General features: G+C 73.2%; 96 protein-coding genes, 1 tRNA gene, 1 rRNA gene and 2 pseudogenes (1 of these 100 only partly in view). 41 read left to right on the plus strand and 59 right to left on the minus strand.

What is annotated here, in order from left to right; genetic code table 11:
• The first annotated feature begins 160 nt into the window (after positions 1-160).
• A 5S ribosomal RNA gene (gene rrf, locus ACIGXM_RS12710) occupies positions 161-277 on the plus strand.
• Positions 278-353: 76 nt separating this feature from the next.
• Here the strand turns inward: rrf and ACIGXM_RS12715 are convergent.
• Together ACIGXM_RS12715 and ACIGXM_RS12720 are read right to left on the minus strand one after the other, a co-directional pair.
• Positions 354-449 (minus strand): annotated as a pseudogene (locus tag ACIGXM_RS12715) (GNAT family N-acetyltransferase); the annotation flags it as partial.
• A 108-nt stretch (positions 450-557) separates the two neighbouring features.
• On the minus strand, positions 558-1,352 hold the full coding sequence (locus ACIGXM_RS12720) for a VOC family protein (protein ID WP_396559914.1): 795 nt from the start codon (positions 1,350-1,352) through the stop codon (positions 558-560).
• Between the two features lie 187 nt (positions 1,353-1,539).
• Here ACIGXM_RS12720 and ACIGXM_RS12725 point away from each other — a divergent pair, with 187 nt between their 5' ends.
• The 3 genes from ACIGXM_RS12725 to ACIGXM_RS12735 all read left to right on the plus strand — a co-directional run bounded on the left by ACIGXM_RS12725 (position 1,540) and on the right by ACIGXM_RS12735 (position 6,550).
• Positions 1,540-3,771 (plus strand): ATP-dependent RecD-like DNA helicase, encoded by a 2,232-nt coding sequence (locus tag ACIGXM_RS12725; RefSeq protein ID WP_396559918.1) that lies wholly within the window; start codon positions 1,540-1,542, stop codon positions 3,769-3,771.
• A gap of 178 nt (positions 3,772-3,949) precedes the next feature.
• Positions 3,950-5,305: a citrate synthase gene (locus ACIGXM_RS12730; protein ID WP_396559920.1), complete on the plus strand. Its 1,356-nt coding sequence runs from the start codon at positions 3,950-3,952 to the stop codon at positions 5,303-5,305.
• Between the two features lie 525 nt (positions 5,306-5,830).
• Positions 5,831-6,550 (plus strand): SDR family NAD(P)-dependent oxidoreductase, encoded by a 720-nt coding sequence (locus ACIGXM_RS12735; RefSeq protein WP_396559922.1) that lies wholly within the window; start codon positions 5,831-5,833, stop codon positions 6,548-6,550.
• A 34-nt stretch (positions 6,551-6,584) separates the two neighbouring features.
• On the opposite strand, the gene ACIGXM_RS12740 is transcribed toward ACIGXM_RS12735, so the two are convergent.
• Both ACIGXM_RS12740 and ACIGXM_RS12745 read right to left on the minus strand, forming a co-directional pair.
• The gene (locus ACIGXM_RS12740; protein ID WP_396559924.1) at positions 6,585-8,837 is read right to left on the minus strand and encodes a heavy metal translocating P-type ATPase; all 2,253 of its coding nucleotides are present in this window, start codon (positions 8,835-8,837) and stop codon (positions 6,585-6,587) included.
• A gap of 62 nt (positions 8,838-8,899) precedes the next feature.
• On the minus strand, positions 8,900-9,118 hold the full coding sequence (locus ACIGXM_RS12745; RefSeq protein WP_396559926.1) for a heavy-metal-associated domain-containing protein: 219 nt from the start codon (positions 9,116-9,118) through the stop codon (positions 8,900-8,902).
• Positions 9,119-9,388: 270 nt separating this feature from the next.
• Here ACIGXM_RS12745 and ACIGXM_RS12750 point away from each other — a divergent pair, with 270 nt between their 5' ends.
• Positions 9,389-10,558, plus strand: coding sequence for a PP2C family protein-serine/threonine phosphatase (locus ACIGXM_RS12750; protein ID WP_396559928.1), 1,170 nt, complete (start codon positions 9,389-9,391; stop codon positions 10,556-10,558).
• 12 nt (positions 10,559-10,570) lie between these two features.
• On the opposite strand, the gene dhaL is transcribed toward ACIGXM_RS12750, so the two are convergent.
• Entirely contained in the window at positions 10,571-11,194 is a 624-nt protein-coding gene (gene dhaL, locus ACIGXM_RS12755; RefSeq protein WP_396559930.1) for a dihydroxyacetone kinase subunit DhaL, read from the minus strand.
• 26 nt (positions 11,195-11,220) lie between these two features.
• Complete coding sequence (dhaK, locus tag ACIGXM_RS12760) at positions 11,221-12,216, minus strand: dihydroxyacetone kinase subunit DhaK (protein ID WP_396559932.1); 996 nt, start codon at positions 12,214-12,216, stop codon at positions 11,221-11,223.
• Between the two features lie 131 nt (positions 12,217-12,347).
• Here dhaK and dhaM point away from each other — a divergent pair, with 131 nt between their 5' ends.
• Entirely contained in the window at positions 12,348-12,740 is a 393-nt protein-coding gene (gene dhaM, locus ACIGXM_RS12765; RefSeq protein WP_396559934.1) for a dihydroxyacetone kinase phosphoryl donor subunit DhaM, read from the plus strand.
• Between the two features lie 31 nt (positions 12,741-12,771).
• Here dhaM and ACIGXM_RS12770 read toward each other — a convergent pair whose 3' ends face one another.
• Entirely contained in the window at positions 12,772-14,484 is a 1,713-nt protein-coding gene (locus tag ACIGXM_RS12770; RefSeq protein ID WP_396559936.1) for a bifunctional 3'-5' exonuclease/DNA polymerase, read from the minus strand.
• A gap of 137 nt (positions 14,485-14,621) precedes the next feature.
• On the opposite strand from ACIGXM_RS12770, the gene ACIGXM_RS12775 reads away from it, so the two are divergent.
• On the plus strand, positions 14,622-16,649 hold the full coding sequence (locus tag ACIGXM_RS12775) for a M3 family metallopeptidase (RefSeq protein WP_396559938.1): 2,028 nt from the start codon (positions 14,622-14,624) through the stop codon (positions 16,647-16,649).
• Positions 16,650-16,733: 84 nt separating this feature from the next.
• On the opposite strand, the gene ACIGXM_RS12780 is transcribed toward ACIGXM_RS12775, so the two are convergent.
• A complete protein-coding gene (locus tag ACIGXM_RS12780; RefSeq protein WP_396559940.1) occupies positions 16,734-17,468 on the minus strand; it encodes a G1 family glutamic endopeptidase in 735 nt (244 codons plus the stop codon).
• A 244-nt stretch (positions 17,469-17,712) separates the two neighbouring features.
• On the opposite strand from ACIGXM_RS12780, the gene ACIGXM_RS12785 reads away from it, so the two are divergent.
• Positions 17,713-18,681, plus strand: a complete 969-nt coding sequence (locus ACIGXM_RS12785; RefSeq protein WP_396559942.1) for a helix-turn-helix domain-containing protein — start codon at positions 17,713-17,715, stop codon at positions 18,679-18,681.
• Between the two features lie 14 nt (positions 18,682-18,695).
• Here the strand turns inward: ACIGXM_RS12785 and ACIGXM_RS12790 are convergent, their stop codons facing one another.
• Both ACIGXM_RS12790 and ACIGXM_RS12795 read right to left on the minus strand, forming a co-directional pair.
• Positions 18,696-20,141 (minus strand): glycoside hydrolase family 5 protein, encoded by a 1,446-nt coding sequence (locus ACIGXM_RS12790; protein WP_396559944.1) that lies wholly within the window; start codon positions 20,139-20,141, stop codon positions 18,696-18,698.
• A gap of 122 nt (positions 20,142-20,263) precedes the next feature.
• Positions 20,264-20,914, minus strand: a complete 651-nt coding sequence (locus tag ACIGXM_RS12795) for a TetR family transcriptional regulator (protein WP_396559946.1) — start codon at positions 20,912-20,914, stop codon at positions 20,264-20,266.
• A gap of 144 nt (positions 20,915-21,058) precedes the next feature.
• On the opposite strand from ACIGXM_RS12795, the gene ACIGXM_RS12800 reads away from it, so the two are divergent.
• Positions 21,059-22,309 (plus strand): acyl-CoA dehydrogenase family protein, encoded by a 1,251-nt coding sequence (locus tag ACIGXM_RS12800; protein ID WP_396559948.1) that lies wholly within the window; start codon positions 21,059-21,061, stop codon positions 22,307-22,309.
• Between the two features lie 18 nt (positions 22,310-22,327).
• Here the strand turns inward: ACIGXM_RS12800 and ACIGXM_RS12805 are convergent, their stop codons facing one another.
• On the minus strand, positions 22,328-23,143 hold the full coding sequence (locus tag ACIGXM_RS12805; protein ID WP_396559950.1) for an enoyl-CoA hydratase/isomerase family protein: 816 nt from the start codon (positions 23,141-23,143) through the stop codon (positions 22,328-22,330).
• A 106-nt stretch (positions 23,144-23,249) separates the two neighbouring features.
• Here ACIGXM_RS12805 and ACIGXM_RS12810 point away from each other — a divergent pair, with 106 nt between their 5' ends.
• Both ACIGXM_RS12810 and ACIGXM_RS12815 read left to right on the plus strand, forming a co-directional pair.
• Complete coding sequence (locus ACIGXM_RS12810) at positions 23,250-23,750, plus strand: NUDIX domain-containing protein (protein WP_396559952.1); 501 nt, start codon at positions 23,250-23,252, stop codon at positions 23,748-23,750.
• A gap of 291 nt (positions 23,751-24,041) precedes the next feature.
• Complete coding sequence (locus ACIGXM_RS12815; RefSeq protein WP_396559954.1) at positions 24,042-25,508, plus strand: DUF2079 domain-containing protein; 1,467 nt, start codon at positions 24,042-24,044, stop codon at positions 25,506-25,508.
• 141 nt (positions 25,509-25,649) lie between these two features.
• Here the strand turns inward: ACIGXM_RS12815 and ACIGXM_RS12820 are convergent, their stop codons facing one another.
• Positions 25,650-26,699: a glycosyltransferase gene (locus tag ACIGXM_RS12820; protein ID WP_396559956.1), complete on the minus strand. Its 1,050-nt coding sequence runs from the start codon at positions 26,697-26,699 to the stop codon at positions 25,650-25,652.
• A gap of 615 nt (positions 26,700-27,314) precedes the next feature.
• On the opposite strand from ACIGXM_RS12820, the gene ACIGXM_RS12825 reads away from it, so the two are divergent.
• Positions 27,315-27,470, plus strand: a complete 156-nt coding sequence (locus ACIGXM_RS12825; RefSeq protein ID WP_396559958.1) for a hypothetical protein — start codon at positions 27,315-27,317, stop codon at positions 27,468-27,470.
• Positions 27,471-28,343: 873 nt separating this feature from the next.
• On the opposite strand, the gene ACIGXM_RS12830 is transcribed toward ACIGXM_RS12825, so the two are convergent.
• Positions 28,344-29,039, minus strand: coding sequence for an alpha/beta hydrolase (locus ACIGXM_RS12830; RefSeq protein ID WP_396559960.1), 696 nt, complete (start codon positions 29,037-29,039; stop codon positions 28,344-28,346).
• A gap of 421 nt (positions 29,040-29,460) precedes the next feature.
• A tRNA-Arg gene (locus ACIGXM_RS12835) sits at positions 29,461-29,533 on the minus strand.
• Positions 29,534-30,165: 632 nt separating this feature from the next.
• Between ACIGXM_RS12835 and ACIGXM_RS12840 the strand changes: the two genes are divergently transcribed.
• From ACIGXM_RS12840 to ACIGXM_RS12860, 5 genes are all read left to right on the plus strand, one after another.
• Positions 30,166-30,972: a single-stranded DNA-binding protein gene (locus ACIGXM_RS12840; protein ID WP_396560683.1), complete on the plus strand. Its 807-nt coding sequence runs from the start codon at positions 30,166-30,168 to the stop codon at positions 30,970-30,972.
• A gap of 337 nt (positions 30,973-31,309) precedes the next feature.
• Positions 31,310-32,752: a Cys-Gln thioester bond-forming surface protein gene (locus ACIGXM_RS12845; protein WP_396559962.1), complete on the plus strand. Its 1,443-nt coding sequence runs from the start codon at positions 31,310-31,312 to the stop codon at positions 32,750-32,752.
• Between the two features lie 309 nt (positions 32,753-33,061).
• Positions 33,062-34,726: an energy-dependent translational throttle protein EttA gene (ettA, locus tag ACIGXM_RS12850; protein WP_396559964.1), complete on the plus strand. Its 1,665-nt coding sequence runs from the start codon at positions 33,062-33,064 to the stop codon at positions 34,724-34,726.
• A gap of 136 nt (positions 34,727-34,862) precedes the next feature.
• Positions 34,863-35,306 (plus strand): acyl-CoA thioesterase, encoded by a 444-nt coding sequence (locus ACIGXM_RS12855; protein WP_396559966.1) that lies wholly within the window; start codon positions 34,863-34,865, stop codon positions 35,304-35,306.
• Positions 35,307-35,351: 45 nt separating this feature from the next.
• On the plus strand, positions 35,352-36,113 hold the full coding sequence (locus ACIGXM_RS12860) for a hypothetical protein (RefSeq protein WP_396559968.1): 762 nt from the start codon (positions 35,352-35,354) through the stop codon (positions 36,111-36,113).
• Between the two features lie 20 nt (positions 36,114-36,133).
• Here the strand turns inward: ACIGXM_RS12860 and ACIGXM_RS12865 are convergent, their stop codons facing one another.
• The 9 genes from ACIGXM_RS12865 to ACIGXM_RS12905 form a co-directional block, all read right to left on the minus strand.
• Positions 36,134-36,535 carry a globin gene (locus tag ACIGXM_RS12865; protein WP_396559970.1) on the minus strand — a complete coding sequence of 134 codons (402 nt, stop codon included), beginning with the start codon at positions 36,533-36,535 and terminating at the stop codon, positions 36,134-36,136.
• 76 nt (positions 36,536-36,611) lie between these two features.
• Positions 36,612-37,703: an ABC transporter permease gene (locus tag ACIGXM_RS12870; protein ID WP_396559972.1), complete on the minus strand. Its 1,092-nt coding sequence runs from the start codon at positions 37,701-37,703 to the stop codon at positions 36,612-36,614.
• Positions 37,700-38,617 carry an ATP-binding cassette domain-containing protein gene (locus ACIGXM_RS12875; protein WP_396559974.1) on the minus strand — a complete coding sequence of 306 codons (918 nt, stop codon included), beginning with the start codon at positions 38,615-38,617 and terminating at the stop codon, positions 37,700-37,702. Before ACIGXM_RS12875 ends, ACIGXM_RS12870 begins: the two co-directional genes overlap by 4 nt.
• A 71-nt stretch (positions 38,618-38,688) precedes the next feature.
• Complete coding sequence (locus ACIGXM_RS12880) at positions 38,689-39,657, minus strand: FHA domain-containing protein (protein WP_396559976.1); 969 nt, start codon at positions 39,655-39,657, stop codon at positions 38,689-38,691.
• 51 nt (positions 39,658-39,708) lie between these two features.
• On the minus strand, positions 39,709-41,058 hold the full coding sequence (locus ACIGXM_RS12885) for a VWA domain-containing protein (RefSeq protein ID WP_396559978.1): 1,350 nt from the start codon (positions 41,056-41,058) through the stop codon (positions 39,709-39,711).
• 48 nt (positions 41,059-41,106) lie between these two features.
• Positions 41,107-42,267 carry a protein phosphatase 2C domain-containing protein gene (locus tag ACIGXM_RS12890; protein ID WP_396559980.1) on the minus strand — a complete coding sequence of 387 codons (1,161 nt, stop codon included), beginning with the start codon at positions 42,265-42,267 and terminating at the stop codon, positions 41,107-41,109.
• A 4-nt stretch (positions 42,268-42,271) separates the two neighbouring features.
• A complete protein-coding gene (locus tag ACIGXM_RS12895; RefSeq protein ID WP_396559982.1) occupies positions 42,272-44,797 on the minus strand; it encodes a tetratricopeptide repeat protein in 2,526 nt (841 codons plus the stop codon).
• Positions 44,797-46,143: a hypothetical protein gene (locus ACIGXM_RS12900; protein ID WP_396559984.1), complete on the minus strand. Its 1,347-nt coding sequence runs from the start codon at positions 46,141-46,143 to the stop codon at positions 44,797-44,799. Before ACIGXM_RS12900 ends, ACIGXM_RS12895 begins: the two co-directional genes overlap by 1 nt.
• 39 nt (positions 46,144-46,182) lie before the next feature.
• A complete protein-coding gene (locus tag ACIGXM_RS12905) occupies positions 46,183-46,317 on the minus strand; it encodes a hypothetical protein (RefSeq protein ID WP_396559986.1) in 135 nt (44 codons plus the stop codon).
• A 316-nt stretch (positions 46,318-46,633) separates the two neighbouring features.
• On the opposite strand from ACIGXM_RS12905, the gene ACIGXM_RS12910 reads away from it, so the two are divergent.
• Together ACIGXM_RS12910 and ACIGXM_RS12915 are read left to right on the plus strand one after the other, a co-directional pair.
• Positions 46,634-47,641: a cytochrome c oxidase assembly protein gene (locus ACIGXM_RS12910; protein WP_396559988.1), complete on the plus strand. Its 1,008-nt coding sequence runs from the start codon at positions 46,634-46,636 to the stop codon at positions 47,639-47,641.
• Between the two features lie 36 nt (positions 47,642-47,677).
• The gene (locus tag ACIGXM_RS12915; RefSeq protein ID WP_396559990.1) at positions 47,678-48,256 is read left to right on the plus strand and encodes a nucleosidase; all 579 of its coding nucleotides are present in this window, start codon (positions 47,678-47,680) and stop codon (positions 48,254-48,256) included.
• Positions 48,257-48,281: 25 nt separating this feature from the next.
• Here the strand turns inward: ACIGXM_RS12915 and ACIGXM_RS12920 are convergent, their stop codons facing one another.
• Complete coding sequence (locus ACIGXM_RS12920) at positions 48,282-49,463, minus strand: alpha-hydroxy-acid oxidizing protein (RefSeq protein WP_396559992.1); 1,182 nt, start codon at positions 49,461-49,463, stop codon at positions 48,282-48,284.
• A gap of 132 nt (positions 49,464-49,595) precedes the next feature.
• On the opposite strand from ACIGXM_RS12920, the gene ACIGXM_RS12925 reads away from it, so the two are divergent.
• Complete coding sequence (locus ACIGXM_RS12925; protein ID WP_396559994.1) at positions 49,596-50,195, plus strand: DUF4291 domain-containing protein; 600 nt, start codon at positions 49,596-49,598, stop codon at positions 50,193-50,195.
• A 273-nt stretch (positions 50,196-50,468) separates the two neighbouring features.
• Here ACIGXM_RS12925 and ACIGXM_RS12930 read toward each other — a convergent pair whose 3' ends face one another.
• From ACIGXM_RS12930 to ACIGXM_RS12965, 8 genes and pseudogenes are all read right to left on the minus strand, one after another.
• Entirely contained in the window at positions 50,469-50,681 is a 213-nt protein-coding gene (locus ACIGXM_RS12930) for a hypothetical protein (RefSeq protein ID WP_396559996.1), read from the minus strand.
• 664 nt (positions 50,682-51,345) lie between these two features.
• Positions 51,346-51,540, minus strand: a complete 195-nt coding sequence (locus ACIGXM_RS12935) for a hypothetical protein (RefSeq protein WP_396559997.1) — start codon at positions 51,538-51,540, stop codon at positions 51,346-51,348.
• A 43-nt stretch (positions 51,541-51,583) separates the two neighbouring features.
• Positions 51,584-52,048 carry a glycine-rich domain-containing protein gene (locus ACIGXM_RS12940; protein ID WP_396559999.1) on the minus strand — a complete coding sequence of 155 codons (465 nt, stop codon included), beginning with the start codon at positions 52,046-52,048 and terminating at the stop codon, positions 51,584-51,586.
• 15 nt (positions 52,049-52,063) lie between these two features.
• Positions 52,064-52,501 (minus strand): hypothetical protein, encoded by a 438-nt coding sequence (locus tag ACIGXM_RS12945; RefSeq protein WP_396560001.1) that lies wholly within the window; start codon positions 52,499-52,501, stop codon positions 52,064-52,066.
• 60 nt (positions 52,502-52,561) lie between these two features.
• Positions 52,562-53,206, minus strand: coding sequence for a DUF5753 domain-containing protein (locus ACIGXM_RS12950; RefSeq protein ID WP_396560685.1), 645 nt, complete (start codon positions 53,204-53,206; stop codon positions 52,562-52,564).
• Positions 53,207-53,491: pseudogene (locus tag ACIGXM_RS12955) on the minus strand (helix-turn-helix domain-containing protein); the annotation flags it as partial.
• Positions 53,433-53,945 carry a DUF6879 family protein gene (locus ACIGXM_RS12960; RefSeq protein ID WP_396560003.1) on the minus strand — a complete coding sequence of 171 codons (513 nt, stop codon included), beginning with the start codon at positions 53,943-53,945 and terminating at the stop codon, positions 53,433-53,435. The gene ACIGXM_RS12960 and the pseudogene ACIGXM_RS12955, both read right to left, overlap by 59 nt.
• Positions 53,923-54,150, minus strand: coding sequence for a hypothetical protein (locus ACIGXM_RS12965; protein ID WP_396560005.1), 228 nt, complete (start codon positions 54,148-54,150; stop codon positions 53,923-53,925). Before ACIGXM_RS12965 ends, ACIGXM_RS12960 begins: the two co-directional genes overlap by 23 nt.
• A gap of 217 nt (positions 54,151-54,367) precedes the next feature.
• Here ACIGXM_RS12965 and ACIGXM_RS12970 point away from each other — a divergent pair, with 217 nt between their 5' ends.
• Positions 54,368-55,558 carry a damage-control phosphatase ARMT1 family protein gene (locus ACIGXM_RS12970; RefSeq protein WP_396560007.1) on the plus strand — a complete coding sequence of 397 codons (1,191 nt, stop codon included), beginning with the start codon at positions 54,368-54,370 and terminating at the stop codon, positions 55,556-55,558.
• Between the two features lie 56 nt (positions 55,559-55,614).
• On the opposite strand, the gene ACIGXM_RS12975 is transcribed toward ACIGXM_RS12970, so the two are convergent.
• The 7 genes from ACIGXM_RS12975 to ACIGXM_RS13005 form a co-directional block, all read right to left on the minus strand.
• Complete coding sequence (locus ACIGXM_RS12975) at positions 55,615-56,634, minus strand: N-acetylglucosamine kinase (protein ID WP_396560008.1); 1,020 nt, start codon at positions 56,632-56,634, stop codon at positions 55,615-55,617.
• A gap of 11 nt (positions 56,635-56,645) precedes the next feature.
• Positions 56,646-57,929, minus strand: a complete 1,284-nt coding sequence (locus ACIGXM_RS12980) for a 6-phospho-beta-glucosidase (RefSeq protein WP_396560010.1) — start codon at positions 57,927-57,929, stop codon at positions 56,646-56,648.
• Positions 57,929-58,831, minus strand: a complete 903-nt coding sequence (locus ACIGXM_RS12985) for a carbohydrate ABC transporter permease (protein WP_396560012.1) — start codon at positions 58,829-58,831, stop codon at positions 57,929-57,931. Before ACIGXM_RS12985 ends, ACIGXM_RS12980 begins: the two co-directional genes overlap by 1 nt.
• Before the next feature lie 10 nt (positions 58,832-58,841).
• Positions 58,842-59,801: a carbohydrate ABC transporter permease gene (locus tag ACIGXM_RS12990; RefSeq protein ID WP_396560014.1), complete on the minus strand. Its 960-nt coding sequence runs from the start codon at positions 59,799-59,801 to the stop codon at positions 58,842-58,844.
• Positions 59,802-59,808: 7 nt separating this feature from the next.
• Positions 59,809-61,176, minus strand: coding sequence for an extracellular solute-binding protein (locus ACIGXM_RS12995; RefSeq protein WP_396560016.1), 1,368 nt, complete (start codon positions 61,174-61,176; stop codon positions 59,809-59,811).
• Positions 61,177-61,269: 93 nt separating this feature from the next.
• Positions 61,270-62,475 (minus strand): ROK family transcriptional regulator, encoded by a 1,206-nt coding sequence (locus tag ACIGXM_RS13000; RefSeq protein WP_396560018.1) that lies wholly within the window; start codon positions 62,473-62,475, stop codon positions 61,270-61,272.
• Positions 62,476-62,732: 257 nt separating this feature from the next.
• On the minus strand, positions 62,733-63,833 hold the full coding sequence (locus ACIGXM_RS13005) for a mechanosensitive ion channel family protein (protein ID WP_396560020.1): 1,101 nt from the start codon (positions 63,831-63,833) through the stop codon (positions 62,733-62,735).
• 369 nt (positions 63,834-64,202) lie between these two features.
• Between ACIGXM_RS13005 and ACIGXM_RS13010 the strand changes: the two genes are divergently transcribed.
• Positions 64,203-64,823, plus strand: a complete 621-nt coding sequence (locus ACIGXM_RS13010; RefSeq protein ID WP_396560022.1) for an HNH endonuclease — start codon at positions 64,203-64,205, stop codon at positions 64,821-64,823.
• 118 nt (positions 64,824-64,941) lie between these two features.
• Here the strand turns inward: ACIGXM_RS13010 and ACIGXM_RS13015 are convergent, their stop codons facing one another.
• The gene (locus tag ACIGXM_RS13015; RefSeq protein WP_396560024.1) at positions 64,942-69,102 is read right to left on the minus strand and encodes a beta-N-acetylglucosaminidase domain-containing protein; all 4,161 of its coding nucleotides are present in this window, start codon (positions 69,100-69,102) and stop codon (positions 64,942-64,944) included.
• 384 nt (positions 69,103-69,486) lie between these two features.
• Here ACIGXM_RS13015 and malQ point away from each other — a divergent pair, with 384 nt between their 5' ends.
• The 5 genes from malQ (at position 69,487) to ACIGXM_RS13040 (ending at position 74,335) form a co-directional block, all read left to right on the plus strand.
• Positions 69,487-71,733 (plus strand): 4-alpha-glucanotransferase, encoded by a 2,247-nt coding sequence (gene malQ, locus ACIGXM_RS13020; protein ID WP_396560026.1) that lies wholly within the window; start codon positions 69,487-69,489, stop codon positions 71,731-71,733.
• Positions 71,734-71,745: 12 nt separating this feature from the next.
• Entirely contained in the window at positions 71,746-71,979 is a 234-nt protein-coding gene (locus ACIGXM_RS13025; RefSeq protein ID WP_396560028.1) for a hypothetical protein, read from the plus strand.
• Between the two features lie 279 nt (positions 71,980-72,258).
• Positions 72,259-72,867 carry a cysteine hydrolase family protein gene (locus ACIGXM_RS13030; protein WP_396560030.1) on the plus strand — a complete coding sequence of 203 codons (609 nt, stop codon included), beginning with the start codon at positions 72,259-72,261 and terminating at the stop codon, positions 72,865-72,867.
• 7 nt (positions 72,868-72,874) lie between these two features.
• Complete coding sequence (locus tag ACIGXM_RS13035; RefSeq protein ID WP_396560032.1) at positions 72,875-73,789, plus strand: GlxA family transcriptional regulator; 915 nt, start codon at positions 72,875-72,877, stop codon at positions 73,787-73,789.
• Between the two features lie 90 nt (positions 73,790-73,879).
• Complete coding sequence (locus ACIGXM_RS13040; protein WP_396560034.1) at positions 73,880-74,335, plus strand: GNAT family N-acetyltransferase; 456 nt, start codon at positions 73,880-73,882, stop codon at positions 74,333-74,335.
• 12 nt (positions 74,336-74,347) lie between these two features.
• On the opposite strand, the gene ACIGXM_RS13045 is transcribed toward ACIGXM_RS13040, so the two are convergent.
• A complete protein-coding gene (locus ACIGXM_RS13045) occupies positions 74,348-75,088 on the minus strand; it encodes a VIT family protein (RefSeq protein ID WP_396560036.1) in 741 nt (246 codons plus the stop codon).
• An 83-nt stretch (positions 75,089-75,171) separates the two neighbouring features.
• A complete protein-coding gene (locus ACIGXM_RS13050) occupies positions 75,172-75,813 on the minus strand; it encodes a TetR/AcrR family transcriptional regulator (RefSeq protein ID WP_396560038.1) in 642 nt (213 codons plus the stop codon).
• Positions 75,814-75,929: 116 nt separating this feature from the next.
• Between ACIGXM_RS13050 and ACIGXM_RS13055 the strand changes: the two genes are divergently transcribed.
• Positions 75,930-77,495, plus strand: coding sequence for an FAD-dependent monooxygenase (locus ACIGXM_RS13055; protein WP_396560040.1), 1,566 nt, complete (start codon positions 75,930-75,932; stop codon positions 77,493-77,495).
• 102 nt (positions 77,496-77,597) lie between these two features.
• On the opposite strand, the gene ACIGXM_RS13060 is transcribed toward ACIGXM_RS13055, so the two are convergent.
• The 4 genes from ACIGXM_RS13060 to ACIGXM_RS13075 form a co-directional block, all read right to left on the minus strand.
• Complete coding sequence (locus ACIGXM_RS13060) at positions 77,598-78,155, minus strand: hypothetical protein (RefSeq protein ID WP_396560042.1); 558 nt, start codon at positions 78,153-78,155, stop codon at positions 77,598-77,600.
• Between the two features lie 239 nt (positions 78,156-78,394).
• Positions 78,395-79,171 (minus strand): FAD:protein FMN transferase, encoded by a 777-nt coding sequence (locus ACIGXM_RS13065; RefSeq protein ID WP_396560044.1) that lies wholly within the window; start codon positions 79,169-79,171, stop codon positions 78,395-78,397.
• Positions 79,171-79,647, minus strand: a complete 477-nt coding sequence (locus ACIGXM_RS13070; RefSeq protein WP_396560046.1) for an FMN-binding protein — start codon at positions 79,645-79,647, stop codon at positions 79,171-79,173. The genes ACIGXM_RS13065 and ACIGXM_RS13070 overlap by 1 nt, the downstream gene beginning before the upstream one ends.
• A gap of 84 nt (positions 79,648-79,731) precedes the next feature.
• Positions 79,732-81,075: a ferric reductase-like transmembrane domain-containing protein gene (locus tag ACIGXM_RS13075; RefSeq protein ID WP_396560686.1), complete on the minus strand. Its 1,344-nt coding sequence runs from the start codon at positions 81,073-81,075 to the stop codon at positions 79,732-79,734.
• A gap of 319 nt (positions 81,076-81,394) precedes the next feature.
• Here ACIGXM_RS13075 and ACIGXM_RS13080 point away from each other — a divergent pair, with 319 nt between their 5' ends.
• Both ACIGXM_RS13080 and ACIGXM_RS13085 read left to right on the plus strand, forming a co-directional pair.
• Complete coding sequence (locus ACIGXM_RS13080; protein WP_396560048.1) at positions 81,395-82,117, plus strand: response regulator transcription factor; 723 nt, start codon at positions 81,395-81,397, stop codon at positions 82,115-82,117.
• 35 nt (positions 82,118-82,152) lie between these two features.
• Positions 82,153-83,592 (plus strand): sensor histidine kinase, encoded by a 1,440-nt coding sequence (locus ACIGXM_RS13085; protein ID WP_396560050.1) that lies wholly within the window; start codon positions 82,153-82,155, stop codon positions 83,590-83,592.
• Between the two features lie 37 nt (positions 83,593-83,629).
• On the opposite strand, the gene pepN is transcribed toward ACIGXM_RS13085, so the two are convergent.
• Together pepN and ACIGXM_RS13095 are read right to left on the minus strand one after the other, a co-directional pair.
• Positions 83,630-86,209 carry an aminopeptidase N gene (gene pepN / locus ACIGXM_RS13090; protein WP_396560052.1) on the minus strand — a complete coding sequence of 860 codons (2,580 nt, stop codon included), beginning with the start codon at positions 86,207-86,209 and terminating at the stop codon, positions 83,630-83,632.
• A gap of 134 nt (positions 86,210-86,343) precedes the next feature.
• Positions 86,344-88,209 carry a PQQ-binding-like beta-propeller repeat protein gene (locus tag ACIGXM_RS13095; RefSeq protein ID WP_396560054.1) on the minus strand — a complete coding sequence of 622 codons (1,866 nt, stop codon included), beginning with the start codon at positions 88,207-88,209 and terminating at the stop codon, positions 86,344-86,346.
• Between the two features lie 349 nt (positions 88,210-88,558).
• On the opposite strand from ACIGXM_RS13095, the gene ACIGXM_RS13100 reads away from it, so the two are divergent.
• The 6 genes from ACIGXM_RS13100 (at position 88,559) to ACIGXM_RS13125 (ending at position 97,039) form a co-directional block, all read left to right on the plus strand.
• A complete protein-coding gene (locus ACIGXM_RS13100) occupies positions 88,559-89,755 on the plus strand; it encodes an ROK family protein (protein WP_396560688.1) in 1,197 nt (398 codons plus the stop codon).
• 199 nt (positions 89,756-89,954) lie between these two features.
• Positions 89,955-91,061 carry a sugar ABC transporter substrate-binding protein gene (locus tag ACIGXM_RS13105; protein WP_396560056.1) on the plus strand — a complete coding sequence of 369 codons (1,107 nt, stop codon included), beginning with the start codon at positions 89,955-89,957 and terminating at the stop codon, positions 91,059-91,061.
• A 184-nt stretch (positions 91,062-91,245) separates the two neighbouring features.
• Entirely contained in the window at positions 91,246-92,031 is a 786-nt protein-coding gene (locus tag ACIGXM_RS13110; RefSeq protein WP_396560057.1) for an ATP-binding cassette domain-containing protein, read from the plus strand.
• Positions 92,028-93,317, plus strand: a complete 1,290-nt coding sequence (locus ACIGXM_RS13115; RefSeq protein ID WP_396560059.1) for a sugar ABC transporter permease — start codon at positions 92,028-92,030, stop codon at positions 93,315-93,317. Before ACIGXM_RS13110 ends, ACIGXM_RS13115 begins: the two co-directional genes overlap by 4 nt.
• 188 nt (positions 93,318-93,505) lie before the next feature.
• Positions 93,506-95,440, plus strand: coding sequence for a 1-deoxy-D-xylulose-5-phosphate synthase (gene dxs, locus ACIGXM_RS13120; RefSeq protein WP_396560061.1), 1,935 nt, complete (start codon positions 93,506-93,508; stop codon positions 95,438-95,440).
• 84 nt (positions 95,441-95,524) lie between these two features.
• Entirely contained in the window at positions 95,525-97,039 is a 1,515-nt protein-coding gene (locus ACIGXM_RS13125) for a glycosyltransferase family 39 protein (RefSeq protein ID WP_396560063.1), read from the plus strand.
• Positions 97,040-97,106: 67 nt separating this feature from the next.
• Here the strand turns inward: ACIGXM_RS13125 and ACIGXM_RS13130 are convergent, their stop codons facing one another.
• From ACIGXM_RS13130 to ACIGXM_RS13155, 6 genes are all read right to left on the minus strand, one after another.
• On the minus strand, positions 97,107-97,583 hold the full coding sequence (locus tag ACIGXM_RS13130; protein ID WP_396560065.1) for an SPW repeat protein: 477 nt from the start codon (positions 97,581-97,583) through the stop codon (positions 97,107-97,109).
• A gap of 176 nt (positions 97,584-97,759) precedes the next feature.
• Positions 97,760-99,886 (minus strand): 3-hydroxyacyl-CoA dehydrogenase NAD-binding domain-containing protein, encoded by a 2,127-nt coding sequence (locus ACIGXM_RS13135; RefSeq protein WP_396560067.1) that lies wholly within the window; start codon positions 99,884-99,886, stop codon positions 97,760-97,762.
• A 2-nt stretch (positions 99,887-99,888) separates the two neighbouring features.
• On the minus strand, positions 99,889-101,106 hold the full coding sequence (locus ACIGXM_RS13140; RefSeq protein WP_396560069.1) for a thiolase family protein: 1,218 nt from the start codon (positions 101,104-101,106) through the stop codon (positions 99,889-99,891).
• A gap of 194 nt (positions 101,107-101,300) precedes the next feature.
• Positions 101,301-102,554, minus strand: a complete 1,254-nt coding sequence (locus ACIGXM_RS13145; RefSeq protein ID WP_396560071.1) for an HRDC domain-containing protein — start codon at positions 102,552-102,554, stop codon at positions 101,301-101,303.
• Between the two features lie 114 nt (positions 102,555-102,668).
• On the minus strand, positions 102,669-103,385 hold the full coding sequence (locus tag ACIGXM_RS13150; RefSeq protein WP_396560073.1) for a LuxR C-terminal-related transcriptional regulator: 717 nt from the start codon (positions 103,383-103,385) through the stop codon (positions 102,669-102,671).
• A gap of 323 nt (positions 103,386-103,708) precedes the next feature.
• The gene (locus ACIGXM_RS13155) at positions 103,709-104,359 is read right to left on the minus strand and encodes a DUF3000 domain-containing protein (RefSeq protein WP_396560075.1); all 651 of its coding nucleotides are present in this window, start codon (positions 104,357-104,359) and stop codon (positions 103,709-103,711) included.
• 205 nt (positions 104,360-104,564) lie between these two features.
• Between ACIGXM_RS13155 and hemE the strand changes: the two genes are divergently transcribed.
• From hemE to hemQ, 3 genes are read left to right on the plus strand one after another with little or no spacing between them, the layout of a single operon-like run.
• The gene (gene hemE, locus ACIGXM_RS13160; RefSeq protein WP_396560690.1) at positions 104,565-105,578 is read left to right on the plus strand and encodes a uroporphyrinogen decarboxylase; all 1,014 of its coding nucleotides are present in this window, start codon (positions 104,565-104,567) and stop codon (positions 105,576-105,578) included.
• 49 nt (positions 105,579-105,627) lie between these two features.
• Positions 105,628-107,052: a protoporphyrinogen oxidase gene (gene hemG / locus ACIGXM_RS13165; RefSeq protein ID WP_396560077.1), complete on the plus strand. Its 1,425-nt coding sequence runs from the start codon at positions 105,628-105,630 to the stop codon at positions 107,050-107,052.
• Positions 107,049-107,759: a hydrogen peroxide-dependent heme synthase gene (gene hemQ / locus ACIGXM_RS13170; RefSeq protein ID WP_396560078.1), complete on the plus strand. Its 711-nt coding sequence runs from the start codon at positions 107,049-107,051 to the stop codon at positions 107,757-107,759. The genes hemG and hemQ overlap by 4 nt, the downstream gene beginning before the upstream one ends.
• Before the next feature lie 28 nt (positions 107,760-107,787).
• On the opposite strand, the gene ACIGXM_RS13175 is transcribed toward hemQ, so the two are convergent.
• From ACIGXM_RS13175 to ACIGXM_RS13195, 5 genes are all read right to left on the minus strand, one after another.
• A complete protein-coding gene (locus ACIGXM_RS13175; RefSeq protein ID WP_396560080.1) occupies positions 107,788-108,594 on the minus strand; it encodes a TIGR04222 domain-containing membrane protein in 807 nt (268 codons plus the stop codon).
• Positions 108,595-108,708: 114 nt separating this feature from the next.
• On the minus strand, positions 108,709-109,113 hold the full coding sequence (gene msrB / locus ACIGXM_RS13180) for a peptide-methionine (R)-S-oxide reductase MsrB (RefSeq protein WP_396560082.1): 405 nt from the start codon (positions 109,111-109,113) through the stop codon (positions 108,709-108,711).
• Positions 109,114-109,141: 28 nt separating this feature from the next.
• The gene (gene murC / locus ACIGXM_RS13185) at positions 109,142-110,524 is read right to left on the minus strand and encodes a UDP-N-acetylmuramate--L-alanine ligase (RefSeq protein WP_396560692.1); all 1,383 of its coding nucleotides are present in this window, start codon (positions 110,522-110,524) and stop codon (positions 109,142-109,144) included.
• Between the two features lie 135 nt (positions 110,525-110,659).
• Complete coding sequence (locus ACIGXM_RS13190; protein WP_396560694.1) at positions 110,660-111,097, minus strand: indole-3-glycerol phosphate synthase; 438 nt, start codon at positions 111,095-111,097, stop codon at positions 110,660-110,662.
• Positions 111,098-111,256: 159 nt separating this feature from the next.
• The gene (locus tag ACIGXM_RS13195) at positions 111,257-112,021 is read right to left on the minus strand and encodes a pyrimidine reductase family protein (RefSeq protein ID WP_396560084.1); all 765 of its coding nucleotides are present in this window, start codon (positions 112,019-112,021) and stop codon (positions 111,257-111,259) included.
• A 136-nt stretch (positions 112,022-112,157) separates the two neighbouring features.
• Between ACIGXM_RS13195 and zapE the strand changes: the two genes are divergently transcribed.
• Together zapE and uvrB are read left to right on the plus strand one after the other, a co-directional pair.
• Complete coding sequence (zapE, locus tag ACIGXM_RS13200) at positions 112,158-113,114, plus strand: cell division protein ZapE (protein ID WP_396560695.1); 957 nt, start codon at positions 112,158-112,160, stop codon at positions 113,112-113,114.
• Between the two features lie 63 nt (positions 113,115-113,177).
• Positions 113,178-113,820, plus strand: the 5' end (the start) of a protein-coding gene (gene uvrB, locus ACIGXM_RS13205) for an excinuclease ABC subunit UvrB (RefSeq protein ID WP_396560086.1). The gene runs 1,454 nt beyond the window's last position; 643 of the gene's 2,097 nt are visible here — the first part of the coding sequence; its start codon is at positions 113,178-113,180; its stop codon lies off the right edge, out of view.

Consider the following 113,820-nt stretch of genomic DNA (forward strand, 5'->3'; position numbering starts at 1 on the left):
GGCTCCCAGTAGACGACTGGGTTGATAGGCCGGATGTGGAAGCCCTGTGAGGGGTGGAGCTGACCGGTACTAATAGGCCGAGGGCTTGTCCTCAGTTGCTCGCGTCCACTGTGTTGTTCTGAAACAACGACCCAACGGCGGGTCGACAGTTTCATAGTGTTTCGGTGGTCATAGCGTTAGGGAAACGCCCGGTTACATTCCGAACCCGGAAGCTAAGCCTTACAGCGCCGATGGTACTGCAGGGGGGACCCTGTGGGAGAGTAGGACGCCGCCGAACAATTTTTCTGAGAAGCCCCTTCCGGGAGACCGGGAGGGGCTTCTCGCATTTCCGGACCCGGACGGTCGAAGGCGGATCAGAGTGCCAGCTTGAATCCCACGTGGGAGGCCGTGAAACCGAGCCGTTCGTAGAAGCGGTGGGCGTCGGTGCGGCTCTGGTCCGAGGTGAGGCGCCCAGCGGGTCGGCGGCGAGCAGGGCCACGATGGCGGGAACGTCGGCCGGGGTCGCCGGACGGATCTCAAGGTCACTCATTCCGCCAGCCTAGGGACCGGCGCCGGGCTCAGGCGTCGGGGGCGGCGCTGGTGATGACCGAGAAGACCGCGCCGTGCGGGTCGGCCAGCTGGGCGAACCGGCCCACTCCGGGGGCGTCGACGGCCGGCGCCTGGAGGGTGCCGCCCAGCTCCTGGGCCCTGGCGACGGCCGCGTCGGCGTCCGCCACCTCGACGTACGGGAGCCAGTACGAGCCGCTGCCGGTGGCCGCTCGGTCCTCGGGCAGCAACTCGGCGATTCCGCCCTGGCTGGAGTTGGTCCCGCCGCCGGCCGGGGTGACCACGGTGTAGGTGAAGTCACCGAACGGGACGTCCTGCTCCAGCCAGCCGAAGACCGACCGGTAGAAGGTCTTGGCCGCGTCCGGGGCGCTGGTGTGCAGCTCGGTCCAGCAGAGCGTGCCGACCGAGGTGACCGCATCCAGGCCCGCTGTCCTGCCGGGCTGCCAGACCGCGAACCGCGCGCCGGTGGGATCGGTGTAGCCGGCCATCCGACCGTCGGTGAAGACGTCGAACGGGCCGAAGCGGACCGTCCCCCCGCTCTGTGTGACGACCTTGCTGGTCGCGTCGGCGTCCTCGGTGTGGAAGTAGAGCGTCCAGGCCGGCCTGGCGCCCTCTTCGGTGAGCGGGCCGATCGCGCCGACCGTCTGCTCGCCCAGCCGGAAGAAGCCGTAGCCGCCGGCGTTGGGCCCGGCGGAGGCGAAGGTCCAGCCGAACAGGCCGCCGTAGAAGTCCCGGGAGGCGCTGATGTCGGGGCTGCCGAGGTCGAGCCAGTTCGGCGCCCCGGGTACGAAGGTGGTGGTGAGCATGGTCGTCCGCTCCTTTGCGGGCCCCGCTCGCCGGTGGGCCGGGCAGGGCGTGGGAGTCTCCCTGCCATCGTGGGCCCTGCCGGAGTGGGTGACAATCGCGGCCCGCGCTGTCACCGGGGGACGGTACGGTGCGTAGCGGAAGCCCACGAGTGGGTGAGGGGCCCACGAGGGTACGAGGGAGGTCCGGATGGGCGGGCAGCAGCCGCAGGCACCGGTGCAGCGACAGCTCGCCCAGGTCGAGGGCGTGCTGGAGCGGATCACCTACGCCAACGAGGAGACCGGTTACACGGTCGCCCGGGTGGACACCGGCCGCGGCAGCAACGACCTGCTGACGGTGGTCGGCGCCCTGCTCGGCGCGCAGGTGGGCGAGTCGCTCCGGTTGCACGGGCGCTGGGGTTCGCACCCGCAGTACGGCAAGCAGTTCGTGGTGGAGAACTACACGACGGTGCTGCCGGCCACCATCCAGGGCATCCAGCGCTATCTCGGCTCGGGGCTGATCAAGGGCATCGGGCCGCGCTTCGCCGAGCGGATCGTCGGCCAGTTCGGGGCCGACACGCTGACCGTCATCGAGCAGGAGCCCAAACGGCTGATCGAGGTGCCCGGGCTGGGCCCCAAACGGACGAAGATGATCGCTGCCGCCTGGGAGGAGCAGAAGGCGATCAAGGAGGTGATGGTCTTCCTCCAAGGGGTCGGGGTCTCCACCTCGCTCGCGGTGCGGATCTACAAGAAGTACGGTGACAGCTCGATCGGGGTGGTGAAGAACGAGCCCTACCGGCTGGCGGCGGACGTCTGGGGCATCGGCTTCCTGACCGCCGACCGGATCGCCCAGGCGGTCGGGATCCCGCACGACAGCCCGGAGCGGGTCAAGGCCGGCCTGCAGTACGCCCTGTCGCAGAGCAGTGACCAGGGGCACTGCTACCTGCCCGAGGAGCGCCTGATCGCGGACGGGGTCAAGCTGCTCCAGGTCGACGTGGGCCTGGTGATCGACTGTCTGGCGGAGCTGGTGGCCGAGGAGGGGGTGGTCCGGGAGAGCCTGCCGGGGGAGGGCGGGGAGCCGATCACCGCGGTCTACCTGGTGCCGTTCCACCGGGCCGAGATCTCGCTGAGCAACCAGCTGCTGCGGCTGCTGCGGGCCGAGGACGACCGGCTGGCGGGCTTCACCGGAGTGGACTGGCCGAAGGCGCTCGGCTGGCTGGCCGAGCGGACCGGAGCGGAGCTGGCGCCCGAGCAGAAGCAGTCCGTCCAGCTGGCGTTGACGGAGAAGGTGGCGGTGCTGACGGGGGGTCCGGGCTGTGGCAAGTCCTTCACCGTCAAGTCGATCGTCACCCTGGCGCTGGCCAAGCGGGCCAAGGTGCTGCTGGCCGCGCCGACCGGCCGGGCGGCCAAGCGGCTGGCGGAGCTGACCGGCTGTGAGGCGTCGACCGTCCACCGCCTGCTGGAGCTGCGGCCGGGCGGTGAGGCGGCGTACGACCGGGACCGGCCGCTGGACGCCGACCTGGTGGTGGTCGACGAGGCGTCGATGCTGGATCTGATCCTGGCGAACAAGCTGGTCAAGGCGGTCGCGCCGGGCGCCCACCTGCTCTTCGTGGGGGACGTGGACCAGCTGCCGTCGGTGGGGGCCGGCGAGGTCCTGCGCGACCTGCTGGCGGACGGCGGGCCGATCCCCTCGGTCCGGCTCACCCGGATCTTCCGGCAGGCCCAGCAGTCCGGTGTGGTCACCAACGCCCACCGGATCAACGAGGGCCTGCCCCCGATCACCGACGGCCTGCCGGACTTCTTCCTCTTCGTCGAGGACGACACCGAGCGCGCGGCCGGGCTGGTGGTGGACGTGGTGGCGCGCCGGATCCCGCAGCGGTTCCGGCTCGACCCGCGCCGGGACGTCCAGGTGCTGGCGCCGATGCACCGTGGCCCGGCCGGCGCCGGCAACCTCAACACGCTGCTGCAGGCCGCCGTCACGCCGGGCCGGGAGGGGTTGGCGGAGCGCCGGTTCGGCGGCCGGACGTTCCGGGTCGGCGACAAGGTGACCCAGATCCGGAACAACTACGAGAAGGGGCGGAACGGCGTGTTCAACGGCACGGTCGGTGTGGTGACGGCACTGAGCGTGGACGACCAGCGACTCACCGTGCTCACCGACGAGGACGAGGAGGTGCCGTACGACTTCGACGAGCTGGACGAGCTGGCCCACGCGTACGCCGTCACCATCCATCGATCGCAGGGCAGCGAGTACCCGGCAGTAGTGATTCCCGTCACCACCTCGGCCTGGACCATGCTCCAGCGCAACCTGCTCTACACCGCGGTGACCCGGGCCAAGAAGCTGGTCGTACTGGTCGGATCCCGCAAGGCGATCGGCCAGGCGGTGCGTACCGTCAGCGCCGGCCGGCGGCACTCCGGACTGGACCACCGGCTGTCGAGGGGATGATCCGCCGAGGACCGAATCGGAGCCCGGGTCCGGACAGGGGTATCTTGACGTGAAGAAATTGATGGACCAGCCTAGTCTTGGCTGATCTTGTCCGGTTCTGATCGGTCGAGACGACGGCTTTTGTAGAACACGGCTCTTTCGGGCCACCCCGGGTGCGTGACGGTCCTCCGGATGGGGGATGGTGGGGAGCGTCAGGACACCTTGGAAGCGGAATCATTTCGTCGGTGAGGAACACGTGAGCGAGAACAGTCAGGACGCTGTAGTACTGCGGTACCAGGGCGGCGAGTACGAGTACCCCGTCGTCGCGAGCACTGCGGGCAACGCCGGCTTCGACATCTCGAAGCTGCTCCCGCAGACCGGCCTGGTCACGTTGGACAACGGCTTCGGCAACACCGCTGCCTACAAGTCCGCGATCACCTTCGTGGACGGCGACAACGGCATCCTGCGCTACCGCGGCTACCCGATCGAGCAGCTGGCGGAGCGGGGCAGCTTCATCGAGACCGCCTACCTCCTGATCAACGGCGAGCTGCCGACCCCCGACCAGCTGGCGGAGTTCAGCAACGAGATCACCCAGCACACCCTGCTGCACGAGGACGTCAAGCGGTTCTTCGGCGGTTTCCCGCGGGACGCCCACCCGATGGCGATGCTCTCCTCGGTGGTCGGCGCGCTGTCGACCTTCTACCAGGACAGCCACAACCCGTTCGACGCGGCCCAGCGCCACCTGTCGACCGTCCGGCTGCTGGCCAAGCTCCCGACCATCGCCGCGTACGCGTACAAGAAGTCGGTCGGCCAGCCGTTCGTCTACCCGCGCAACGACCTGAGCTACGTCGAGAACTTCCTGCGGATGACCTTCGCCGTCCCGGCGGCGGACTACGAGCTCAACCCGGTGATCGTCAACGCGCTGGACAAGCTGCTGATCCTGCACGCGGACCACGAGCAGAACTGCTCGACCTCCACCGTGCGCCTGGTCGGCTCCAGCCACGCCAACCAGTTCGCCTCGATCTCGGCCGGCATCTCGGCGCTCTGGGGCCCGCTGCACGGCGGCGCCAACCAGGCCGTGCTGGAGATGCTGGAGCAGATCCAGAAGGACGGCGGCGACGTCGACGCCTTCATCCGCAAGGTGAAGAACCGCGAGGACGGCGTCAAGCTGATGGGCTTCGGCCACCGTGTGTACAAGGCCTTCGACCCGCGCGCCGCGCTGGTCAAGGGCCTGGCGCACGACGTGCTGGCCCAGCTGGGCAAGTCGGACGAGCTGCTGGAGATCGCGCTCAAGCTCGAGGAGCACGCGCTCAACGACGACTTCTTCATCTCCCGCAAGCTGTACCCGAACGTCGACTTCTACACCGGCCTGATCTACCGCGCGATGGGCTTCCCGACCAGCATGTTCACCGTGCTGTTCGCACTCGGCCGGCTCCCCGGCTGGATCGCCCACTGGCACGAGATGATCAACGACCCGGGCAGCCGCATCGGCCGTCCGCGCCAGATCTACACCGGCACCGCGATCCGCGACTACGTCGCCCTCGACAAGCGCTGAGCCGGCTCGCCAGAGCCGACGGGCCCCGCTGCGTCACGCAGCGGGGCCCGTTCGCGTACGGGTGGCCGGGGCGCCGGAGAGGGGGGTCGGCCGGAAAACGGCCGGAAGAGGAGTGGCGCACGACGCCCAGGGAGTGGGGCGAGGCCGGGAACGGCCGCTCAAAGCGTCCCCGGTCAAGCCGCTCCCCGGCGCCGTGCGCGAGGCCGTCGCGGGCGACGGCCGTCCCGGGGCCCGCCGGAGCCCCATCGGTGGTGACGACCGCAGGTGTGCGGAGCCCCGCGAGGGGGTTCGCCGCACGATGCCGTTCCGCGGACACCGACCACACTTCACAAGGTAAGACGTATCAGCCCCGGCAAAGTTACGTTTCCACAGTGTGAGTTGGCTCTCGCTACGATCCGTGGACGAACGGTCATCCTGTCCATATCACACGCTCGCCCCAGCACAGCGTCACCCTCCCCGCAGCAGTGGCAACCCAGCGTGATAGGAATCGTGTCATTCCGGTACGGACAGGGCGGGAGTATGCAGATGGCCAGGAACGTTGTCGTCACCGGCGGGGGCACCGGCATCGGCTTCGAGATCGCCCGGCGCTTCGCCGAGGCGGGCGAGCGGGTGGTGATCGTCGGCCGGCGACGCGCCGTGCTGGACGAGGCCGCCGCGACCCTCGGCCCGACCGTCACCCCCCTGGTCTGCGACCTGGCCGATCCGGACGCGGTGGAGGCGGCCCTGAAGGTGCTGCCGGCCCGGATCGACGTCCTGGTCAACAACGCCGGCAGCCGGGAGACCGGCTTCGGGGCCGGCCCGCACGCCCTGCTGGCCCGCTGGCGCGGTGACTTCGAGCGGAACGTGCTGACCGCGGTGCTGCTCACCGAGTCGGTCCGGGACCGGCTCACCCCCGGTGAGGGAAGGGTGATCACCATCAGCTCGATCGCCGCGCTGCGCGGGGCGGGCTCCTTCGGTGCCTCCAAGGCCTCGCTGCACGCCTGGAACCACTTCCTGGCCGCCCAGCTCGGCCCGTCCGGGATCACCGCCAACATCGTCGCGCCCGGCACGGTCGCCGGGACGGAGTTCTTCGGCCCCCGGCTGGACCACGCGGAGGTCGCCCGGCGAGCGTCCCGCACCCTGCTGGGCCGGATCGGCGAGACCGGCGAGGTGGCGGCGGCGGTCTGCTTCCTGGCCTCCGCCGAGGCCGGCTTCATCACCGGCGAGATCCTGCACTGCAACGGCGGGGAGCTGCTCGGCCGGTAGGCCGATCGGACCTCCGGCCGGGCCCTCGGGCTCCTCAGGCGCCGAAGCGGCGCAGGCGCAGGCTGTTGGTGACCACGAAGACCGAGGAGAAGGCCATCGTGGCGCCCGCCACCATCGGGTTGAGCAGCCCGGAGGCGGCCAGCGGGATCGCCGCGACGTTGTACGCGAAGGCCCAGAACAGGTTGCCCCTGATGGTGGTCAGGGTCCGCCGGGAGAGCCGGATCGCCTCGGCCGCCGAGCGCAGGTCGCCGCGGACCAGGGTCAGGTCGCCGGCCTCGATCGCCGCGTCGGTGCCGGTGCCCATCGCGAGGCCCAGGTCGGCCTGGGCCAGCGCGGCCGCGTCGTTCACCCCGTCGCCGACCATCGCCACCGTGCGGCCCTCGGCCTGCAACCGCCGGACGGTGGCCACCTTCTGCTCGGGCAGCACCTCGGCGATCACGTCCGCCGGCGCGATGCCGACCTCGGCCGCCACGCTCTCGGCGGCCGCCCGGTTGTCGCCGGTCAGCAGCACCGGGTGCAGGCCGAGCGCGCGCAGCTCGTGGACCGCCTCGGCGCTGCCGGGCTTGACGGTGTCGGCGACCACCAGGATCGCCCGGGCCGTGCCGTCCCAGCCGACCGCGACGGCGGTCCGGCCGGCCGCCTCGGCCGCCGCCCTGGCCGCGGCCAGGCCGCCGGGCAGTGGCTGCGCCGAGTCCGCCAGCAGCTCGGCCCGGCCGACCAGCACCTGGTGGCCGTCCACCCGGCCGCGCACCCCGCGTCCGGGGAGGCTCTCGAAGCCCTCGACGCCGGGCAGGGCACCGACCAACTCGGCGGCGGCGGCGATGGCGGTGCCGATCGGGTGCTCGGAGGCGTGCTCCAGCGCGCCGGCCAGCCGCAGCGCCTGCTCCTCGGTGACGCCCTCGGCGGTGTGCACGGCGGTCAGCGCCATCCGGCCGGTGGTCACCGTGCCGGTCTTGTCCAGCACGACGGTGTCCACCCGCCGGGTGCTCTCCAGCACCGCGGGGCCCTTGATCAGGATGCCCAGCTGGGCGCCACGACCGGTGCCGACCATCAGCGCGGTCGGGGTGGCCAGGCCGAGCGCGCACGGGCAGGCGATGATCAGCACCGCGACGGCGGCGGTGAACGCCTCGGTCGCGCTGCCGGAGAAGCACAGCCAGCCGACCAGGGTGCCCAGCGCGATCAGGATCACCACCGGGACGAAGACCGCGGAGATCCGGTCGGCCAGCCGCTGCGCCGCCGCCTTGCCGTTCTGCGCCTCCTCGACCAGCCTGGCGATCCGGGCCAGCTGGGTGTCCGCGCCGACCCGGCTCGCCTCGACCACCAGCCGGCCGCCGGCGTTGACGGTGGCGCCGGTCACCTGGTCGCCGACCGTGACCTCCACCGGGACCGCCTCGCCGGTCAGCATGGAGGCGTCCACCGCCGAGGCGCCCTCGACCACCACGCCGTCGGTGGCGATCTTCTCGCCGGGACGGACCACGAAGCGGGCGCCGACGGTCAGTTCGGCGACCGGGAGCCGGACCTCGCGGCCGTCCCGCAGCACCGCGACCTCCTTGGCGCCCAGGTCGAGCAGGGCGCGCAGGGCGGCGCCGGCCCGCCGCTTGGAGCGGGCCTCCAGCCAGCGGCCGAGCAGGATCAGGGTGGTGACCCCGGCGGCGGTCTCCAGGTAGAGCGCGGAGGCGGCGTCGCCGCGGCCGACCGTGAGCGAGAACGCGTGCCGCATGCCCGGCCGGCCGGCGTCGCCGAGGAAGAGCGCCCAGAGTGACCAGCCGAAGGCGGCCAGCGTGCCGAGTGAGACCAGGGTGTCCATGGTGGCGGCGCGGTGGCGCAGGTTGGTCCAGGCGGCTCGGTGGAACGGCAGGCCGCCGTGCACCACGACCGGCCCGGTCAGTGCGAAGGCCAGCCACTGCCAGAAGGTGAACTGCAGCGCGGGCACCATCGAGAGGAGCACCACGGGCACCGTGAGCGCGGCACTGACCAGGAGTCGTGAGCGCAGCGCGGCGTCGGGTTCGGCGGCCGGCCCGGGCGCCGGCTCGGCGGGCGGCGGGGGCAGCTCGGCGGAGTAGCCGAGGCGTTCCACGGTGGCGATCAGGTCGGTGGCCGAGAGGTCCGGACCGTGGTCGATCCGGGCCTTGCCGGTGGCGAAGTTCACGCTGGCCGTGACGCCGTCCAGCCGGTTGAGCTTCTTCTCGATCCGGGCCGCGCAGGAGGCGCAGGTCATGCCGCCGATCGAGAGTTCCACCCGGTCCTGAAGAGTCGGGCCGGCTATGCCTGGGGGGACGGTGCTCATCAGTTGCGCTCCTTGGTCACAGGGGTCGGGGGCGGGTCGGGCGGCCCGCCCCCGCGCCGGGCTCAGGCCGCCCGGCCCACGAGCTCGTAGCCGGCCTCGTCGACGGCCGCGCGGACGGCGTCGTCGTCGAGCGGGCGCTCGGAGGAGACCGTGACCGTGCCGGCCTTGGCGTCCGCGGCGACCTGGAGGACCCCGCTGAGCTCGGAGATCTCGGCGCTCACCGACTTCTCGCAGTGGCCGCAGCTCATGCCGGTGACGGTGTAGACGGTGGTGCTGGACATCGGGCCTCCGAAGGTGAGCGGCGCCGAACGGCGGCGCCTGCGCGGTCGACAACACGATACCCCCTAGGGGTATTCCACAAGGGTGCTGATTTCCGGAATCGGGACGTGGCCCTGGTCACCAGCTGCTAGCAGACAGTAGTCTCATCTGTACCGTGCGTCGGACCTGGCGCTCCCGTGCTGCCCGGAACGGGTCAATGATCGCGGAGCGTGATCGGAAACCCCGGCTCCGGTGCACGGGCAACCGGGCGGCCTGTCCGTAGTGTTCGCCTCGTGTCCCGTCTGCACCGCATCGTCGACGCCCTCGCGCCCGCCCCGACCGGACTGCCCCGCGGACGCCGGCGCCGCGCGCTGCGCGTCGTCGACCTGCGGGACATCTCCTGGCGGCGGCGGGCGGCGCCGGCGCTGCTGGCGACCGTCGGGGTGGTGATCGCCGACCTGTCCACCGGCCACGACCGGTACCTGGCGCCGCTGATGATGGTGGTCCCGCCGGTCGCGGCGCTCACCCTGTCGGCGGCCGGGGTGCTGGCGGTCTGCGCGGTCGGCCTGGCGGCGCTGATCGGGCTCAACCACTACGACAACGTCACCGCCGTGCACGACGAGCGCTTCCTCTTCGGCTCGATGATCACCTACGCCGTGTTGACGCTGTTCAGCGCCGTCGTCGCGGAGATCCGGATGCGCCGGGCGGCGGCCTTCGCCGCGGTGAGCTCGGTGGCGGAGGCGGCCCAGCGGGCGCTGCTGCGCCAGCCGGGCCCGGAGGTCGGCCCGCTGCGGCTCGCGGTGCGCTACGCCTCCGCCGCGGACGAGGCGCGGATCGGCGGCGACCTGTACGCGGCGCTGGACACCCCGCACGGCACCCGGGTGCTGGTCGGCGACGTCCGCGGCAAGGGGCTGGAGGCGGTGCAGACGGCGGCCGTGGTGCTCGGGGCGTTCCGCGAGGCGGCGTACGACGAGGCCGGCCTGCACGGGGTCGCGGCGCGGATCGAGGCCAGCATCGAACGGCACGTGCCGGACGGGGAGTTCACCACCGCGCTGTTCGCCGAGTTCCGGGCGCCCGAGGTGGTGCGACTGCTGCACTACGGGCACGTGCCGCCGCTGCGGGTGGCGGCGGACGGTACGGTCACCGTGCTGGTCGCGCCCGACCCCTGGGTGCCGCTCGGGCTGGGCCGGCTGGCGGCGGGGGAGCCGCGGAGCTGGGACCTGCCGTTCGGCGCCAGCGACGTGATGGTGCTCTGCACCGACGGGGTGGTCGAGGCGCGGCACCGGTCGACCGGTCGCTTCTACCCGCTGGAGCGGCGGATCGGGCCGTTGGTGGCGGGGGCCGGCGGATCGGCCGCCGAGCTGGAGGCGGCGGTCGCCCGGGTCTACGCCGACCTGCTCGCGCACACCGGCGGGGAGCTGAAGGACGACGCGCTGCTGCTGCTGGTCAGCCGAGCGGACTGAGCGGACCGGGCCTCAGCGGGCCACCTCGGCCAGCGCGCGGAAGATCAGCGCCGTGGAGGTGGCGCCCGGGTCCTGGTGGCCGACGCTGCGCGGGCCGAGGTAGGAGGCGCGGCCCTTGCGGGCCTGCATCGGGATGGTGGCCCGGGCCCCCCGCTCGGCCGCCTCGGCGGCCAGCGCGGCGGCCTCGCGGAGCGTGAAGCCGTCCTCGGCGGCCCGTTCCAGGGCGGCCACCGCGGGTTCGAAGGCGTCCACCATGGTCTTGTCACCGGGGGCGGCACCGCCGAGCTGGCAGACCTTGGTCAGGCCGGCCCGCAGCGCGCCGGCCAGCCCGTCCAGGTCGGCCGAGGGCACCGGGAACGCGGCGCCGGCGGCACGCAGGGCGCCGCCGTAGAGCGGGCCGGAGGCGCCGCCGACCTTGGAGAGCAGGGTGGTCCCGGCGGCGCTGAGCACGGCGCCGGCGCTCTGACCTGCCGGCAGCTTGTCGAGCGCCTCGGTCACGGCGGCGAAGCCGCGGCGCAGGTTGGTGCCGTGGTCGCCGTCGCCGATCGCGGCGTCCAGCTCACTCAGCTGCTCGTGCTGCCGTTCGACCGCCGCGGCGGCGGCGCGCAGCCAGGCGAGTGCGGTGGCGGTGTCCATCGGGGACCTCCTCGGGGCCGGTGCGGTCAGGGCCGGTGCAGGGCCGGGGTGCTGACCGGCGCGTCCCACAGCTCCAGCAGCTCGGGATCGGCCTTGGTGACGGTGAGCGAGAAGCCGGCCATGTCCAGGCTGGTGACGAAGTTGCCGACCAGGTTGCGGACGATCCGGATGCCGCGTTCGGCGAGCCGGGCGGCCACCTCGCCGTAGACCACGTACAGCTCGATCAGCGGGGTCGCGCCCATGCCGTTGACCAGCACGATGGCCTGGTCGCCGGTGGTCAGGGGGTGGTCGGCGAGCACGGTGTCCACCACCTCGGCGACCAGCTCGTGGGCCGGGCGGATCGGCTCGCGGCGGCGGCCCGGCTCACCGTGGATGCCCACCCCGACCTCGATCATGTCCGCCGGCAGGTCGAAGCCGGGCTTGCCGGCCGCCGGGACGGTCGCCGCGCCGAGCGCGACGGCGAAGGAGCGCGAGGCGGCGTTGGCCCGCTCGCCGATCGAGGCCACCTCGGCGGCGCTCGCGCCGCGCTCGGCCAGCGCGCCGGTGACCTTCTCCACCACCACCGTCGCCCCGGTGCCACGGCGGCCCGCGGTGTAGGTGGAGTCCTCGACCGCGACGTCGTCGTTGACCAGCACGGTGCGGACCTCGATGCCCTGTTCGGCGGCCAGCTCGCCGGCGATCTCGAAGTTCAGCACGTCGCCGGTGTAGTTCTTCACCACGAAGACCACGCCGGCGCCGCCGTGGGCGGCCCGCGCGGCAGCCAGCAGCTGGTCCGGCACGGGGGAGGTGAAGACCTCGCCGGGGCAGGCCGCGGACAGCATCCCGGGGCCGACGAAGCCCACGTGCAGCGGCTCGTGCCCGGAACCGCCACCGGAGATCACCGCGACCTTGCCCGGCTGCGGCCCGCCGGCCCGCAGCACCACCCGGGCCTCCAGATCGACCGCCAACTCGGGGTGGGCGGCGGCGAGTCCGGTCAGGGCGTCGACGAGCACGGTGTCCGGGCTGTTGATGAGCTTCTTCACGCTGCGTCTCCGGTGGGGGCGGGCGGACGGGCCTGCCCAGACGCTAACCCACCGGGCGGGCTTTCCGGACGCGTTCACCGGGACGTGGCGTGGCGGGCGGCCCCGACGTGGGCGCCCTAGACTCACTGAACATGACAGCACCGGTGGGAATCGTCCTGGTCTCGCACAGCCCGTTGCTCGCTTCCGGACTGCGCGAGCTGACCGGCCAACTCAGCGGCGGTGGGGTGCCGGTGGCGGTCGCGGCAGGGGACGTCGGGGGTGGGATCGGGACCAGCGCCGAGCTGGTCGCGGCCGCGCTGGAGCAGGCGGACCGGGGGGCCGGGGTGCTGGTGCTCGCCGACCTGGGCAGCGCGGTGCTGACCGCCCGGGCCGTGCTGGCCGACCTCGACCGGCCCGAACTGCTGCTGGTGGACGCGCCGTTCGTGGAGGGCGCGGTGGCCGCGGTGGTCACCGCCTCGACCGGGGCCGAGCTGGCGGAGGTCGCCCGGCAGGCCGAGGAGGCCTGGCAAGCCCGGAAGTTGTGACGGGCAGCCGACAACCCCGCGGTGCGTCAGGTCACTTGGCGTCGGCGTAGCACTCCACCACGGCGGTGCTCAGTGGGAACCGCACCGGGGAGTCACCGAAGACCAGCCGGCCGGCCTCCACGGCGGACTCGGCGACCGCGCCCGCCACCTCCTCCGCCAGAGCGGCCGGGGTGTGCACCACGACCTCGTCGTGTTGGAAGAAGACCAGGTGTGGCCGGCCGGCGGGGGCGTCGTCCAGTGCGAGCAGCCGCCGGCGCAGCGCGGCGAGCAAGGCCAGCGCCCAGTCGGCCGCGCTGGCCTGGATCACGAAGTTGCGGGTGAAGCGGCCGCGGGCGCGGGCCGAGCGACCGGCCGGGTCGGCACCCTCGGCCCCCGGCCCGGCCGCCTCGGTCAGGTCCAGCCAGGCCGCGGACGGCGGTGGGCAGCTGCGGCCGAGCCGGGAGCGGACGATCCCGCCCTCCTCCCCGGTCCGGGCGGCCGCCTCGACGTACCCCATGGCCTGCGGATAGCGGCGGCGCAGGGTGGCCAGCAGGATGCCGATGTCGCCGCTGGTCTGCCCGTACATCGCGCCGAGCAGCCCGAGCTTGGCCTTCTCCCGGTCGCCCTGGAAGGCGGTGGCGGCCAGCGCCTGGTAGAGGTCGCCGCCGGCCGCCGTGCGGGCCAGCCCCACGTCGCCGGAGAGCGCGGCGAGCACCCGCGGCTCCAGCTGGGCCGCGTCGGCCACCACCAGCCGCCAGCCCGGATCGGCGACCACCGCGCCACGCAGGATCCGTGGGATCTGCAGCGCTCCGCCGCCCCGGCTGGCCCAGCGGCCGGAGACCACGCCGCCGACCACGTACTCCGGCCGGAACCGGCCGCCGCGGACCCAGGCCTCCTGCCAGGCCCAGCCGTGCGCGGTGTGGATCCGGGCCAGCTCCTTGTAGCGGATCACCAGCTCGGCGGCCGGATGGTCGACCTGGCGCAGCTCCCAGGAACGGGTGGAGGTCAGCGGGATGCCCCGCTCGGCGAAGGCGCGCAGCACCTGGGTGTGCGAGTCGGGGTTGAACGGCCGCCCGCCGAGCGCCTGTTGGAGCTGCTCGGCGAGCGCGGCGAGCCGGGTGGGCCGGGCGCCGGGGACGCTCGGCCGGGGGCCGAGCAACTCGGCGAGCAGCGCGTCGTGCACCTCGGTGCGCCAGGGCAGGCCGTCGTGCGCCATCTCGGCGGCGGCCAGCGCGCCGGCCGACTCGGCGGCGGCCAGCAGCCGGAAGCGGGACCGTTCGGCCTCGCCCTCGATCGCCCGCAGCCGGCGCTGCTGGTCGGCGTGGACGGCCAGCACGGCGGTCAGCGGGTCGGTGCCGGGCGGCAGTTGCAGCCGGTCGGGGGCGAACAGGGTGTCCTGGTCGTCGGTGGGGCCGGCCTCGGGCAGGTCGTCCGGCACCGGCAGGCCCCGCAGCCGGGCCCAGGCGGCCCCGAGCGAGCGGGGCTGCCCGAAGCGGTCCTCGTGGCCCAGCAGCAGGCCCTCGACCAGCCGCAGGTCATGGCAGCGGCCGAGCCGGTGCGGCAGCCGGGGCAGCAACGGGACGTACCCGGAGTCGGCGGTGGCCCAGACCCAGCGCGGGTGTTCGGCGGCCTCCAGCTCGGCGACCGCGGCGGCCAGGTCGGCGACGGTGCGCGGGCCGCCGAGCGGGGCGCCGTCCTCGGAGAGGCGGTGCAGTCGGCCGCCGGGGCCGTGCGGGTCCGCGACGAGGGCGATCCGGGGTGCCATGGCGGCCTCCTCTCGGGGCAGGTGAGCTCGGATGTCAGTGCGACCGTAGCGGGTCGGACCGACAGCGCGCGTCCGGCGCGTCGGGGCACGCTCCCCGCGCCCTTGCGGCCCGGCGGGCGGCGCGTAGGGTCAGCGGAATGACGCAGAACCCGTTTCTGACCCCCAGCCCGCTGCCCTACCAGCTGCCGCCCTTCGCGGAGATCCGCGAGGAGCACTACCGTCCGGCGCTGGAACAGGGCATGGCCGAGCAGCTGGCGGAGATCGCGGCGATCACCGGTGGCGGTGCCCCGCCGACGTTCGAGAACACCCTGGTCGCGTTGGAGCGCACCGGCAGCCTGCTGGAGCGGGTGCTGGTGGTGTTCGACAACCAGAGTTCGGCCCACACCAACCCGGTGGTGCAGGAGCTGGAGGCCGAGTTCCGGCCGCGGCTGGCCGCGCACAGCGACGCGATCCACCTGGACGCCGCGCTCTTCGCCCGGATCGAGGCGGTCCACGCCCGGCGCGACGAGCTGGACCTGGACCCGGAGTCGCGCCGCTTGCTGGAGCGCCGCCACGACCAGTTCGTCCGGGCCGGCGCCCGGCTGTCCGCCGCCGACCAGCAGCGGCTGCGCGAGCTGAACACCGAGACCGCCAAGGTCTCCAGCCTCTTCGAGCGGAACATCTTCGAGGCCAACCAGGCCGGCGCCGTGGTGCTCGAGCGGGCCGAGCAGCTGGCCGGGCTGTCGCCCGACGCGATCGCCGCCGCGGCCGAGAACGGTCGGGCGCTCGGCCGGGACGGCACGTACGTGCTGAGCCTGAAGAGCTTCTCCAACCAGAGCGAGCTGGCCTGGCTGACCGACCGCGAGGTGCGCCGCCGGCTGCTGACGGCCTCGCTGGACCGGGCCACCGGGAGCAACGGCCCGCTGGCCGCCCGGCTGGCCGAGCTGCGAGCCGAGCGGGCCGCGCTGTTCGGGTACCCGAGCCACGCCGCCTACGTGGTGGCCGACCAGACCGCCGGCAGCACCGACGCCGTCGAGCAGCTCTTCGCCCGGCTGATCCCGGCCGCGGTGGCCAACGCCGAGCGGGAGGCCGAGCAGTTGGTCCGGGCCGCCGCGGCGGACGGTGTCGAGGACTTCGCGGCACACGACTGGGCCTACTACGCGGAACAGGTCCGCAAGGCCGAGTACGACCTGGACACCACCGCGCTGCGGCCGTACCACGAGCTGGAACGGGTGCTGCACGACGGCGTGTTCCGCGCCGCCGGCCTGCTCTACGGGCTGACCTTCCGGGAGCGCGCGGACCTGGTCGGCTTCCACCCCGACACCCGGGTCTTCGAGGTCTTCGAGGCGGACGGCCGCCCGCTCGGCCTCTTCCTCGGCGACTTCCACGCCCGGTCGTCCAAGCGCGGCGGGGCCTGGATGGACGAACTGGTCGGCCAGGCCGGCCTGTTCGACCGGCGGCCGGTGGTCTTCAACGTCCTCAACATCGCCAAGCCGGCCCCCGGCGAGCCGGTGCTGCTCACCATGGACGAAGTCCGCACGCTCTTCCACGAGTTCGGGCACGCGCTGCACGGCCTCTGCTCGGACGTGCGCTATCCGATGCTGGCCGGCACCCGGGTGCCCCGCGACTTCGTGGAGTTCCCCTCGCAGGTCAACGAGGTGTGGGCGAGCTGGCCGCAGGTGCGGGCCGAGTACGCCAGGCACCACGTGACCGGGGAGCCGCTGCCGGCCGAGCTGGTCGAGCGACTGGAGGCGGCGGAGCACTTCGGCCAGGGCTTCCGGACCGTGGAGTACCTGGCGGCGGCCGTGCTGGACTGGGCCTGGCACAGCCTGCCGGCCGGCCAACGGGTCGACGACGCCGAGGAGTTCGAGGCCCAGGTGCTGAAGGAGGCCGGTCTCGCGGTGCCCGGTGTGCCGCCGCGCTACCGGACCGGCTACTTCAACCACGTCTTCGTCGGTGGCTACAGCGCGGGCTACTACGCCTACATCTGGTCGGAGGTGCTGGACGCCGACACGGTGGAGTGGTTCCGCGGCAACGGGCTCGAACTGCGCGAGAGCGGCGAGCTGTTCCGCCGCGAGCTGCTCTCCCGCGGTGACAGCGTGCCCGCGCTGGACGCGTTCCGCGCGGTGCTCGGCCGCGACCCCGACACCGCGCCACTGCTGGCGCGGCGCGGGCTGGCCGGCTGAGCGCCGGTGGTGGTGTGCCGGTGCGCCGCGGGAGTGGGTTCACCCGCGGGGCACCGGCCGATCGGGGGCGTCGCCGGGCAGGCCCTAGAAGCCGCCGTTGCCGGCGGGCACGATGGAGAACGCGCCGTTCTGCAGCGGGGTCTCGGTGTACTGGCCGCTGTCGATGGCCTGCGGGTTGGAGTTGTCGAAGACCTGGTCGTTCACGGTGAGGTTGGAGAAGTCCAGCTTGTTGAAGGACGGGTAGCTCTGGCTCGGCGACTCGATGACGGCCTCGGCGCTGACGTTCTGGGCGTCCAGGTACTGCTGGGTGTTCTGGGTCCAGCCCTGGGTGGTGTCGGTCAGGGTGAGGGTGTAGTTGCCGCTGCCGTCGGTGGTCACGCTGGCGTTGAAGACGTCACCTGCGTTCACCTGGCCGCCCCAGTACACCGGTGCCGCCGGGTACATCTCGTACCAGCCCGAGTAGACCGGGGAGCCACTCGAGCAGTCCACCTGGACGCCGGTCTGCTCGACGGTCTGCGAGCCGTAGCCGTCGATGCCGATCCACGGCGCGAACAGGTCGTTGCTGGTGTTGCACTGGACCTGCGGCATGGTCCAGGAGCCCGATATGGACTGGAAGTTGCTGCCCTGGGCGATGTAGCCGCCCCAGTTGCTGCCGCCGTCGAAACGGTGGTGCGACGGGTTGCCGTACCGGAAGTGGCCGGCCGCGGCGTGGGTGGCGGTGGGGGTGGCGGCGCTCGCGGGGGCGGCGAGGGCGAAGCCGGAGACGGTGAGCAGCGCGGCGAGTGCGGCCGGGACGGCCTTGGCGCGAAACGTGGACATGGGGGACTCCTTGGGGTGGGCGCGGCTTGGGGGCGCACCCGATGGGGGAGCGCGCCGCCGGGTGGGGCCGACGGCGCGCGGGAGTGATGCGGCTCAGCGTGCGGTCAGTGGCCGACCCGCAGGAAGGTGGGGGAACAGGCCGGAACGCGACATGGCGGAAACATGTCATTTCGCCAATCCCTTGATTTCCGTTCGACGGTGCACCACAGTCGGGCGGAACGACGCTGGACAGGGGAGGTGCGGCGTGCCCGAGCAGCGGACCGGGCGGTTCGGCGGACTGGGCCTGACCGCCGACCAGGAACTGCTCTACCTCCATCTGCTGAGCGCGCCGAGCGGTACCGCGCAGCAGCTGGGCGCGGCGCTCGGGGTCGGCACCGACCGCGCGGTCACCGCGCTGGAGGGGCTGGCCGACTGCGGGCTGCTCGAACGGCCGGGCACGGCCGGCCCGGTGTGGAGCGTCGCGGCCCCCGACGTCGCGCTGGAGGAGCTGCTGCTGCGGCGTGAGGTCGAACTGCGCCGCACCCGTGGCCGGATCAACGAGCTGATGCGCAACTACCGCAGCTCCCGGCCGGCCTCCTCGGCCGGCGAGCTGGTCGAGGTGATCACCGGCCGGGACTCCGTCGCCGAACTCTGGCGGACCCTCCAGCTCGGCGTCCGGACCCAGCTGCGGATACTCGACAAGCCGCCGTACATCCGGCGCTCGGACCCGGAGTTGGAGCTCGCCGCGCTGGCCCGCGGGGTGCAGATACGGGCGGTCTACGAGAGCCGGGTGTTGCGCGAAGCCGAGCGGATGGCCGAGATCCGGACCTTCGCCGAGGCCGGCGAGCAGGCCCGGGTGCTGCCCGAACTGCCGCTCAAGCTGGCGGTGGTGGACGACCGGTGGGCGCTGCTGCCGGTCAGCGCCGGCACCGAGCTGCAGAGCGTGCTGCTGGTCCGGCCGTCCTCGCTGCTGGCGGCGCTGACCGGGCTGTTCGAGCTGTACTGGTCACGGGCGATGAGGTTGCCCGCGCCCGACTCGGCGCAGCCCCCGCAGGACCGGCACGGCCAGCTGTTGGCACTGCTGGCCGCCGGGCTGACCGACGAGAGCATCGCCCGGCAGCTGGGAGTCTCCACCCGGACCGTGCAGCGCTGGGTACGGGAGCTGATGGACCGCTTCGGCGCGCGGACCCGGTTCCAGGCCGGCATCCAGGCGGCCCGGGCGGACCTGCTCTGACCGGCCGGTGACGGTCAGCCGGTGACGGTCAGGACGGCGGTGGTGCCCGGGCGGGCGAACGGCAGCAGCACCCGGGCCCGGCCCGGGCGGCCGGCGGTGACGACGGCCGGCCCCGCGCCGCGCACGGCGATCCGGGCACCGGGCGGGACGGCCAGCTCGGTCCAGCCGCCCGGTCCGGTGCTGAACTCCAGGGTGTAGCGGGCGCCGTCCCAGGACTCGCGGCGCGGCAGCCCGGCCACCACGGGGGCGTACGGCGCGAACACCGGGCCGTCCCCGGGCGCGGGCCGGCCGTCCGGGCCGAGCGCGCAGTAGCCGCCGGTGCCCCGGCACCAGTACCAGAGCGCCCAGCCGGTCGCGAAGCCCGCCAGCGCGGCGACCTGCCGGCGGACCAGCTCGGCGTTGCCCGGGGTCGCGGCCTGCGGCGGACCCCACTCGCCGACCAGCACCGGCAGCCGGTGGGCCCGCGGGTAGCCGGTGATGGCCGCGGTGTAGGCCTGGATGAAGCCGTCGGCGGGGTTCCAGTCGGCGCCGCCCTCGACCGCGGTGTCGTAGAAGTGCGGGGCGTAGCCGATCCGGGCCGCGCCGGGCCGCGGGTCGGTGAAGCCGGGCAGCTGGGTCGGCACCCCCTCGCCGACCAGCACGGTGGGCTCGACGAAGAGCCAGGCACGGTCGTCCACCGCGCGGACGGCGCCGATCAGCCGCCGGTACATGGCCGCCAGCCGGCCCTGCTCCAGCGCCGCCGCGGAGGCCACCTGGACCGCCGGGTCGGTCGGGTCGCCGTCGAACGGTCCGGACGGCTCGTTGAACAGGTCGTAGCCCAACAGCGATGCCTGACCACGTAGTTCACCGGCGACGTGGGCGTAGAAGTCCTGCTGCCAGCGGCGCAGGTCGGGGTCGTCGTACAGGTGCCGGAAGGCGGCCTGCACGGACGGCTCGAAGTAGCCGGCGAACCAGTCGCCGGGGACCGGGGTGAACGGCAGCCCGTCGTCCCGGGTCGCCCAGGGCGGGATGCCGTCCTGGCCGCCGCCGAACTCCGGTCCGTAGACGTCCTGGTGGAAGTCGACCAGGGCGAGCAGGCCGTCCTGGTCGGCCCAGTCGAGGAGTTGCCGCAGCTTGCCGAACTCGGCCTGGTCGTAGCGGCCTTGAGCCGGTTCGAGGCGGTCCCAGGAGATCGCCACCCGGATCAGGGTGAAGCCGTGGTCGGCGATCGCGCGCAGGTCGGCCCGGGTGGTCTCGTCGTACTTGTCCAGGTCGAAGCCGCGCAGCAGCTCGGTCCGGCCGGCGGAGTCGGTGAACAGCGTCCGGCCGTCCGGCGTGGTGGTGCTCCCGGTCGGGAAGTCGGGCTGCGCGAGGGCGCTTCGGGTGGCCGGGACGGCGGGTGCCGGCGTCGGCGCGGCGGAGACACAGAGCGCGGCGGCGAGCGCCAGCGACACGGCGGCAGCGGTACGGCGGACGCGCACGGACACCTCGCACGGGCACGGCGGAGCCGGGCCAGGCGCCCGGCGGTGGGTGGCGCGGGCCGATCCTGCCGGATGGCGCGAGGGCGCACAAGGGCGCGGGCGCGGGGGAGTTGGGGCCGGCTTCAGGCCCGGTCCGCCGAGGGCGGCGGTGCCGGGGCCGGTGGTGCGACGGCCAGCGCTGCCACGGGCAGCGGTGCGGCGGCCGCCAGCCGGCCCCAGAGCAGGTCGGCCAGTGCCTGCACCATCCGGGCCCGCGGGCAGGGCCGCTGCTCCAGCCACCAGTCCCCGGCCGCCAGCACCATGCCGGTGATCGCCCGCCCCCAGGCCTCGGCGAGCAGCGGTCCGTCCGGTCCGAGATCGACCTGGGCGGTCACCGCGCGGGTGATCTCCTCGGCGATCTGCCGCAGTGCGGGCGCCAGTGCGTTGCCCACCTCCTGGGGATCACCCGCCTCCGGGTGGGTGAGCAGCCGGTAGACCTGCGGGCGGGCCTCGATGCCGGCCAGGTAGGTGTCCAGCACGTGCTCCACCCGCTCGCGCCGCTCCAGCGGCTCGGCGAGCGCGGCCCGCACGGCGGCCAGCAGCCCGGCGGTGTGGCGCTCGGTCAGTGCCCGGAACAGGCCGCCGCGGTCACCGAAGTGCCGGTAGAGGATCGGCTTGGTGATACCGGCCTCGGCGGCGATCGCGTTCATGCTCGCGCCCGGCCCGTCCCGCCGGACCACCCGGTCGGCGGCGTTGAGCAACTGCTCCCTGCGCGGTTCCTCCAGGGCTGCCACCGGCCCCTCCGTCTCCTCCTGCGCCCTGCCGTGCGCTCGTTGACATCCGTTACCTATCAGTAGCAGACTCCCTCGATGTTACCCCCGGTAACACCCGGGCGGCGTGGCCTGGCCCCGCCCGGCCGTCACCCCTGGAGGAGAACCATGAGTCCCTTCTCGATGGAGCTCGGCGAGGACCAACTCGCCGTGCGGGACTGGCTGCACGGCTTCGCGGCCGACGTGATGCGCCCGGCCGCCGCGGAGTGGGACGAGCGCGAGGAGACCCCCTGGCCGATCATCCAGGAGGCCGCCAAGATCGGCATCTACTCGCTGGACTTCTACGCCCAGCAGTACTTCGACCCCTCCGGCGTCGGCATCCCGGTCGCCATGGAGGAGCTGTTCTGGGGCGACGCCGGCCTCGGCCTCTCCATCGTCGGCACCACGCTGGCCGCCGTCGCGGTGCTGGCCAACGGCACCGACGAGCAGATCGGCACCTGGGCACCGCAGATGTTCGGCACCCCGGACGACGTCAAGGTCGCCGCGTTCTGCTCCTCCGAGCCGGACGCCGGCTCGGACGTCTCGGCGCTGCGCACCCGCGCGGTGTACGACCAGGCGAAGGACGAGTGGGTGCTGAACGGCACCAAGACCTGGGCCACCAACGGCGGGATCGCCGCGGTGCACGTGGTGGTGGCCACCGTGGACCCGGCGCTCGGGGCCCGCGGCCAGGCCTCCTTCGTGGTCCCGCCGGGCACCGCCGGGCTCTCCCAGGGACAGAAGTTCAAGAAGCACGGGATCCGCGCCTCGCACACCGCCGAGGTGGTGCTGGACGACGTCCGGGTGCCCGGGCACTGCCTGCTCGGCGGCAAGGAGAAGCTCGACGAGCGGCTCGCCCGGGCCCGCGAGCGGGCGGCGGGGACGGCGGCCGGCCGTGGCTCGGGCGGGGGCGCTCCGGGTCGGAACGCGGCGATGGCCACCTTCGAGGCCTCCCGGCCGGCCGTCGGCGCGCAGGCGGTCGGGATCGCCCGGGCCGCCTACGAGGTCGCGCTCGACTACGCCCGCACCCGGGTGCAGTTCGGCCGGCCGATCATCGACAACCAGGGCGTCGCCTTCACCCTGGCCGACATGCGGACCCGGATCGACGCCGCCCGGTTGCTGGTCTGGCGGGCCTCCTGGATGGCCGCCAACCAGCAGCCGTTCACCGCGGCCGAGGGCTCGATGTCCAAGCTCTACGCGGGCGAGACCGCCAAGTGGGTCACCTCGCAGGCGATGCAGCTGCTCGGTGGCAACGGGTTCACCCGGGAGTACCCGGTGGAGCGGATGCACCGGGACAGCGCGATCTACACCATCTTCGAGGGGACCAGCGAGATCCAGCGGCTGGTCATCGCGCGGACCATCTCGGGGCTGCCGATCCGCTGAGGCGCCGTCGTCGGGGGCTCAGAACCGCGGCTCGCGGCGCTCCAGGAAGGCGGCCAGCCCCTCCCGGACGTCCGGCGCCTCGCGCGACCGGCGTTCCCAGGGCGCCAGCGCGGCGGCCGGGTCCTCGGCGGCCAGTGCCGCCTTGGCCGCACCGATGGTCTGCGGTGAGCGCCGGGCCAGCAGCCGGGCGAACTCCAGGGCCCGGGCGTCGAGTTCGTCGGCCGGGTGGACCTCGTCCAGCAGGCCGAACAGCTCGGCCCGTCGGGCCGGCACCAACTCGCCCGAGAACAGCAGGTACTTGGCCCGGGCCGGACCGACCAGCCGGGCCAACCGGGCGGTCGGCACGGCCGGGTAGACCACGCCGAGCTTGGCCGGCGTGATCCCCAGTCGGGCGTCCTCGGCGCCGAACCGCAGGTCGCAGGCGGCCGCCAACTGGCAGCCGCCGCCCACGCAGGAGCCGTGCAGCACCGCGAGGGTCGGGTGCGGGAAGCCGGCCAGCGCCTCCTCGGCGGCGACGTTCTGGGCGTGGTAGGCATCGGCGGCGGCCGGGTCGGCGTAGACCGTGGACAGCTCGGCGATGTCGGCGCCGGCGCTGAAGGTGCCCGCCGCGCCGGTGAGCAGCAGCGCGCGGACGCCGGGCCGGTCCGCCAACCGGGCCAGCACGGCGGGCAGCCGGCGCCACATCTCCAGCGTGACGGCGTTGCGCCGCTCCGGCCGGTCCAGCAGCAGGACGGCGACCCCGTCGGCGGGGTCCGGGTCGGGGGCGTACAGCCGCAGGCCGGTGGTGCCGGTGGGCAGTTCGGTGCGGTCGGCGAGCAGGATCTGGTCCGTCATGGGCCCACTCTCGCAGGCCGGCCCGGCGCGCTGGACGGCGGCGTCCCGCAGTGTCGGAGCACCGTGGTTGAATGCCCGGGACGCGACGATCCGGCCGAGGAGCGACATGGCTGACGACCGGCGGGAGCCGCTGCTCCCGCGCGAGCGGTGGCTGGCCTCGCTGCCGCGCTCCTACACCGCCGCCGCGGCACTGCTCACCGACGAGGCCGGCCGGGTGCTGGTGGTGAAGCCCACCTACCGTCCCGGCTGGCAGTTCGCCGGCGGCACGATCGACCCGGGTGAGGACGCCCGGCAGTGCGCCCGGCGCGAACTGCTGGAGGAGACCGGCCTGGACCGCGAGCCGGGCCGGCTGCTGGTGGTCTCCTGGACCCACCCGTCCGAGCGGCTCGACCATCCCGCGGTGCACTTCGTCTTCGACGCCGGCACGGTCCCGGTCGGTACCGGGATCACGCTGCAGGCGGCCGAGTTGGCGGAGTACCGCTGGGCCCCGGTCGACGAGGCGCTGGCCCTGCTCGGCGAGCCACGCGCCGAACGGCTGGCGGCGGCGCTGGCCGCGCGGGTGGACGGCGAGGTGCGGATCGTCGCGGGGACGGTCACCGGCATCTGACGGCCGCTCCGACGGCGGTGCGCCGTGTCGATCGCGCGGACGCCGGTGGCGAGGAGCACGGAGCCGGAGGAGCCGTGCGGCCCGGCCGGGTAGGAGTCACTGGTCCACCTGGCGCAGCCCGTACCCCGCCACTGGCGACGGACGCGAGCCGGCCGGCTCCCGCACGGCCATTCGGTTGATTCTGGGGCGCCCGGAAAGTCCCGCCGGCCACACCCCGGACCGGTGCTGCCATCTTGATGCCATCCGTCTTGATGCCACCGGCATCGGTACCGGCTTTCGGAAGGTGTGGTCATGCAGGCGCTCCCCACCGGCAGCAGCACCACACGTCCACCGCGGCAGTCCGGACCCGGCGGGCGACCGGAGCCGGCCCGGGAGGCTCCCGCCGAGCCCGGCGCCCGGTGGATCTGGGCGCTGACCGGAGCGCTCTTCCTCGTCTACACGACGCTGTCCGTGCGGATCCACGAGCGGATGCTGTCCAACAGCTACGACCTGGGAATCTTCGAGCAGGTGATCCGTTCCTACGCGGACGGACACCTGCCGGTCTCGGAGTTGAAGGCACCCGGCTTCCCCGTGCTGGGGGACCACTTCTCGCCGGTGTTGGCCCTGGTGGCCCCGTTCTACCTGCTCTGGCGCTCGCCGGTGACCCTGCTCGTGGTGCAGGCGGCGCTGGTCGCGGCGAGCACGCCCCCGCTGGCCCGCTGGGCCCGGCGCACGCTGGGCACGACCGCCGCGGTGCTGATCGGCCTCTGCTACGGCCTCTCCTGGGGCATCGCGAGCGCGATCGGCTTCGACTTCCACGAGGTGGCCTTCGCCGTCCCGCTGCTGGCCCTCTCCCTGACCGCACTGGGGCAGGACAGGCTGCGGGCGGCGGTGTGCTGGGCGCTGCCGCTGCTCCTGGTGAAGGAGGACCTGGGGCTCACCGTGGTGGCGATCGGGCTGGTCGTCGCCCGGCGCGGTGGCCGCGGGTTGGGGCTGGTCACGGCCGCGGCCGGCCTGGCCGGCTCGCTGTTGGCCATCCTGCTGGTGCTCCCGTCCGTCAACCCGAGCGGCGACTTCGCCTACTGGTCCTTCCTCGGCGGCCGGGGCGGAGGCGGCGGTGTGGGGAACCTGCTGTACAAGGGCACGGTCGGGCTGATCACCCCCGAGGCCAAGACCACGACGCTGGTGCTGGTGCTGGCCCCCACCCTGTTCCTCGCGCTGCGCTCGTCGCTGGTCTGGGTGGCGCTGCCGACGCTGGTGTGGCGCTTCGCCTCGAACGGCTACGTCCACTGGGGCACCGGCTACCACTACTCGCTGGTGCTGATGCCGATCGTCTTCGCCGCCTTCGTCGACGCCCTGGTCGCCCGGCGCGCGCGGCCGGACAGCGTGCGCCGCTACCTTGCGGGCGCGACCGCCGTCACCCTGCTGCTGCTGCCGCGGTTCCCCTTCTGGCAGCTGGTCCAGCCGGCCACCTGGCGGACCGACCCCCGGCTCGCCGTGGCCCAGCGGCTGATGGACCGCATCCCGGACGGTGCCACGGTCCAGGCCTCCAACGTGCTGGTCCCCCAGCTCACCAACCGCACCACCGTCGGCCTCTTCGGCTGGGAGCCCAGCCGCCCCGACCCGCAGTGGATCATCGTGGACACCTGGGCGCCGTGGAGCAAGCGCTGGCCGCTGACGGCCGAGATCGAGCGGAACAGGCTGAACTGGCACCGCGCGCACGGCTATCACGACGTCGCCGACGAGGACGGCTACGTGCTCCTCGGCCGGAGCCGCTGATGGGCGGGTGCGGGGCAGGCATCCGGCTTCCGCCGACGCTCCGCCACTCGACGGGCCGAGGTCCGGGAGACCGTCACACTCGCTGTCCGAGGGGGCCACGGGGCCCGGCAGGCCGGGCTCCCGCGGAGGTCGAGCACGAGCTCAGGTGGAGACCAGGGCGGCCCGCTCGGCGAACTTCAGGTTGGCCAGGGTCTGTTCCCGGTAGGGCTGGGGCAGGTCCGCGGTGTTCAGCAGGCGGCCGCAGGCCTCCAGCGAGCCACGCGGGTCACCCACCCAGTAGGCCGTGACGGAGTACTCGAACAGCAACCCCCAGCGGTACACCCAGGGCTGGGTGAACAGCCAGTCGTCGGGCACGTCGCGGTCCAGGCCGGCCCGGGCGAAGGCGTGCGCGGCCTGGTAGCGGCCCATCAGGCGCAGCCGGGAGGCGAGTTCGTAGCAGGCCTCGAGTCGCTGTGGCCGGCTCTCCCAGGCGTGCAGCAGCGCGTCCATGGCAGCCGGCCAGTCGCCGGCCTCGGCAGTCAGGACGCCGACCTGGAGCAGCGCGTAGTAGACCTCTTCCTCCCAGCCACCCATCCGCGCGCGCCGGCGGTAGAGCTCGATCGCCTCGGCGGTGTCGCCGAGGTCGCGCATGGTCTGGGCCAAGTAGAAGACCGTGCGCGCGTTGTCGGGATCGCGTTCGAGGTCCTCGCGCAGCAGACGGGCGTCGCGCTCGAACTTGTCGCCCCGGGAGCCGCCGTCGGCGAAGTCCTCGATGACCAGCGCGTCGAGGTTGGCGACCTCGTCCGGCTGGTCGGACGTCAGGTACTCGTGGGTGGCACCTTCGTAGCGCCAGTCGACGGCGCCGCTGACCAGGCGCTTGACCCGGTACTCCAGGTCGCCGGCGTGGCGCACCATGTACGAGTCGGCGGCCGGCGCGGGCAGCGGACCCTCCTGCCGCACGACCATGTCGGCGTCGATCAGCAGCAGGTAGTCGGCCTTGCCACGGGCGTGGCGGATGTTCAGCGTCCGGTTGTGGCCGAAGTTCACCCAGGGCTCATCGTGCAGCTCGCCCGGAACACCCGCCAGCGCACGCCGGACCAGCCCCTGGGTCCCGTCGCTCGAACCGGTGTCGGAGATCACCCAGGTGTCCACGAGACCGCGCACCGAGGCCAGGCAGCGCTCGATGACCTTCGCCTCGTCCTTGACGATCATGCACAGACAGACGGTGGGCTTCCGGGGGCCGGAACCGGAAGCACTGGCAGGGGAATTGTTGGATGATGCCACAACGACCTCTCGGGGTAAGGGCTGTGGGCCGCGGAGCCGAGCGCGGACGGGACGCCGATCGAACGGGCGTGCCCCGAAGGACGTGCCGCGGTGCCGATGGTATTTCGGGCACGCTCTGATTCCCCGCTCCCATGCGGTGCCGGGACAGCAGCACTGAATCCGTGTTCCATGGCTACCGAGGAGCGGTGTGGACCGGCGGGCCGGTGACGCCTCGATCCGTCGATCCTGTGTCGGCCTCCCGGCCCCGGCCGGGGAGGCCAACGCGTCCACGGCCCGGAGCCGCGAAGCGGTGGAGTTCGCTCCGCTGTCGAGGGATGCCTGCTGTCCGCCTCGCCGCCGCCGGCCACACGTCCTCGTCCGCGGGCCGGATCACGCAGATGAGACGGTGTCGAATCGCCATATTTCATGCTAAAGCGCCTATGCTGACGCGCGGGTTGTCTCAGCCCCTTGAGGTCCTGTCAGCACGGTGGCGCAGCCGCCCCGGCCGGTGACGTGGAGGCGCGTCGGTGATGAGGCGCGAAAGCACGCGACCGGTCGCGGCCCGTGGCCGCGGGCATGGGTCCGGGCGGTGGCTGCGGCGGAGCCGGCCCACCCGTCGAGGTCACCAACCGGGCCGCCGGCAACACCTGGCAAGTCCTCGCCGACAACCGGAGCACCAACTGCACCGACGTCACCCTCTACGCCGTCTGCGCGCCGTGAAGCGCGTACGGATCCCCCGGAAGCACCGTCGGCTACCGCGCCCGACCGCGCGCATGGCCGGACGGCCTTCGTTCACCTGTCCACAGCTTGGGAGACGAACACCATGAGACTTCACCCGCTAGGGCCTCTTCCCCGGCGCAGCGCGCACCGGGCGGTCGGTAGCGCGGCGGCACTGATCGCCGTGTTGTTCACCGGCGTCACCAGCCCGGAAGCCGGCGCCGTGCAACCTTCGGGCACGCCGTCGGGTCATGGCTGCCACGAGCCGTACTGTCCGCACATCGGCCCGACCGGGCCGACTGGTGCGGCCGGCAACGACGGTGCGACCGGTCCGACTGGGCCGACCGGTGCGACTGGCAACGACGGTCCGACCGGTCCGACCGGCCCGACCGGGGCCACCGGCTTGACTGGTCCGACCGGACCGACCGGACCGACCGGACCGACCGGTCCGACCGGTGCGACTGGCAACGACGGTGCGACCGGTCCGACCGGCCCGACTGGTGCGACTGGCAACGACGGTGCGACCGGTCCGACTGGGCCGACCGGTGCGACTGGCAACGACGGTCCGACCGGCCCGACCGGTCCGACTGGTGCGGCCGGCAACGACGGTGCGACTGGTCCGACCGGCCCGACCGGGGCCACCGGCTTGACTGGTCCGACCGGCCCGACCGGGGCCACCGGACCTGACAGCACCACCATCGTGACGGGAACCCCGGTGGTGGTCCCGCCGAACCCGTTCATCTAGGGCACTGGCCACCGGGGTTGGTGACAGGACTCACGCGGTGGCGATCCCGGGACGAGTGAGGGCCTTCTGGCCCGGTGTGGGTCAGGACATCCGCGCCGGCACCCAGCAAGGCCCTCGTGCCACATCTGCCGTCACAGGCTCAGCAGCAGGTCGCGGACCGCTGCGGGCCGGGACAGGAACGGGTGGTGGCCGGCGTCGAGCTCGACGACGCTGCCGGCCCGGCGGGCGAACTCGCGCTGCAACCGCGGCGGGGTGCCCCGGTCCTGAGCGCAGACGAGGTACGTCGAGGGCAACCGCTGCCATGCGGCCGCCCCGACCGGCTGCCCGGTCACCCGCACGCTCTGCCGGGCGAGGTGGTCCGCCGCCTGCGTCTGGAGCTCGGGGTCGCAGTCCTGCAGGAACGTGTCCACGAGCAGCTCGGGGCGGACCCCGAACGTGCCGGCGTCGGGGTCGACGTCGAGGAACGGGGCGGGGCTGCCGTCCCCGAACTCCGACAGGCTCTGGCCGACCTCGGGCAGGTAGCTGGAGACCAGCAGCAGGTGGCGCACCGACCCGACTCCCGCAGCGGCTTCCGCGGTGACGACACCGCCGTAGCTGTGGGCGACCACGACGGTCGGCTCGTCGCCGGCCAGCAGCACCTGCCGCACCGCGGCGACATCCTCGGGCAGCCCCGGACCGCCGACGCCGGCGGGTGGGCCCGCCTCGCCGCAGCTCGGTAGCGCCGGGGCCACGCTCGGCACCCCCCGCTCCTGCAGCAGCTCGGCGGTGCGGTGCCACCACCACGACCCGTCCCGCACGCACGCCCCGTGCACAAACACGACTCTCATCGCCACCTCCGACCGCACCGGCATCCCCTGGCACCACCTCCCACACGGCACCGAGTGTATGACCTCCGTCACACAAGGCCGGCGGAGTGGCTCAACTCCGGCGTTCCGCCCGCCCGGGCGGCCTCCTGGGCGGGCGGCGGCGGTCCTTCCGCGGGTCCACGCCGGCTGCGGCACGGGACAGGAAGAGGAGTACCGAAGCCGCGTTCGCCCGGGATGCGGGGGTTCCGAGGCCCTCGCAACCCGGGCGAACTTCGACGTGTATTCGACGCAGGTAGCCGAAAACCGCCGCCGTCGACCGGAGACGGCCGGCCGGAGAGGTCTGCCGGCGCTCCTGTCAAGTCGGCACTGCGGTACTGAGGTTACCTGCTCTGACCTGCGAAAACGGCCCGCCGATCCGGGGTGGATCGGCGGGCCGTGGCGGTGCCCCCGGCAGGACTCGAACCTGCGGCCAAGTGCTTAGAAGGCACCTGCTCTATCCGCTGAGCTACGGGGGCGGGGCGGGCGTGCGGCCCGGGTGGCGGGCGACGGCCCGAAGGCTTCCGGTGCCTATTCCCTTGGGTGGGGGTTGATGAAGCCCTCGCCCTGTCGGGGACAGGATAAGGGGGACGGCAGCTTCGGTTGGCTTTCTACTGGTCGGGCGGGTGTGTCGGCCTCGCGAGAGCGGTCTGATAATCGCAGGTAGAGGCTCCCGGTGCAGCGTTGCGGCCTCTCCTGGGGCCGGACGTTGTGCAGTCGTTACGACGCTGTCTCCTCACCCGTTATGGATGCGGTGTGATGGTTGCTGGGTGTGCAGGGAACGTAACGGTTGAGAAGCGGCGGCGGGGCGGGGATTTCGCCTCGTTGGGTTGGATGACGTGCACGGAACGTCCTTGTGGTGGCTCGCGTGGGGCATGGTGACTGGGCTGTGGACCTTGGCTTGTCATGGACGCAGAATGTCGACGTGAGTCGGATATGTGGATAGTACTTTCAGGAAAAGGCAAAGTTATCCACATGCGGGAGTTATCCACAGAAATTCAAAGGCGCTGGCACCGCTTCTCGTGATGGCGGATCCTCGATTCCGGGCCGGTCGAATCCGGTGATGTGCGAGGAATCGTGGGGTCATGTCATGAACGAGACGCTGGTGACGATGGTCGGAAATGTCGCTTCGACGGTCAGCTATGTGCAGACGGCCGGCGGGGTGCCGATGGCGAACTTCCGGTTGGCCTCCACCGAGCGGCGGTACGACCGGAGTCGTGGCGACTGGGTGGACGGGGAGACGACGTGGGTCTCGGTGGTCGCCTGGCGGTGGTTGGCCGCCAATGTGGTGAGTTCGCTGAACAAGGGTGACCCGGTGGTGGTGAGCGGCCGACTGAGAGTCAGGGAGTGGGAGGACGGCGGGAAGCGGAGGTCGGCCGTCGAGATCGACGCCCGGGTGGTGGGGCACGATCTGGGGCGGGGCACATCGGCGTTCCGCTGGGCGGTGCAGGGGCGGTCGGAGTTGGTGGCGGCGCGGATGGGCGGGCCGGGGGCGCCCTCGGCGGGTCCCGACGGCGAGGGGCTGCCGAGGGGTGGCCGGGGCGCCGGGGGCGAGGGGGAGTTGGTCCCGGGCGGGACCGGGCTGGTGGGGGAGGCGGTGCCGGAGTGGATCGTGGCGGCGGTGCGGGCGCGACGGGCTGCGGAGATGGTGCGGGTGGCGGGAGTTGCGGAGGGGGCCACGGAGGAGGTCGAGGTGGCGGGCGGGGCCGGCTCGGTGCCCTCGGGGGTTGGGGAGACGGGTGTGGTCGGCGGTGCTGGTGGAACTGGGCCGAGTGGGGTGGGTGAGGTGGCGGACGGTGCGTCGACCGAGCCGGCCGTGCCGGCGGGCGGTCGTGCGCGAGGGGCGCGGTCCGCGCGGCGGCGGGTTGACGGATCCTCGGGGGCCCGGGCGGGCGGCGGCGGAACGGTCTCTGGTTGAGCAAAATTTGAGCATTGAACGACTCTCAGAGTCACTTCTTGCCCGGGTGGGTGGCAATGCGCCTCAGAGAGTCGACAAAGTGATGAATGCCTGTTGGGAGGTCAGTCTGCGGCGTCCGCCGCGAGCTTGATAACAATTCCGATACGGAACCGCGTTCTGATGGTGTGGAGGTTTGCGGATCTTGCGCAATCAATAGGATGCGTCTGGTTCACACAAGTGCGGTCGCGCCACAGAGAGCGTGACATTGCACGGCGGGCCGTCATGGGCGCGGCCCTGCTCGGAGGGGTCATTCATGTACCACAAGAACGCGCGGGGTATCTCCCGCATAGCTACTGTCATGCTCGCGTCGAGCATGCTGGTCGGCGGCGGGTTCACGCTGGCGGGGGCGGCCTTCGCGGACGGCGGCAACGGCGGTGGCAGCGGTTCGGGTGCGACCGCAACGCTGATGCCGAACCTGCTGGTCGGCGGCCCGGTCACCATCAACGGGGACGACCGGCCCCTGGACGGTGGCCTGATCGGCCTCAAGATGGCCGACGGCACGGTCCTGAAGACCTACTGCATCGACCTCGGCACCGAGACCCAGGATGACGCCAAGTACCAGGAGAACCCCTGGTCGGCGACCTCTCTCGCGAACAACCCCGACAAGGGCAAGATCAACTGGATCCTGCAGAACTCGTTCCCGCAGGACGACAAGCTCAGCGACCTGGCGGCCAAGGCCGGCGTCAGCAACCTGAACGAGCGGCAGGCGGCGGAGGGCACCCAGGCGGCGATCTGGCACTTCTCCGACCACGTGGACGCCGTGCCGGTCGACGGTGCCGCGCAGAAGCTGACCACCTACCTCATCAACAACGCCGCCGACGTCCAGGAGCCGAGCCCCTCGCTCACCCTGACGCCGTCGTCGGTGTCTGGCAAGAGCGGTGCGCTGCTCGGCCCGATCACCGTCAGCACCACCGGTAGCTCGGTCAGCGCGTCGCTCGACGCCAAGTCCGCCGCGGCCGGCGTCGTCCTGACCGACAAGAGCGGCACCGTCCTCACGGACCAGAGCGGCAAGCTGCTCACCGGTGCCACCAACAACGAGCAGCTCTACGTGAAGGCCCCGGCCGGTGCGGACGCCGGCCAGGCCACCATCACGGCCAACGCCAGCGCCGCCGTCCAGGTCGGCCGGGCCTTCATGGGCTACAGCCCGAACGGGACCCGCAGCCAGACCCTGATCCTGGCCGGCACCACCACCGACACGGTCTCCGCCACCGCCGGTGCCAGCTGGGCGCCGTCCGGCCCGATCCCGGCGATCTCCGCCGCGGTGGTCTGCTCGCAGAACGCCGTCGTGGTCACGGCCACCAACAACGGTGACCAGAACTACACCTTCACCCTCTCCGGCACCGGTGGCGGCAAGAGCGTCACGGTGAAGCCCGGCCAGACCCAGAGCATCCCGGTCCCGGTCGCCCAGGGCCAGTCCTACGACATCAAGGTCGCCGGGGTGAACGGCCAGAACCAGGAGTTCAAGGGCATCCTCGACTGCCACGTCGCCGGCACCACCGGCGGTGGCACCGGTGCCTCGGCCAGCCCGAGCACCTCGGCGTCCGCGCCGGGCACCACCCCGAGCACCTCGGCCAGCCCGACCCCGGCCGGTGCTGGCGGCACCGGTGGCACCCTCGCCTTCACCGGTGGCGGCAGCTCGGCCCCGCTGCTCGCCGGTATCGCCGGTGTGCTGGTGGTCGCCGGTGGTGGCGCGGTGTTCGCGATGCGCCGTCGTGGTCGCCACAGCCGGACCGCGGCCTGAGTGCTGGGGCCCGTGTGCTGAGGCCTGAGCGCGGATAGCCAGCGAGCTCGGAGAAGCAGGCCGGTGGCCCGGTCCTTCCACCCGCAGGATGGGGTGGAAGGACCGGGCCACCGCCGTTCGCCGGGCAGGAGGACACGGGGGAGGCGAGGCGGAAGGGAGAAGGGGTCCCCGGTGCGGGGCCGTCGGGGCGGTGGAGCCCGGTCCGGGGCGGCCGTGGGGCAGGGCGGGGGTTCGGGATGGGGCCCCCTGTGCGGCACAATGGAACGCTGCAAGCCCGAATACTCTTCGACGACGCCGGAGCGATCTCACGTGGCGGAATTCATCTACACCATGCGCAAGGTGCGCAAGGCACACGGCGACAAGGTCATCCTTGACGACGTGACGCTCAGCTTCCTCCCTGGGGCGAAGATCGGCGTCGTCGGCCCCAACGGCGCCGGCAAGTCCACCGTACTGAAGATGATGGCCGGCCTGGAGCAGCCCTCCAACGGCGACGCCTTCCTCTCGCCCGGGTTCAGCGTCGGCATGCTCCTGCAGGAGCCGCCGCTGGACGAGTCCAAGACGGTCCTGGAGAACGTCCAGGACGGCGTCAAGGAGATCAAGGGCAAGCTCGACCGGTTCAACGAGATCGCCGAGCTGATGGCGACCGACTACTCGGACGCGCTGCTCGACGAGATGGGCAAGCTCCAGGAGGAGCTGGACCACGCCAACGCCTGGGACCTCGACGCCCAGCTCGAGCAGGCCATGGACGCCCTGGGCTGCCCGCCCGGCGACTGGCCGGTGACCAGCCTCTCCGGTGGTGAGCGCCGCCGCGTCGCGCTCTGCAAGCTGCTGCTGGAGGCGCCCGACCTGCTGCTGCTCGACGAGCCCACCAACCACCTCGACGCCGAGTCGGTGAACTGGCTGGAGCAGCACCTGGCCAAGTACGCGGGCACCGTGGTGGCCGTCACCCACGACCGGTACTTCCTGGACCACGTCGCCGAGTGGATCCTCGAGCTCGACCGTGGTCGCGCCTACCCCTACGAGGGCAACTACTCCACCTACCTGGAGACCAAGCAGTCCCGTCTCAAGGTCGAGGGCCAGAAGGACGCCAAGCGCGCCAAGCGGCTCAAGGAAGAGCTGGAGTGGGTCCGCTCCAACGCCAAGGGCCGGCAGGCCAAGTCCAAGGCCCGTCTCGCCCGGTACGAGGAGATGGCGGCCGAGGCGGACAAGATGCGGAAGCTGGACTTCGAGGAGATCCAGATCCCGCCGGGCCCGCGTCTGGGCAGCATCGTGGTCGAGGTGGCCAACCTCAACAAGGCCTTCGGCGAGAAGGTCCTGATCGACGACCTGAGCTTCACCCTGCCGCGCAACGGCATCGTCGGCGTGATCGGCCCGAACGGCGCCGGCAAGACCACCCTGTTCAAGATGCTGCAGGGCCTGGAGACTCCGGACGGCGGCAACGTCAAGGTCGGCGAGACCGTCAAGATCAGCTACGTCGACCAGGGCCGGGCCAACATCGACCCGAAGAAGACCCTGTGGGAGGTCGTCTCCGACGGCCTCGACTGGATCAACGTCGGCCAGGTCGAGATGCCGTCCCGCGCCTACGTCTCCGCGTTCGGCTTCAAGGGCCCGGACCAGCAGAAGCCGGCCGGCGTGCTCTCCGGTGGTGAGCGCAACCGCCTCAACCTGGCGCTCACCCTCAAGCAGGGCGGCAACCTGCTGCTCCTCGACGAGCCGACCAACGACCTCGACGTCGAGACGCTCTCCTCGCTGGAGAACGCGCTGCTGGAGTTCCCGGGCTGCGCCGTGGTCATCTCCCACGACCGCTGGTTCCTGGACCGGGTGGCCACCCACATCCTCGCCTACGAGGGTGACAGCAAGTGGTTCTGGTTCGAGGGCAACTTCGAGTCGTACGAGAAGAACAAGATCGACCGGCTGGGTGCCGACGCGGCTCGTCCGCACCGCGCCACCTACAAGAAGCTGACCCGCGGCTGACGGTCGCCGACCGGGTCGCGAAGGCTTGACGGCCCGGCAGGGCACCCACGTGGGTGCCCTGCCGGGCCGACGCCGGTAGTCCGCCGGGCACCCGCCCAGGTGCCGGCAACCGAGTGAACGAGAGGGAGAGACTGTCGTGGCGCGCCACATCTACGCCTGCCCGATGCGGTGGTCCGACATGGACGCCTTCGGCCACGTGAACAACGTGGTCTTCATGCGCTACCTGGAGGAGGCCCGGATCGACTTCATGTTCACCCGGGCCGCCGAGGCCGGTGCGGGAGAGTTCGCGGGCGGCTCGGTGGTGGCCCGGCACGAGATCGACTACAAGGCGCCGCTGGTCCACCGGCCCGCGCCGGTGACGGTCGAGACCTGGGTGACCCGGATCGGCGGTGCCTCGGTGACCGTGGGCTACGAGGTCAAGGACACCAACGAGGACGGCACCGAGCTGGTGTACGCACGGGCCTCCACCGTGATGGTGCCCTACGACCTCGCGGCGGGCCGGCCGCGCCGGATCAGCGCGGTGGAGCGGGAGTTCCTGAGTCACTTCCTGGAGAACGAGGACGTGCCGGCCGCCGCCTGACCGGCCCGTCCGACCGCCTCCGGCAACGAACGAAGTGAGCGCACCGTGATCAGCATCGCCCGGCTCGTCCTCGCCGACCCCAGCGAGGCGGCCGATCTCAGCGCCTTCCTGGGCCGGTTGCTGCGCTTCGACCGGGCGGCGGCAGTGCGGCTGCAGGCGGTCCCGCGGTCGGTGTTCCGTGAGGCGACGGCCCGGCGCGGACCGGCGGCCGCGGCCGAGTCGGAAGCGACCGTCGAGGAGTGGGCCGACGGCGTGCTCGCGGTCTTCGGCCGGCTGCCGCTCGGCAGCTCCGGCGTGATCGCGATCCGGACCGCCCGGCTGGCCGGGCTGGCCGAGGCCGCGGACGCGACCGTCTCCGCCGGACAGCTGCTGGAGGGGGTGGACGAGCGGAGCGGCGCCCTGGCACTGCCGGCCCCGGTCACCGGCCCGGCCTGGACCGGCCTGCTGCCCCCGCGCACCGGCTGGCAGCCGCTCGGGACCCCGGACGTCGGCCTGGTGATGCCCCAAGTCTTCGGCGCGGTGGAGGAGTTCAAGGAGCGCACGGCGGCGGTCCCGGAACACCACCGGACCAGGGTGGTGCTGGACGGGATCGCCGACGAGATCTGGTCGCGGTCGCTCACCGCCGCTCCGGAGCTGCCACTGCGCGCGGCCCACGCGGCCTACCGGATCGGCTTCCTGCACCCCGGCGCGCCGCTCTCGGCGCACCGCGCGGGCAGCTGGCTGCGGCTGACCGCGCCGCACGGGTCGGTCGCGGTGCGCAGTGCCGCCGCACCGGGCGCGGGCCTCGGACTGACCCCGCTGGCCTGACCGACTCCACGCGCCCGGCGCTACGCGGAGTTGACCATCGACGCGGCGGCGTAGCTGAGGTAGTCCCAGAGCTGCCGCTCGGCCTCCGGTGCGAGGCCCAGCTCGTCCACCGCCACCCGCATGTGCCGCAGCCAGGCATCGTGCGCGGCCCGGTCGACGGTGAAGGGCATGTGCCGCATCCGCAGCCGCGGGTGGCCGCGCCGCTCGCTGTAGGTCCGCGGGCCACCCCAGTACTGCATCAGGAAGAGCGCGAGCCGCTCCTCGGCCGGCCCGAGGTCCTCCTCCGGGTACATCGGCCGCAGCAGCTCGTCCTCGGCCACGCCCTGGTAGAAGCGGTGCACCAGGCGGCGGAAGGTGGGCTCGCCGCCGACCGCGTCGAAGAAGGTCTCCTCGGGAAGCTCGGTACGCCTGGTCTCAGTCACCCGACCATGGTCGCAGACCGCGGCCGGAGCCGGAACGGGGGCGGTCTCCTGACCGGACCGTCCCGGCTTCCGGACCTCAGACCTCGTCCCAGCGGAACAGCTTCCAGGCGATCGCGGTCAGCACGGCCGCGAAGGCCAGCAGCCCGCCCATCGCCGGCAGCGCGTCCATCACCCCGCCGCCCCTGGTCAGCACGGACTGCGCCGAGGTGACCAGGTAGCGCAGCGGGAAGACGTGCGAGACGGTCTGCAGCCAGTGCGGCGCGCTGTCCAGCGGGATGAACGACCCGGAGAGGAAGGACATCGGCAGCACGACCACCTGGTTGATCCCGTTCGCCGCCTCCTCGGTCTTCGCGATCGACCCGGTCACCAGGCCGATCGACATGAAGGCGATGGTGGCGCAGACCACCAGCGGGATCACCAGCCACCAGTTCCCGGTCAGCTTCAGCCCGAAGAACGGCGTGGTGGCGACCACCAGGAAGAGCCCGGTCTGGGCCAGCGCGACCAGCACGCTGACGGTGACCCGGGCGGCGACCACCGCCCCGATGCTCACCGGTGCCAGTCGCAGCCGCCGCAGCACCCGCTTCTTGCGCCAGTTCACCAGCGTGAACGAGGCGCCGAAGACCGCGCCGGTGGCGATCGCCCAGCCCAGCAGGCCGGGCGTGACGTACTGGATCGGCTTGAGTGACTTGTCCTCGACCTGGTCGCTGGTCAGCGTGTAGGCCGCCGGACGGCCGCTGGCCGCCTGGTTGGCGGTCTGCACCACGGAGTTCAGCACGCCCTGCACGCTGCCGGCCTTGACCTGGTCGGAGGCGCTGTAGTGGAGCACCGGCTGGCCGTCCGGGCCGTCCTCGATCAGCGCGTCGTAGGTGCCCTTGCGCACCTGCTCCAGGGCGGCGGCCTCGTCGGTGACCCGGGTGATGGTGACCACCTGGGTCACCGCGGCCCGCTCCCCGGCGGGCATCGAGTCCAGCACGGTCACCGGCCCGTACTGGGCGATCTTGACGTGCGGGCTGCTGCTGCCCTTGAACAGGGCGCCGAAGAGCACCAGGAAGAGCAGCGGCATCAGCAGCACGAAGAAGACCGTGGTGCGGTCGCGCAGGAAGGCCTTGCCCATCACCCGGGAGAGGCTGGCGTAGCTGCTGGCGCGGTCCTGCTCGGGAGCGCTCATGCCCGGTACTCCCGTCCGGTCAGGTGGAGGAAGACGTCCTCCAGGGTGGCGCCGCGCACCTCGAGCCCGCGCAGCGCGCCGCGCTCGGCCAGGGCGGACAGCACGGGCGCGGGGGCCCGGGTGGAGAGCGAGAGGGTGACGCCGTTGTCCTCCAGCGCGGTGATCTCGGCGCCCGCGGCGGTGAACAGCTCGCCGGCCTCCTCGGCGCCGAGCAGGCCGGACTCCACGCTGATCCGCACGGTGTCGTCCAGCTCGCGGACCAGCGCGGCCGGTGCGCCGGTGCGCAGCACCCGACCGTGGTCCATCACCGAGACCCGGTCGCAGAGGATCTCCGCCTCGTCCAGGTAGTGGGTGGTGAGGACGACCGTGCGGCCCTCGGCGTTGATGTCCCGCAGCAGGTCCCAGAGGTTGCGCCGGGCCTGCGGGTCGAGGCCGGTGGTCGGCTCGTCGAGGAAGACCAGCTCCGGGTCGTGCGCCAGCGCGCAGGCGATCGAGAGCCGCTGGGCCTGGCCGCCGGACATCCTGTCGGTGAGCACCGCGGCGGAGTCGGTCAGCCCGACCCGCTCCAGCATCGCGTCGGCCCGCCTGGCGCCCACGCCGTAGAAGGAGGCGAAGGTGCGGATGGTCTCCCGCGCGGTCAGCTTGTCGAAGAAGGCGGAGGCCTGGAACTGCACGCCGATCCGCGGCAGCAGCTTCGGGTTGCGGGGCCAGGGCGCCAGCCCCAGCAGCTCGACGCGGCCCTCGTCGGGCTCGCGGATCCCCTCCAGGATCTCCAAGGTGGTGGTCTTCCCGGCGCCGTTGGGCCCGAGCAGACCGTAGAACTCGCCAGACTCGACGGTGATCGACACCCCGTCGACGGCCTGGACATCCCCGTACCGCTTCCGGATCCCGTCCGCGGCTATTGCAGTTGTCATGGGTCCCGACCCTAGGGGCCGGGACCCATGACTGACGAGCCTCGCAGCGCGGGATCAGGGTCGGATCAGGGTCAGGCCCGGTGCAGGGTGATCGTGGTCCAGGCGCCGATGTGGATCCGGTCGCCGTCGTTCAGCGGGATCGCGGTGTGCGGGGTGACCGGGTCGGCGCCGCCGTTCATCGTGGTGCCGTTGGTCGAGTCCTGGTCCACCAGCACCCAGCTGCCGTCCGGCTGCTCGGCCAGCAGCGCGTGCTGGTGCGAGGCGCCCGGGTCCTCCGGCGGGACCGAGAGGTCGATCTCCGGCACGGTCCCGCGGTGCTGGCTGCGCCGGCCGATCCGCAGCTGGCCGCGGCCGGTCAGCGGGATCCGCCGCTCCGGGCAGTACGGCGGGAAGAAGAGACCCGAGGCCTCCGGGCCGCTGCGCGCCATCATGTCGGTGAAGTAGTCCCGGTCGGCGCTGACCACGGCCACCCAGCTGGTGCGGGCCGCCGGCGGCTCGGGCGGGGCCAGCCGGAAGGACGTGCCGAACGGGTCGGGCGCGCTGCCCTGCGGGGGCTGCGGCTGGCCGGGCGGCGGTCCGGGCACGGGAGGCGGCGGTGGGTAGCCACCGGGGGCCGGCGGCGCGGCCGGGTAGCCCGGGGCGGGCGGCTGCGGGTAGCCGTAACCCCCGCCCGGCTGCTGGGCCGGCGGCTGGGGCATCTGGGCCGGTGGCTGCGGGTAGCCGTAACCGCCGCCCGGCTGTCCGGCGCCGGTCAGCTCGTAGTCGTAGCCGCACTCCTCGCAGTACCGGCCGGTCTGCGGGGTCCGGCAGATCGGGCAGGTGACCAGCCCTTCGGTGGCGCCGGGCAGCGGGGACCCGGGCATCGGGTGGCCGGGCATCCCGTGCGGCGGCATCGGCGGGGGAGGGGGCGGCGGCGCGCCGTACGGGCCGCCGGCGGGCGCGCCGGCCGGGGCCTGGCCGCCCGCGGCGTTCATCGGGAAGCCGCAGAAGTCGCACCAGTCCTCGGACTGCGACTCGTGGCCCCTAGGGCAGAACGGCATCAAGTCCCCCACATCTCAGGTCCGGCCCAAGCAGAAACCAGGTCACGGCAGTCACTTCTTCACACGCACGGTCTTGGTCGAGCGGGTCTCCAGGGTCATGGAGTCGGCCTCGCTCACATCCTTACGGAACCGAACCGTACCCTCCTTCGGATCCACCACATCCACCACCTTCTGCAGAAGCCGGAAGGTGCCCTCGTTCCCGGTCTGGTGGGCCAGCCGGACGGCGGCACCCAACTTGGCGGTCGCCAGGTCGAGATCGCCGGCCCGGTGCGCCTCCAGCCCGACCTGGATCGACTCGGCCAGCTCGGCCTGGCCGGTGTAGTGGGCGACCTGCGGGCTGATCCGGGTGGAGGAGGCCAGGTCGTCGGTCCAGACCGCCTTGACCAGACCCTGGGCGAGCACCTCGGCGGTGCCGCCGGGCTGCGGCAGCACCAGGCTGATCCGGGCGGCCAGCATCTCGTTGCCCACCGCGGCGGAGGGGACCTCGACGCAGACGTGGTAGTCACGGCTCTCGTCACCCCAGGAGCCGGTCGGGTAGTCGCCGGCCCGTGGGCCGGCCTCGGAGCGGCGCCCGGTGAGGTCCTCCAGGTCGGGGGCGACCTGCTTGACGAACTTCACCACCGCGTTGGCCGGGGTCCAGACCCGCAGCGCCACGTCGGCGACCTGCTTGCCCATGGCGGCGGCCATCATGCCCCGGAAGTCGTCGGCCAGGCCGGACGGCTCGGCGACGATGTCCACCGTGCCGAGCAGCGCGGAGGAGATCCGGCGCAGCTCGGGCAGCTCCCAGTCGGTGCCGACGCCGCGGCAGTCGGTGGTGAAGTGGCCGGTGACCCGGTCCAGCACCCGCTGCAGGTCCTCCGGCTTCTCGTGCTCGTTGCGGCCGTCGGTGAGCAGGATGCCGTGCCGGATGGCGATCTCGCGCCGGGTCAGGAAGAGCTTGTCGGCGAGCGCGAGCCAGGTCCCGATGGCGGTGCCGCCGCCCGCCCTGAGCTTGCGCAGCGACTGCTTGGCGGCCTCCCGGGTGGTGGCGTCGGCCACCGCGAGGACGCCGCCGCCCGGGTAGACCTCGGTGGCCTCGTGGGTACCGGCCACCACGGCGAAGGCGACGCCGTCGCGGATGGTGTCGATGGCGACCGCGGTGGCGTCCCGGGCGTTGCGCATCTTGGTCGCCGGGTAGTCCATCGAGCCCGAGCAGTCGACCATCAGCACGACCGCCGAGTCGGGGCCCGGTCCGGCGGCCGCCGCGTCCACGGTGTCCAGCGGACGGCCGCCGGTGGTGCCGCCGCCGGTCGCGGTGACGGTGACGATCGCGTTGACCTCGCGAGCGCCTTCGGCGAGAAACTCGTTCTGGAAGATGTCCGCGGTGAACCTGGGCAGGTTCGACTTCGTCAGACTGGCCATGGCCCAAAACTCCTGATCGGTGAAGGTGGCTTGCGTTCCGACGAGACGTCAGTTCCGCGGCTCGGCGCGGACCGCGGCCGGCTGCGGCGGTGCGGGCGGTGCGGGCGGGAGCGGCGGTGCCGGCGGCACGGGCGGCACGGCCGCCCGGGGGCGCAGCACCGGCAGGTCCAGCACGGTGTCCGGGTGGTCCTCGGCGGTGGCCGGCCGCACCGGCAGCACGGTCACCGTGATGTTGTCGTGCCCGCCGGCCGCCACCGCGAAGTCGACCAGCGCCCGGGCCGCCCGCAGCGGGTCCGCCGCGGCGTCCCGGCGGACCAGGTCGGCCAGGTCGGTGGCGGCCTCGGCGTAGTTCCACAGGCCGTCGGTGCAGACCAGCAGCACGCCGGGGACGTGCGGGGTGAAGGCCAGCGTGTGCGGCTCGACCACCTCGGCGTCCGCGCCGAGCCAGCCGGTGATGGCGTGTGCCCGGGCGTCCGCGTAGGCCTCGGCCTCGGCCATCAGCCCGGCCGCGACCATCCCGGCGGCCCAGGAGTCGTCCTCGGTCAGCCGGTACGGCTCGGCGCCCTCGCGGTCGTCCGGGATCCAGTAGGCCCGGCTGTCGCCGACCCAGCCGACGGTCACCGCGCCGCGCGCCGCGACCGCGCTGACGCAGGTGCAGGCGGGTGAGTTCTGGCCGGGCCCGGGACCGCCGTCGTTCGCCAGCGCGGCCACCGCGTCGGCGGCGGCCAGGATCGCCCGGCGCATCGCCGGCTCGGCCGCGGCGCCGTGCTCCAGCGCGGTCAGCAGGTTCTCGCAGACGGTGTCGGCGGCGACCTGGGAGGCCTCGTCCGGTCGGGTCGCCGAGGAGACGCCGTCGCAGACCACCGTCACCACGGCGGGCGCGCCGCCGGGCAGCGCGGTGGCCGCGACGGTGAAGGCGTCCTCGTTGCGGTGGTGGCGCAGGCCGCGGTCGCTCACCCCGGCGACGCCGGTCAGCGAGCGCTCCTGGTGGTCGCGCGGGCGCGGCCGGGCGCCCCCGCACTGCTCGCAGTAGCCCTCGACGGAGAACTGGTGGGAGCCGCAGTGCAGGCAGGCACCGGGCGCCCGCGGCGCGCCGGCGGGTGCGGTGGCGGGCGGTCCGGCCGTCAGGTTCGCCCCACAGGCGCCGCAGAAGGCGTCCCCGGGGTCGAGCGGCTCCGCGCAGTTGGGGCACACGGTCTGTTGCGGCATCAGCTCACACCCACGTCCTGGGACGGGCCCGGTTCGCCCGTTCCACCATCTCGATCCGGTCCTCCGGCCGCTCGGCCAGCCGGGCCAGCACCCGGAACGAACGCTCCAGGGCGAACCGCAGCTCCCGCTCCCGCGCGGGGTGGCCGAGCACGCTCAGCCGGGTCGGCCCGGGGGCCTCGCCGGACCGGCCGGCCAGCACCCAGCCGAGCGCGGTGTCCAGCAGCTCCACCGACAGCTCCTCGCGCCGCCGGTCGTCCAGGGCGAGCGCGGTCAGCTGCGCGGAGCCGGTGGTGAGGTCCTCGGCCAGCGCCTCCCGCGGCAGTCGGGCCCGCAGCCGGGCGCGCAGCGCGGCGATCCGGGCGGCGGTGTGGTGGCTGGAGGTCTCCGGCACGGACTCCAGCGCGCGCAGCGCGCCCGGCCGGTCGTCCGCCGCCAGACGGACCCGGGCCAGCCCGAACGCGGCGCCGACGTAGGTGTGGTCGGTGCTCCAGACCAGCCGGTAGAACTCGCCGGCGTCCTCGCCGTGACCGAGCAGCTCGGCGCAGACGCCCAGCGCCAGCTTGGGCGCGGCCTCGCCGGGGAACGCGTCGTACACCGCGTCGAAGGCCTCGGCGGCGGCCCGCGTCCGGGCGGTGGCCTGGTCCGGGCCGGCGCCGCTCGCGCCGGCCAACTGGAGCAGCCCGCGGTACCAGACCACCCGCCAGTCGTCCGGGTGGTCGGCCTCCAGCGCGGTCAGCGTCCGCTCGGCCGCCTCCTGGTCGGCCAGCTCGATCCGGGCCCGCAGCTCGCGCAGCCGGCGCTCGACCGAGTCGGCCGGGGCGCCGCGCAGGGCGGCGATCACGTCCTCGGGCCGGACGGCCATCAGGGTGGCCAGGAAGCCCGCGTTGGGGTCGTTCGGGTCCACCCGGGGGACCGGCAGGGCGAGTGCGGCGGCGGCCGGGTCGATCCGGCGGACCTGCGGCAGGCCGGGCTCGGGGCCGGGGCCCTCGGTGACCAACTCGGTCTCCACCACCCGTAGTTCGGGTCCGAAGAGGGTGGAGAGCGCGGGCCGCGGCCGGTCGTCCTGGAGCGCCAGGATCTCCCGCAGCACGCCGGTCAGCTGGTCGGCCATCTCCTCGGCCGACCCGAACCGGCGGCTCGGGTCGGGGTCGGTGGCGCGCACCAGCAGCCGGTAGAAGGACTCGTACCGCGCGAAGACCGGGATCTGCTCGGGGCCGGGCAGCTCGTCCACCCACTGGGTGCTGTAGCCCTGGAAGTCGAAGGTGAGCACCGCGAGGGTGCGGGCCACCGTGTAGAGGTCGGAGGCGGGGGAGGGGCCGTCGGTCGCGATCTCCGGGGCCTGGTAGCCGACCGTGCCGTAGATCGGGCCGTCGTCGTCGAAGCGGCGGACCGCGCCCATGTCGATGATCTTGAGCGAGTCCTCGCTCTGGATCACGTTGTCGATCTTGAAGTCGCAGTAGACCAGGCCCCGGCTGTGCAGGTAGCCCAGGGCCGGCAGGGCCTCGAGCGCGTACGCGATGGCCTGCTCGACCGGCAGCGGCTCGCGCCGGCCCTCCGGGGTGCGGCGCTCGTTGGCGATGTCCTTGAGCGACTTGCCGCCGACGTACTCCATCACGATGTAGCCGTCGGTCGAGCCGGACGCCAGGTCCGGGTGTTCGACGAAGTTGATGATGCGGACGATGTTCGGGTGGTCCACCTCGGCCAGGAACCGGCGCTCGGCGATGGCCACCGCCAGGGCGTCCTCGTCGCCGGTGTCCAGCAGGCCCTTGAGCACCACCCAGCGGTCCGAGACCCGGCGGTCCAGGGCCAGGTAGATCCAGCCCAGCCCGCCGTGTGCCAGACAGCCGAGCACCTCGTACTGGCCGCCGACCAGGTCGCCCCGGCGCAGCTTCGGGGTGAACGAGTAGGCGCTCCCGCACTGGGTGCAGAAGCCGTCCGGACGGCCCGGACGGCCGTTCTTCTCCCGGCCGACCGGCGTGTCGCACTTGCTGCAGAACCGCTTGCGCTCGGGGACCTCGGGGTTCTCCAGCACCGCGCCGGCCGGGTCCGCCGTCGGCACCGGCGGGACGGTCACCAGGCCCGCGCCGAGCCGGCCGCGCGAGGTGCTGCCGATCGTGCCCTTGCTGCTGCGCACCGAGACCGAGCCGCGGGTGCCGGTCCGGGTCGAGCGGTGCGAGCGGGAGCGGCCGGACATCGAACGGGCCGAGCCGGTGCGCGTGGAACGGGCCGAGTCGGAGTCGCTCCGGGGCGCGGGCACGGCCGTACCCGTCGTCGCGCCGGCGGCAGCGGCCAGCCCGCACTCGTCGCAGTAGCCGTCCGCGTCGATCCGCCCGGAGCAGCCGGCCCGGGTGCACGGCCCGCCCGCCGCGGGCGGCGCGGCCACGGCGACCGGGCCGGTCCCGCCGGTCACCGGGCCGGTCCCGCCGCCGGCCGACCGGCCCGCCGCGGCCAGTCCGCACTCGTCGCAGTAGCCGTCCGCGTCGATCACGCCGCTGCCGGAGCACTCCGGCCGCACGCACGCCTCGCCCATCACACCGTCTCCCCCTGGCCGTTCGGCCGGCCGTCGTTCGGTTGCCCGCCGCGCGGCCCGCCGGCCGGGCGCAGCGCCTGCTGGAATCGGGTCACCGCGGCGGCGGCCGCGCGCAGGTCGCACGGCGCGCTCCAGAGCAGCCAGCGGGCCTTCTCGTAACGCTCGATCACTTCCAGGTCCTCGGCCAGCCCGTAGCGCGCCGCCATCGCCTTGTAGGCGTCCAGCCGGCCGCGCAGCTCGGCGCGGACGGCCAGCGGTTGGGTCACCTCGCCGAGCGACTGCCGGGCCCGGGCCAGCTCGCCGGCGGCCTCCTCCTCCAGCGCGTCCAGCAGCGGCGCCAGCTGGAGCCAGTGCCCGCCCTGGCGCAACTCGGCCGCCAGTCGGACGTGTTCGCGCAGCGAGGAGAGCGGACCCGGCACCGCCGGGACCTCGGTCGCGGCGATCTTGGCCAGTACCTCCCCGCGAGCCCGGCGGGCCTCGGCCAACGTGGCGTCCGCGCGCTGCAGCAGGTCGGCGACCTGGTGCAGCCGCTCGTCCGCCTCGTCGCGCAGCCGCAGCAGTTGCTCCAGCTCCACCCGGATGCCGTCCAACGCCCGCCCGGCGTGGTCGAATCGCGTGGTGTCCACCGTGCCGGTGGCCACCGGGGAGAGCAACTCCCCTTCGTCCCCTGCCCGTTGGGTGGGCTGCCAGAGCGCCAGCGGGTCGCTCAGCACCTCGGCCCGCAGTGCCGTCAACTCGCCCTCCAGGCCGGCCAGATCATCGGCCAGCGGGTGGGCGCCGGGTTGCACCCCGACCGAGCCGGCCAGCGTCCGGACCCGGCGCAACTCCGCCAGCAGCAGGTCGATCCGGGCCGGCAGGGCCGACCAGACCGCGTCCGCCGCGCTCACCACGTCGAGCACGGTGGCGTACCAGGCGTTCATCCGCTCCATCAGCTGGGCCAGGCTGACCTGTTCCACCAGCCGGGCCGGACCGCCGGGCCGGCCCACCGCGTCGGGCAGCTGGCCACCCGAAACGGTGACCGCCGGACCGCGCAGCAGCTCGCTCAGCTCGGCCAGTTCGGGCGAGCTGGGCCGGCCCCGGCGCGAGCGCACCGCGCGGGCCGAGGCGAGCGCCTCGGAGTAGCGGTCGAAGAGCGTCCAGAGCGCGGTCAGTCCCTGGGCGGCGAGCGACCAGCGCTCCGCGGTGCCGCCGGCGAGCGTCGCGCCCTCCAGCAACCGTCGCCCGGGGTGGTCCTGCAGGGCGAGCAGGGCCGCCTCGACGGCCTCCCGCTCGGCGCCCAGCCGGGCCAGCTCGCGGTCCACCTCCTCCCGGCTCAGCACCGGGCCGGCGGATCCGGTCAACGCCACGCTCTTCCCCCTCCTTCTGCTGCTGTTCGGTTCCTCGGTCTACGGCAGGTGGTTGGCGGCGCCGTACGGTTCGGGGTGCAGCGGGGGGCCGATCACCTGGATCGCCGGGGCCTGGGCGCAGTCGCCGCCCGGGAGCCGGTCGCAGGTGATCGTCATCGTACGCGGGATCGGCACGACCCCACCGTCCTTAATGCGTTCCATACGTACCCCCGCCGCTCCCCCAGGGGCCGCCCGACGATCGGGTGGCGGCCCGTTGCCAGCAGTATGGCCACTCGGTCGGACGGCCACACGCGATCCGTGTCGGACCCGGGCCGGCCGCTCGCACCGGTCCGCCGGCCCGTACCAACCCGGGGCCCAAGACGCGAGGGGCACCCTATGCGGTTCTCCCGCGCGCCGCGCCGCCCGGGTGCCCCGCCGCCGGTGATCGTCCCACGGTCGGCCATGATGGCTGAGGACCCGCCGCACCCGGGTGGAGCATGGAGCGCGAAGAATGCAGATGTCAGACCTGGCCGCCACCGGCTACCACGGACCGCCGCCCTGGCAGTGGTCCGACCTGGCCACCTCCTGGACGGCCGAGCCGGTCGTCCTGACCCTCTCGGCGCTGCTCGCCGTCGGCTACCTGCTCGGCGTGCGCCGGCTGGCCCGGTCCGGGACGCGCTGGCAGCCGACCCGGACCGTCTCCTTCCTCGGCGGGCTGCTGCTCTGGGTCTGGCTCACCTGCTCCGGGGTCGGGGTCTACGAGCGGATCCTCTTCACCGACCGGGCGATCCAGGTCATCCTGCTGCTCATGCTGGTGCCGCTGCTGCTCGCGCTCGGCGCACCGGTCTCGCTGCTGGTGGAGGCCTCGCCGCCGGCCCGCCGGGAGCGGATCCTGCGGGCGCTGCGCAGCCGCCCGTCCAAGCTGCTGATGTTCCCCGCGGTCTCCACCGCGCTGCTGATGGCGCCGCCCTGGCTGCTCTTCTTCACCCCCTGGTACGAGAAGTCGCTGAGCAGCGGGGCCTGGAACATCGGGCTGCACGTGTCCCTGGTGCTGCTGGGCCTGGCCTACTTCTGGCCGCGGCTGCAGATCGACCCGGTCGGCCACGAGTACCCGCACCTGGTCGGGCTCTTCATCGTCTTCGCCGAGGTGATCTTCGACGCGGGCCTGGGCCTCGTGCTGATCTACGGCGGGAACATCGTCGCGGACCACTACTACACGGTCCTCGCCCGCCCGTGGGGTCCGAGCCTGGCACAGGACCAGGTCTGGGGCGGTACCTGCCTGTGGGTGCTCGGCGACCTGGTCGGGCTGCCCTTCCTGGTGGCGCTGGTCCGCCGCATGATCGTGGAGGGCCGGGAGGAGAACGCCGCGGTGGACGCCGCGCTGGACGCCCAGTACGAGGCGGCGGTCGCGGCTTCGGCCGCCTCCTCGGTTCCGGCCGCCGTCCCGGACGAGCAGAGCATGCGCCCGTGGTGGCTCGACGACCCCAACCTGCGCCATCGCTACGGTGCCGGGGACTGACGGAACGTCCGGCCGGGCCCTGACTACCATGGCGGCATGCAGCTGATAGGTACCATCGCGCCCGACCGTCCGCTTCTCGTGCTGGCCGTCGCCGAGGAGGCCGCCCACCTCGGCGACCGGCTCCCGGTACTGCTCACCGGCATGGGCAAGGTCAACGCCGCCGCCTCGCTGGCCGCCGTGCTGGCCCAGGGACCGCGGCCGTCCGAGGTGGTCAACCTGGGCACCGCCGGTGCGCTGCGCCCCGGCCTCGAGGGTCGCACCCACCAGGTCGCCCGGGTGTTCCAGCACGACCTGGACAGCGCCGTGCTGCACCTGCTGACCGGCCGGGACACCGGCCTCCCGCTCGACCTGGCCGCCGACGGCCCGACCCTGGCCACCGGCGACCTCTTCGTCTCCGACCCGGCCGCGCGCGAGCGGCTCGCCCAGAGCGCCGACCTGGTGGACATGGAGGGCTACGCGCTGGCCGCGGTCGCCCGGCGGGCCGGGGTGCCGGTCCGGCTGGTCAAGCACGTCAGCGACGAGGCGGGCGAGGGCGCGGCGCGGGCCTGGCGCGACTCGGTGGACGACTGCGGCAAGCTGCTCGCGGCCTGGGTCGCCGAGGAGCTCCTCGGTTAGACCGCCCGCCGTCCGCCGCCCGGGTTCAGTCCGCCACCACCCGGCGCAGGGCGGCCGGGGTGAGGTCGGCCCGGTTCGGGTAGCCGTCCACCGCCATCAGCAGGTCGGCCTCGGCGAGCAGGCCGCGCAGCACGTGCACCACGCCGTCGGTCCCGCCGAGCGCCAGCCCGTACACGTACGGGCGACCCACGGCGACGGCGGTGGCGCCGAGGGCGAGCGCGGTGACCACGTCCGAGCCGGAGCGGACGCCGGAGTCGAAGAACACCGGCAGCCCGCCGGCCGCCCCGACCACCCCGGGCAGCGTGTCCAGCGCCGGCAGGCCGCCGTTGGCCTGCCGGCCGCCGTGGTTGGAGCAGTAGAAGCCGTCGACCCCGCCGTCCCTGGCCCGGCGGACGTCCTCCGGGTGGCAGACCCCCTTGAGGATCAGCGGCAGGTCGGTGAGCGAGCGCAGCCAGGCCAGGTCGGCCCAGCCCAGCGGGTTGCCGAAGAGCCCGGCCCAGAGCGCGGCGGCGGCCTGCGGGTCCTCCTCCGGCGGCTTCGGCAGGCGAGCCCGGAAGACCGGGTCGGAGGTGTAGTTCGCCAGGCAGTTCCCGCGCAGCTGGGGAAAGTTGGCGGTGCTCAGGTCGCGCGGTCGCCACCCGATGGTCCAGGCGTCCAGGGTGACCACGATGGCCCGGAACCCGGCGGCCTCGGCCCGCCGCACCAGACTGGCGGCCAGCTCGCGGTCGTTCGGGGCGTAGAGCTGGAAGAAGCCGGGGGTGTCGCCGAACTCCTCGGCCACCCGCTCCAGCGGGTCCGTGGAGAGGGTGGAGGCCACCATCGGCACCCCGGTCCGGGCGGCGGCGCGGGCGGTGGCCAGGTCGCCGTGCCCGTCCTCGGTACAGATCCCGAGCACCCCGACCGGCGCCATCAGCAGGGGAGAGGGCAGCCGCAGTCCGAACAGTTCGACCGACAGATCGCGGTGGGCCGCCCCCGCCAGTATGCGCGGCACCAGCCCCCACCGCTCGAACGCCCGCACGTTGGCCCGCTGGGTCCGCTCGTCCCCGGCTCCACCGGCCACGTACGACCACACGCCCGGTGGCAGCACCGCCTCGGCCGCGCTCGCCAGCCCGGCGAAGGTCATCGGGTAGGGCGGGGTGACGTCGTCGAGGCCGTTGAGGTAGATCTCGTACTGGTAGTCACCGAAGTTCGGCTGCGGCTGTGTCATGTCCGGCAGCGTCCCGCTCGGGTCCGGCCGGCACAAGAGCGCGTGCCGCTGCCGGATCAGTGGCCCCTCATGAACCACCGGTCGCCGGTAAATCACTGGCTGTCCACGTCCACGCGGGCCAGACTCACCCGGGTGGCGATCTACCGACAAGTCCGCGCGCTCCACACCGAGCACACCGTCACCGTCTACCAGGCCTACAACCCGGAGATCGGCGACCACGCGGCGGCGCACGGACGGTTCCCGGACAGCTGGAACCGCTCCCGGATGACCTGGATCAAGCCCAGCTTCCTCTGGATGACGTACCGGAGCGGCTGGGGCACCAAGCCGGGCCAGGAGCGGGTGCTCGCCCTGGAGATCAGCCGGGAGGGCTTCGACCGTGCGCTGACCGAGGCCTGCCTCAGCCACTACGACCGCGACGTCCACCCGGACCGTGCGGCCTGGGCGGCCCGCTTGCGCGCCGCTGAGGTCCGCGTCCAGTGGGATCCGGAACGTGATCTCGGAATGAATCAACTCCCTTATCGTTCACTCCAGTTGGGCCTGGTGGGCCACGCCGCCCGCGAATACGCCGACCAGTGGTTGCGGTCCGTCCGCGACGTCACCCCGCAGGCCCGCGCGATCCGTGCGCTGGTCCGCGCCGGCGATCGCGACGCCGCGACCGCGCTGTTGCCCCCGGCCACCCCGTACCCGATCCCGGCGGCGGCGCTGGCCACCCTGGGCGCGACGGCGCGGTAGCGTCCCCGGGCGCCTTCACGCTGCCGAGATCGTCAGTTCACAGTCGGGCCGTCGTCTTGCCCCGGTAACAGAAGGTGCGGCCCACGGCCGCGCAGACCTTGGCAGCTCGCTGTGCTCGCGCGCGACGGCGTTCGGGAACTCCCGCCCGCCGCGTGCTTCCGGGCCGGCTCGGACCTGGCGTGCCCGACGGGTCGGCACAGCCCCTGCGACTCTCCCGGCTACGCTCGCGCGGGAGCGCCCCACGGCGCGTGGCTGCGGGGCGCCTCGTGGGGTTTAGTCGACCGTCTGCCCGTCGTACGTACCGCCCTTGCAGGGGTTGCCCGGCAAGTCGATCCGGGGCGTTCCGCCGCCCTTCTCGCACTGAGAAGGGGTGACGTAGGTTGGGCCACCGTGTGTGGCAGCGGTGGCGGTGGCGGCGCCGGTGAGGCCGAGTCCGGCCAGGGCTGCCGTGGCGGTGACGGCGGCGAGTGTTCGTCGAATGCGCATTTGGTTCCCCTTTCACGGATTGCCTCGATTGGGGCACTAATCAGCTTGATCTTCATCCATATGGGCGGCAAGCCGTACTGCGCCATTCGGGTGACGGCGCTGTCGGGTGCGGGGCGGTGACGCGACCCGCCGGACAGACGATATGTGGGGCGATTTGTCAAGCGGTGCAGGGGTGACCGGCCCCGGCGTGGTGGGCCGGGGGCAGGCAGGGGGCCGGGCGGGTGCGTGCCCTGGCGACGACGCGCGGTCAGCCTGATCTGCGCGGGTCGGTTACCGCATGACCGGTTGTGCGTCGGGAGCGGGCCGCTCGTCCAGCTGTCGGGCGTGGTCCGGTGGCGGGCCGGGCTGCCCGTAGGGCCGAGGAAGCAGCCCGGGACCTGACGCGCGCCCGCGACGACGTCCGGGCCGACCTCATGCGCGCCCGCCACCGCCCAACGGTCTACCACGCACACGGTCAGCCCGTGCCACGAGCGGTAGGGGCTGACGGTGACGGCAGACGGTCAGCGGGCGTGGCTCGACAGCCCAGCCGGGCCGACCTGGACGTCGTGAACCCCGGTGGACCGCGCCCGGCGCAGGCGGTGCGGGTGACGACGCGTGAGAGGAGCTCGGGGGTGCTGGGCACGAGTTGGTCGCACGCATCGGTCTCGGCACCTTCGGCGACGCGTCACCGCGGCGACGTCCAGCCGTCCGGGAGCCGGTAGAACGTGGTCATCAGGACGCCCTCGCTGCGGACCCAGATCGGCATCCGGACCGGCACCAGCTCCGCCTGCCCGATCTGCCCGACCTCCACGGCCCGCATCGCGAGCGCGTGGTCCTCCAACCACCGGTGCGCCTCGAAGGGCGCGCTGTTCTCGGTCATGGCGGGATCCTCCCAGGGACTGGCCGGCCGCATCGCTTGTTCGTCAACCGGGCTTGTTCATGCACGTCACCTGGCAATCCGGCGGTGAGTGCTGACAGTTGGCGGCAACGACGATCTCCCCCGTCAGCGGGTCGCCCCATCGTGTGTCGGCCGGATAGCCGGCCTGCCGCATCATGCTGGTCGTGAAGGCGAGCACCGCGCCGTCGAAGCGGCTCGGGTCGGGCCGCTCCGGAAAGTGATGCACCGGGCCGCCCACCCGCGCGCACAGCTCCTCGTACGCCCGGGTGTGCAGGACGAGCGCGTGCCAGCCCTCGTCGACGATGCGCGAGGGCGCCATGCCGTGGTCGCGGAACCGGCCGCAGGTGGCCACGAACTTCAGGGCCTCGCGGACGATCCGCTCGGCCAGGTGTTGATCCACGCCAGGGTTGTTGTCGCGCACGGTCGCGGCGACCGCCGCGAACGTGTCGGGCGGGATCAGGTTCCGCGCTTCCTGAAGGGCTGTCGTCAACGTGTCCTCCTTGGTTCAGCCGTTGGTACTTCCTTGCGGCAGAGGTGACGGAACGGCTCCGGTCGATGTTCGGAGCGTGGCCTGATCGAGATAGCGCTGCCGCTGGATCCACGCGTCGGCCCCATCAAGCAGGGTGTGCTGCTCCAACTCGCCATCTGTCTCGATCCAGCCGCCGGTGGCGACCTCCCGGACTCCCCGCAGCGCCCAGCCCCGATCATCGGGTGGCAGTTGCTCGGGCCGGTAGCGGCGGCCAGTCGTCGGGCATGGCGGGCGCCGACGGACTGTGGTGTCCCGGACGACGTCGTCCGCTACACAGGTGGTGACGGTCTCGCCGTGGTGCGAGGCATCTGGGCTGGCGCAGCAGAGGCAGGCCAGCCCGGTCAGCTGGGCATCAGTGAAGCCGGGCGCCGACAGCCCATCAGGCCTCGGCTGTGGGAACGCCATCTCTGACATGGCCAGCACGTTAGGGGGGCCAAGGACGTCATCCACAAGTGTGCGCCAACTTGCGGGCGGTCACCCGAGAGCGTCAATCGCGGCGGTGATCAGTTCTCGCGCGGACTTTCCGTGCACGGCGGACTTGGTCAAGGCTGTGAATGTTCGACTGTAGAGCTCCACCTCGCTCGGCTGGGTGACGGTCACCTCAGCGGTCACCAATTCGACGAGGACCCTGTCCGCGTCGAAGATCCAGAAGCCTTCGACCGGCCACATGAGACGGCGTGCGACGGACGGGACGACTCCCAGGCTGACGCTCGGCAGAGCTGCTACCCGTAGCAGGTGGCCGAGCTGGGCTGCCATCACCTCGTCATCCGCCACACGGGCCAGCAACGCCGATTCCTCCAGCACCACGGCAAAGGTGTGGTCGCCACGGTGGAGTACTCGTTGACGAGCGATACGGGCATTGACAGCCGCTGCCGTGTCGTCGGGGATGTGCTGGAACGAGATGATCGCCCCCATCAACGCCTCTGCGTATGCCCGAGTCTGGAGCAAGCCGGGGATGACACCGGGTTCATAGATTCGGAAGTGCCGAGTGCGCTCGTACAGTGGCACGGCCGCCTCTTGAACCTGACGGAGGCCGGCCCGGGTCTGACGGCGCCACTCCACGTACATGCCCTCGATACCACGGGCGGATGCGATCAGGTCGTCAGCCTGGTCGGGCACCCCGCAGTGTAGTGTCCACGTCCGGATGTCCGCCGGGGAGGGCGAAGTCCGGCCGTGGACGAGGCGAGAGCACTTCGACTCGTGCCAGCCTGCCAACCTTGCCAGTGCTCGGGCGCTGAGTCCTGCGTCCTTGCGCAGCTCGTCAAGGCGCTGCCCAAGAGCCTGACGGGCCTGTTGCACGTTCGAGGGGATGGTTGGCATTGATTGGTGTCCCGTGATCCAGCTATTACGCGGGGCGGTAGTCCGAATGGGGAACCGCGCACTCCCACACGGCGGCGAAGGCATCCTGGCACAGCTTGATCACCACGGGGTCGGTGACGGTCTCCGAGTCCGTCCACTCTCCGTCGCCGTCGAAGTGATTGATCAGCACAGTGGCTTCGTCGAACAGCCAGAAGTCATTGCCCGGTAGCGCCAGGGCAGTTGCGTTGCGGCGACGCAACCAGCGCACCTGCTCACCGGCTGCGATGTTGTGCTCCTCAGTGATCTCGTACTCGAATCGGACGTAGTCGCTGATCGGCTCCGAGACGATCCGGGCCCGCTTGACCTCGACGCCACGGTGGACTGCCTCCTGTACCAGGTTGGCCCACCAACAGCTTTCGGGGTCGTCCGGGAGGATGCTGCCGGCCTGCCACGCGATGAACGACGGGTCGCTGCGCATGTAGCCGTCGCGCATCTCCAGGTGCAGTGCGTGGTACTCGGCCGCGCGAAACAGCTCCTCAAACGTCTTCTCCGATGCCACCGTTCACCTCCGGGAAGAACTGGATCATCCGCTTGGGGTACTCGATCACGGTCTCGTGCTCCGGCAGGTCCAGCTGAGCGAGCCGTTCGGCGTCCGTGACCCTCCAGCCCTGGATGAGGTAGTTGCCCGTGACATCGTCGTAGTACAGCGTCGGTGATCCACCGTTCTTGCTTTCCGGATCCTTGCCCAGCCTGTGCAGTGCCATGGTGCCCTCCGGTGTCGGCGGACGATCGCCGTGTTCAGGCTTGCACGTCGGGCTGGCGGCCAGCCAGCAGTGTGCGAGAACTTGCACAGTGCCGGGGACTCCGGGTTCGGTCGGTTGACGAAACGGTCAAGGTGTCGCGGGCACGCGATCTGCGCGCTGGTCCGGCGGTTCGGCGAGACTGGCTTCGTCAGCCCCGAGATCGGCGGCCACGCTGCCGATGACGAGAGAGACGAGTCCGTACGTGTCGACCGCGCCCGTGATCCGCAGCGATGTCCCCGGTTCCTTCGCGTGGGGGGTCTTCCACGAGCGGCATCCGAAGCTCGTTCAGCAGGTGATCGACGCGCTGCCGTACGGGCCGGGCGAGCGGGTTGCGGTCAGGCGGCTGCTGGTCGAGAGCACCACGGGGGTGTTGGAGCCGTTGCGGGAGGACGCCCACGACCACGCCCGGTGGCTGGAGTGGGGGCACGGGCTCTGGGGGTTGCCGTGGGGCGAGGCGCCGTTCCTGTGGGCCGAGAGCTACTTCTACCGGCGGCTGCTCGACGCGACGGGGTACTTCCGGCCGGGGGCCTGGCAGGGGGTCGACCCGTTCGGGCCGTTCAAGAGCGCGGAGCTGGCCGGTGCGGCCGTGGACGACGAGCTCGCCGCGCTCGGCGGGCTCCGGGCTCTTCCGGAGGCGGGCCGGCGGGAGGCGTTGCTGTCGTCGGCGCTGTGGGGGAACCGCGCCGACCTCGGTTTCCAGATCACCGCGGGGGCGGAAACGGGGGCGCCTTCGAGGGTGATCGTCGATGACGGTCCGGTGCTGTGGGCCGAGCTGGAGGGGGCGAGGGGCGGGCGGGTCTGCCTGGTCGCGGACAACGCCGGCCGGGAGCTGCTGCCGGACCTGGTGCTGATCGACCACCTCCTGGCGAGCGGGCTGGCGGCCGAGGTCACGCTCCACGTGAAGCCGCAGCCGTACTACGTCTCCGACGCCACGATGGCGGACGTCCTCGCGGCGGTGGAGCGCCTTCGCCGCGCACCCGGGCCGGAGGCCGCGGCGGTCGGCCACCGGTTGTGGCGGGCGATGAACGACGCCGTGCTCGTGGTCCGCGCGCACCCGTTCTTCTGCGCGCCACTGCCGTTCCACGACCTGCCCGCCGACCTCCGGGCGGAGTTCGCCGGCGCGGCGCTGACGATCCTCAAGGGTGACCTCAACTACCGCCGTCTGGTGGGCGATCGGCTGTGGCCGCCGACCACGCCGTTCGCCGGCGCGGCGGGCCACTTCCCGTCACCCGTGGCCGCCCTGCGGACGCTCAAGTCGGACGTGGTCGTCGGCGTCGGCGCGGCCGCGGTCGCCGAGCTCGACGGCACGGGGGAGCCCTGGCGAACCACCGGCCGGTACGCCGTCGTCCAGGTCCACCCCGGACGCTAGGCGGGCCCGCAACCCCAGCGGCAGGGCCTGCCCACGTCGCACTGCTTCGGGTCCGGTCAGCTCTGGACGACCGGCTCGGCGGTGCTCGCCGGGTAGGCCGCGCGGAGCCGGTGTTGGGCTTCGGGGCCACCGCCCAGGGCCGCCTGTGCCAGGTGGTCGAGGCCCAGGAGGGCGGCGCCCAGTACCGGGGGAGCGGTGATGACGCGGGGCTGGGCGAGCGGGGCGAGGGCGGTCAGGCGGGTGGTGAGGTTGCCCAGCAGGAGGGGGTGGCGGGCGGCCAGGATGCCGCCGCCCAGAACCAGGGGGATGGGGGTGGAGAGGGCGTCCAGGCGGGTGAGGGCGACCCGGACCAGGCGGGTGATCTCGTCGGCCTGGCGGTCGACGAGGTGAAGGGCGGTCGGGTCGCCGGCCTCCGCGCACGTGAAGAGGAGCGGGACGATCTCGTGCAGGCGGGCGGCGGGGAGCCGGGAGAGGTGGACGGCCTCCGCGACGGCGCCCGCGGTGGGGAGCCCGAAGTGACGGGCGATCGCCGGAGCGAGCGCGGTCGGCTCGCCCCGGCCGTCCTCGGCGCGGGTGGCGTGCCACATGGCCTCGGTCGCCAGGCTGCCGCCGCCGCCCCAGTCGCCGGTCAGCGGGCCGAGGGCGGGGAACCGGGCGGTGCGGCCGTCCAGGAGCAGGCCGGCGCAGTTGATGCCGGCGCCGCAGACCACGGCCACCCCGTGCGGGGCGTCGGTGCCGGCCCGGAGCAGCCCGAAGGTGTCGTTGACGACGGTGACGGTGCGCGCCCAGCCCTGGTCCGCGAGGGCCCGCTCCAACCGCCGCTCCTCCACCGGGAGGTCGGCGTTGGCCAGGCAGGCGCTGAGGTGCTCGGCGACCGGGCCGCCGGGGGTGCCACGTCCGGAGACCGCCGCGACCAGCGGGGCGAGGGCGGCCACGGCGGCCTCCGGTCCGTCCAGGTGCGGGGTGAAGCCGCCGCCCCGGGCGGTGCCGAGCAGCGTGCCGTCGGCGCCGACCAGTGCGACGTCGGTCTTGCTGTTGCCGGCGTCGATGGCCAGTACTCCGGGCAGTTGTGGCATCGAAGGTCCCCCTAGGCCCACGGCAGGTGTGCGCGGTTGTGGGCGAGCAGCCGGTCGGTCAGTCGGTCGGCGAGGTCGAGCTGGCCGATCAGCGGGTGGGCCAGCAGGGCGTCGAAGACCCGGTCCCGGCCGCCCTCGAGCGCGGCCTCCAGGGCGAGTTGCTCGTACGCGGTGACGGCGGCGATCAGCCCGGCGAAGAGCGGTTCGACCGGGCGCTGCGGCAGCGGCCGCACGCCGTCGGCGTCCACCTCCGCGGGCACCTCGATCACCGCGTCGTCGGGCAGGAAGGGCAGCGTGCCGTCGTTGCGGGTGTTGACCACCTGGGAGCCGGAGAGGCCGGTGCCGAGCAGGGCGGCGATCAGCTGTACGGCCGCCTCCGAGTAGAAGGCGCCACCGCGCCGGGCGAGCAGCCCGGGCTTGGTGTCCAGCGTCGGATCCGCGTACAGCGAAAGCAACTCCCGTTCGATGGAGGCGACTTCGGACGCCCGTGAGCCGGTGGCGCGCAACTCCTCGACCACCACGTCGTGTTGGTAGAAGTATCGCAGGTAGTAGGAGGGCACCACGCCGAGCCGCTGGATCACCGGCAGCGGCAGGTGCAGGTCCTCGGCGATCCGCGGTCCGAAGCGGGACAGCAACTCCGGTAGGACCTCACGGCCCGAGCCGCTGGACGGGGAGTCCAGCAGTGTCACCCCGCGCTCCCAGGTCAGGTGGTTGAGCCCGACGTGGTCCAGCCGCACCCGTTCCGGCGCGACCCCCAGGTGCGCGGCGAACTTGCGCTGGAACCCGATCGCGACATTGCACAGCCCGACCGCCTGGTGCCCGGCGGTCTGCAGCGCCCGGGTGACGATCCCCACCGGGTTGGTGAAGTCGACGATCCAGGCCGCGGGGTTCGCCCGGCGCACCCGTTCGGCGATGTCGAGCACCACCGGTACGGTTCGCAGCGCCTTCGCCAACCCGCCCGCCCCGGTGGTCTCCTGGCCCACGCAGCCGCACTCCAGCGGCCACGTCTCGTCCTCGGCCCGGGCGGCCTGCCCGCCGACTCGCAGTTGCAGCAGCACCGCGTCGGCGCCGGCCACTCCGGCGTCCAGGTCGCCGGTCGTGCTGACGGTGCCCGGGTGGCCCTGCCGGGCGAAGATCCGCCGGGCCAACCCCCCGACCAGGTCCAGCCGTTCGGCCACCGGGTCGATCAGCACCAGCTCGGCGACCGGCAGGCTGTCCCGCAACCGGGCGAAGCCGTCCACGAGTTCGGGAGTGTAGGTGGAACCGCCGCCCACGACGGCGAGTTTGAGGGACATCAGCCCTTGACCCCTGTCAGTGTCACGCCTTCGATGAAGGCCCTCTGCGCGAAGAAGAACAGCACGATGACCGGTGCCATGACGAGCAGGGTGGCCGCCATGGTGAGGTTCCAGTTGGTGTGGTGGGCGCTCTTGAACGACTCCAGCCCGTACGAGAGGGTCCAGGCGCCCGGGTTCTCGCTGGCGTAGATCTGCGGCCCGAAGTAGTCGTTCCAGCAGTAGAAGAACTGGAACAGCGCCACCGCCGCGACGGCCGGGCGGGCCATCGGCAGGATCACCCGCAGCAGGGTCCGCAACTCCCCGCAGCCGTCGATCCGGGCCGCCTCCACGTACTCGCGGGGGATGGTGAGCAGGAACTGCCGCAGCAGGAAGATCGAGAAGGCGTCCCCGAAGGCCATCGGGATGATCAGCGGCCAGAGCGTGCCGGTGAGGTGCAGCTGCTTGGCCCAGAACAGGTACATCGGGACGACGGTCACCTGCGGTGGCAGCATCATCATCGAGACCACCGCCATCAGGGCCAGGTTGCGGCCGCGGAACCGGAACCGGGCCAGCGCGTAGGCCACCGGCACGCTCGAGACGACGGTCAGCAGCGTGCCGGCGCCCGCGTAGACCAGGGTGTTGCGCCACCAGGTGAGGAACCCGGGGGTCTGCCACACCCTGACGTAGTTGTCCCAACTCCAGTGCTGCGGCCAGTAGTCGGTGGTGAGTGCCTGGCGGTCCGTCATCACCGAGGTGAGGAAGACGAAGACGAAGGGGAGCAGGAAGAGCAGCGCGGCCGCCACGGCGGTCGCGTGCACCGCCGTCCAGTGCAGGACGGCCCGGCGGCGGGCGGCCCGGGCCGCCGTCGTGCGGGGCGGGTGCGGAACGGCCGGACGCAGCGGCGTGGTGAGGGCGTTGGTCATGGTGGTGGTCCTAGTCCTCGGCCGGGATGAAGCCGGACCTGCGGCGCAGCAGCAGGCAGGTGAAGGCCATCGAGATGGCGAACAGGATCAGCGCGACCACGCAGGCCGAGCCGGTGTCGAAGCGCTGGAAGCCGAGGTTGTAGACCATCTGCGGCAGGGTCCAGGTGGAGCCCTGCGGATAGCCGGGTTCGAACTGCTCCCCGGAGCCGCCGATCACGCCGCTGGCGACCTGCCCGGCCACGATCGCCTGGGTGTAGTACTGCATGGTCTGGATCACCCCGGTGACCACCGCGAACATCACGATCGGCGAGATGTTCGGACAGGTGACGTAGCGGAACCGCTGCCAGGGCCCGGCGCCGTCCAGCTCCGCCGCCTCGTACTGCTCCCGGGGCACGTCGAGCAGCGCGGCCAGGAAGATCACCATCAGGTCGCCGATGCCCCACAGCGCGAGCAGGCTGAGCGCGGGCTTCGACCAGTTCGGGTCGTTGAACCAGCCGGGCTGCGGCAGGCCGAGTGAGCCGAGCAGGTGGTCGACCGGCCCGGTGCCGGGGTTGAGCAGGAACGCGAAGGCGATCGTGGCGGCCACCGGCGGGGCCAGGTAGGGCAGGTAGAAGGCGGTCCGGAAGAAGCCCGCGCCGGTCCTGATCCTGGTGACCAGCATGCCGACGCCGAGTCCGAAGACCACCCGCAGCGAGACCATCACCACGACCAGCCAGAGCGTGTTGCGCAGGCCCTGCCAGAAGAACGGGTAGTCGCTGAGGACGTAGTGCCAGTTCCTCAGCCCGGTGAAGACCGGTGCGGTGAACCCGTCGTACTTCATGAAGCTGAAGTAGACCGTGGAGACCAGCGGGTAGGCGAAGAAGACGCCGAAGCCGATCAGCCAGGGGGAGAGGAAGGCCAGCGTACGGGCCGCCTCCCGGCGGCGCCGGCGGCGCAGCGCCGCGGGCAGGGGGGAGTTCAGCGGGGCCATCGGTGGCTCACTTCGCCTGGGCCACGGCGGTGTCGATCTCCTTGGCGGTGGCCGCGAGGCCGGCCGCCAGGTCGCTCTGCCTGCCGCTCTCGAAGTCGTAGCCGAGGTTCTGCAGGCTCACCTGGTACGCACCGCCGTTGATGCTGGCCGGGGTGGTGCTGGAGTACGGGTTCCTGGCGATGTCCAGGAAGGTCCTGAAGTTGGGATCGGCGTCCAGCTGCGGCGAGTTGAGCGCCGCTATGGTGCTCGGCACGTTGTGGATGGCGTTGGCGAAGCTGACCACCGCGTTGGTGTCGGTGGTCAGGTACTTGACCAACTCCCAGGCGGCGGCCTGCTGCTGGCTGCTGCGGGCGATCCCGATGATGGTGCCGGTCTGGTAGCCGCGACCGTAGGTGCCGGCGAGTGCGTCCGGCACCGGGAACGGCGCGGTGGCCCAGTCGATCGAGGCCTTGTCCTCGGCGATCGACTCGGTCCGCCACTCGCCGTCCAGGGCCATCGCCACCTGCCCGGTCTCGAACGGGTTCTTGGCGCTGAACTCGTCGCCGAAGGTGGTCCGGAACCTCTCCAGCTTGTCGTAGCCGCCGAGTTGGCCGATCAGGTTCTTCTGCCAGGTCATCATGGCGGCGACCGACGGGTCGGTGGCGATGTCGGACCTGCCGTCCGGGCCGAAGTACGTGGCGCCCCACTGGGCCAGGTAGTGCGCGGGGGCGGTCTCGTAACCGTGGTAGTCGGGCATGAAGCCGAGCTGCTGGTAGCCGTCGCCCTTGGCGATGGTCAGCTTGACCGCGTCGGCGTCGAACTCGTTGAGCGTCCTCGGCGGTCGGGTGATGCCGGCGGCGGCGAACTCGGTCTTGTTGTAGTAGAGCCCGTAGGCGTCGCCGAGCAGCGGCAGCGAGCACTGGTCGCCCTGGAACTGGCTGTACTTGAGCATCGGCGCGGGGAAGGTGGTGGCCGGGTCGATGCCGTCCTTCCGGAGGAACGGGGTGAGGTCGGTCCAGACCCCGGAGGCGCAGAACTTGCCCACGTTGTCGGTGGTGAAGGAGGAGACCACGTCCGGGGCATCCGGCCCGCCGGCCCGCAGCGCCTGCTCGCTCTTGTCGTCGGAGACGTTGGCGACCACCTTGACGTGGATGTTCGGGTGCAGCTTCTCGAAGTTCGCGATGTTGGCGTTGATCGCGCCGGTCTCGTCGGGCTGGCTCCAGCCGTGCCAGAACGTGATGGTGACGTCCTTGCCGTCGGCCGAGCCGGCGCTGCCGGTGGAGTCGGTGCCGGTGCAGCCGGCGGCCAGCAGGACGACGGCGGTGCTCAGGCCGAGCGCGGCGGCCAGCCGGCGCGGGCGGGTGGGGGTGGGGGCGGGGATGCGGTTGCTGGGCACGGATGTCCTCCTGGGGGTGCCGGGGCAGGCGTCATCGCCCGTCGGCCCCGGGCGGGGGAAGGGGGGAGCTGTGCGGGAAACCGAAGAGCGGGGCTAGGCGGTGGTGAAGGCCGTCTCCCGGGCGGCGGTCAGGGCGCGCTGCAGGGCGCCGTGCAGGACGGGGGAGCCCGGCACGGTGCTGCTGCGCAGTGCCGGACGGGGCACGGCCAGGCCGGTCAGCTCCTCCTGGACGAGCTCGCGCAGCCGTTCGCCGCCGGCGGTGGGGATGCCGCCGCAGAGCACCACCAGCTCGGGGTCGATCACCGCGACGATCGCCGCCAGGCCGGTGGCCAGCCGGTTGGCCAGCACGGCCAGGAACTCGTCCCCGGCGCCGGGGGTGGCCAGCGCCCTGGTGATCGCGGCCTCGGCCGTCGGGCCGGCGATCCGGTGCGTCCGGGCCAGCGCGAGCACCGCGGCGGCGCCGGCCAGCTGCTGGAACCCGCCGGAGTTCTCCCGGCGGACGTTGCGGACCACCGGAGCGCCCGGCACCGGCATGTAGCCGACCTCGCCGGCACCGCCGGTGAAGCCCCGGTGCAGCCGGCCGGCGATCACGATCGCGGCGCCGATCCCCTCCTCGGCCCAGAGCAGCACGAAGTCCCGGCAGCCGCGCGCCGAGCCGAGCACCTGCTCGGCGACGGCGGCCAGGTTGACGTCGTTCTCCAGCGAGACCGGTGCGTCGAGTGCCTCGCGCAGCTCGTCGAGCAGGTGCGGGGAGTGCCAGCCGGGCAGGTGGGCGGCGTAGCGCAGCTTGCCGGTGGCCGGGTCGAGCGCCCCCGGCGTGCCGATCGCGATCTCGCGCAGGCTGCCCGGGGCGAGCCCGGCCAGCCGGACCGTCTCGGCGAGCCCGTCCGCGACCCGGGCCACCGCGCCGGCGGCCTGCCGGCCCGGGGTGGGGAGGGTGTGCTCGGCCAGCGTGCGCCCGGTGATGTCGGCCACCGCGAACCGGATCCGGTCCCGGGTGACGTCCAGTCCCGCCACGTACCCGGCGGCCGGATTCACCTGGTACAGCTGCGCGTTGGGGCCCGGCCCGCCCGCCGTGGTGCCGACCGGGACGACCAGCCCGGCGGCCTCCAGCCGGGCCAGCAGCTGTGAGGCGGTCGGCTTGGAGAGCCCGGTCAGCGTGCCGATCCGGGTCCGGGAGAGCGGGCCGTGCGCCAGCAGCAGGTCGAGCGCGGCCCGGTCGTTGATGGCGCGCAGCCGGCTCGGCGTCCCGGGACGCGGCGCGGCGGAGGGAGCGGTGGGGCGGGTGGTGTCGGTCACGAGCTGATCCTCCTCCGTCCGCGGTGGGGATCGTGCGGCAGGTCACGGCCCCGCTGGGCGGCCCGGCACGACGTGGATTGTTAGTAAAGTTTCCAATCGCTGAAGAGGACCGTAGGCCCGGCCCGGCGGAGTGTCAATGACCGGACGGTCGCCGATTCACCGGCCCCGGACACGCGGAGAGCCCCGCGGCCCCCGGGAAGGGGGTGCGGGGCTCTCGGCGCGCGGGGTCGCTCCGCGCGGGGCCGCTCGGAGCGGGGTCAGAGCAGCTTCAGGTGCTCCTGCTCCTCGGGCGTGGGCAGCGGGATCGGCTTGGTGGCCAGCGAGCGGGCCGACGCGGGGTCGGAGAGCGCCGAGGGCGGCAGCGCGTCCGTCGGCGGCGCGGCCGGCGTGCCCGCCGTGGCCTCCTCCTTGAGCTTGATCCCGGCCTCGTCGAAGACGTACTTCAACCGCTGCCGCAGCCCGCGGGAGACCAGCGTGGCCTTCCCCGGCATGGTCTTGGCCTCGACCCGCAGCACCACGTTGTCCGCCGCCACCGACTCCACGCCCAGCACCCGCACCGGCTCCCAGAGCAGCTCGTCCCAGGGCTGCTCCTTGGCCAGTTCCTCGGCGGCCTGCATGATCAGCGACTCCACCCGGCCCAGGTTCTCCCGGTAGCCGACCTGGACGTCCACGATGGCGGTGGACCAGCCCTGGCTCATGTTGGCGATCCGCTTCACCTCGCCGTTGCGGATGTACCAGATCTCCCCGCCGGCCCCGCGCAGCTTGGTCACCCGCAGGCCGACCTCCAGCACGGTCCCGGTGGCCACCCCGGTGTCGATCTCGTCCCCGACGCCGTACTGGTCCTCCATGATCATGAAGACCCCGGAGAGGAAGTCGGTGACCAGGTTGCGGGCGCCGAAACCGATCGCCACGCCGGCCACCCCGGCGCTGGCCAGCAGCGGCGCCAGGTTGACCCCCAGCGCCGAGAGCACCATCAGCGCGGCGGTGCCCAGGATGGTGAAGGACGCCACGCTGCGCAGCACCGAGCCGATCGCCGCCGACCGCTGCTGGCGCCGCTCGGTGTTGACGAGCAGTCCACCCAGCCGGCTGCTCTCCGCGTCGGCCGGCGGCTCCTTGGTCATCCGGTGTATCAACTGGCTGATCAGCTTGCGCACCACCGCCCGCAGCACCAGGGCGAGCAGCACGATCAGCACGATCCGCAGACCGCCCTCGACCCAGCTCTGCCAGTTGGCGTCCAGCCAGCCGGTGGCCTCCCGGGCGCTGGTGGTGACCTGACCCGGGCTGGTCGGCAGCTGCGGCAGTGGCGCCGGGGTGGCGCCGGCGGCGAGGAGGAGGGCCGGGGAACCGGGCCAGCTCACGGTGAAACCTTCCTGCAGAGGGCACGCGATGACGGTCCACCCGTGGACACGCCGCGCGCGTGGACCGTCGGCTCAGCCTAGCGCCCGGCAGCGGGCGAGCCCGCCGGCCGTCGCCCGCCCGGCGGCCCGCCGGGCGGGCGACGAGGGACCGCCACGGGCCGCCCGCGGGCCGTTCGAGTGCAGCACGCCGCAGGTCTGGGCATAGAGCAAGAACACCGGGTTATGACCGAAGCCACCCCGGCCTGTTACCCGGTAATGGTGGCGCCGTACAAAGTCGTAAGGCGACACTGGGGGTGATCGCGCCACAAAGCGTGATCATCCGCTCGTCCCGGCGCGAGCCACGCGCCGCAGGCGTCCAAGGAGGCATCCGTGCCGCATGTCCTGGTCCTCAACGCGTCCTACGAGCCACTCGGCGTCGTATCGATGCGCCGCGCACTCATCCTGGTCCTCAACCACAAGGCGGTCAGCCTGGAGGAATCGGGAGTCACCATGCACAGCGCCACCAGCGCCGTTTCGGCGCCCTCCGTGGTTCGGCTCACCCGGTTCGTCCGGGTGCCGTTCTGCGGGCCCGTCCCGCTCACCCGCCGCGCGCTCTTCGCCCGCGACCACGGGCGCTGCGTCTACTGCGGGGCCGCCGCTACCAGCGTCGACCACGTCATCCCGCGCAGCCGCGGTGGGCAGCACCGCTGGGACAACGTCGTGGCGGCCTGCCGCCGCTGCAACCACGTCAAGGCCGACCGCCACCTGACCGAACTCGGGTGGCGGATGAAGCGACCTCCGGCCCCGCCCAGCGGGCTGGCCTGGCGCATCATCGGAACCGGGATCAAGGACCCGCGCTGGCGGCCCTACCTGGAGCCGTACGGTGGCACGGACCAGTTCCGTGACTTCGAACACCACGACCATACCGACCACGCGGGGCCCGCCAAGCTCCCGATCGGCCGGTCCCGCCCTGTCCACCGCGGTGAGCAGCCGGAGGCCCTCACCGCCTGACCACCAAGGCCGCACCCTTCGGTACGCCTCATGGGCCGGCGCCGCGCTCCCGGTGAGCGCGCCGCCGGCCCGCCGTATGCCCGCACTCACCCGTTCGGCGGTGCGCGCCGGACCGGCCCTAGTGCGTCGGCCAGGTCGCGCCCGGGCTCGGCGAGGCCGGGGGTGCCGGCGGGGCGCCCGGGGTGGGTGGGGCCGAGGGGGCCGGCGGGGCGCCCGGGCTGGGCTGGGCCGAGGGCGAGGCGGTCGGGGTCGGGACGGCGCCCGGCGAGGTGGTCGGCGTCGGGGTCGGGACCGTGCTCGGCCCGCCGCTCGGCTGCCCGGACGGCGTGGGCGTGGGCGTCGGCGTCGGCTGTCCCGGCTGGACGGGCGGCGAGGCCGCGCCGCCGGTGCCGGCCACCGCGTAGAGCTCGATCCCGGTGAGCGAGTAGCCGAACTGGGTGGCCTGCCGGACCCCCTGCATCCGGAAGTACACCGCGCCCGGCGCGTCGAAGCGCACCGTCTCGGTCCCGCCGTGGCCGCTGCCCACGGTCGCCACGGTGGTCCAGTTCACCCCGTCCGCCGAGGTCTGCAGCTGGTACGCGGCGGCGTAGGCGTCCGACCAGTGCAGCACGGCCTCGCCCAGCTCGGCGGCCTGCGGCAGCTGGAGCTGCACCCAGGCGTTGTCGGCCGGCTTCGAGGCCCACCGGGTGGCCGGGTTGCCGTCGGTGACCGCCGAGGCCGGGTACTTCGCCGAGGCGTCGCCCGAGGAGCTGGCGGTCGCGGTGAGCGCCAGGTCCGGACCGCTGGTCGGCGGCACCACGTGCACCTGGAGGGTCTGCTGGACGGTCGTCCCGTTGCTGGTGAAGTCCACCGGCACCGGGTACGTCCCGGACGGCGTCCCCGCCGCCGCGCTGACCTGCACCGTCGCGCTGGCCTGGGCGCCGCGCGGCACGCTCACCGGCGAGCCCGGCTGGCCGGGCGCCGCGACCGGGGTGACGGTCAGGCCGGCCGGCGTGCTCGGCTGCTCGACGTGCACGTCGCCGCTCGCGCCCTCCGGCCGGACCGCCTGCACCACGGCCCGGGTGCTCGCGGGAGTGGTCGCGCCGGCCACCACGTCCAGCACCGGGTCGGCCAGCGTCAGCTGGGCGACCGGGTCGTCCGCGTACCAGGGCACGATCTGGTTGACCACCGGCGCGTCGCCGCCCGCTTGGAAGACCAGCCGGACCGCGTCGGTCCGCTGCCCGTTCGCGGGCAGCTCGTTGTAGCCGGGCTGCACGGTGCCGATCTGGGTCCAGCTGCCGTCCGGCTGGTGGATCTGCACCGCCGCGGTGGAGTGCACCGTCGGGTCGGTCAGCACGGTCAGCCGGTCCAGCGGCCGGGTGCTGCCCAGCTGCACGGTGAGCGGGGGGTCGCTCGGGGCCGCCGGGGCGGCCGCCCGGTAGGCGGTGTCCGGGTCGCCGTCCAGCACGGCGGCCGGGGAGGAGCCGGGGGCCGGGGCCGGACCACCGCTGACGCTGGTCCTGCCGGCGTCCGGCGCGGTGACGCTGAAGTCGCGCACCGCGATGGCGGACTGCTGGGTCGCGGTGGCGCGCAACCGGATCGCCCGGACCACCACACCGGCCGGCAGGCCGGCGGTGACCGTCTTCTGGTCGTGCACGGTGGCCAGCTGCCGCCAGCCGCCGTCGCCGGTGGTGTACTCCAGGACGCCGTCGTGCAGGTAGTCGTCGGCCGCGGCGATGGCGTCGTCGCTGCCCGGGTCGGCGTCGGGCTGCGCGCCCATGGCGACGGTGACCGTGCCGACCGGGAGGCCGTCGCCGAGGCTGATCCCGAAGGAGTCGCCGACCTGCGGCGGCGCGGAGGTCCAGTAGAAGGTGCCGGGCGAGGAGTCGGTCATCTGGTGGGGGCCGTGCCCGGTCGCGCTGCCCATCGTGGTGGTCGGCGAGATCGAACCGGCGGTCACCCCGGACCAGTTGTCGGCGGCTCTCAGTGCCCGGTCCAGGAACGGGTCGAGCACCCCGGCGCCGACCGTGGTGCCGCCCTGGGCGAGCTGGTCGCGCAGCGAGCGCAGGGTGACCCGGGCCTGCCAGGCGGTGGCGCCGTCGCCGGTGTGCTGGGCCAGCAGCATGTCCAGCGCGGCCTGCCCGGCCTGCCCGTAGATGCTCAGCCGGTCCAACCACGGCCCGGCCTCGGCGGCCAGGTCGTCGCCGGCCGGGGCGGCCTGCGAGTCGTTGCCGCCCAGCGCGTCGGCCGCGCCGGCCATCGTGCCGAAGGCGGCCCGCAGCGGGGCGGCGGCCTGCTGGAGCTTGCCGAGGTCGATCGTGCCGCCGGTGGGCGGCTGCAACGCCGCCCAGAAGGCGTTGATCAGCGGGGTCAGATAGGCCGACTCCTGCGGTGCGAGCGGTGAGGAGGAGCTGTTGGCGGCCAGCGCGGTGAGCGCGGCCAGGGCCGGCCCGCCGCTCGGGTCGGCGGCGCTGCCGGGCACGGTACTGGCGGCCAGCGAGCGCAGCGCGTACTGCCAGGACTGGTCGGGCTGGTAGCCGGTCGGGTTCCAGCCGAAGTCGGCGGCGGTGGAGAGCGCGATCCGGGAGGCGGTGGGCTGCTGCATGCCGGAGGTCAGCAGCACCGCCGAGCCGCTCGCCAGCTGCGGGTCACGGCCGGTGTACGGGCCGAGGTAGAGCCGGTCCGGGGTGGAGTCGTTGACCGGGTAGTTGTCGGTGGTCATCAGCGGGTGGCCGAAGAGCGCGGCGGTGGCCGAGGTCTGCGCGGCGGTGATCGTCGCCGGGATCACCCCGACGCCGGTCCAGGCGACCTGCACGCCCTTGGGCAGCGCGCCGGCCAGTGCGGTGCGGTACGGGCTGGCGCCCTGCTGGTGGTCCTCGGTGGGGACGATCGAGAGCGGCGCCAGGCCGGGGTTGCGGTCGATCAGCCGCTGCTGCACGGCGGCGGCCACCCTGGCCTGGGCCCGGGCGGCGGCGGCCGGGCCGGTGCCGAAGGCCAGCCGGTCGCCCGCGCAGTGCCACTGGCTGGAGTCGTAGGTGGCGTCCTGGAACTGCAACTGGAAGGCGGTGAAGCCGATCTGACGCATCGCGTCCAGCTTGCCGAGCAGCGTGTCGAGGTCCTTGCTGCTGCTGTAGCAGAAGCTCTGGCCCGGCTCGATGGCGTAGCCGAGGGTGACGTGGTTCTGCTGCGCCCGGTCGGCCAGCACCCGCAGGTCGGTGTTCTGGCCGGCCGGGTACGGGTCGCGCCACTGGGCCTGCCGGTACGGGTCGTCGCCGGGGGAGTAGAGGTAGAAGTTCTGCTTGGTGGCGCCCAGGAAGTCCATCAGGGCGAGCCGCTGGTCGTTGGTCCACGGCGTGCCGTAGAAGTCCTCCGCGGTGCCGCGCACCGGCGCGCCGGACGGCCAGTCGCGCAGGATCACGCCGGGGAAGCCGAAGCTTCCCGAGCCGCCCTGGCCCTGCCCGGCCGGGACCGCGGTGAGCAACTGGCGCAGGCTCTGTGCCGCGTAGAAGGTGCCCGCGGGGTCCACACCGGCCAGCACCACCGCGCCGAACGAGCCGCCCGTGGTGGGCAGTTGACCGGCGGCCAGGACGTAGCCGCCGGACGGCAGGCCGGTCGGGTCGGGGGCGCCGAGCTGGTGCAGCACCCCCTCGGTGCCGCCGGTCGACCCCTCGGCGGCCCCTCCGACGTACACCACCAGAGAGCCGGCCGGGGCGTCCGTCGCCGACGGCGGGGTGAGCACGGTCTGCGCGCCCGCGTCGCCGAGCACCTCGCGGACGGCGGCCAGCGCGCCCGGGTCGGCCTGTGGCGCGGCCACCAGGAACACCTCGGAGGAGACCGTCACCGGCTTGCCGGTCAGCGTCTGCTGCTGCGGGCGGGGGAAGACCTGCGGGTCGGCCAGGTTGCCCAGCGGGGTGCCGTTGGGGGTGGCGAACGGGGTGCTGACCGCGGCCGAGGTGGCCGACTGGCCGAGCGCGGTGGCCGGGGCGACCGCGAGCAGGCCGCCGATCACGGCCGCCGCGGAGAAGGTGGCGGCGATCCGCAGCGCGGCCCGACGGTGCGTCACGGTGCCCGTCCGCTCGGCCGTGCGGGCCGCGCGGACCTCGGCGAGCAGCGGCTCGGTGCCCTTGAGGTCGGCGATCAGCCGGTCCGCGGTGCGCGGCGCGACCCGGCGCGCGGTGCGCGCGGTGGCCTGCCGAGTGACCCGGACCGCCGGGTGCCGCAGAACCTCGCGCAGGGCCGGGCTGTCTTCGAGCTGCTGCCGTAGCCGCCTCCCCGCGGCGGCGGACACACGGGTCTGCAAGGAGGCCTCCTGGACGGCCGGGGGCAGTCGGCCGGAAGGGGGTGGTCGGCGGGTTCGCGACCGTCCGGCCGCGATCTGCGCCCGACCGCGCCCGACGTCGCCGTGACAGCCCACCAGTTGACAGGGCAACTGTCAACGCGATGAGGGCTTATGACCCTTTTGTTGTTGATCATCCGATTCTCCGCCTGCCGGCCGAGTCGCCGGCCGAGTCACCGGCCGAGTCGCCGCCCGCGCCGCCGCACCACGGCCCCGCGCCCCCGCCCCGGCGTGCCGCTGAGGGTCGCCGCGAGGGCGCCCGGGTAGGAGTGGAGCTGCCGTGTCCGCCCTCCGTCCGCCGTGCCCTTCCTCCCCGTCCTGTGTCATCGAGCCCCGCAGGAGACCGTGTTGGCCGCTTACCTCAACCGCCCTGACGACGCCTCCGGAGCCGACGCGCCCGAGCCGGCCCGGGCCGCCGGTGCGCCGCCCGCCTACGACGCCCCGGCCCCGCCCGCCGCGCTGCTCGCGCTGGCCCACGCGCACGGTGTGGAGAGCAGCTACGACTCCGGCGCCGAGGTGGTCCAGGTCGGCGCCCCCACCCTGGTCGCGGTGCTCGCCGCGCTCGGCGTCGACGCCGCCACCCCCGAGGCCGTCGACCGGGCGCTGGCCGAACACCGCGAGCGGACCGCCGCCCGGCTGCTGCCGCCCACCCTGGTCACCAGGGCCGGCCGGCGCACCGCGCTGGACCTGCCCGCCGGGACCCGGCTGGTGATCGCGCTCGAGGACGGCACCGACTGGCGGCTGCCGGCCGGCCGGGCGCACTGGCTGCCCGCCGACCTCCCGCTCGGCCGGCACACGCTGCGGCTGTGGCTCGGCGAGCGGGCCGAGAGCGCGCACCTGATCGTCGCCCCCGAGCGGTCACCCACCCCGCACGGCCGGGGCTGGGGGTTCCTCGCCCAGCTTTACTCGGTGCTCTCCGAACGCTCGTGGGGCATGGGCGACCTGGCCGACCTGGCCGAGCTGGCGCAGTGGTCGGCGGGCGCGCTGGGTGCGGACTTCCTGCAGACCAACCCGTTGCACGCGGGGGTGCCCGGCAGCCCGTCCGACCCGTCCCCGTACCGCCCGTCCTCCCGGCGCTTCGCCGACCCGGTGCACCTGCGGGTGGAGGAGGTGCCGGAGTACGCCTACGTCGGCCCGGCCGACCGTGAGCGGCTGGCGGAGCTGGCCCGGCAGGCCGGCCGGCTGCGCGCGGAGGTGCTGGAGCACGACGGCCTGATCGACCGGGACGCCGTCTGGACCCTCAAGCGGGCCGCCCTGGAGCTGCTGCACGCGGTGCCGCGCGGGCCCGGGCGGGAGGCCGCGTACCGGGCGTACGTCCGGCGCGAGGGCGACTGGCTGGAGCGGTACGCGCTCTGGAACGCGCTGGCCGAGGTGCACGGCAGCGACTGGCAGCACTGGCCGAAGGCGCTGCGCCGGCCGGACACCCCGCAGGTCGCCGCCGCCCGCGCCGAGCTGGCCGGGGCCGTCGAGTTCCACCGCTGGCTGGCCTGGCAGCTGGACCAGCAGCTCGGCGCCGCCCAGCGGGCCGCGGAACGGGCCGGCATGGCGGTCGGCCTGGTCCACGACCTGGCCATCGGCGCGCACCCGGGCGGCGCCGACGCCTGGGTGCTGCAGGACGTGCTGGCCACCGGCATCTCGGTCGGCGCGCCACCGGACGCCTTCAACGCGCACGGCCAGGACTGGGGCCTGCCGCCCTGGCGCCCGGACGCGCTCGCCCGGGCCGGCTACGCGCCGTACGCGGAGCTGCTGCGGGCCGCCACCCGGCACTGCGGGGCGTTGCGGATCGACCACGTGATGGGCCTGTTCCGGCTCTGGTGGGTGCCGGCCGGCCGCCCGCCCACCGAGGGCGCCTACGTCCGCTACGACGCCGAGGCGATGCTCGGCGTGCTCGCCCTGGAGGCGCACCGGGCCGGCACCAGCGTGATCGGCGAGGACCTGGGCACCGTCGAAGCCGGCGTGCGGGAGCAGTTGGCGGCGCGCGGCGTGCTCGGCACCTCGGTGCTCTGGTTCGAGCGCGACTGGGCGGCCGGGGGCGCCCCGCTGCCGCCCGAGCGCTGGCGGACCGGCTGCCTGGCCACCCTCACCACGCACGACCTGCCGAGCACCGCGGCCCGGCTCTCCGGCGAGCACGTGGACCTGCGCCACCAGCTCGGCCTGCTCGGCCGCCCGCTGGCCGTGGAACGGGCCGCGGCCGCCGCCGAACTGGCCGACTGGCAAGCCGAGTTGGTCCGGCTCGGGCTGCTCGCCAGCGGCGACCCACTGGACCGGACCGCGCTCCACCGCTTCCTGCTGGCCACCCCGGCCCAGCTGGTCGGCGTCTGGCTGCCGGACACCGTCGGCGACCCCCGGCCGCAGAACCTGCCCGGCACCTGGGACCAGTACCCCAACTGGCGCCTGCCGGTCGCCGACGCCACCGGTCGCCCGGTCACCCTGGAGCGACTGGCCGCCGCCCCCGGAGCGCTGGCCCTCGGCGGCCTGCTGACCGGTGGACTGCGGGCCGGCGGGCTGCGGTCCGGTGGGAGCGTGGCCGGCGGGATCCGGGCCGGCCGGGGCGCCGAACCCGGAAGGTCGACCCCGCCGAGCGGCCCCCGATAAAGGGCCGGTACCTTGGAAAACGTGGACAAGAGGAACGCTGTGCGCGCCGGTGCGGTCTCCGCGGTGGCTGCGCTGATGATGCTGATGTCGTCGCCCGCCTTCGCCGACGGCGGTGACGGCTCGTACAAGGGGCTGACCGTCGCGCAGAGCCTCGGCCTGTACGTGGGGATCCCGATCGCGCTCTTCGTGATCATTGCGGGTCTGGTCATGCTGCCCTCGGTGATCAACAAGGACAAGAAGAAGTAGACCACTCGGCTTGGAACCCCGCTGCCGCACCACCGGGCAGCGGGGTTTTCGCGCGTTCCCCCGCTGGAGCCGTGCCGGGTCCGGCCGCCCGGGCCGGGCCGCCGGCCGCCGGGCCTGCGCGGAGGAGCCGTTCGTGGTCGGGCCGGACCCGGCGGGGGACCTCTGGTTTCACGGTCGTCGCGGGACCGTCCCGCGCCGGTCGACGGCTGACCGGATCGGTCCGGTTCGCGGCATGATGGTGCCTACCGGGCGGCGCGCCGGAACCACCAGGATCGAGCCATGACCAACGCACTCATCGTGATCGACGTCCAGGAGTCCTTCCGCCAGCGGCCGAACTGGGCGGCCGTGTCCAACCCCGAGATCGTCGAGGTGACCAACGAACTGGTGGCCGCCGCCCGGGAGCAGGGCGACCTGGTGGTCTGGATCCTGCACACCGAGCCCGGCAGCGGCGGGCCGTTCGACCCCAGCTCGCCGCACGTCCGACTGATCGACGGGCTGACGCCGCGGGACGGCGAGCCGGTGCTCACCAAGACCTCGCGCAACGCCTTCACCACCACCAACCTGCAGCAGCTGCTCACCCAGCGCGGCATCCGCCGCCTGCTGATCAGCGGCATCCAGACCGAGCAGTGCTGCGAGACCACCACCCGGCTCGCCGCCGACCTGGGCTTCGAGGTCACCTTCGTCACCGACGCGACCGCGACCTTCCCGATCCCGCACCGGGACGCCCCCGCCGACCGGAGCCTGGCCGAGCTGCTGGCCGACCCGACCACGCTGACCACCGACCAGATCGTCGCCCGCACCGAGTACGCGCTGGCCGGCCGGTTCGCCACCATCGCCACGGTGGCCGAACTGACCCGGCCGGCCGCCGCCACTTCGATCGGAGGCTGACCGGATCGTGCCGCGCGTCGTCTTCCTGCTGGTCCCGCAGCTGCACCTGCTGGACCTCGCCGGGCCCGCCCAGGTGTTCTCCACCGCGGCCGGGCTCGGCCACGACTACCAGCTCTGCTACGTGGCCGAGCAGGAGGAGGTCCCCAGCGCGCAGGGCCTGCCGCTGCGCGCCTCGACCCGGTGGCCGGAGCTCTCGGTCGAGGACCTGCTGATGGTCCCCGGCTGGCGGGCGCCGGTGCTGAGCGCCGGTGGCCCGATCGGCGCCGCCGCGCTGGCACGGCTGGCCGCCCACCACCGCGCCGGAGGGACGGTCGCCAGCATCTGCGCGGGGGCCGACGCGCTGGGCCGGGCCGGCCTGCTGGACGGCCGGCGCTGCACCACCCACCACGACCTGCAGGAGGAGCTGGCCGGTCGCTACCCCCGGGCGCACGTGGCGCGCGACGTGCTCTACGTGGCGGACGACCGGGTGGTCACCTCGGCCGGGATCGCCAGCGGCATCGACCTCGCGCTGCACCTGGTCGCGGTCCGGCACGGGCCGGCCGCCGCCGCCCGGGTGGCCCGCCAGATGGTCGTCTACGCCCGCCGCAACGGCGAGGAGCGGCAGGCCAGCGCGATGCTGCGGCACCGCGCGCACCTGAGCGACGCCGTGCACCGGGTGCAGGACCTGATCGACGCGCGGTTCGCCGAGCGGCTCCAGCTGGCCGACCTGGCGGCGGCCGGCGGCGTCAGCGAACGGACCCTGACCCGGCGGTTCACCGAGGTCACCGGGCTGACCCCGCTGCGCTACCAGCAGCTGCTCCGGGTGGAGCGGGCCGAGCACCTGATCGGGCAGGGCAGCACGGTGGAGGCCGCCGCCCGGGCCACCGGGTTCCAGGACGCCCGGATGCTGCGCCGGCTGCGGGCCCGGACCGGTGCCCCGTGACCGGCTGCCGGTTGCCGACGTCCTGCGGCCGGCCGGTACGGTGGAGCGTCCCCGGGCCGTCGAGGCCCTGACGCTCCCGCGGAGGCTCTGATGCTGGTCCGTTCCGCCCGGCCCGAGGAGGCCGGTCCGCTCACCGAGCTGGTCCTGCGCTCCAAGGCGCACTGGGGATATGACGAGGCGTTCATGGCCGCCTGCCGGCTGGAGCTGACGCTCGGCCCGGAGGACCTGGTGATCGGCCGCGCGGTGGTCGCGGAGCGGGACGGCGAGCTGCTCGGCATGGCCACCCTGGAGGGCGACGCCCCGCACGGCTCGCTGGGGATGCTCTTCGTCGACCCGGCCGCGATGGGCCAGGGCGTCGGCAGCCTGCTCTACCGGCACGTGGTGAGCGCCGCCCGGGAGCTCGGCTTCCGCAGCCTGAGCATCGACTCCGACCCCAACGCCGCGCCCTTCTACGCCCGGCTGGGCGCGGTGCGGATCGGGGAGACGCCGTCCGGGTCGGTCCCCGGGCGGGTGCTGCCGCTCTTCCGGATCACGGTGGACGGGTGAGCCAGGACCGACTCAGCGGGTGGCGGTGCCCACCAGGGTGCCCGCCGCGTAGGTGACGCCCATCGCCAGCCCGCCGCCCAGCAGGTTGCGCAGCACCGCGGGACCGGCCGGTGAGGCACTCAACCGGGCACTGATCCAGCCGGTGAGGGCCAGCGCGCAGAGCACGGCGACCACGGTGACCGGCACCCGCAGCGAGGTCGGCGGCAGCACGATGGCGAGCAGGGGCAGCAGCGCGCCGACGGTGAAGGCCGCGCAGCTGGCCGCGGCGGCGTGCCACGGGTTGACGATCTGTTCCGGGTCGATGCCGAGCTCGACCCGGGCGTGCGCGGAGAGCGCGTCGCGCGCGGTGAGCTGCTCGGCCACCTCGCGGGCCAGCTCCCCGGTCAGCCCCCGGTCGGTCAACAGCTCGGTCAGTTCGGCGAGTTCGGCGACCGGCTGCTCGGTGAGCTCGCGCTGCTCGAGGGCCAGCGCGGCCCGTTCGCTGTCGCGCTGGGTGCTCACCGAGACGTACTCGCCGGAGGCCATCGAGAGTGCCCCGGCGAGCAGGCCGGCCAGGCCGGCGGCGAGCAGCGCAGTGGCCGAGGAGGTGGCGCCCGCCACGCCGACCACCAGACCGGCGGTGGAGACCACGCCGTCGTTGGCGCCGAGCACGCCGGCCCGCAGCCAGTTCAGCCGGCTCCCCAGCGCGGTGCCGTGCTGCTCGCCGGCGTGCGCGGAGCCGGCGTCGTGGGGTGATTGACCGTTCTCTGCCACGTCCGAGAGTCTCCCCGCCCGGGCACCGGCTCACCCCCACCCCCGCGCCCGGCGTGTCGTGGGCGGCGGGTGGGAGCGCGGGCTCAGGCCCAGCGTCCTGCCAGGCCCGTCGCGAGCAGCTCGAAGGCACGGTCGGCCGCCGCCTCGGCCTGCGGGAGGAGCTGGTCGGCGGTGTGACCGGCGGTCAGCCGGCGCCAGTTCTCCCGGGCCAGGACCTCCCGCACGGCGGTCAGCTGGGCGGCGGCCAGCCGCGGGCCCAGCTCGTCCGGCCCCGCGCCGGCCGCCGCGCGCAGCGCCTCGGCCAGCGCCGCCTCGTCCGCGGCGCGGTAGTGGACCAGGTGGGCGCAGAGGGACGGAGTGCCGAACACCAGGCCGTGGAAGGCGAGCACCTCCCGGACGTCGTTCAGCCCGGTGACCGGGTCGCGCTCGTGCAGCCCGCGCACGAGGTGGCGGTGGAGCGCGGCCAGCGGCGGCTCGTCGGGTGCGCGCTCGGCGACCACCCGTGCCCACTCGCCCTGGTGGTCGGCGAACCGGTGCAGGACCAGGTCCTCCTTGGTCGGGAAGTACCGGAACAGCGTCGGCTTGGACACCTCGGCGGCGGCCGCGACCTCGGCCACCACCACCTGGTCGTAGCCGCGGGCCAGGAAGAGCGCGATCGCGGCGTCCGAGATGGCCTGGCGGGTCCGCTCCTTCTTCCGGGCCCGCAGCCCAATCGCTTCGTTCACGGCGTTCACGGTAGCACTCGGGAGGCAACTGGGTATGAAGTCTTCCCTGGTTGCTTTTTTAACTCAGTTGCGTTTTGGTGGGAGGGTCGAGCACCGGACATCGAGGAGGAACCCGGATGACCGCCGTACTGATCGTGGGAGCCGGCCCGACCGGCCTGACCCTGGCCTGCGACCTCGCCCGCCGGGGCGTCGCCGTCCGGGTGCTCGAGCGGGCGGCGCGGTATCCGCGCGGCTCGCGCGCCAAGGGGCCGAACCAGCGGAGCCTGGAGGTGCTCGCCGACCTCGGGGTGATCGAGGAGGTGCTGGCGTCCGGCGCGCCGCCGGTGCCGATGCGGAAGTACCGGGACGGCGTGAGGATCGCGGACGCCGACCCGCTCGCGGCGGCCGGCCCGACCCCGGACGTTCCGTACGCCCGGCCCTGGACGCTGCCGCAGTGGCGGCTGGAGGAGATCCTCCGGGACCGCCTGGCCGGGCTCGGTGTACGGGTCGAACTCGACTCCGAGCTGGTGGAGTTGAGCCAGGACGAGACCGGTGTGCGGGCCGGGCTCGCGGACGGGCGGCAGATCGCGGCCGGCTACCTGGTGGGCTGCGACGGCGGGCACAGCACGGTCCGCACGTTGTTGGGCCTGCGGTTCGCCGGCCGGACCTCCGAGGACCGGGTGATGGTCTGCGGAGACGTCGAACTGACCGGGCTGGACCGTGGCTACTGGCACCAGTGGATCGACCTGGACGGCGGGGTGATGCTCTGTCCGATCCCGGGCACCCGCGCCGGGTGGTGGTTCCAGGCCGGTCCCGAGCGGGACGCCGCGGGCGGCCCGGTCCCGCCGTCCCTGGACAGCTTCCAGCGGCTGCTCGACCGGCACGCCCGGCGGCCGGGCCTGCGGCTGACCGGGGCCGCCCTGCTCTCCACCTACCGGGTCAACGTCCGGATGGTCGACCGCTACCGGGTCGGCCGGGTGCTGCTGGCCGGCGACGCGGCGCACGTCCAGCCCGTCGCGGGCGGCCTGGGCATGAACACCGGCATCCAGGACGCCGCCAACCTGGGTTGGAAGCTCGCCCGGGTGGCGGGTGGCCCGGCCGGGTCCGTGCTGCTGGACAGCTACCAGGAGGAGCGGCTGCCGGTGGCCGCCTGGACGCTCGACCTCAGCTCGGCGCGGCTGGACGCGGTGCTGGCGGCGATGCGGCGGCCTGGCGGTGGCCTGGACACGGTGTCGACGCCGGAGACCAGCACCCTCGGGGTCGGCTACCGCTGGAGCCGGCTCGCCCGGGAGCTGGACGACCGGGGCGGTGACCGGGACGGCGGGCTGTTGCGGGCCGGTGACCGGGCCCCGGACGCGCCCTGCCGGGACGCCGCCACCGGCGCACCGGTCCGGCTGTTCGAGTTCTTCGCCGGGCCGCACTTCACCCTGCTGGGCTTCGGCGACACCACGGCCGGCGTGCTGCGGGAGGCCGTCGCCGCGCACGGTGCGAGCGTCCGGGCCTGCCTGCTGGACGGCTCGCCGCACGGCCTGCCCGACGGCGTGGCGCGGTGGCGCGACGAGCGGGGGCTGGCCCGGTCGGCCTACGCGGCGCGGGAGGGCACCCTGGTGCTGGTGCGCCCGGACGGCCACCTCGGGCTCACCGCCTCGGCACCGCACCACCCCGGCGCGGTGACCGACTACCTGGACCGGCTCGACGGCTGACCGCTGCCGTCGCCGGTCAACCGCGGTCGGTGACGGGCGGTCAACCGTGCGCCGACGGGCGCCGAACCCGTCAGCCCGCCGAACCCGTCAGTGCCCGGTTCGTCAGTGCTCGGCCTCCGTCGGCCGCCGCACCGGGGGCGGGACCAGCGTCACCGCCGGTGGTACGCCCAGGTCGTGCTCCGCGCAGAGCACGACCGTCAGGGTGGCGAGCCGGGCGCGGATCGCGTAACTGTCCGACGCCTCGATCATCCGGGCCCGGACCTCGATGCCGTCCACCGTCAGCGCGGCCTCCCGCTCGGGCAGTTGGGCGATCCCGCGGCCGGCCCGGGTGAGCAGCTCGCGGACGCCGGTGGCCGCCCGATCCGCCGCGGCCCGGTGCAGCCGGAAGCTCAGCAGCGGAGAGGCGAGGTCGTCCAACGGCCGGCGCCGGACCGAGGCCGGCAGCTCGCGGATCGTCCGCACGCTCAGCACCCGCCGCCGCTCGGCGTGGTAGTGGACCTCCAGCGACCACGGGTGCCCGTCCGTGCTGCCGGACTCCACGGAGCGCCGCCACCGCGCCGGCGGGCCGACCAGGAAGGCGGCCGGTTCGCCGAAGGTCCAGCGGGACAGCTCCTCGTTCTCCTCGGGCAGCGGATCGGGGCGGCCGGGACTGCGGTGCATCGGGCTCCTTCTGCCGGTACTGCTGGCTGGCGGCGGCAGACCGACGCTAACCGCGCGCGCCGCGGGGCCGGCGACGTTCGCCGGAGGCGTCCGGATCTCGCTGCCAGGAGGCTGGTTCCGCGCTGCTCCCGAGCCGTCCGACCCCGCCGGGAGTCGGCCACCGCGCCGGAGGCGGGCGTCCACCACCCGGCGTCCACTGCCGGGCGTCCTCGACGCCCCCGGGAACCTCCGGCCGTGCGTCAGGCGGCCCCGGTCGGGAGCAGGTGGCGGCCGAAGCCCGCCGTCCCCAGCCGGCGGCCGTCCGGGAGGATCGCCAGGGCCTCCAGGTCCGGCTGCGACTGCGTCCAGCGCATGGCGCGCAGCGGACCCATGGCGAAGGCGGCGGTGGCACAGGCGTCGGTCCGGGCCAGGCCCCGGCCGACCAGGGTGAGCGAGAGCAACTCCAGCGCCGGCCGGCCGGTGTGCGGGTCGAGGATGTGCGCCCCGCGCTCCGCGGTGCCCGAGGTGGCGACGGCGAGGTCGCGGCCGGCCAGCACGCCGACCAGGTGCCCCGGCCGGGCCGGGTCGGCGATGCCGATCCGCCACGGCCGGCCGGGGGCCGCCTCGCCGGAGGTCTGCACGTCGCCCCCGCCGGTGATGCTGTGGTGCGGGTAGCCGGCCGCGGTCAGCAGCCGGGAGGCCCGTTCCACCGCCCAGCCCTTGACCCACCCGGTCGGGTCGAGCCCTGTGTCGCCCGCCCGGGCCGCGTACTCGGCGGAGAACCATCCCCCCGTCTGCGCGCCGATCGTCGCGCACTGCGCCAGCGCCTCGGTGACCAGCGGGTCGCAGGCGGCCGGGGTGAGTTCGCCGCGACGCAGCCGGCTGATCTCGCTCTCCGGCCGGTAGGTGGAGAACAGCGCGTCCAGCCGGTGCAGTTCGGCCAGTGCGGGGGAGAGCGCCGGCCGGTCGTCGGCGGTCGCGCCGCGCACCGCGAACGAGAAGACCGTCCCCATGGCGTGCTCGACGTGCCGGAGCATCAGTGCCCCGCCTGGTCCAGCGCGCTCTGCAACGAGCGCTGGTAGCCCTCGCTGGTGTAGGTGGCGCCGGAGACGCTGTCCACCTGCGCGCTCTGGGCGGCGATCGCCTCCTGGTTGAGCTGCGGCAGCGCGTAGCTGTTGATCTCCGAGTCGCGGTTGCTCTCCGAGGGGTACTGGACCACGTCCACCTGGCTCAGCCGGTCGCCGGTGAGGGTGACCCGGACCTGCACCGGCCCGTACCGGGTGTCGACCGCGCTCCCGGTCACCACCCGCGACCCGGCCGCCGCCTGGCCGGAGGCCGTGCTCGACGGTGTCCCGGACGGCGTGCCCGAAGCCCCCGACCCACCCGGCCCGGCCGTGTTCGAGGAGATCACCGGCAGGCTGTTGGCCGCCGTCCCCGAGCCGTGCGGCTTGAGCGAGAGCAGCAGGATGACGCCCGCCGCGGTGGCGGTGCAGGTGACAACGGTTCGACGCATCGGGTGGGCACTCCCTCGGATTCGGCGGACGGACGGTTCGGGTGGACGGACGGGACGGACGGGCGGGCAGCTGGGCGGGCGGGCTCAGAACGCGAACGACTCATGATGGATCCGTTGCGCCGGCACCCCCGCCGCCCGCAGCTCGGCGACGGTGGCCGCCGCCAGCCCCTCCGGGCCGCACAGGAACACCTCGTGCGAGGCCAGCCCGGGCACCAGCCGGCCCAGCGCCTCCGCGGTGAGCGGATCACCGATCTCGGCGCGCGGCCCGACCAGGTAGCGCAGGTGGGCCCGGCGCCTGACCGCCACCTCCTCCAGCTCGGCCCGGAAGAGCAGGTCCCGCTCGTCGCGCGCCCGGTAGAGCAGGGTGAGTTCGCCCGGTCCGGCCGGCAGCGTCTCGAAGAGCGTCCGGATCGGGGTGATCCCGACCCCCGCCGCGATCAGCAGTACCCGCCGCGCCTTGCGCCGCCGCGCCGTGAACGCGCCGTACGGGCCCTCCGCGCACACCCGCACGCCCGGCCGCAGCCCGGCGATCGCCGCGCTGTGCCCGCCGAGGTCCTTGACGGTGAACCGCAGGAAGCGCGGGTGCGGTGGTGCGGAGAGCGAGTAGGGGTTCTCCGCCCAGCGCAGCTCCCGGGTCAGGAACCGCAGCCGGAAGAACTGGCCGGGCTCGCAGCGCAGTTCGTCCAGCCGGTCACCGGTCAGGAAGACCGACACCACCCCGGGCCCCTCCGGACGCACCTCGGCGACCCGCAGCCGGTGCCGCCGGTCGCGCAGGAACGGCACGGCCAGCCGGTACCACCCGAGCAGCCCGAACGAGCCGGCGTAGAGCGCGTACCAGCCGAGCTTCCCGGGCCCCTCACCGAGGTCGGCGCCGTTGCTGAGCTGGTGCCCGAACCCGAGCGCGATCGCCAGGTAGGTGCCCAGGTGCAGGTAGTACCAGGTCTCGTAGCTCAGCCTGCGGCGGGCCGCCCGGGCCGAGAAGGCCCCGGTGGCGAACATCAGCAGGGTGGCCAGCGAGGCCTTGATCATGTCGGGGAAGTGGAAGACCATCTGGACGCCCTCGCCGACCACGTTCTCGTGCGCGGTCAGCGCGTAGCCCCAGATGATCGTCAGCACGTGCGCGCTGACCAGGCCGACCAGGTAGCGCCCGCCGATCGCGTGCCAGCGGGCCAGCCGGTCCGCGCCGACCTCGTGCTCCAGCAGCGGGATCCGGGCCATCAGCAGGAGCAGCACGGGCGCCGCGTACCCGGCCAGCAGGCCGGTGATCCGGCCGGCGTTGGTCAGCCACTCGTCGGCGCCGGTGACCGCGAAGGTGTCCCGCCACCAGAGGGCGAGCACGCCGAGGGCACCGGCGCCGATCGCGAGCAGGACCAGCAGCGACACCGGGTCGGGCAGCAGCTCGGTGGGGCTCACGCCGCGGGCGCGCATCACGGTCGGCTGCCCCTGCCTGCGGCGGCCGCCGGGGGACCGGTGTGGGTGCTGGGTGGCGGTGCTCAGGGTGACCTCCTCGTGACGGTGACGGAGCTGCCGGGTGACGCGCGGACTGCGGCTGCGCTGCCACCCTGACACCGCAAGCTCTCAGTTCGCTCTGAACAGTGGGTCCGTGACCGGCCCGGAAGCCCGGATTTCCGGGCTTTTCCGCCGGCGGAGGTCCCCACCGGCGCTCGCGGATCTCACCGCTTTCTCATCGCCACCGGCAGAATGGACGGACGCCGCACCCGCTCGCCCACCCCCCCGAAGGGACCTCATGACCGGGGACCTCCTGACCGCCCGCCGCATCCTGGTCGTCGACGACGAGCCCGACCTGGTCGAGGTGCTCTGCGGCGCGCTGCGCTACGAGGGCTGGGAGGCCCGCGGCGCCGCGACCGGCGGCGAGGCGGTCCGCGCCGCCTCGACCTGGGCGCCGGACGCGGTGATCCTCGACATGATGCTCCCCGACCTGGACGGCATGGCGGTGCTGGCCCGGATCCACGCCGAGCGCCCCGAGGTCCGGGTGCTCTTCCTGACCGCCAAGGACGCGGTGGAGGACCGGATCGCCGGGATCGCCGCCGGCGGCGACGACTACGTGACCAAGCCGTTCAGCCTGGCGGAGGTGGTGGTCCGGCTGCGCGGCCTGCTGCGCCGGGCGGACGCGGCCACCGGGCGGCGGATCCTGCCGCCGCCGGAGGGCGCGCTGGTGCTGGGCGACCTGGTGCTGGTCGAGCAGACCCGGGAGGTCACCCGGGGCGGTGACGTGATCGAGCTGAGCCCGACCGAGTTCGCCCTGCTGCGCCACCTGCTGAGCCATCCGCGCCAGGTGCTCAGCAAGGCGCAGATCCTGGACGCGGTCTGGTCGTACGACTTCGGCGGCCAGGCGCACGTGGTGGAGCTCTACATCAGCTACCTGCGCAAGAAGATCGACGCCGGCCGCACTCCGATGATCCACACCGTCCGCGGCGCGGGCTACCTGATCAAGGCGCCCACCACGTGACGTCCCGCTCCCCGAGGTTCCCGAGGCCGCGTCCGGTGCCCCGGACACTGCGCGGCCGGCTGATCGCGGGCCTGCTCGTCCTGCTGCTGCTGACCTTCGCCGCGGTCGGCGTGGCGGTCGCGGTCTCGCTGCAGACCTTCCTGGTGGCCCGGCTCGACCAGCAGCTCACCGACACCGGCGGCCGGTACGCGGCCAGCCTGGAGCACAGCGGCCGGACGGGCCGGCCGCGCAGCGACACCCGGGCGCAGGCCCCGGGCACCTTCGGCGCCCGGCTGCTGCACGGCACGGTGACCCAGGCCGGCGTGGTGGACGGGGACGCGGACGACGACGCGGTGGCGGCCGGGAGCGCCTCGCCCGACACCGACGACCTGGTCCGGCTCACCCCGGCCGACCAGCAGCGGCTGGCCGCGCTCCCGGTCGGCGGCCCGGCCGGCACCGTCCACCTGGCGGGGCTCGGCGACTACCGGGTCCGCGCGGTGGCCGGCGAGGACGGTGACGTGCTGGTCACCGGCCTGCCGATGAGCCAGGTCAGCGGTACCGAACACCAGGTGCTGGTGCTCGAACTGACCGTCTTCGCGGTGGCCGGCGCCGCCGCCGGGCTGGCCGCCGCGTTCTGGGTGCGGGTCTCGCTGCGCCCGCTGGACCGGATCGCCGACACCGCCGAGCGGGTCGGCGCGCTGCCGCTGGCGCGGGGTGAGGTGGAGCTCTCCGAACGGGTGCCGGACGCCGACCCGACCACCGAGACCGGCCGGGTCGGGCTGGCGCTCAACCGGATGCTCGGCCACGTGGCCGACGCGCTCGCCCAGCGGCACGCGGTGGAGGACCGGCTGCGCTCGTTCGCCGCCGACGCCGGCCACGAGCTGCGCACCCCGCTGGCGGCCGTGCGCGGCCACGCCGAGCTGGCGCTGCGCCACCCGGGGCCGGTGCAGGAGCCGGTCCGGCACTCGCTGGAGCGGATCGAGGCGGAGTCCCGCCGGATGGGCACCATCGTCGAGGACCTGCTGCTGCTCGCCCGACTGGACGCCGGCCGGCCGCTCGCCCGCGGCGAGGTGGACCTCACCCGGCTGGCCCTGGACGGCACCGCGGACGCCCGCGCCGCCGCGCCCGGCCACCACTGGCGGCTCGACCTGCCGACGGAGCCGGTGCTGGTCAGCGGCGACGAGGACCGGCTGCGCCAGGTGGTCTCCAACCTGCTCGGCAACGCCCACCGGCACACCCCGGCGGGCAGCACGGTCACCCTGCGGCTGGCCGAGGGCACCCTGACCGTCAGCGACGACGGCCCCGGGGTCCCGCCCGAGCTGGTCCCGCTGGTCTTCGAACGCTTCGTCCGCGCCGACCAGTCACGCACCCGCAGCACCGGCGGCACCGGCCTCGGGCTGGCCATCGTGCACGCCGTGGTGACCGCGCACGGCGGCACGGTCACCCTCACCAGCCCGCAGGCCGGCGGCACCACGGTCACCGTCACCCTGCCCTGAGCCACCCCCCTCGGAGGGGGGTGGCCCAGGGCAGGGCTCAGCGCTCGCCCGCGGCGCGGTCGACGGCCCGGGCGTTCAGCGCCCGCTCGACGCCGGCCCGGGACTCGACGACCAGCCGGCGCAGCGCGGGCACCGGCTCGGCCGAGGCCAGCCAGGCGTCGGTGGCGTCCAGGGTGGCCTGCTCGACCTGGGTGGCCGGGTACAGCCCGGTGATGATCTGCGAGGCGATCTCGTGGCTGCGCGACTCCCAGACGCCCTTGATCGCGGCGAAGTACTTCGCCACGTACGGCGCGAGCAGCTCGCGCTGGTCGGACCGGTTGAACCCGCCGATCACCGCGTCCTGGAGGTAGTTGGTCAGCTCCTCCGACTCCACCACCGAGGCCCAGGCGTCGGCCTTGGCGGCCACGGTCGGCCGGGCGGCCCGGCAGCTGGCGGCGTGCTCCTGGCCGGCCGCGGTGTTGTCACGGGCCAACTCGGCGTCGATCGCGGCCTCGTCCGCCCGGCCGGCGGCGACCAGGCTGACCAGCAGGGTCCAGCGCAGCTCGGTGTCCACGGCCAGACCGGGAACCTCGACCGAGCCGTCCAGCAGGCCGGCGATCAGGTCCAGCTGCGGTGCCTGGTGCGCGACCGCGGCCAACGCCCGGGCCCAGGCCAGCTGGTGGTCGCTGCCCGGGGTGGCGGCGCGCAGCTGCTCCTCGCAGGCGGCGGCCCAGCGGGCCAGCCCCTGCGGGCGCCAGGCCGGGTCGGCGTACGAGTCCAGCGCGCTCTGCACCTGGCGCTGCACCGACTGGACCACGCCGATGTCGCTCTCCTCGGGCAGCCCGGCGACGGCCAGCGCGAGGTAGTCGCGGGCGGCCAGCTCGCCGTCCCGGGTCATGTCCCAGGCGGCGGCCCAGACCAGCGCGCGCGGCAGCGGCTCGGCGAAGTCGCCCAGGTGCGCGGTGACGGTGGCCAGCGAGGCGTCGTCCAGCCGCAGCTTGGCGTACGACAGGTCGTCGTCGTTGAGCAGCACCACGGCGGGCAGCCGACGGCCGGTCAGCTGCGGCACGGCGGTGCGCTCGCCGTCCACGTCCAGCTCGATCCGCTCGGTGCGGACCAGCTTGCCGTCCGTCAACTCGTAGCAGCCGATGGCGATCCGGTGCGGACGCAGGGCGGCCTCGCCCTTCGCGCCGGCGGGCAGCGCGGGGGCCTCCTGGCGGACCGCGAAGGAGGCGATCGCGCCGGCGGCGTCCAGCTCGATCTCCGGGCGCAGCACGTTGATGCCGGCCGTCTCCAGCCACTTGCGGGACCAGGTCTTCAGGTCGCGCCCGCTGGTCTCCTCCAGCGCGCCGAGCAGGTCGGGCAGCGTGGTGTTGCCCCAGGCGTGCCGCTTGAAGTACGCGCGCAGGCCGGCGAAGAAGGCGTCCTGACCGACGTACGCCACCAGCTGCTTGAGCACCGAGGCGCCCTTGGCGTAGGTGATGCCGTCGAAGTTGACCATGACGTCCTCGAGATCGTTGATCTCGGCCATGATCGGGTGGGTGGAGGGCAGTTGGTCCTGCCGGTAGGCCCAGGTCTTCATCTGGTTGGCGAAAGTCGTCCAGCCGTTGGGCCACTTGGTGCCGGCCGGCTCGACCAGGGCGACCATCTCGGCGTAGGTGGCGAACGACTCGTTGAGCCAGAGGTCGTTCCACCACTCCATGGTGACCAGGTCGCCGAACCACATGTGGGCCAGCTCGTGCAGGATCGTGGTGGCGCGCATCTCGTAGGAGGCGTCGGTCACCTTCGAGCGGAAGATGTACTGGTCGCGCAGGGTCACCGCGCCCGCGTTCTCCATCGCGCCGGCGTTGAACTCCGGGACGAAGAGCTGGTCGTACTTCTCGAACGGGTACGCGTAGTCGAACTTCTCCTGGAAGTACGCGAATCCCTGCTTGGTGACGTCGAAGACCGCCTCGGCGTCCAGGAACTCCCGCAGCGAGGGCCGGCAGTAGATGCCGAGCGGAACCCGCTGCGAGCCGGCGACGTACTCGTCGAAGACGCCGACGTACGGGCCGGCGACCAGCGCGGTGATGTAGGTGGAGATCCGGCCGGTCGGGGCGAACCGCCAGACCTGCGTCCCGCCCTCGCCGACCGGCTGCGGGGTGGGGGAGTTGGAGACCACGACCCAGCCGCGCGGGGCGGTGACGGTGAAGCTGAAGGCGGCCTTCAGGTCGGGCTGCTCGAAGGAGGCGAACACCCGCCGGGCGTCCGGAACCTCGAACTGGCTGTACAGGTAGGTCTCGCCGTCCACCGGGTCGACGAAGCGGTGCAGGCCCTCGCCGGTGTTGGTGTAGGCGCAGTCGGCGACGACCCGCAGCTCGTTCTCGGCCGCCAGGCCGGTCAGGGCGATCCGGCTGTCGGCGAACGCCGAGACGTCCACCCGCTCGCCGTTCAGGACGATCTCGTGGACGGTCGGGGCCACCAGGTCGATGAAGGTGGAGGCGCCGGGACGGGAGGCGGTGAAGCGGACCACGGTGGTGGACCGGAACGTGCCGCCGTCACGGGCCGTACTCAGATCCAGCTCGATGTCGTACGCGTCGACATGGAGGAGCTCGGCCCGGGTGCGGGCCTCCTCACGGGTCAGGTTGGTGCCAGGCACTCGCAGGACTCCTTCGTCAGGCTTGTCTGCCCGGCATCCTCCCACGTCGCCCTCGGGCCCCCGGGGAGCGGGCGGTCCGGGTACGACGAAGGGCGGGCCGTCGGTGGACGGCCCGCCCTTCCCGCCGGGTCGGCTCAGCCCTTGGTGTAGAGCTGCGCGCTGTTGTCCATCGGGGACTGCGGGACGGTGATCACCTGGCCGGTGGAGGGCACCAGCACCTGGGCGTCCTGGAACGGCAGCGAGCTGTCCTGGGTGTTGGCGAAGGGCGCGATGGTGGTCACCGAGCCGTCCACGGGGGAGAGGCTGACCAGCTGCGAGGCCTTGCCGTAGCCCTGCATCGCGATCGCCAGCGGCTTGCCGTCACTGGTGGCGGAGGCGGCCAGCCGCAGGCCCTCGTCGGTGCCGCCGTCCACGGTCCACAGGGTCCGGCCGGAGACCAGATCGATCGCCCGGACCGCGGTCTTGCTGCTCTCCCCCACCTCGACGTAGAGCGTGTTGCCGAGCACGATGTCGTGGCTCAGACCGGCGTTGGCGTCGGTCAGTTGCAGGGTGTCCTGGCCGGTGACCTTCAGCGGGATCTGGGCCATCGCGTTGTTGGCGCCGTCCAGGCCGACCACGAAGTCGTTGTCGCCGCCGTTGGAGATCTGCAGCACCAGCGGCTTGACCGAGATGATGGCGCCGATCCGCTCGCCCTGGGTGTTCAGGTTGAAGTTGGTCTCGACCTTGCCGGTGTTGGCGTCCAGCACGCTCAGCACCTGGCTGGGGGTGGCGTCCGCGCAGTAGTCGCTGACCACCAGGACGCCGCCGGCGGTGTCGGCGGAGTCGTTGCAGAACTGGCCGCGGTCCTTCCACTGCCAGACGGTCGAGCCGTCGGTCAGGCTGAAGCCCTCCTGGATCGCGCCGCTGGCGGCGGCCAGGGTGGTGTCGGTGACGGTGACCTGGGTGTTGAAGCTGGTGTTGTTCGGGATCGACTGGCCGACCTTGAAGAGCAGCTTGCCGCTGGTGGCGTCGACCGCGCCGACCGCGGCGCAGTCGTCGTCGCCGAGGTTGAAGGAGACGCCGCCGATCATGTTCTTGTTGACGGTGGCCGACATGCTGCAGAACGCCTTGGCGTTCGGCGGCACGGCCAGCGTCCAGGCCACCTTGCCGTCACTCAGGTCGTAGGCGGTCAGCCCGGTGGCGTCGCCGCGGACCAGCAGCTTGTCGGTGGTCCAGGTGCCGAGGGTCTGCGAGTCGGAGCCGTCGTCGTCGGACTTGGGCGCGGTCCAGGTGGCGCTGAACTTCCCGGCCTGGGCGGCGGGCGGGTTGTTCCCGCCCCCGCCGGCGGCGGTGTTGCCGCTGCTCTTGCCGCCGCCGAAGAGCACCACCAGGCCGATGACGATGCCGACCACCAGGACCGAACCGGCCACCGCGCCGAAGACCAGCACCGGGTTGCGCTGCTTGGCCGGCGCCGGCGCCGGCATCGGCGGGCCGGGGTAGGCGTAGCCGCCCTGCTGTGGCGGGGGACCCGGGTAGGCGTAGCCGCCCTGGTCGGGCTGCGGGGGACCGGGGTAGGCGTAGCCCCCCTGGTCGGGCTGCGGGTAGCCGGGCTGCGGCGGGCCGTACGGGCCGGGCGCCGGGGCCGGGGCGGCCTGCGGGTAGGCGTACGCCGAGCCGGCCTGCGGGTCGTACGGGCCGACCGGTGCGCCGTAGCCGCCCGCCGGCGGTGGGGCCTGGGCGGGGAAGGCGGGGGCGGTCGGCTGGTAGCTGACGTCGGCCGGGGCGCCCGGGGGCGGGGCGGGTGCGCCGGCGGGCGGCGCGGTCGGCGGCGCGGCGGGCGGCGGTGGCACCGGGCCCGCGGCCTGGGCGGGGATCGGCGCGCCGGCGAGCTGGGTCGCCTGGTCCGCGAGCGCCGCCGGGTCCACCCCGGGTCGCTGTTCTGCCGCTGCTCCGCCCTGTTGACCCGGCGTCGCGTCCTGCGGCGTGCCGCCCGGGCTCGGGTTCGGCTGATCCCCTGCCATGTGATTCCCCGTCATGTCCGAATCTGTGCCGCCTTGCCACAATGGCCCCGAATGATCAGGCGGCTGGAACAGAGCACATCGTACGGGTGGGCCGAATTCCGCTTCCGCCAGGTCCGGCCCGCGGGCCGCCGCGGGCGTGGCAGCCGGTGGGGTTTACAACGATCCGTACTCGGCCTTGACGCTGCCTTGCCGGGCAGGCGCAGCATAGAGTTCACAAGTTGAAGGTGAAACCTGGTCGTGGTGCCGGCTCTCCCGGTGCCGCGACCGCCGGCACGCGAGCTCCACCGCAAAGGCGCGGCGTGGACGGGGACACCAGGTCCCGATCCCTTGGGAGGGTCAAGCAATGTCGATGGACACGCCCGGTTCGCAGTCGTCACTGCACCGCGCCAACCTGGAGCGGGTGCTACGGGCGGTGCGGATGGCGGGTTCCCTCACCCAGGCCGAGATCGCCCGCGGCACCGGGCTCTCGGCGGCGACCGTCTCCAACATCGTGCGGGAGCTCAAGGAGAGCGGCACGGTGGTGGTGGCCGACACCTCCTCGGGTGGCCGGCGGGCCCGCTCGGTCTCGCTCAGCGGGGACGCCGGGATCGTGGTGGGCGTCGACTTCGGCCACTCCCACCTGCGCGTCGCGGTGGGCAACCTGGCCCACCGGGTGCTCGCCGAGGAGAGCGAGCCGATGAACGTGGACGAGTCGGCGGCGCAGGGCTTCGACCGGGCCGAGGCGCTGGTCGAGCGGCTGCTGGTGCAGGCCGGCTTCCGGTCCGACAAGGTGATCGGCGTGGGTCTGGGGGTGCCCGGGCCGATCGACGTGGAGACCGGCGCGCTGGGCTCCACCGCGATCCTGCCCGGCTGGACCGGTGTGGTGCCCGGTCGCGAGCTCTCCTCCCGGCTGGGCATGCCGGTGCACGTCGACAACGACGCCAACCTCGGCGCGCTGGGCGAGCTGGTCTGGGGCGCCGGCCGTGGGCTGGGCGACCTGGCGTACATCAAGGTGGCCAGCGGGGTCGGCGCCGGCCTGGTGATCAACGGCCAGATCTACCGCGGCCCGGGCGGCACGGCGGGCGAGATCGGCCACATCACGCTGGACGAGGCGGGCCCGGTCTGCCGCTGCGGCAACCGAGGCTGCCTGGAGACCTTCGTCGGCTCGCGCTACCTGCTCAACCTCTTGAACGCGAGCCACGAGCAGGGGCTGACGCTCTCCGGGGTGGTCCGGCTGGCCCGGGAGGGCGACCTCGGCTGCCGCCGGGTGATCGCGGACGCCGGCCGGCAGATCGGGACCGGGGTGGCCACCCTGTGCAACCTGTTGAACCCCCGCCGGGTGATCCTCGGCGGTGACCTGGCCGAGGCCGGTGAGCTGGTGCTTTCCCCGATCCGGGACTCGGTGGCGCGGTACGCGATCCCCTCCGCCGCGCGTCAGCTCTCCATCGTCCCGGGCACCCTGGGTGGTCGGGCGGAGGTGCTGGGCGCGCTCGCGCTGGTGATGAGCGAGATGGGCGAAACGGGCGCACTCGGGCACGCCGGACCGGCCGCGGTGGCCCGCGCCTGAACTCCGAGAAGCGGCGGGAAACCCCGGGGAAACTCGGGGAACACCGCATTTGGTCTCGGCTTAGCCTTCATGAAGATAACGAAAGGGTTTGAATCGGCGGGGGGCTGGATTTACTTCTTGACGATAAGCCGACGGGCCGGGTTGACTCCTCCCCACCTCGCCGCAACGTTGCGGCTCTGTCAGGGAGGCACCCCCCACCATGAACGCAATGATGCGTCGCGCCCTCATCGGCACCGCCGTGGTATCGATGGCCCTGTCCATGGCCGCCTGTGGCAAGGCCGGCGGTAGCAGCAGCAGCAGTAGTTCGGCTTCCAGTCCTGACAGCGGGACCATCGGTCTGCTCCTGCCGGAGAACTCCTCGTCGGTGCGGTACGAGTCGTTCGACAAGCCGCTGATCGAGGCGAAGGTCAAGGCGCTCTGCCCCAACTGCACCGTCAAGTACAACAACGCCAACGGTGACGCCGCGACGCAGAAGCAGCAGTTCGACACCATGGTCGCGCAGGGCGTCAAGGTGATCATGCTCGACGCGGTGAACGCGAACGGCACCGCCTCCTGGATCACCGACGCCGCCAAGAAGGGTGTCAAGGTCGTCGCGTACGACCGGCTGGCCGCCGGCCCGGTCGCCGGGTACGTCTCCTTCGACAACGAGAAGGTCGGCGAGCTGCAGGGCCAGGCCCTGATCGACGCGCTCAACGCGAACGGCGGCAACGCCAAGAACGACGACATCGTCATGATCAACGGTGACGACAACGACCCGAACGCGGGCCAGTTCAAGGCCGGCGCGCACAAGGTGCTGGACACCGGTGTGAAGAAGATCGTTTACGAGCAGTCCGGTCAGTGGCAGCCCACCGTGGCCAGCCAGAAGATCGGCGCCGCGATCACCGCCCTGGGCAAGAACGGCTTCCAGGGCGTCTACTCCGCCAACGACGGCATGGCCGCGGCCATCATCACCGCGCTGAAGGCCGCCGGCATCAACGTCCCGGTCGGTGGCCAGGACGCCGCCCCCGACGCCATCCAGCGGATCCTGAGCGGCGACCAGGCCTACACCATCTACAAGGCCTACAAGCCCGAGGCCGAGGGCGCCGCCACCATCGCCGTCGACCTGCTGCACGGCCTGGACGTCACCGGCACCGCCACCTCCGTCACCAACGACGGCGGCACCAACGTCCCCTCGCTGCTGCTCACCCCGGTCGTGGTGACCAAGGCCAACGTCAAGGACACCGTGATCGCCGACGGCATGTACAAGGTCAGCGACATCTGCACCGCCCAGTACGCCGACGCCTGCAAGGCCGCCGGCCTCGAGTGACGCCCGTGCCCGGCCGGACCCGCCCCACCGGGTCCGGCCGGCCCGCGTTACCCCGGCGTGCGTGTCGAACCCGCGTGCGCCCCTCTTGTCTCTCGCACTACCTCTTCGCGCCCGGGGCGGCGCGCGGCTGGCCCGGCACGGTGGGACGACCCTCCCAGGAGCCGGGAACGAAGGAGCCCACACCATGGTCCACACAGACGCACCCATCCTGGCGTTGCGCGGAGTCTCCAAGCGCTTCGGCGCGGTCCAGGTCCTCACCGGAGTCGACCTGGAGGTGCACGCCGGCCAGGTCGTCGCGCTGGTCGGCGACAACGGCGCCGGCAAGTCCACTCTGGTCAAGACGATCGCCGGGGTGCACCCGATCGACGAGGGCGGCATCGAGTGGGAGGGCCGCCAGGTCCACCTGAACCGCCCTCAGGACGCCCAGGCACTCGGCGTGGCGACGGTCTACCAGGACCTCGCCCTCTGCGACAACCTCGACGTGGTGGCCAACCTCTTCCTCGGCCGCGAGCTGAAGCGCGGTGGCCGGCTGGACGAGGTCGCCATGGAGAAGCGCGCCAAGGAGCTGCTCGACACCCTGTCGATCCGGATCCCCAGCGTGCGCATCCCGGTCGCCGCGCTCTCCGGCGGCCAGCGCCAGGTGGTCGCGATCGCCCGCGCGCTGATCGGCGAGCCGAAGATCGTCATCCTGGACGAACCGACCGCCGCGCTCGGCGTGGAGCAGACCGCGCAGGTCCTCGACCTGGTCGAGCGGCTCCGCGACCGCGGCCTCGGGGTGATCCTGATCAGCCACAACATGGCGGACGTCCGAGCGGTGGCCGACCAGGTCGCCGTGCTCCGGCTGGGCCGCAACAACGGCGTCTTCCCGGTGGAGTCCACCACCCACGAGACGATCATCTCCGCCATCACCGGCGCCACCGACAACGCGGTGACCCGGCGTCAGGCCCGGGTCGCGGAGGGGGCCAAGTGAGCAAGCACACCGGCACGACGACGAACGGCACGACTGTGAGCGAGATTTCCGACCAGGCGGCGCCGATCCCCGCCGTGGACCCCCGGCTGCTGGTGCGTGAGCAGGGCTTCGCCGGCTACCTGGGCGAGTTCAAGCGCAAGCTGCGCAGCGGCGACCTGGGTTCGATACCCGTGGTGCTCGGCCTGATCCTGATCGCCACCATCTTCCAGCTGATCACCGGCGACTTCCTCACCGCCGGCAACCTCTCCAACATCACCCTCTACATCGCCGGGCCCGGCCTGATCTCGGTCGGCATCGTCTTCGTGCTGCTGCTCGGTGAGATCGACCTCTCGCTCGGTTCGGTGGCCGGCGTCTCGGCCGCGCTCTCGGCGGTCCTCTCCATCCAGCACGGCCTCAACGAGTGGCTGGCGATGGTCCTCGCGGTCCTCGCGGCGCTGCTGATCGGCGCGCTGCACGGTTTCTTCTTCGCCAAGATCGGCGTGCCCGCCTTCGTCGTCACGCTGGCCGGCCTGCTCGGCTGGAGCGGCCTGCAGGGCGCCGTGATGGGCAACACCGGCACCCTGAACAACATCCCCAACGGCGTGATCGCCAACCTGGACAACTACTTCTTCGCCGACGTCGCGGCCGCCTACGGCCTGGCCGCGGTCGGCGTGGCCGGGTACCTGGTCGCCGCGCTGCTGGGCGCCCGGAGCCGTCGGCAGGCCGGGCTGCCGGCCCGCCCGGTGGGCGAGATCGTGCTGCGCGCGGTGGTGCTCGCGGTGGTCGCGTTCGGCGCCGCCTACACCCTCAACCAGGACCGCGGCCTGCCGCTCGCCCTGGTGGTCTTCCTCGGTGTGGTGGTCGTCACCGACTTCGTGCTGCGCCGCACCTCCTACGGCCGCAAGGTCTTCGCGGTCGGCGGCGGCGTCGAGGCGGCCCGCCGGGCCGGCATCAACGTGGCCCGGGTGCGGATCTCGGTCTTCATGATCTCGGCCGGACTGGCCGCGGTCGGCGGCCTCTTCATCGCCTCCCAGGCCGGCTTCGCCGACAAGCAGCTGGGCAGCGGGAACGTGCTGATGAACTCGATCGCCGCGGCCGTGATCGGCGGCACCAGCCTCTTCGGCGGCCGGGGCAAGACCTGGTCGGCGCTGCTCGGCATGCTGGTGATCCAGTCCATCGTGACCGGCCTCGACCTGCAGGGCATCAGCCAGTCCGTGCAGTACATGATCACCGGCGCGGTGCTGCTCGCCGCCGTCGTGCTGGACTCGGTCTCCCGCCGGACCCAGAAGTCCTCCGGGCGCGGCTGACCCCGCCCAAGGCCCGGGACGGTCCCCTGAAGGGGCGCGTCCCGGGCCTTCGCACGCCCCGGATCGCGGCCGGAACCCGTCCCTCGTCGCACCGCGTCCCAGGAGCTGACATTAGACTCGACCGGTCGGGCGGTCCGAGACCCCCGTACCGGGCACGCCCGGACACGTACCGAAACGAGGAGGAACGGGTGGCCCTGCTGACCCGCATTCGGGGACCGCGCGATCTCGACCGGCTCACCCCGGGACAGCTGGCTGTCCTCGCGGAGGAGATCCGGGGCTTCCTGATCGAAGAGGTCGCGAAGACCGGCGGCCACCTCGGCCCGAACCTCGGCGTGGTCGAGCTCACCATCGCCCTGCACCGGGTCTTCGACTCCCCGCGGGAGCGGATCCTCTTCGACACCGGGCACCAGTCCTACGTGCACAAGCTGCTCACCGGCCGGCAGGACTTCACCCGGCTGAAGATGAAGGGCGGCCTGTCCGGCTACCCGTCCCGGGCCGAGTCCGAGCACGACGTGATCGAGAACTCGCACGCCTCCACCGTGCTCGGCTACGCCGACGGCATCGCCAAGGCCAACCAGCTGCGCGGCCTGCGCGACTGCCCGGTGGTCGCGGTCACCGGCGACGGCGCGCTGACCGGTGGGATGGCCTGGGAGGCGCTCAACAACATCGCCGACGGCAAGGACCGCCCGGTGGTGATCGTGGTCAACGACAACGAGCGCTCCTACTCGCCGACCATCGGCGGCCTCGCCAACCACCTGGCCACCCTGCGCACCACCCAGGGCTACGAGCGCTTCCTCACCTGGGGCAAGGACACCCTGCAGCGCACCCCGGTGCTCGGCCAGCCGCTGGCCGGCGCACTGCACGGCGCCAAGAAGGGCCTCAAGGACTTCATCGCCCCGCAGGGCATGTTCGAGGACCTCGGCCTGAAGTACCTCGGCCCGATCGACGGCCACGACATCACCGCCCTGGAGTCGGCGCTGCGCAAGGCCCGCGGCTTCGGCGGCCCGGTGATCGTGCACTGCATCACCGAGAAGGGCCGCGGCTACCACGCCGCGCTGCAGAACGACGAGGACCGCTTCCACGCCGTCGGCGTGATCCACCCCGACACCGGCCTGCCGGTGAAGACCTCCGGCAAGGACTGGACCTCGGTCTTCGGTGAGGAGATGGTCGCGCTCGGCCACGAGCGCGAGGACCTGGTGGCGATCACCGCCGCGATGCTGCACCCGGTCGGCCTGGCGCCGTTCGCCAAGGCCTTCCCCGAGCGCACCTTCGACGTCGGCATCGCCGAGCAGCACGCGGCCGTCTCGGCGGCCGGCCTGGCCACCGGCGGCCTGCACCCGGTGGTGGCGGTCTACGCGACCTTCCTCAACCGGGCCTTCGACCAGGTGCTGATGGACGTCGCGCTGCACAGGCTCGGCGTCACCTTCGTACTGGACCGGGCCGGCGTCACCGGCACCGACGGTGCCTCGCACAACGGCATGTGGGACATGTCGATCCTGCAGGTCGTCCCGGGCCTGCGGCTGGCCGCCCCGCGCGACGCCGACCAGCTCCGCGCCCAGCTGCGCGAGGCGGTCGAGGTGACCGACGCCCCGACCGTGGTCCGTTACTCCAAGGGCACGGTCGGCCCGGCGGTGGCCGCGCTCGGCCGGATCGGCGGGATGGACGTGCTGCACGGCTCCACCGAACCGGTTCCGCCGCGGGAGGAGGGTGCGGGCGAGCACCGCGCGGACGTGCTGCTGGTCTCGGTCGGCGCCCTCGCGCCGATCTGTCTGGAGGTGGCCGCGCTGCTCGACGCCCAGGGCATCACCTGCACCGTGGTCGACCCGCGCTGGGTCAAGCCGGTGGACGCCGCGCTGCCCGGCCTGGCGGCCGAGCACCGGGTGGTCGTCACGGTCGAGGACAACGGCCGGGCCGGCGGCGTCGGCTCGGCGATCGCCCAGGCGCTGCGGGACGCCGAGCTGGACCTGCCGCTGCGCGACTTCGGCATCCCGCAGGAGTTCCTGGACCACGCCAAGCGTGAGGAGATCCTCGCCGAGATCGGTCTGACCGGTCCGGACATCGCCCGGCAGGTCACCGCCCTGGTGTCCCGGCTGGACCCGGCCGCCGCGACCGTGCGGGCCTGATCTGGCGCTGTTACAAGATGATTTTCATATCCCAGAGCGGAACTGGCGCTCCCGGCGCCGGTTCCGCCAGGTAGGTTGTCACCCGTGCCGACCACCACGAGTTCCCGCTTCGCCGCGCTGACCGCCCGGCTTCCGGAGGGTCTCCGCACGGGGTACTGGACCCGGGTCGTCCCGGTGCTGGCGCTGCTCGCGACGGTCACCCACATCCCGTCCTTCCTGCGCCCGGTCTGGAGCCCGGACGAGGGCTACCTGGCCAGCGAGGCCCGGATGCTCTCCGACGGCGGGGTGCTCTACGACACCGTGGTGGACCGCAAGCCGCCGCTGCTGCCCTGGCTCTACGAGGCCTGCTTCGCGGTCTTCGGCTCGCTCTCGCTCTGGCCGCTGCGGGTCCTGGCGATCGTGGCCCACCTGGTCACCGCCGTGCTGCTGGCCTCGATCGCCCGCGGCCGCTGGGGCGACAAGGCCGGCGCCGCGGCCGGTGCGCTCTACCTGCTGATCTCCATCGGCCTCTCACCGGAGGACACCCAGGCGGCGACCTTCGAGGTCTTCATGCTGCCCGCCATGGTGGCCGCCTTCCGCTACGCCGAGCGGCGGCGCTGGCTGGCCGCCGGGATCGCGGTCGCGGTCTGCTCGCTGACCAAGCAGACCGGTGGCGCGGTGCTGCTGCCGGTGCTCTGGATGCTGCTGCAGGACGCCCGGCAGCGCGGGGTCCCCTGGCGCTCCGCGCTGGGCAAGATCGGGTTCGGCTTCGCGCTGCCGATAGCGCTGGTCGCGGCCATCCTCACCAAGCCCAAGGGCTTCCTGTTCTGGGTGGTCACCGGCAGTGGCGACTACGCCTCACTGGACGGGTCCTGGTGGCAGATGATCGGCCGGGCGCTCGGCAACTCGGCGATCCTGCTCGCCGCCTGCCTCGGCTTCGTGCTCCCGCTGGCCCGTCGGCTCTGGCTGAAGTACCGCGGCGGGCGGGCGGTGCCGACCGCCGGCACGGCGCACGGTTCGGTCGGCGACCTCTGGGTCTGGCTCTTCTCCTCGGTGGTCGCGGTCTGCACCGGCTTCCACTTCTTCGGCCACTACTACCTGCAGCTGATGCCGCCGTTGGTGCTGCTCGGCACCGGCGCGGTCTCGGTCTCCGGGGTGCGCTGGAAGCCCGTGCTCTCCTACAGCACGGTGGCCTCGCTGGCGTTCTTCGTGCTCGCGGTGGCCTGGCCCGGCGAGCAGATGAGCCAGACCACCCAGGTCGCCACCGCGGTGGCCGAGCGCAGCACGCCCAACGACACCGTGCTGGTCTGGGGCATGCACCCGGAGCTCTACTGGCTCTCCGACCGCCGCCCGGCCACCCGGTACCTGACGGCCGGCTTCCTGACCAACTTCAGCGGCGGCAAGAGCAGCGCGGACGTCGGCCCGCAGTACAGCGTGCCGGACGCCTGGCAGACCTTCGACCAGGAGATGGCCAAGGGTCTGCCGGAGATCGTGGTCGACGACTCCGGCAACGCGCCCTACCAGCCGGAGCTGGTCCCGACCATCGAGAACATGCTGGACAGCCACTACGAGGTGATCGGCGCGTACGGCGACACCATGGTCTACCGGCTGCGGAAGTAGCCCCCGGGCGCGGAACGGCCCGGGCCGCCGCGTGGCGGGCCCGGGCCCTCGGGGAGTGGCCGCCGGGTCAGATCCGGCGCCGACGGCTGGCTCGTCCACCGCCCTCCCGCTGGCGGTTCAGCACCATGCTGGCCGCGGTGAACCCGAGGAGGCAGACCAGGCCTCCGACGATCACGTTGTTCCAGATCATCCCCCTGCTCGCGCTGTGACCCACGGTCGCGACCCACGGCGAGATGATCAGCCACACGCCGAGTGCGGTCAGCGCCCAGGTCAGCCCGAACATCTGGGCCGGCGCGAGGGTGAGCCCGAGGCCGAGCACCGCGATCGCGATCCCCACGATCAGGTTGCAGAGCGCCAGCTCGTGGCTCTGTGCGCTGAAGTGCACCACGTACGGCGAGATCGCCAGGTACAGGCCGGCCAGGAAGACCAGGCCGTCGACGGCGACACCCTGTGGGCCGTCCATCATCCGCGCGTAGCGGGCGCGCATCTCGGAGATGTCGGGGTGAGTGGAGAGGTCACTTGCCTGGTGTGAGACGTCGGCCATACGACTCGCCTCCTTCAGGTGCAAAGTCTGCTTACTGGCCTAACCGTATTATGCCCTTTGTCCCAATTTGCTGTATACCGGCAGACTCTGACTCTTCCCCGGCGGTCGCAGAACGCCGAAGGGCGGCCCGCCCCCCGTGGGAGCGGACCGCCCTTAGCGGCTCTTCCGGGTCCTGCCTACTCCGGGACGCTGGCCAGGCCGGGGGCCAGGAAGCGCTTGCCGTTCACCCGCTCGGAGACGCCCTCGCGGTCCAGGTACGGGGTGATCCCGCCCAGGTGGAAGGGCCAGCCGGCACCGGTGATCATGCACAGGTCGATGTCCTGCGCCTCGCCCACGACGCCCTCGTCGAGCATCAGGCCGATCTCCTGGGCGACCGCGTCCAGGGCGCGGGCGCGCACCTGCTCCTCGGTCAGCACGGTGTCACCGAAGGAGAGCAGCTCCAGCACCTCGGGGTCGAGGACCTGCTGCCCGTCCTGCCAGACGTAGAAGCCGCGCTTGCCGGCCTTGACCACCTTGCCGAGGTTCTCGGAGACGGCGAACCGCTCCGGGAACGCGCCGTGCAGGGTCTCCGAGACGTGCAGCGCGATGGCCGGGCCGACCAGCTCCAGCAGCGCGATCGGGGACATCGGCAGGCCGAGCGGCTGGACGGCCTTCTCGACCGTCTCGAACGAGGTGCCCTCGTCGATGATGGTCTGGATCTCGCCCATGAAGCGGGTCAGGATCCGGTTCACCACGAACGCCGGGGCGTCCTTGGTCAGCACGGCCGTCTTCTTCAGCTTCTTGGCCACGCCGAAGGCGGTGGCCAGCGAGGCGTCGTCGGTCTTCTCGGCCCGGACGATCTCCAGCAGCGGCAGGATCGCGACCGGGTTGAAGAAGTGGAAGCCGACCACGCGCTCCGGGTGCTGGAGCTTGGAGGCCATCTCGGTGACCGAGAGCGAGGAGGTGTTGGTCGCCAGCACACAGCTCGGCGAGACCACGGCCTCCAGCTCGGCGAAGACGTTCTGCTTGACGCCCATCTCCTCGAACACGGCCTCGATGACGAAGTCCGCGTCGCCGAAGGCGGCGGCCTTGTCGAGCGAGCCGCGCACCAGGCCCTTGAGCTTGTTCGCCTTGTCGCCGCCGATCCGACCCTTGGCGAGCAGCTTGTCGATCTCGGCGTGGACGTAGCCGACGCCCTTGTCGATCCGCTCCTGGTCGATGTCGGTGAGGACCACCGGCACCTCCAGGCGGCGCGCGAAGAGCAGCGCCAGCTGCGAGGCCATCAGGCCCGCGCCGACCACGCCGACCTTGGTGACCGGGCGGGCCAGCGACTTGTCCGGGGCGCCGAACGGCTTCTTGGCCCGGCGCTGCACCAGGTTGAAGGCGTACAGCCCGGCCCGCAGCTCGCCGCCCATGATCAGGTCGGCCAGCGCGGCGTCCTCGGCGTCGAAGCCCTTCTGCAGGTCGCCGTCCTTGGCGGCGGCCATGATGTCCAGCGCGCGGTAGGCGGCCGGGGCGGCGCCGTGCACCTTGGCGTCGGCGACCGCGCGACCCCAGGCGATGCACTGGTCCCAGTTCTCGCCGCGGTCGATCTCCGGACGCTCGACGACGGTGGCGCCGGTCAGCACCGAGGCGGCCCAGTGCAGCGACTGCTCCAGGAAGTCGGCCGGCTCGAAGATCGCGTCCGCGATGCCGAGCCCGAACACCTCCTTGCCCTTGAGCTGCTTGTTCTGGCTCATCGAGTTCTCGATGATGACCTTGACCGCGTTGGCCGGGCCGACCAGGTTCGGCAGGATGGTGCAGCCGCCCCAACCCGGGACCAGGCCCAGGAAGACCTCGGGCAGCGAGAAGGCCGGGATGCCGGCGCTGACCGTGCGGTAGCTGCAGTGCAGGCCGACCTCGACGCCGCCGCCCATCGCCGCACCGTTGTAGAAGGTGAAGCTCGGGACCGGCAGCGCGGCGATCCGCTTGAAGACGTCGTGGCCGCCCTTGCCGATGGCCAGCGCGTCGCTGTGCTCCTTGAGCACCTCGACGCCCTTGAGGTCGGCGCCGACCGCGAAGATGAACGGCTTGCCGGTGATCGCGACGGCGACGATCTCGCCGGCCGCGGCCTCCGCCTCGACCTGGTCCAGCGCCTCGGACAGCTTGGCCAGCGAGCCCGGGCCGAAGGTGGTCGGCTTGGTGTGGTCGAAGCCGTTGTCCAGGGTGATCAGCGCCAGCCGACCGGCCTGCAGCGGCAGGTCGAGGTGGCGGACGTGCGCGGTGGTGACGACCTCGCCGGGGAACAGCTCGGCGGCGCGCTTCAGCAGCTCAGTGGTGCTCATGCTCACTTACCACCCTCGAAGTGGGGGTTCTCCCAGATGACCGTGCCGCCCATGCCGAAGCCGACGCACATGGTGGTGAGGCCGTACCGGATGTCCGGGCGCTGCTCGAAGCGGTGGGCCAGCTGCGTCATCAGACGCACACCGGAGGAGGCCAGCGGGTGACCGAAGGCGATCGCGCCGCCGTACGGGTTGACCCGCTCGTCGTCGTCCGCGATGCCGTAGTGGTCCAGGAAGGCCAGCACCTGGACGGCGAACGCCTCGTTGACCTCGAAGGCGCCGATGTCCTCGATGGTCAGACCGGCCTGGGCCAGCGCCTTCTCGGTCGCCGGGACCGGGCCGATGCCCATCACCTCGGGCTCGACGCCGGCGAAGGCGTAGGAGACCAGGCGCATCCGGACCGGCAGCCCGAGCTCCTCGGCCACCTCCTCGGCGGCCAGCAGGGAGGCGGTGGCGCCGTCGTTCAGACCGGCCGAGTTGCCCGCGGTGATGTTGCCGTGCGGGCGGAACGGGGTCTTCAGGCCGGCCAGGTTCTCCAGCGTGGTGCCCGGGCGCATCGGCTCGTCCGTGGTCGCCAGGCCCCAGCCGGTCTCGCCGACCTCGGGGTTGGTGTTGCGGATCGCGATCGGCACCAGGTTGGGCTGGATGTCGCCGTTGGCGTAGGCCTTGGCGGCCTTCTCCTGGGAGCGCACGGCGTAGGCGTCGCAGCGCTCCTTGGTCAGGTGCGGGAACCGGTCGTGCAGGTTCTCCGCGGTCATGCCCATGAACAGGGCGGACTCGTCGACCAGCTTCTCGGAGACGAAGCGCGGGTTCGGGTCGACGCCCTCGCCCATCGGGTGGCGGCCCATGTGCTCGACGCCACCGGCCACCACGACGTCGTAGGCGCCGAAGGCGATGCCGCCGGCGGTGGTGGTGACGGCGGTCATCGCGCCGGCGCACATCCGGTCGATCGAGAAGCCCGGGACGGACTTCGGCAGACCGGAGAGCAGCGCGGCGGTACGGCCGATGGTCAGACCCTGGTCGCCGATCTGCGTGGTGGCGGCGACGGCCACCTCGTCGATGCGCTCGACGGGCAGGTTCGGGTTGCGGCGCACGAGCTCCCGGATGCACTTGACGACCAGGTCGTCGGCGCGGGTCTCGTGGTAGATGCCCTTAGGGCCGGCCTTGCCGAACGGGGTGCGGACGCCATCGACGAAGACGACGTCCCTCGCGGTACGAGGCACGGGGGCTCTCCTCCCAGGGACCAACAGAACGGTGTGCAGGCCGCGTCGGATCCCGCCGGGAAAGGGCGGGTGAGCAGCGCTGCTTCACCGCCATGCTACTGGTCGGTAACCAACTTGCCCAGGGCCGGGGCCCCACTCACCCGGTGTGTCCCCCGCCACGTTCGGCCTGCGCGAACCCCGGGACGGGAGGCCGCTCAGCCGGCCGCCTCGGTGGCCGCCGCGAAGGCCGCCGCCACCGCGGCGGCCACCAGTTCGACCTGCCAGCGCCGCGCGCCCAGCGCGCGGAACGCCCCGGCCACCGCCGGCACGGTGGGCTCGCCCGGCGGCGCCCAGGCGACCCGGCGGACCAGCTCCGGGGTGATCAGGTTCTCGGCCGGCAGTCGGTGCCGCTCGGCCAGCTCCGTCACCGCGGCCCGCGCCCCGGCCAGCCGGGCCGCGGCCACCGGGTCCTTCTCGGCCCAGGCGCGCGGCGGCGGCGGGCCCTCGTGCGGTGCGGTGGCGGCCGGCAGCTGCGCCTCCGGCACGGCCCGGGCGCGGTCCAGCGCGGCCAGCCACTGCTCCAGTTGGCGGCGGTGCACCCGCGGGCCGAAGCCCTGCACGGCCTGCAGCGCGGCGATGTTCTGCGGCATCGCGAGCGCGGCGTTGACGATGGCGGCGTCCGAGAGCACCCGGCCCGGTGAGACGTCCCGCTCCTGGGCGATCCGGTCCCGGCTCTGCCAGAGCTCGCGCACGGCGGCCAGTTGCCGGCGCCGGCGCACCTTGTGCATCCCGGAGGTGCGCCGCCACGGGTCCACCCGGGGCGCCGGGCGCGGTGCGGCGGCGATCGCGGCGAACTCCTCCAGCGCCCAGTCGAGCTTGCCCTGGCCGTCCAGCTCCCGTTCGAGTGCGTCCCGCAGCTCGACCAGCACCTCGACGTCCAGAGCGGCGTAGCGCAGCCACGGCTCGGGCAGGGGGCGGGTGGACCAGTCCACCGCGGAGTGCTCCTTGGCCAGCGTGTAGCCGAGCACGCTCTCGGTCATCGGCCCGAGGCCGACCCGGGCGAAGCCGGCGATCCGGCCGGCCAGCTCGGTGTCGAAGAGCCGGTTCGGGCGCATCCCGACCTCGGCCAGACAGGGCAGGTCCTGGGTGGCGGCATGGACCACCCATTCGGCCTCCGCCAGGGCGTCACCCAGTTCGCTCAGGTCGGGGCAGGCGATCGGGTCGATCAGCGCGGTGCCGGCGCCGGCCCGCCGCAGCTGGATCAGATAGGCGCGCTGCCCGTAGCGGTAGCCGGAGGCCCGCTCGGCATCGACCGCGACCGGTCCGTGGCCCGCCGCGAAGGCGGCGACCACGGCGGCCAGCGCCGCTTCGTCCGCCACCACCGGAGGTAGTCCCTCCCGCGGCTCGACGAGCGGGACCGGTGCTGTCTCTGCTGACTCTAGGGCGATGGCTTCTGCGGCTTCGGTCACCCACCAAGGGTACGACGAGCCTTCCCGGCGGGTACCTGCTCGTCGGGCGCGGACCAGCTCGAATGCCAACGGCGGTCCGGAGGAAACGTTCCTCCGGACCGCCGCCGCGGCCCTTCAGTGGATGATGCCGGTGCGCAGCGCGACGGCCACCATTCCGGCGCGGTCGCCGGTCCCGAGCTTGCGTGCGATCCGGGCCAGGTGGCTCTTCACGGTGAGCGCGGACAGCCCCATCGCGACCCCGATGGCCTTGTTGGACTGGCCCTCGGCGACCAGCCGCAGCACCTCGACCTCGCGTCCGGACAGCTCGCGGTAGGCGGCCGGCTGGCTGCCGGGCGCCCCGGGGACGCCCGCCGCACCGGGTGCACCCGGGTGGCCGGGGGCACCGGGCAGGCCCGGACGGCGCATCCGGCCGGCCAGCCCGGCGGCACCGAGCGGCAGCCCGGGCCGGCCCGGCATCGCCACGTTGGTCCGGGTCCCGGTCACCACGTATCCCTTGACCCCGCCGGCCAGCGCGCTGCGGACCGCGCCGATGTCGTCGGCGGCGGACAGCGCCAGACCGTTCGGCCAACCGGCCGCCCGGGTCTCGGCCAGGATGGTGAGCCCGGAGCCGTCGGGGAGGTGGACGTCGGCGACGCAGATGTCCCGGGGCGTGGACACCCTGGGGCGGGCCTCGGCGATGGACGAGACTTCGATGACGTCGCGCACGCCGAGCGCCCACAGATGCCGGGTGACGGTGTTGCGGACCCGCGGGTCCGCGATCACCACCATCGCGGTGGGCTTGGTCGGACGGTAGGCGACCACGTTTGCGGGGTGCTCAAGAAGGACCGACACCAGGCCTCCTGTGGGGAGTGGCGGACGGAACCCCGATGGGGGAAGGAGTCGGAGTGTTCCGCGGATGGAAAGGGTCACAGACTGCTTCGGCAGCATCCGCGCCCGGCTTTAGCGAAAGATCACGATCTAGTGAGCCACAATACGGACAAATCGTGCAGATGATTGACGCGACATGCCCACAAGGCATCAGAAATCGGTCAGGAGAGATGCAAAACGGTCTTCTGTGGACGGGGAGTTGACGACCAGTGGTGCCCTGACCGGCCGTCCGGGCCTGGTCGCACCCGGTCGCACCTGGTCCGGTGCCGCGCGGCCCGGGTCAGCCGTCAGTGTGAGCGCGGCCGCCGTCGGGCCGGCATCGGGACCACTCCGCCGAGTGACGGCGCGTCGGGCAGCGGCAGCGGTGCGGGGGTGGACGGCGGCAGCCCGGCGCAGACGCAGAGCAGGTCGGCCCAGCCGGTCAGGTGCCGCTCGAACCGGCCGTCGGTCGGGGTCCAGGAGGCCCGGACCTCGATCTCGGTGGTGGAGGCCCGGTCGGCCAGGCCGCCGAAGTACTGCGAGGCGCACCGGGTCACCGTGCCGCTCGGCTCGGAGGCGATCGCGCCGTGCGACTGCAGCGCGTCCATCAGCCAGGCCCAGCCGACCTCGGAGAGCATCGGGTCGCCGGCGATCTCCGGCTCCAGCTCGGCGCGGACCATGCTGACCAGGCGGAAGGTGCCGTGCCAGGACTCCTGGCCGGCCGGGTCGTGCAGCAGCACCAGCCGGCCGTCCGCCAGCTCCTCGCCCTCCAGCTCGACCGAGGCGGTCACCGCCCAGCTGTACGGGGCGAGCCGGCGCGGCGCCGGGGCGGGCGAGAGCTCCACCTCCGGCCGCAGCCGCACGCCCGTCAAGATCTCCACCGCACTGCGGAACTCGATCGGCGCCGACTCCTTGCCCGTTCCGCCATTCTGTGCGGGGTTCCCGCCGACCGCTGCCATGAGCTGAAGACTAGGCCCTGTCCCCCATCTCGCGGGGGATCGGCACGCAGAGCCCTCTTGGAGAATCGCACGAGTGACCCGCGCCGGACGGCCCGGAAACGCGTGGCAGGATGGCCCCGTGAGTGACACTTCCGCAGCCCCGTCCGGCCGCCAGCCCGCCGCCCAGACCTCCCCGCGGCGCGGCGCCGCGTACGACTCCGCGTTCCTGCGCGCCTGCCGGCGCGAGCCGGTTCCGCACACCCCGGTGTGGTTCATGCGGCAGGCGGGCCGTTCGCTGCCCGAGTACCTGAAGGTCCGCGAGGGCATTCCGATGCTCGACTCGTGCATGCGGCCGGAGCTGGTCAAGGAGATCACCCTGCAGCCGGTCCGCCGGCACAAGGTGGACGCGGCGATCTTCTTCAGCGACATCGTGGTGCCGCTCAAGGCGGTCGGGATCGACGTCGACATCAAGCCGGGCATCGGCCCGGTGATCGCCGACCCGATCCGTACCAAGGCCGACCTGCGGCGGCTGCGCGCGCTGGAGCCGGACGACGTCCCGTACGTCACCGAGGCGGTCGGGCTGCTGGTCGACGAGCTGGGCGAGACCCCGCTGATCGGCTTCGCCGGCGCGCCGTACACGCTGGCCAGCTACCTGGTCGAGGGCGGTCCGTCGAAGAACCACGAGCGGACCAAGGCCATGATGTACGGCGAGCCCGAGCTCTGGGCCGAGCTGGTGGACCGGCTCGCGGACATCACCGCCGGGTTCCTCAAGGTGCAGATCGAGGCGGGCGTCTCGGCCGTCCAGCTCTTCGACTCCTGGGTCGGCTCGCTGGCGCCGGACGACTACCGGCGCTCGGTCATGCCGGCCAGCACCAAGGTCTTCTCGGCGGTCGCCGAGTACGGCGTGCCGCGGATCCACTTCGGGGTCGGCACCGGCGAGCTGCTCGGGCTGATGGGCCGGGCCGGCGCCGACGTGGTCGGAGTCGACTGGCGGGTGCCGCTGAACGAGGCCGCCCTCCGGGTCGGCCCGGAGAAGGCGCTGCAGGGCAACCTCGACCCGGCGGTGCTCTTCGCGCCGACCCACGTGGTGGAGACCAAGGCCCGCGAGGTGCTGCACGCGGCCTCCGCGATCGGCGACAGCGGGCACATCTTCAACCTCGGCCACGGCGTGCTGCCCAGCATGGACCCGGACGCGCTGACCCGCCTGGTCGCCTTCGTCCACGAGGCCACCGCCCGCTGAACCCGGCCCCGGGCCGGTCGTGGTTGTGAGTTCTGCGAGACTGCGGGGCATGTCAGAACCTCTCCCGCACGTAGTCGTGATCGGTGGCGGCATCGCCGGGCTCGCCGCGGCCGCCTTCCTCAGTGGGGCGGCCGGCGGGCCGGCCCGGGCCGCAGTGACGCTGCTGGAGGCGGGGGAGCGGCTCGGCGGGAAGCTGCGGGTCGGCGAGGTGGGCGGGGTCCAGGTGGACCTCGGGGCCGAGTCGATGCTGGCCCGTCGCCCGGAGGCCGTCGAGCTCGCGCGGAACGTCGGCCTGGCCGACGTCCTGGAACCGCCCGCCACCGCCAAGGCCTCGGTGTGGACCCGGGACGGGCTGCGCCCGCTGCCCGGCCGTCAGTTGATGGGCGTCCCCGGGGACCTGGCGCTGCTGGCGGAGTCCGGGGTGCTCAGCGCCGAGGGGCTGCGGCGCACCGCCGCCGAGCAACCGGTCGAGGTCGGCGAGGACATCGCGATCGGCCGGCTGGTCGCCGACCGGCTCGGCCACGAGGTGCTGGAGCGGCTGGTCGAACCGCTGCTCGGCGGCGTCTACGCGGGCCGCGCCGAGGAGATCTCACTGCGCGCCGCCGTCCCGCAGCTGCTGCCGATCGCGCAGGGCGGCGGCTCGCTGGTGGCCGGGGTGGACCGGCTGCTGCCCCGCACGCCCAGCCCGGCCCCGGTCTTCCAGGGCCTGCGCGGCGGCATCGGCACACTGCCGCTCGCGGTCGCCGGGGCCTGCCGGAAGGCCGGCGCCGAGCTGTCCACCGGTGAGCCGGTCGAGGAGCTGCGCCGCACCCCCGGGGGCTGGCTGGTCCGCACCCCGGAGCGGACGCTGACCCCGGACGCGGTGCTGCTCGCCGTCCCCGCCCCCGCCGCGGCCCGGCTGCTCGCCACGACCGCCCCGGGCGCCGCGGCCGAGCTGGCCGGGATCGAGTACGCCGGCACCGCGTTGGTCACCCTGGCCTTCCGGCGCGCCGAGCTGGCCGAGCCCCTGACCGGCAGCGGCTTCCTGGTGCCGCCGGTGGACGGCCGGTCCATCAAGGCCTCCACCTTCTCCTCCAACAAGTGGGGCTGGCTGGCGCGTTCGGCCCCGGACGCGTTCCTGCTGCGCACCTCGCTCGGCCGGCACCGCGAGGAGGCCGCGCTGCGGCTGTCGGACCAGGAGCTGGTGGCCCGTTCGCTGGCCGACCTGCGCGAGGCGGTCGGCCTGACCGCTCAGCCGTACGACACCGCGGTGACCCGCTGGCCGACCGGGCTGCCGCAGTACCCCGTGGGCCACCTGGCCCGGGTGGCCCGGATCCGTGCGGCGGCGGCCGGGCTGGGCGGCCTGGCGCTGGCCGGGGCCGCCTACGACGGCGTGGGCATCCCGGCCTGCGTCGCGAGCGCCCGCCGCGCCGTCGAGGACCTGCTGACCCCGCCGAACGGGGCAGACCGCACCGAAGGGACAATGAGGGCATGACTGAGAGCACCGAGCAGACGCCGAAGAAGAAGGCCCGCGACCTCAACCAGGTCATCCGCTACACCATGTGGTCGGTCTTCCGGCTGAAGGACGCGCTGCCCGAGGACCGCACCGCGCTCGCCGCCGAGGTCGACGCGCTCTTCGAGCAGCTGGCGGCCAAGGACGTCACGGTCCGCGGCACCTACGACGTCTCCGCGTTGCGCGCCGACGCCGACCTGATGGTCTGGTGGCACGCCGCCGACTCCGACGACCTGCAGGAGGCCTACAACCGGTTCCGCCGCACCGGTCTGGGCCGCCACCTGGAGCCGGTCTGGTCGAACATGGCGCTGCACCGCCCGGCCGAGTTCAACAAGTCGCACATCCCGGCCTTCCTGGCCGACGAGCGGGCCCGCGAGTACGTCTGCGTCTACCCGTTCGTGCGCTCCTACGAGTGGTACCTGCTGCCCGACGAGGAGCGCCGGGCGATGCTCGCCGAGCACGGGCAGATGGCCCGCGGCTACCCGGACGTGCGGGCCAACACGGTCGCCTCGTTCGCGCTGGGCGACTACGAGTGGCTGCTCGCCTTCGAGGCGGACGAGCTGCACCGGATCGTGGACCTGATGCGCGACCTGCGCCCGTCCCGGGCCCGGCTGCACGTCCGCGAGGAGGTGCCGTTCTTCACCGGTCGCCGCAAGCCGGTCGCCGAGCTGCTGAACGGCCTGGTCTGACCGAGGGCGAGCGCGGGCCCGCCGGCTTCTACAGGTCGGCGGGACCGCGGCGCAGCGGGCGCAGCGCGGCCCGCAGCCGGGGGTCCGGCACGGCGTCAGGACCGCCCATCGCCACCGCGGTGAGCAGCCGCTTCTCGGCCCGCGCCGACTCGTCCGGCCCGTCGCCCGGGCGCGGCAGCCGGACCGAGCCGAGCACCTCCTGACCGGCCGGCGAGGCCCACCGGGTGTAGGGGCGCACGTCCACCCGGGCCATCAGCAGCGTCCCGGTGGTGAGGATCAGCGGCAACGAGAACCAGGCCAGCGCGCTGGCCAGGTCGGCCTGGTCCGGCCCGGCCAGGCTCATCGCCGCGACCACCATCACCACCGAGAGCAGCAGCGCCTGCCGGACCTGCCGGACCGCCAGCACGGTGCTCTCCCGGACCGGCGCCGGGGTGGCCAGCCCGGCCATCGCCAGCCGGGCGCCGATGTCCACCACGGTCGGGTGACCGGCCAGCTCCGCGCGCAGCTCGGCCGTCCGGCGCTGCCCCTCCGGTCCGATCGTGGCGATCAGCGCCCGCTCCAGCCGGCTGCGGCCCTGCGGGTCGACCACGGTGGTCCAGCCGGTGTGCGCCAGGTGCAGCCGGCCGCGCCCGGACATCAGCACCAGCGCCAGGTCGACCACCCGCTCCGGTCCGCCGGCCAGGTACGCCGTCTCGTACAGCCCGATCCCGACCGCCTCGGCGGGCGGCTCGACCTCCAGCCCGCTCAGCGCGTCCGCGGCAGCGGCGGCGCGGACCAGACGCAGGCAGGAGAGGACGGCCACCACGCAGGCCGGGACCAGGAAGACGAGCCACATAGGGCTTGTTGTAGACCGCCCGGCTCGGCGCGCGGAACGCAATCCGGGTGCGCGATACCGAATCGTGACCGCGACCCGAACCGTGAACGGGACCCGAACCGTGAACGCGACCGGTCAGTCGGCCGGCCGCAGGGTGAGCGAGATGCTGTTGATGCAGTACCGCTGGTCGGTCGGGGTCGGGTAGCCCTCGCCCTCGAAGACGTGCCCGAGGTGGCCGCCGCAGCGGGCGCAGCGCACCTCGACCCGGCGCATGCCGAGCGTCTCGTCCTCCAGGTACTCGACCCGGTCCTCGGCCAGCGGCGTGTAGTACGACGGCCAACCGCAGTGGCTGTCGAACTTGGCCTCCGAGCTGAACAGTTCGTTGCCGCAGGCCCGGCAGCTGTAGACGCCGACGGTCCTGGTGTCGGTGTACTCGCCGACGAACGGCCGCTCGGTGCCGGCCTCACGGAGCACGTGGTACTCCTCGGGGCTCAGCTCGGCCCGCCACTCGGCCTCGGTCTTCTCGATCTCGTAGCTCATCTCGCCCTCCTCCGGGCCGCCCTGGCCCTCACCGGACCGCAACGCCGGCGAGCCGCTCCAGGATTTCCGGGCCGAGGTTGGTCACGTCCCCGGCACCCATGGTGAGCAGCAGGTCACCGGGCCGGGCCAGGTCGGCCAGCAGCGCGGGGGCGGTGGCGAAGTCGTGCCCGGCGGTCACCTCGGCGCCGGCCCGGCGGGCCGCCTCGATGATCAGCTCGCTGGTGACGCCGGGGATCGGGTCCTCGCGGGCCGGGTAGATGTCGAGCACCACCGAGGCGTCGGCCAGCGCCAGCGCCTGGCCCATCTCCTCGGCGAGCTGCTGGGTCCGGCTGAACAGGTGCGGCTGGAAGACCACCAGCACCCGGCCGGGCCCGGCGGCCTCGCGGATCGCCTCCAGGTCGGCGGTCATCTCGGTGGGGTGGTGCGCGTAGGAGTCGATCACCTGGACGCCGGCCGCCTCGCCCTTGAGCTGGAGCCGGCGCCGCACGCCGGTGTAGCTGCCGAGCGCCTTGGCCAGCTCCTCCGCCGGCACGCCCAGCGCGACGCCGGCGGCCAGCGCCGCCACCGCGTTGTGCGCGTAGTGCCGTCCGGGCACCGAGACCGTGAAGATCAGCTCGGCGCCGTCCAGTTCGACGGTGACCTCGCTGGTCATGCCGTGCGCGACGACCGAGCGGACCCGCACGGTGGCGTCCTCGGCCGCGCCGACGGTGACCACCCGCAGGCCGTCCCGGCCGGCCACCCGGGCGGTCAGCTCGCGGGCGCCGGGGTGGTCGGCGGAGACCACCAGGGTGCCGCCGGGCTGGATCCGGCCGACGAAGGTCTCGAACGACTCGTAGATCTCCTCCATCGACGCGTAGTTGGCGTGGTGGTCGAGCTCCACGTTGAGGATGATCGCCACCTCGGGGGCGTACTTGTGGAAGCTGCGGTCGCTCTCGTCCGCCTCCGCCACGAAGATCTCGCCGGTGCCGTGGTGCGCGTTGCTGCCGGGGGCGTCGAGGTCGCCGCCGATCGCGTAGGACGGGTCCAGGCCGAGCGCGGCCAGGCTGACCGCGAGCATGCTGGTGGTGGTGGTCTTGCCGTGGGTGCCGGCCACCGCGAGCGCCCGCCGGCTGCCCATCAGCGCCGCCAGCGCGTCCGAGCGGTGCACCACCGGGATGCCGCGCTCGCGGGCGGCGGCGAGTTCCGGGTTGTCCTCGCGGATGGCGCTGGAGACCACCAGGCTGCTGGTGCCGTCCGGCACGTTCGAGGCGGCGTGGCCGACCTGGACGGTCGCGCCCAGCTCGCGCAGCGCCAGCACGGTCTCGGACTCCTTGGAGTCGCTCCCGGACACCCGGGCCCCGCGCACCGCCAGGATCTTCGCGAGGCCGGACATGCCGGCCCCGCCGATGCCGACGAAGTGCGGGGCGTGCAGGTCGTGGGCGGAGTCGTTCAAGGGAGCTCTCCGTAGTGAAGGTGGGAATCGTCCTCGCGGGCGGTTCGGACCGGCCGGCCGCAAGGACGATTCTGCACCACGCGGGAGGGGGGCCCGCGCCGCCCGGTGGCGGTCTCAGGCCTCGCTGGCGAACAGTTTGAGCACCGGGACGCCGACCTTGTGCCGGGCCTGCGAGGCCCAGTCGCGGTGGAAGAACTCCTCCACGAAGTGCGGCGCGGTGAGCACCAGCACCTCGTCGGCGCCGGTCTCCTCGACCACCGCGCGCAGGCTGTCCAGGGGGTGGTCCTCGACCACTCTGCCGACCGCCTCGGCACCGGCCTCCCGCAGGTGGCGCAGGCTGTGTTCGAGTGACTCGCCGGCGACGGTCGGACCGGGCTCCTCGCGCTCGTGCACCGCCTTGTCGAGGTGCCCGAGGGCCACGTCGTCGAGGGCGCGGAGCAGCTCGTCCTGCTTGCCGCGGGGTTGCATCAGGACGACGAAGGAGACCTTCTCGTCGCCGTGGAGGGTGGTCACCAGCTCCACATCCGCCTCGGAGAGCGCCTTTTCGATCATCAGTACGGTCTTGAACACAAGAGTCCCTTCCGTGTCGCAGGCCCCCGGGGTCCGGTGTCCCCTCCCATAGTGCCCGGAGGAAGCTTTCCTCACGCGGCGCACGGAGCACACGGGCCACCGGGGAGTGAGCCGCCGGCCGCCGCTGACGCCCGCCGCCGGCTACTCCTCGGCGCGGCAGTAGCGGGTGAAGAGGAAACCTTTCTCCTCGATCAGCGAGACCAGCCGCATCCGCTGTGCCCGGGCCGGTTCCGGGCCGGTCACGATCCGGGGCGCGTCACCGCCGGTGAGCAGCGGCGCGAGCGACAGGCAGAGCTCGTCCAGCAGGCCCTCGTCGGCCAGCGAGCCGAGCAGCCGCGGGCCGCCCTCGGTCAGCTGCCGGGTCCAGCCGCGCGCGGTCAACGCGGCGACCGCGGCGGGCAGGTCCACCGAGCCGCGGCCCACCGCGATCACGTCGGCCAGCTCGGCCACCGCCGCCCGGGCCTCGGCGGGGGCGTCCTCGGTGGTGATCACCACCGTCCGCACCACGGGGGAGGTGAACAGCGGTGCGTCCAGGTCGAGCCGCAGACTGCGGCTGACCACCGCGATCGCCGGCGCGGGCGCCTGGTCGGCGGCCCGCCGGGCCGCGGCGAACTCGGCGCGGGCCCGGGCCGGCCGGTAGCCCTCGGCTCGGACCGTCTCGGCCCCGACCAGCACCACGTCGCTGAGCGCCCGCAGCACCCCGAAGATCCGCTTGTCGGCCGCGCCGGAGAGCCCCTCGGAGAGCCCGGCCAGCCGTGCCGCGCCGTCCAGTCCGGCCACCATGTTGGCCCGCAACCAGGCGCGGCCCGAGTTCACCTGCGCGGGGTAGGCGTAGGTCTCGGCGAGCGCCGCGAGCGAGGCGGGGTCGGGGTCGGCGGAGTGTGACGGAGAGATCAGCTGGCGCATGCGGGCGAGTCTGCCACGGCGCGTACCCTTTACTACCGTGCCCGCAGCCTCCCACCCCGATGCCATAGCCACGGCCACCCCGGTGGCGCTCACCGCCCGTCGTCCGGTGGTACCGGCCGAGCGGCTGGTCGCCGAGATGGTCCCGCCACCGCGTTTCGCGGGGGTCGGCTTCGGCACCTACATCCCGGACAGCGCGCAGCCGAGCCAGTACGAGGCGGTCCGGGTGCTGGAGGAGTTCGCGGCCGGCCTGAACGCCGCCGAGGCACCCAGGCGGGGCTGGTTCCGCCGGTCCGCCCCGGCGCCGGCCGGCCCGGCCGGGATCTACCTGGACGGCGGTTACGGCGTCGGCAAGACCCACCTGCTGGCCTCGCTCTGGCACGCGGCGCCCGGGCCGAAGGCCTTCGGCACCTTCGTCGAGCTGACCAACCTGGTCGGCGCGCTGGGCTTCCAGCAGGCCGTGCAGACGCTGTCCGGGCACAAGCTGCTCTGCATCGACGAGTTCGAGCTGGACGACCCGGGCGACACCGTGCTGGTCTCCACCCTGCTCGGCCGGCTGGTCGAGGCCGGGGTCAAGCTGGCCGCCACCTCCAACACCCTGCCGGAGAAGCTCGGCGAGGGCCGGTTCGCGGCCGCCGACTTCCTGCGCGAGATCCAGGGGCTCTCGGCGCACTTCCGCCCGCTGCGCATCGACGGCCAGGACTACCGCCACCGCGGCCTGCCCGCCGCCCCGCCGCCCTACTCCGACGAGGCGGTGGAGGCCGGCGCCGCCCGCACCCCGGGTGCCTCGCTGGACTCGTTCGACGACCTGCTGGGCCACCTCTCGGCGGTCCACCCCAGCCGGTACGGCGCGCTGCTGGACGACGTGCAGGGGGTCTTCCTGCGCGGGGTGCGCCCGGTGGAGGACCAGTCCACCGCGCTGCGCCTGGTGGTGCTGGCCGACCGGATGTACGACCGCGAGCTGCCGATCACCGCCTCCGGGATCCCGTTCGACCAGGTGTTCTCGGAGGAGATGCTGCGCGGCGGTTACCGCAAGAAGTACCTGCGGGCGGTCTCCCGGCTGGTCGCGCTGGCCCGGGACTCGGCTCCCCGGTAGGGGCCCGGCCGGGGCCGGCGAGAAGCGCCCCGGATTGTCGGCGGCGGGTCGTACGGTGGACACGTGCGACCCATCACGAGCATTGAGCGGACCGTGGCGCCCTTCGAGGTCGTCAGCCCCTACCAGCCGAACGGCGACCAGCCGGCGGCCATCGCCGAGCTGGAGCGCCGGATCCGCGCGGGCGAGAAGGACGTCGTCCTGCTCGGCGCCACCGGCACCGGCAAGTCGGCGACCACCGCCTGGATGATCGAGAAGCTCCAGCGGCCCACCCTGGTGATGGCGCCGAACAAGACCCTGGCCGCCCAGCTGGCCAACGAGTTCCGCGAGCTGCTCCCCAACAACGCGGTCGAGTACTTCGTCTCGTACTACGACTACTACCAGCCCGAGGCCTACGTCCCGCAGACGGACACCTACATCGAGAAGGACTCCTCGATCAACGAGGAGGTCGAGCGGCTGCGCCACTCGGCCACCAACTCGCTGCTCACCCGGCGGGACGTGATCGTGGTCGCCTCGGTCTCCTGCATCTACGGCCTGGGCACCCCGCAGGAGTACGTGGACCGGATGGTCCCGCTCAAGGTCGGCGAGGAGATCGACCGGGACCAGCTGCTGCGCCGTTTCGTCGACATCCAGTACACCCGCAACGACGTGGCGTTCAGCCGCGGCACCTTCCGGGTCCGCGGCGACACCGTGGAGATCTTCCCGGTCT

This window comes from Kitasatospora sp. NPDC052896 (assembly GCF_044547075.1).
GTDB lineage: Bacteria > Actinomycetota > Actinomycetes > Streptomycetales > Streptomycetaceae > Kitasatospora.

Excerpts from the sequence above, each read along its gene's own strand:
- ACIGXM_RS12720 (WP_396559914.1), bottom strand. The coding sequence starts at position 1,352 with ATGCTCACCACCACCTTCGTACCCGGGGCGCCGAACTGGCTCGACCTC.
- ACIGXM_RS12725 (WP_396559918.1), top strand. The coding sequence starts at position 1,540 with ATGGGCGGGCAGCAGCCGCAGGCACCGGTGCAGCGACAGCTCGCCCAG.
- ACIGXM_RS12730 (WP_396559920.1), top strand. The coding sequence starts at position 3,950 with ATGGTGGGGAGCGTCAGGACACCTTGGAAGCGGAATCATTTCGTCGGT.
- ACIGXM_RS12735 (WP_396559922.1), top strand. The coding sequence starts at position 5,831 with ATGGCCAGGAACGTTGTCGTCACCGGCGGGGGCACCGGCATCGGCTTC.
- ACIGXM_RS12740 (WP_396559924.1), bottom strand. The coding sequence starts at position 8,837 with ATGAGCACCGTCCCCCCAGGCATAGCCGGCCCGACTCTTCAGGACCGG.
- ACIGXM_RS12745 (WP_396559926.1), bottom strand. The coding sequence starts at position 9,118 with ATGTCCAGCACCACCGTCTACACCGTCACCGGCATGAGCTGCGGCCAC.
- dhaL (WP_396559930.1), bottom strand. The coding sequence starts at position 11,194 with ATGGACACCGCCACCGCACTCGCCTGGCTGCGCGCCGCCGCCGCGGCG.
- dhaM (WP_396559934.1), top strand. The coding sequence starts at position 12,348 with ATGACAGCACCGGTGGGAATCGTCCTGGTCTCGCACAGCCCGTTGCTC.
- ACIGXM_RS12770 (WP_396559936.1), bottom strand. The coding sequence starts at position 14,484 with ATGGCACCCCGGATCGCCCTCGTCGCGGACCCGCACGGCCCCGGCGGC.
- ACIGXM_RS12775 (WP_396559938.1), top strand. The coding sequence starts at position 14,622 with ATGACGCAGAACCCGTTTCTGACCCCCAGCCCGCTGCCCTACCAGCTG.
- ACIGXM_RS12780 (WP_396559940.1), bottom strand. The coding sequence starts at position 17,468 with ATGTCCACGTTTCGCGCCAAGGCCGTCCCGGCCGCACTCGCCGCGCTG.
- ACIGXM_RS12800 (WP_396559948.1), top strand. The coding sequence starts at position 21,059 with ATGAGTCCCTTCTCGATGGAGCTCGGCGAGGACCAACTCGCCGTGCGG.
- ACIGXM_RS12805 (WP_396559950.1), bottom strand. The coding sequence starts at position 23,143 with ATGACGGACCAGATCCTGCTCGCCGACCGCACCGAACTGCCCACCGGC.
- ACIGXM_RS12810 (WP_396559952.1), top strand. The coding sequence starts at position 23,250 with ATGGCTGACGACCGGCGGGAGCCGCTGCTCCCGCGCGAGCGGTGGCTG.
- ACIGXM_RS12815 (WP_396559954.1), top strand. The coding sequence starts at position 24,042 with ATGCAGGCGCTCCCCACCGGCAGCAGCACCACACGTCCACCGCGGCAG.
- ACIGXM_RS12820 (WP_396559956.1), bottom strand. The coding sequence starts at position 26,699 with ATGATCGTCAAGGACGAGGCGAAGGTCATCGAGCGCTGCCTGGCCTCG.
- ACIGXM_RS12830 (WP_396559960.1), bottom strand. The coding sequence starts at position 29,039 with ATGAGAGTCGTGTTTGTGCACGGGGCGTGCGTGCGGGACGGGTCGTGG.
- ACIGXM_RS12840 (WP_396560683.1), top strand. The coding sequence starts at position 30,166 with ATGGTCGGAAATGTCGCTTCGACGGTCAGCTATGTGCAGACGGCCGGC.
- ACIGXM_RS12845 (WP_396559962.1), top strand. The coding sequence starts at position 31,310 with ATGCTCGCGTCGAGCATGCTGGTCGGCGGCGGGTTCACGCTGGCGGGG.
- ACIGXM_RS12870 (WP_396559972.1), bottom strand. The coding sequence starts at position 37,703 with ATGAGCGCTCCCGAGCAGGACCGCGCCAGCAGCTACGCCAGCCTCTCC.
- ACIGXM_RS12875 (WP_396559974.1), bottom strand. The coding sequence starts at position 38,617 with ATGACAACTGCAATAGCCGCGGACGGGATCCGGAAGCGGTACGGGGAT.
- ACIGXM_RS12880 (WP_396559976.1), bottom strand. The coding sequence starts at position 39,657 with ATGCCGTTCTGCCCTAGGGGCCACGAGTCGCAGTCCGAGGACTGGTGC.
- ACIGXM_RS12885 (WP_396559978.1), bottom strand. The coding sequence starts at position 41,058 with ATGGCCAGTCTGACGAAGTCGAACCTGCCCAGGTTCACCGCGGACATC.
- ACIGXM_RS12890 (WP_396559980.1), bottom strand. The coding sequence starts at position 42,267 with ATGCCGCAACAGACCGTGTGCCCCAACTGCGCGGAGCCGCTCGACCCC.
- ACIGXM_RS12895 (WP_396559982.1), bottom strand. The coding sequence starts at position 44,797 with ATGGGCGAGGCGTGCGTGCGGCCGGAGTGCTCCGGCAGCGGCGTGATC.
- ACIGXM_RS12910 (WP_396559988.1), top strand. The coding sequence starts at position 46,634 with ATGCAGATGTCAGACCTGGCCGCCACCGGCTACCACGGACCGCCGCCC.
- ACIGXM_RS12915 (WP_396559990.1), top strand. The coding sequence starts at position 47,678 with ATGCAGCTGATAGGTACCATCGCGCCCGACCGTCCGCTTCTCGTGCTG.
- ACIGXM_RS12920 (WP_396559992.1), bottom strand. The coding sequence starts at position 49,463 with ATGACACAGCCGCAGCCGAACTTCGGTGACTACCAGTACGAGATCTAC.
- ACIGXM_RS12930 (WP_396559996.1), bottom strand. The coding sequence starts at position 50,681 with ATGCGCATTCGACGAACACTCGCCGCCGTCACCGCCACGGCAGCCCTG.
- ACIGXM_RS12935 (WP_396559997.1), bottom strand. The coding sequence starts at position 51,540 with ATGACCGAGAACAGCGCGCCCTTCGAGGCGCACCGGTGGTTGGAGGAC.
- ACIGXM_RS12945 (WP_396560001.1), bottom strand. The coding sequence starts at position 52,501 with ATGTCAGAGATGGCGTTCCCACAGCCGAGGCCTGATGGGCTGTCGGCG.
- ACIGXM_RS12965 (WP_396560005.1), bottom strand. The coding sequence starts at position 54,150 with ATGGCACTGCACAGGCTGGGCAAGGATCCGGAAAGCAAGAACGGTGGA.
- ACIGXM_RS12970 (WP_396560007.1), top strand. The coding sequence starts at position 54,368 with ATGACGAGAGAGACGAGTCCGTACGTGTCGACCGCGCCCGTGATCCGC.
- ACIGXM_RS12975 (WP_396560008.1), bottom strand. The coding sequence starts at position 56,634 with ATGCCACAACTGCCCGGAGTACTGGCCATCGACGCCGGCAACAGCAAG.
- ACIGXM_RS12980 (WP_396560010.1), bottom strand. The coding sequence starts at position 57,929 with ATGTCCCTCAAACTCGCCGTCGTGGGCGGCGGTTCCACCTACACTCCC.
- ACIGXM_RS12985 (WP_396560012.1), bottom strand. The coding sequence starts at position 58,831 with ATGACCAACGCCCTCACCACGCCGCTGCGTCCGGCCGTTCCGCACCCG.
- ACIGXM_RS12990 (WP_396560014.1), bottom strand. The coding sequence starts at position 59,801 with ATGGCCCCGCTGAACTCCCCCCTGCCCGCGGCGCTGCGCCGCCGGCGC.
- ACIGXM_RS13030 (WP_396560030.1), top strand. The coding sequence starts at position 72,259 with ATGACCAACGCACTCATCGTGATCGACGTCCAGGAGTCCTTCCGCCAG.
- ACIGXM_RS13040 (WP_396560034.1), top strand. The coding sequence starts at position 73,880 with ATGCTGGTCCGTTCCGCCCGGCCCGAGGAGGCCGGTCCGCTCACCGAG.
- ACIGXM_RS13055 (WP_396560040.1), top strand. The coding sequence starts at position 75,930 with ATGACCGCCGTACTGATCGTGGGAGCCGGCCCGACCGGCCTGACCCTG.
- ACIGXM_RS13060 (WP_396560042.1), bottom strand. The coding sequence starts at position 78,155 with ATGCACCGCAGTCCCGGCCGCCCCGATCCGCTGCCCGAGGAGAACGAG.
- ACIGXM_RS13065 (WP_396560044.1), bottom strand. The coding sequence starts at position 79,171 with ATGCTCCGGCACGTCGAGCACGCCATGGGGACGGTCTTCTCGTTCGCG.
- ACIGXM_RS13070 (WP_396560046.1), bottom strand. The coding sequence starts at position 79,647 with ATGCGTCGAACCGTTGTCACCTGCACCGCCACCGCGGCGGGCGTCATC.
- ACIGXM_RS13075 (WP_396560686.1), bottom strand. The coding sequence starts at position 81,075 with ATGCGCGCCCGCGGCGTGAGCCCCACCGAGCTGCTGCCCGACCCGGTG.
- ACIGXM_RS13080 (WP_396560048.1), top strand. The coding sequence starts at position 81,395 with ATGACCGGGGACCTCCTGACCGCCCGCCGCATCCTGGTCGTCGACGAC.
- ACIGXM_RS13095 (WP_396560054.1), bottom strand. The coding sequence starts at position 88,209 with ATGGCAGGGGATCAGCCGAACCCGAGCCCGGGCGGCACGCCGCAGGAC.
- ACIGXM_RS13100 (WP_396560688.1), top strand. The coding sequence starts at position 88,559 with ATGGACACGCCCGGTTCGCAGTCGTCACTGCACCGCGCCAACCTGGAG.
- ACIGXM_RS13105 (WP_396560056.1), top strand. The coding sequence starts at position 89,955 with ATGAACGCAATGATGCGTCGCGCCCTCATCGGCACCGCCGTGGTATCG.
- ACIGXM_RS13110 (WP_396560057.1), top strand. The coding sequence starts at position 91,246 with ATGGTCCACACAGACGCACCCATCCTGGCGTTGCGCGGAGTCTCCAAG.
- ACIGXM_RS13130 (WP_396560065.1), bottom strand. The coding sequence starts at position 97,583 with ATGGCCGACGTCTCACACCAGGCAAGTGACCTCTCCACTCACCCCGAC.
- ACIGXM_RS13135 (WP_396560067.1), bottom strand. The coding sequence starts at position 99,886 with ATGAGCACCACTGAGCTGCTGAAGCGCGCCGCCGAGCTGTTCCCCGGC.
- ACIGXM_RS13155 (WP_396560075.1), bottom strand. The coding sequence starts at position 104,359 with ATGGCAGCGGTCGGCGGGAACCCCGCACAGAATGGCGGAACGGGCAAG.
- hemG (WP_396560077.1), top strand. The coding sequence starts at position 105,628 with ATGTCAGAACCTCTCCCGCACGTAGTCGTGATCGGTGGCGGCATCGCC.
- hemQ (WP_396560078.1), top strand. The coding sequence starts at position 107,049 with ATGACTGAGAGCACCGAGCAGACGCCGAAGAAGAAGGCCCGCGACCTC.
- ACIGXM_RS13175 (WP_396560080.1), bottom strand. The coding sequence starts at position 108,594 with ATGTGGCTCGTCTTCCTGGTCCCGGCCTGCGTGGTGGCCGTCCTCTCC.
- msrB (WP_396560082.1), bottom strand. The coding sequence starts at position 109,113 with ATGAGCTACGAGATCGAGAAGACCGAGGCCGAGTGGCGGGCCGAGCTG.
- ACIGXM_RS13190 (WP_396560694.1), bottom strand. The coding sequence starts at position 111,097 with ATGATCGAAAAGGCGCTCTCCGAGGCGGATGTGGAGCTGGTGACCACC.
- ACIGXM_RS13195 (WP_396560084.1), bottom strand. The coding sequence starts at position 112,021 with ATGCGCCAGCTGATCTCTCCGTCACACTCCGCCGACCCCGACCCCGCC.
- zapE (WP_396560695.1), top strand. The coding sequence starts at position 112,158 with ATGGTCCCGCCACCGCGTTTCGCGGGGGTCGGCTTCGGCACCTACATC.